Source organism: Paenibacillus sp. FSL H3-0321, from assembly GCF_038002865.1.
In the GTDB taxonomy this organism is placed as follows: domain Bacteria; phylum Bacillota; class Bacilli; order Paenibacillales; family Paenibacillaceae; genus Paenibacillus_AQ.
In genome coordinates this window covers 7,668,936-7,784,278 of record NZ_JBBODH010000001.1, presented here as the reverse complement: position 1 = coordinate 7,784,278, position 115,343 = coordinate 7,668,936, and the positions used below count along the sequence as shown (strand labels likewise).

120 protein-coding genes and 1 pseudogene (2 of these 121 cut by a window edge) are annotated in these 115,343 nt (G+C 48.1%); 23 read left to right on the top strand and 98 right to left on the bottom strand.

Annotated features, from left to right (window positions below; genetic code table 11):
• From MHI45_RS34545 to MHI45_RS34500, 10 genes are all read right to left on the bottom strand, one after another.
• Positions 1 to 313: the 5' portion of a DHA2 family efflux MFS transporter permease subunit gene (locus MHI45_RS34545; protein WP_038599661.1), read on the bottom strand. The gene continues 1,142 nt to the left of window position 1, outside the view; 313 of the gene's 1,455 nt are visible here — the first part of the coding sequence; it begins with the start codon at positions 311 to 313; its stop codon lies off the left edge, out of view.
• A 61-nt stretch (positions 314 to 374) separates the two neighbouring features.
• Entirely contained in the window at positions 375 to 944 is a 570-nt protein-coding gene (locus tag MHI45_RS34540) for a TetR/AcrR family transcriptional regulator (RefSeq protein WP_038591368.1), read from the bottom strand.
• 260 nt (positions 945 to 1,204) lie between these two features.
• A complete protein-coding gene (locus MHI45_RS34535; protein ID WP_076109276.1) occupies positions 1,205 to 1,552 on the bottom strand; it encodes a response regulator transcription factor in 348 nt (115 codons plus the stop codon).
• 40 nt (positions 1,553 to 1,592) lie between these two features.
• Positions 1,593 to 2,237 (bottom strand): uridine kinase family protein, encoded by a 645-nt coding sequence (locus MHI45_RS34530; RefSeq protein WP_076109401.1) that lies wholly within the window; start codon positions 2,235 to 2,237, stop codon positions 1,593 to 1,595.
• A gap of 324 nt (positions 2,238 to 2,561) precedes the next feature.
• Positions 2,562 to 3,017 (bottom strand): GNAT family N-acetyltransferase, encoded by a 456-nt coding sequence (locus MHI45_RS34525; protein WP_076109275.1) that lies wholly within the window; start codon positions 3,015 to 3,017, stop codon positions 2,562 to 2,564.
• A gap of 138 nt (positions 3,018 to 3,155) precedes the next feature.
• A complete protein-coding gene (locus MHI45_RS34520) occupies positions 3,156 to 3,980 on the bottom strand; it encodes a nucleotidyltransferase domain-containing protein (protein WP_076109274.1) in 825 nt (274 codons plus the stop codon).
• Between the two features lie 481 nt (positions 3,981 to 4,461).
• The gene (locus tag MHI45_RS34515; protein ID WP_076109273.1) at positions 4,462 to 4,734 is read right to left on the bottom strand and encodes a hypothetical protein; all 273 of its coding nucleotides are present in this window, start codon (positions 4,732 to 4,734) and stop codon (positions 4,462 to 4,464) included.
• A gap of 216 nt (positions 4,735 to 4,950) precedes the next feature.
• Positions 4,951 to 6,033, bottom strand: a complete 1,083-nt coding sequence (locus tag MHI45_RS34510; protein WP_256718029.1) for a hypothetical protein — start codon at positions 6,031 to 6,033, stop codon at positions 4,951 to 4,953.
• Between the two features lie 60 nt (positions 6,034 to 6,093).
• Positions 6,094 to 7,386 (bottom strand): HAMP domain-containing sensor histidine kinase, encoded by a 1,293-nt coding sequence (locus MHI45_RS34505; protein WP_341118730.1) that lies wholly within the window; start codon positions 7,384 to 7,386, stop codon positions 6,094 to 6,096.
• Positions 7,387 to 7,466: 80 nt separating this feature from the next.
• Entirely contained in the window at positions 7,467 to 8,126 is a 660-nt protein-coding gene (locus tag MHI45_RS34500; RefSeq protein ID WP_076109270.1) for a response regulator transcription factor, read from the bottom strand.
• Positions 8,127 to 8,630: 504 nt separating this feature from the next.
• Between MHI45_RS34500 and MHI45_RS34495 the strand changes: the two genes are divergently transcribed.
• Positions 8,631 to 9,071, top strand: coding sequence for a DUF4395 domain-containing protein (locus MHI45_RS34495; RefSeq protein WP_076109269.1), 441 nt, complete (start codon positions 8,631 to 8,633; stop codon positions 9,069 to 9,071).
• A 135-nt stretch (positions 9,072 to 9,206) separates the two neighbouring features.
• On the opposite strand, the gene MHI45_RS34490 is transcribed toward MHI45_RS34495, so the two are convergent.
• The 10 genes from MHI45_RS34490 to MHI45_RS34445 form a co-directional block, all read right to left on the bottom strand.
• Positions 9,207 to 9,743: a hypothetical protein gene (locus MHI45_RS34490; RefSeq protein WP_076109268.1), complete on the bottom strand. Its 537-nt coding sequence runs from the start codon at positions 9,741 to 9,743 to the stop codon at positions 9,207 to 9,209.
• Between the two features lie 71 nt (positions 9,744 to 9,814).
• The gene (locus MHI45_RS34485; RefSeq protein ID WP_076109267.1) at positions 9,815 to 10,327 is read right to left on the bottom strand and encodes a GNAT family N-acetyltransferase; all 513 of its coding nucleotides are present in this window, start codon (positions 10,325 to 10,327) and stop codon (positions 9,815 to 9,817) included.
• 93 nt (positions 10,328 to 10,420) lie between these two features.
• The gene (locus MHI45_RS34480) at positions 10,421 to 11,425 is read right to left on the bottom strand and encodes an ROK family protein (RefSeq protein ID WP_076109266.1); all 1,005 of its coding nucleotides are present in this window, start codon (positions 11,423 to 11,425) and stop codon (positions 10,421 to 10,423) included.
• A gap of 79 nt (positions 11,426 to 11,504) precedes the next feature.
• Complete coding sequence (pdxR, locus tag MHI45_RS34475; protein WP_076109265.1) at positions 11,505 to 13,034, bottom strand: MocR-like pyridoxine biosynthesis transcription factor PdxR; 1,530 nt, start codon at positions 13,032 to 13,034, stop codon at positions 11,505 to 11,507.
• Between the two features lie 28 nt (positions 13,035 to 13,062).
• Positions 13,063 to 13,377: an AzlD domain-containing protein gene (locus tag MHI45_RS34470; protein WP_076109264.1), complete on the bottom strand. Its 315-nt coding sequence runs from the start codon at positions 13,375 to 13,377 to the stop codon at positions 13,063 to 13,065.
• On the bottom strand, positions 13,374 to 14,117 hold the full coding sequence (locus tag MHI45_RS34465; RefSeq protein ID WP_076109263.1) for an AzlC family ABC transporter permease: 744 nt from the start codon (positions 14,115 to 14,117) through the stop codon (positions 13,374 to 13,376). The genes MHI45_RS34470 and MHI45_RS34465 overlap by 4 nt, the downstream gene beginning before the upstream one ends.
• 181 nt (positions 14,118 to 14,298) lie before the next feature.
• Complete coding sequence (locus MHI45_RS34460; RefSeq protein ID WP_179091683.1) at positions 14,299 to 15,042, bottom strand: ABC transporter permease; 744 nt, start codon at positions 15,040 to 15,042, stop codon at positions 14,299 to 14,301.
• 49 nt (positions 15,043 to 15,091) lie between these two features.
• Entirely contained in the window at positions 15,092 to 15,886 is a 795-nt protein-coding gene (locus MHI45_RS34455; RefSeq protein WP_076109400.1) for an ABC transporter permease, read from the bottom strand.
• Between the two features lie 70 nt (positions 15,887 to 15,956).
• The gene (locus MHI45_RS34450) at positions 15,957 to 17,021 is read right to left on the bottom strand and encodes an ABC transporter ATP-binding protein (protein WP_076109262.1); all 1,065 of its coding nucleotides are present in this window, start codon (positions 17,019 to 17,021) and stop codon (positions 15,957 to 15,959) included.
• A gap of 165 nt (positions 17,022 to 17,186) precedes the next feature.
• Positions 17,187 to 17,969 carry a GTP cyclohydrolase II gene (locus MHI45_RS34445; RefSeq protein ID WP_076109261.1) on the bottom strand — a complete coding sequence of 261 codons (783 nt, stop codon included), beginning with the start codon at positions 17,967 to 17,969 and terminating at the stop codon, positions 17,187 to 17,189.
• 166 nt (positions 17,970 to 18,135) lie between these two features.
• On the opposite strand from MHI45_RS34445, the gene MHI45_RS34440 reads away from it, so the two are divergent.
• Entirely contained in the window at positions 18,136 to 18,462 is a 327-nt protein-coding gene (locus MHI45_RS34440) for a winged helix-turn-helix transcriptional regulator (RefSeq protein ID WP_076109260.1), read from the top strand.
• A 95-nt stretch (positions 18,463 to 18,557) separates the two neighbouring features.
• Here MHI45_RS34440 and MHI45_RS34435 read toward each other — a convergent pair whose 3' ends face one another.
• From MHI45_RS34435 to MHI45_RS34420, 4 genes are read right to left on the bottom strand one after another with little or no spacing between them, the layout of a single operon-like run.
• The gene (locus MHI45_RS34435; RefSeq protein ID WP_076109259.1) at positions 18,558 to 19,445 is read right to left on the bottom strand and encodes an ABC transporter permease; all 888 of its coding nucleotides are present in this window, start codon (positions 19,443 to 19,445) and stop codon (positions 18,558 to 18,560) included.
• Positions 19,442 to 20,431, bottom strand: coding sequence for an ABC transporter ATP-binding protein (locus tag MHI45_RS34430; RefSeq protein ID WP_076109258.1), 990 nt, complete (start codon positions 20,429 to 20,431; stop codon positions 19,442 to 19,444). Before MHI45_RS34430 ends, MHI45_RS34435 begins: the two co-directional genes overlap by 4 nt.
• A complete protein-coding gene (locus tag MHI45_RS34425) occupies positions 20,428 to 21,549 on the bottom strand; it encodes a hypothetical protein (RefSeq protein WP_076109257.1) in 1,122 nt (373 codons plus the stop codon). Before MHI45_RS34425 ends, MHI45_RS34430 begins: the two co-directional genes overlap by 4 nt.
• A gap of 54 nt (positions 21,550 to 21,603) precedes the next feature.
• Positions 21,604 to 22,128: a sigma-70 family RNA polymerase sigma factor gene (locus MHI45_RS34420; protein ID WP_076109256.1), complete on the bottom strand. Its 525-nt coding sequence runs from the start codon at positions 22,126 to 22,128 to the stop codon at positions 21,604 to 21,606.
• Positions 22,129 to 22,550: 422 nt separating this feature from the next.
• Between MHI45_RS34420 and MHI45_RS34415 the strand changes: the two genes are divergently transcribed.
• Positions 22,551 to 22,763 (top strand): hypothetical protein, encoded by a 213-nt coding sequence (locus MHI45_RS34415; RefSeq protein ID WP_038591298.1) that lies wholly within the window; start codon positions 22,551 to 22,553, stop codon positions 22,761 to 22,763.
• 132 nt (positions 22,764 to 22,895) lie between these two features.
• Here the strand turns inward: MHI45_RS34415 and MHI45_RS34410 are convergent, their stop codons facing one another.
• The 6 genes from MHI45_RS34410 to MHI45_RS34385 all read right to left on the bottom strand — a co-directional run bounded on the left by MHI45_RS34410 (position 22,896) and on the right by MHI45_RS34385 (position 29,687).
• Complete coding sequence (locus tag MHI45_RS34410) at positions 22,896 to 23,210, bottom strand: hypothetical protein (RefSeq protein ID WP_076109255.1); 315 nt, start codon at positions 23,208 to 23,210, stop codon at positions 22,896 to 22,898.
• Between the two features lie 114 nt (positions 23,211 to 23,324).
• Positions 23,325 to 24,779 (bottom strand): N-acetylglucosamine-specific PTS transporter subunit IIBC, encoded by a 1,455-nt coding sequence (gene nagE, locus MHI45_RS34405; protein WP_076109254.1) that lies wholly within the window; start codon positions 24,777 to 24,779, stop codon positions 23,325 to 23,327.
• A gap of 43 nt (positions 24,780 to 24,822) precedes the next feature.
• The gene (locus MHI45_RS34400; protein ID WP_076109253.1) at positions 24,823 to 25,332 is read right to left on the bottom strand and encodes a PTS sugar transporter subunit IIA; all 510 of its coding nucleotides are present in this window, start codon (positions 25,330 to 25,332) and stop codon (positions 24,823 to 24,825) included.
• A gap of 22 nt (positions 25,333 to 25,354) precedes the next feature.
• The gene (locus MHI45_RS34395; protein ID WP_076109252.1) at positions 25,355 to 26,221 is read right to left on the bottom strand and encodes a PRD domain-containing protein; all 867 of its coding nucleotides are present in this window, start codon (positions 26,219 to 26,221) and stop codon (positions 25,355 to 25,357) included.
• A gap of 210 nt (positions 26,222 to 26,431) precedes the next feature.
• The gene (locus MHI45_RS34390) at positions 26,432 to 29,179 is read right to left on the bottom strand and encodes a CHASE3 domain-containing protein (protein WP_076109251.1); all 2,748 of its coding nucleotides are present in this window, start codon (positions 29,177 to 29,179) and stop codon (positions 26,432 to 26,434) included.
• A gap of 124 nt (positions 29,180 to 29,303) precedes the next feature.
• Positions 29,304 to 29,687 carry a DivIVA domain-containing protein gene (locus MHI45_RS34385; RefSeq protein WP_076109250.1) on the bottom strand — a complete coding sequence of 128 codons (384 nt, stop codon included), beginning with the start codon at positions 29,685 to 29,687 and terminating at the stop codon, positions 29,304 to 29,306.
• Positions 29,688 to 29,796: 109 nt separating this feature from the next.
• Between MHI45_RS34385 and MHI45_RS34380 the strand changes: the two genes are divergently transcribed.
• Positions 29,797 to 30,234 carry a conjugal transfer protein TraR gene (locus MHI45_RS34380; RefSeq protein WP_083675469.1) on the top strand — a complete coding sequence of 146 codons (438 nt, stop codon included), beginning with the start codon at positions 29,797 to 29,799 and terminating at the stop codon, positions 30,232 to 30,234.
• 2 nt (positions 30,235 to 30,236) lie between these two features.
• On the opposite strand, the gene MHI45_RS34375 is transcribed toward MHI45_RS34380, so the two are convergent.
• From MHI45_RS34375 to smc, 13 genes are all read right to left on the bottom strand, one after another.
• Positions 30,237 to 30,596 (bottom strand): helix-turn-helix transcriptional regulator, encoded by a 360-nt coding sequence (locus tag MHI45_RS34375; RefSeq protein ID WP_020432045.1) that lies wholly within the window; start codon positions 30,594 to 30,596, stop codon positions 30,237 to 30,239.
• 734 nt (positions 30,597 to 31,330) lie between these two features.
• Positions 31,331 to 31,906 carry a general stress protein gene (locus tag MHI45_RS34370; RefSeq protein WP_083675468.1) on the bottom strand — a complete coding sequence of 192 codons (576 nt, stop codon included), beginning with the start codon at positions 31,904 to 31,906 and terminating at the stop codon, positions 31,331 to 31,333.
• 175 nt (positions 31,907 to 32,081) lie between these two features.
• Positions 32,082 to 34,571: an ATP-dependent helicase HrpB gene (gene hrpB / locus MHI45_RS34365; protein WP_076109248.1), complete on the bottom strand. Its 2,490-nt coding sequence runs from the start codon at positions 34,569 to 34,571 to the stop codon at positions 32,082 to 32,084.
• Positions 34,572 to 34,760: 189 nt separating this feature from the next.
• The gene (locus tag MHI45_RS34360; protein ID WP_439823152.1) at positions 34,761 to 35,153 is read right to left on the bottom strand and encodes a DnaJ family domain-containing protein; all 393 of its coding nucleotides are present in this window, start codon (positions 35,151 to 35,153) and stop codon (positions 34,761 to 34,763) included.
• A 71-nt stretch (positions 35,154 to 35,224) separates the two neighbouring features.
• Positions 35,225 to 35,608: a GIY-YIG nuclease family protein gene (locus tag MHI45_RS34355; RefSeq protein ID WP_038591260.1), complete on the bottom strand. Its 384-nt coding sequence runs from the start codon at positions 35,606 to 35,608 to the stop codon at positions 35,225 to 35,227.
• A 49-nt stretch (positions 35,609 to 35,657) separates the two neighbouring features.
• Positions 35,658 to 36,482, bottom strand: coding sequence for a DUF2087 domain-containing protein (locus tag MHI45_RS34350; RefSeq protein ID WP_081965812.1), 825 nt, complete (start codon positions 36,480 to 36,482; stop codon positions 35,658 to 35,660).
• Positions 36,483 to 36,618: 136 nt separating this feature from the next.
• On the bottom strand, positions 36,619 to 36,963 hold the full coding sequence (locus MHI45_RS34345; RefSeq protein WP_076109246.1) for a DUF1801 domain-containing protein: 345 nt from the start codon (positions 36,961 to 36,963) through the stop codon (positions 36,619 to 36,621).
• A 290-nt stretch (positions 36,964 to 37,253) separates the two neighbouring features.
• Positions 37,254 to 38,063: an SDR family oxidoreductase gene (locus MHI45_RS34340; RefSeq protein ID WP_038591254.1), complete on the bottom strand. Its 810-nt coding sequence runs from the start codon at positions 38,061 to 38,063 to the stop codon at positions 37,254 to 37,256.
• Between the two features lie 207 nt (positions 38,064 to 38,270).
• Positions 38,271 to 39,137, bottom strand: a complete 867-nt coding sequence (locus MHI45_RS34335) for a transglutaminase family protein (RefSeq protein WP_038591251.1) — start codon at positions 39,135 to 39,137, stop codon at positions 38,271 to 38,273.
• Entirely contained in the window at positions 39,134 to 40,087 is a 954-nt protein-coding gene (locus tag MHI45_RS34330) for an alpha-E domain-containing protein (RefSeq protein ID WP_076109245.1), read from the bottom strand. Before MHI45_RS34330 ends, MHI45_RS34335 begins: the two co-directional genes overlap by 4 nt.
• A 67-nt stretch (positions 40,088 to 40,154) precedes the next feature.
• Positions 40,155 to 41,618: a circularly permuted type 2 ATP-grasp protein gene (locus MHI45_RS34325; RefSeq protein ID WP_076109244.1), complete on the bottom strand. Its 1,464-nt coding sequence runs from the start codon at positions 41,616 to 41,618 to the stop codon at positions 40,155 to 40,157.
• A 485-nt stretch (positions 41,619 to 42,103) separates the two neighbouring features.
• The gene (gene ftsY / locus MHI45_RS34320; RefSeq protein ID WP_076109243.1) at positions 42,104 to 43,102 is read right to left on the bottom strand and encodes a signal recognition particle-docking protein FtsY; all 999 of its coding nucleotides are present in this window, start codon (positions 43,100 to 43,102) and stop codon (positions 42,104 to 42,106) included.
• 67 nt (positions 43,103 to 43,169) lie between these two features.
• The gene (gene smc / locus MHI45_RS34315) at positions 43,170 to 46,739 is read right to left on the bottom strand and encodes a chromosome segregation protein SMC (RefSeq protein WP_076109242.1); all 3,570 of its coding nucleotides are present in this window, start codon (positions 46,737 to 46,739) and stop codon (positions 43,170 to 43,172) included.
• A gap of 269 nt (positions 46,740 to 47,008) precedes the next feature.
• Between smc and fdhD the strand changes: the two genes are divergently transcribed.
• The 3 genes from fdhD to hydG all read left to right on the top strand — a co-directional run bounded on the left by fdhD (position 47,009) and on the right by hydG (position 50,478).
• Positions 47,009 to 47,764, top strand: a complete 756-nt coding sequence (gene fdhD, locus MHI45_RS34310) for a formate dehydrogenase accessory sulfurtransferase FdhD (protein WP_144024241.1) — start codon at positions 47,009 to 47,011, stop codon at positions 47,762 to 47,764.
• A 121-nt stretch (positions 47,765 to 47,885) separates the two neighbouring features.
• Entirely contained in the window at positions 47,886 to 48,962 is a 1,077-nt protein-coding gene (gene hydE / locus MHI45_RS34305) for a [FeFe] hydrogenase H-cluster radical SAM maturase HydE (RefSeq protein ID WP_076109240.1), read from the top strand.
• A gap of 100 nt (positions 48,963 to 49,062) precedes the next feature.
• Positions 49,063 to 50,478: a [FeFe] hydrogenase H-cluster radical SAM maturase HydG gene (gene hydG, locus MHI45_RS34300; RefSeq protein WP_076109239.1), complete on the top strand. Its 1,416-nt coding sequence runs from the start codon at positions 49,063 to 49,065 to the stop codon at positions 50,476 to 50,478.
• 87 nt (positions 50,479 to 50,565) lie between these two features.
• On the opposite strand, the gene hydF is transcribed toward hydG, so the two are convergent.
• From hydF to MHI45_RS34210, 18 genes are all read right to left on the bottom strand, one after another.
• On the bottom strand, positions 50,566 to 51,834 hold the full coding sequence (gene hydF / locus MHI45_RS34295; protein WP_076109238.1) for a [FeFe] hydrogenase H-cluster maturation GTPase HydF: 1,269 nt from the start codon (positions 51,832 to 51,834) through the stop codon (positions 50,566 to 50,568).
• A 29-nt stretch (positions 51,835 to 51,863) separates the two neighbouring features.
• Positions 51,864 to 53,270 (bottom strand): aspartate ammonia-lyase, encoded by a 1,407-nt coding sequence (locus MHI45_RS34290; protein WP_076109399.1) that lies wholly within the window; start codon positions 53,268 to 53,270, stop codon positions 51,864 to 51,866.
• Between the two features lie 22 nt (positions 53,271 to 53,292).
• On the bottom strand, positions 53,293 to 54,333 hold the full coding sequence (moaA, locus tag MHI45_RS34285; protein WP_256718028.1) for a GTP 3',8-cyclase MoaA: 1,041 nt from the start codon (positions 54,331 to 54,333) through the stop codon (positions 53,293 to 53,295).
• A 27-nt stretch (positions 54,334 to 54,360) separates the two neighbouring features.
• Positions 54,361 to 54,945 carry a 4Fe-4S dicluster domain-containing protein gene (locus MHI45_RS34280; RefSeq protein ID WP_076109236.1) on the bottom strand — a complete coding sequence of 195 codons (585 nt, stop codon included), beginning with the start codon at positions 54,943 to 54,945 and terminating at the stop codon, positions 54,361 to 54,363.
• On the bottom strand, positions 54,942 to 56,339 hold the full coding sequence (locus tag MHI45_RS34275) for a [FeFe] hydrogenase, group A (protein ID WP_076109235.1): 1,398 nt from the start codon (positions 56,337 to 56,339) through the stop codon (positions 54,942 to 54,944). Before MHI45_RS34275 ends, MHI45_RS34280 begins: the two co-directional genes overlap by 4 nt.
• 32 nt (positions 56,340 to 56,371) lie before the next feature.
• Positions 56,372 to 56,962: a 4Fe-4S dicluster domain-containing protein gene (locus MHI45_RS34270; RefSeq protein ID WP_076109234.1), complete on the bottom strand. Its 591-nt coding sequence runs from the start codon at positions 56,960 to 56,962 to the stop codon at positions 56,372 to 56,374.
• Complete coding sequence (gene fdhF / locus MHI45_RS34265) at positions 56,959 to 59,103, bottom strand: formate dehydrogenase subunit alpha (RefSeq protein WP_076109233.1); 2,145 nt, start codon at positions 59,101 to 59,103, stop codon at positions 56,959 to 56,961. The genes MHI45_RS34270 and fdhF overlap by 4 nt, the downstream gene beginning before the upstream one ends.
• Before the next feature lie 133 nt (positions 59,104 to 59,236).
• Entirely contained in the window at positions 59,237 to 59,587 is a 351-nt protein-coding gene (locus tag MHI45_RS34260) for a Na-translocating system protein MpsC family protein (protein WP_076109232.1), read from the bottom strand.
• Between the two features lie 278 nt (positions 59,588 to 59,865).
• Entirely contained in the window at positions 59,866 to 60,570 is a 705-nt protein-coding gene (gene rnc / locus MHI45_RS34255; RefSeq protein WP_038591210.1) for a ribonuclease III, read from the bottom strand.
• Between the two features lie 12 nt (positions 60,571 to 60,582).
• Positions 60,583 to 61,821 carry a beta-ketoacyl-ACP synthase II gene (gene fabF / locus MHI45_RS34250; RefSeq protein WP_076109231.1) on the bottom strand — a complete coding sequence of 413 codons (1,239 nt, stop codon included), beginning with the start codon at positions 61,819 to 61,821 and terminating at the stop codon, positions 60,583 to 60,585.
• A 221-nt stretch (positions 61,822 to 62,042) separates the two neighbouring features.
• Entirely contained in the window at positions 62,043 to 62,276 is a 234-nt protein-coding gene (locus tag MHI45_RS34245; RefSeq protein WP_019911228.1) for an acyl carrier protein, read from the bottom strand.
• A 121-nt stretch (positions 62,277 to 62,397) separates the two neighbouring features.
• Entirely contained in the window at positions 62,398 to 63,147 is a 750-nt protein-coding gene (gene fabG, locus MHI45_RS34240) for a 3-oxoacyl-ACP reductase FabG (RefSeq protein ID WP_076109230.1), read from the bottom strand.
• Between the two features lie 33 nt (positions 63,148 to 63,180).
• Positions 63,181 to 64,113 carry an ACP S-malonyltransferase gene (gene fabD / locus MHI45_RS34235; protein ID WP_076109229.1) on the bottom strand — a complete coding sequence of 311 codons (933 nt, stop codon included), beginning with the start codon at positions 64,111 to 64,113 and terminating at the stop codon, positions 63,181 to 63,183.
• 97 nt (positions 64,114 to 64,210) lie between these two features.
• The gene (locus MHI45_RS34230; protein ID WP_144024237.1) at positions 64,211 to 65,200 is read right to left on the bottom strand and encodes a beta-ketoacyl-ACP synthase III; all 990 of its coding nucleotides are present in this window, start codon (positions 65,198 to 65,200) and stop codon (positions 64,211 to 64,213) included.
• Between the two features lie 8 nt (positions 65,201 to 65,208).
• A complete protein-coding gene (plsX, locus tag MHI45_RS34225) occupies positions 65,209 to 66,198 on the bottom strand; it encodes a phosphate acyltransferase PlsX (RefSeq protein WP_038591196.1) in 990 nt (329 codons plus the stop codon).
• Positions 66,182 to 66,778 (bottom strand): transcription factor FapR, encoded by a 597-nt coding sequence (fapR, locus tag MHI45_RS34220; RefSeq protein WP_076109228.1) that lies wholly within the window; start codon positions 66,776 to 66,778, stop codon positions 66,182 to 66,184. Before fapR ends, plsX begins: the two co-directional genes overlap by 17 nt.
• Positions 66,779 to 67,047: 269 nt before the next feature.
• Entirely contained in the window at positions 67,048 to 67,221 is a 174-nt protein-coding gene (gene rpmF / locus MHI45_RS34215; RefSeq protein WP_019911234.1) for a 50S ribosomal protein L32, read from the bottom strand.
• A gap of 62 nt (positions 67,222 to 67,283) precedes the next feature.
• Positions 67,284 to 67,793, bottom strand: coding sequence for a YceD family protein (locus MHI45_RS34210; protein WP_038591190.1), 510 nt, complete (start codon positions 67,791 to 67,793; stop codon positions 67,284 to 67,286).
• A 149-nt stretch (positions 67,794 to 67,942) separates the two neighbouring features.
• Here MHI45_RS34210 and MHI45_RS34205 point away from each other — a divergent pair, with 149 nt between their 5' ends.
• Positions 67,943 to 69,181: a nucleotidyltransferase gene (locus MHI45_RS34205; RefSeq protein ID WP_076109227.1), complete on the top strand. Its 1,239-nt coding sequence runs from the start codon at positions 67,943 to 67,945 to the stop codon at positions 69,179 to 69,181.
• Here the strand turns inward: MHI45_RS34205 and MHI45_RS34200 are convergent.
• Positions 69,171 to 70,208 (bottom strand): SepM family pheromone-processing serine protease, encoded by a 1,038-nt coding sequence (locus MHI45_RS34200; protein ID WP_076109226.1) that lies wholly within the window; start codon positions 70,206 to 70,208, stop codon positions 69,171 to 69,173. The two genes, MHI45_RS34205 and MHI45_RS34200, sit on opposite strands and share 11 nt — an antisense overlap.
• Positions 70,209 to 70,362: 154 nt before the next feature.
• On the opposite strand from MHI45_RS34200, the gene MHI45_RS34195 reads away from it, so the two are divergent.
• On the top strand, positions 70,363 to 71,592 hold the full coding sequence (locus tag MHI45_RS34195; RefSeq protein WP_076109225.1) for a nucleoside recognition domain-containing protein: 1,230 nt from the start codon (positions 70,363 to 70,365) through the stop codon (positions 71,590 to 71,592).
• Here the strand turns inward: MHI45_RS34195 and coaD are convergent.
• The 11 genes from coaD to MHI45_RS34140 form a co-directional block, all read right to left on the bottom strand.
• A complete protein-coding gene (gene coaD, locus MHI45_RS34190; protein WP_144024236.1) occupies positions 71,564 to 72,082 on the bottom strand; it encodes a pantetheine-phosphate adenylyltransferase in 519 nt (172 codons plus the stop codon). The genes MHI45_RS34195 and coaD overlap by 29 nt on opposite strands.
• The gene (gene rsmD / locus MHI45_RS34185) at positions 72,066 to 72,674 is read right to left on the bottom strand and encodes a 16S rRNA (guanine(966)-N(2))-methyltransferase RsmD (protein ID WP_038599635.1); all 609 of its coding nucleotides are present in this window, start codon (positions 72,672 to 72,674) and stop codon (positions 72,066 to 72,068) included. The genes coaD and rsmD overlap by 17 nt, the downstream gene beginning before the upstream one ends.
• Before the next feature lie 960 nt (positions 72,675 to 73,634).
• Complete coding sequence (locus MHI45_RS34180; RefSeq protein WP_076109224.1) at positions 73,635 to 73,868, bottom strand: hypothetical protein; 234 nt, start codon at positions 73,866 to 73,868, stop codon at positions 73,635 to 73,637.
• A 508-nt stretch (positions 73,869 to 74,376) separates the two neighbouring features.
• A complete protein-coding gene (gene cysK / locus MHI45_RS34175; protein ID WP_076109223.1) occupies positions 74,377 to 75,315 on the bottom strand; it encodes a cysteine synthase A in 939 nt (312 codons plus the stop codon).
• Positions 75,316 to 75,349: 34 nt separating this feature from the next.
• Positions 75,350 to 75,802: a GNAT family N-acetyltransferase gene (locus MHI45_RS34170; protein WP_076109222.1), complete on the bottom strand. Its 453-nt coding sequence runs from the start codon at positions 75,800 to 75,802 to the stop codon at positions 75,350 to 75,352.
• Positions 75,803 to 75,930: 128 nt separating this feature from the next.
• Positions 75,931 to 76,065, bottom strand: coding sequence for a YjcZ family sporulation protein (locus MHI45_RS34165; RefSeq protein ID WP_218642515.1), 135 nt, complete (start codon positions 76,063 to 76,065; stop codon positions 75,931 to 75,933).
• Between the two features lie 159 nt (positions 76,066 to 76,224).
• Entirely contained in the window at positions 76,225 to 76,647 is a 423-nt protein-coding gene (locus MHI45_RS34160) for a hypothetical protein (protein WP_038591168.1), read from the bottom strand.
• Positions 76,648 to 76,784: 137 nt separating this feature from the next.
• The gene (locus MHI45_RS34155; protein ID WP_038591166.1) at positions 76,785 to 77,063 is read right to left on the bottom strand and encodes a holin; all 279 of its coding nucleotides are present in this window, start codon (positions 77,061 to 77,063) and stop codon (positions 76,785 to 76,787) included.
• Between the two features lie 5 nt (positions 77,064 to 77,068).
• A complete protein-coding gene (locus MHI45_RS34150; protein WP_341118719.1) occupies positions 77,069 to 77,872 on the bottom strand; it encodes a glycoside hydrolase family 73 protein in 804 nt (267 codons plus the stop codon).
• Positions 77,873 to 78,393: 521 nt separating this feature from the next.
• Positions 78,394 to 80,025, bottom strand: coding sequence for a sensor domain-containing diguanylate cyclase (locus tag MHI45_RS34145; protein ID WP_340898625.1), 1,632 nt, complete (start codon positions 80,023 to 80,025; stop codon positions 78,394 to 78,396).
• A gap of 157 nt (positions 80,026 to 80,182) precedes the next feature.
• Entirely contained in the window at positions 80,183 to 80,788 is a 606-nt protein-coding gene (locus MHI45_RS34140; protein ID WP_218642514.1) for a pentapeptide repeat-containing protein, read from the bottom strand.
• A gap of 127 nt (positions 80,789 to 80,915) precedes the next feature.
• On the opposite strand from MHI45_RS34140, the gene MHI45_RS34135 reads away from it, so the two are divergent.
• Positions 80,916 to 81,290, top strand: coding sequence for a PilZ domain-containing protein (locus MHI45_RS34135; RefSeq protein ID WP_038591155.1), 375 nt, complete (start codon positions 80,916 to 80,918; stop codon positions 81,288 to 81,290).
• A 154-nt stretch (positions 81,291 to 81,444) separates the two neighbouring features.
• Here MHI45_RS34135 and MHI45_RS34130 read toward each other — a convergent pair whose 3' ends face one another.
• From MHI45_RS34130 to MHI45_RS34110, 5 genes are read right to left on the bottom strand one after another with little or no spacing between them, the layout of a single operon-like run.
• Complete coding sequence (locus MHI45_RS34130; protein ID WP_076109218.1) at positions 81,445 to 82,176, bottom strand: hypothetical protein; 732 nt, start codon at positions 82,174 to 82,176, stop codon at positions 81,445 to 81,447.
• A complete protein-coding gene (locus MHI45_RS34125; protein ID WP_076109217.1) occupies positions 82,170 to 82,871 on the bottom strand; it encodes an ABC transporter ATP-binding protein in 702 nt (233 codons plus the stop codon). Before MHI45_RS34125 ends, MHI45_RS34130 begins: the two co-directional genes overlap by 7 nt.
• A gap of 13 nt (positions 82,872 to 82,884) precedes the next feature.
• On the bottom strand, positions 82,885 to 83,259 hold the full coding sequence (locus MHI45_RS34120; RefSeq protein WP_038591147.1) for a GntR family transcriptional regulator: 375 nt from the start codon (positions 83,257 to 83,259) through the stop codon (positions 82,885 to 82,887).
• Complete coding sequence (locus MHI45_RS34115) at positions 83,259 to 84,005, bottom strand: ABC transporter permease (RefSeq protein ID WP_341118717.1); 747 nt, start codon at positions 84,003 to 84,005, stop codon at positions 83,259 to 83,261. The genes MHI45_RS34120 and MHI45_RS34115 overlap by 1 nt, the downstream gene beginning before the upstream one ends.
• Positions 83,998 to 84,969: an ABC transporter ATP-binding protein gene (locus MHI45_RS34110; protein WP_341118715.1), complete on the bottom strand. Its 972-nt coding sequence runs from the start codon at positions 84,967 to 84,969 to the stop codon at positions 83,998 to 84,000. The genes MHI45_RS34115 and MHI45_RS34110 overlap by 8 nt, the downstream gene beginning before the upstream one ends.
• Before the next feature lie 299 nt (positions 84,970 to 85,268).
• Here MHI45_RS34110 and MHI45_RS34105 point away from each other — a divergent pair, with 299 nt between their 5' ends.
• Complete coding sequence (locus MHI45_RS34105) at positions 85,269 to 85,640, top strand: hypothetical protein (RefSeq protein WP_076109215.1); 372 nt, start codon at positions 85,269 to 85,271, stop codon at positions 85,638 to 85,640.
• 76 nt (positions 85,641 to 85,716) lie between these two features.
• Here the strand turns inward: MHI45_RS34105 and MHI45_RS34100 are convergent, their stop codons facing one another.
• From MHI45_RS34100 to MHI45_RS34090, 3 genes are all read right to left on the bottom strand, one after another.
• Entirely contained in the window at positions 85,717 to 86,688 is a 972-nt protein-coding gene (locus MHI45_RS34100) for an alpha/beta fold hydrolase (protein WP_076109214.1), read from the bottom strand.
• A 68-nt stretch (positions 86,689 to 86,756) separates the two neighbouring features.
• Positions 86,757 to 87,317, bottom strand: coding sequence for an AAA family ATPase (locus MHI45_RS34095; protein ID WP_076109213.1), 561 nt, complete (start codon positions 87,315 to 87,317; stop codon positions 86,757 to 86,759).
• A 357-nt stretch (positions 87,318 to 87,674) separates the two neighbouring features.
• A complete protein-coding gene (locus MHI45_RS34090; RefSeq protein WP_256718025.1) occupies positions 87,675 to 88,634 on the bottom strand; it encodes a phosphotransferase in 960 nt (319 codons plus the stop codon).
• Positions 88,635 to 88,754: 120 nt separating this feature from the next.
• Between MHI45_RS34090 and MHI45_RS34085 the strand changes: the two genes are divergently transcribed.
• The 3 genes from MHI45_RS34085 (at position 88,755) to MHI45_RS34075 (ending at position 90,910) form a co-directional block, all read left to right on the top strand.
• On the top strand, positions 88,755 to 89,243 hold the full coding sequence (locus MHI45_RS34085) for an RNA polymerase sigma factor (protein ID WP_076109212.1): 489 nt from the start codon (positions 88,755 to 88,757) through the stop codon (positions 89,241 to 89,243).
• Positions 89,243 to 89,944 carry a zf-HC2 domain-containing protein gene (locus tag MHI45_RS34080; protein WP_076109211.1) on the top strand — a complete coding sequence of 234 codons (702 nt, stop codon included), beginning with the start codon at positions 89,243 to 89,245 and terminating at the stop codon, positions 89,942 to 89,944. The genes MHI45_RS34085 and MHI45_RS34080 overlap by 1 nt, the downstream gene beginning before the upstream one ends.
• Before the next feature lie 84 nt (positions 89,945 to 90,028).
• Positions 90,029 to 90,910, top strand: coding sequence for a sulfurtransferase (locus tag MHI45_RS34075; RefSeq protein ID WP_076109210.1), 882 nt, complete (start codon positions 90,029 to 90,031; stop codon positions 90,908 to 90,910).
• Positions 90,911 to 91,188: 278 nt separating this feature from the next.
• Here MHI45_RS34075 and MHI45_RS34070 read toward each other — a convergent pair whose 3' ends face one another.
• The gene (locus MHI45_RS34070) at positions 91,189 to 91,437 is read right to left on the bottom strand and encodes a hypothetical protein (RefSeq protein ID WP_076109209.1); all 249 of its coding nucleotides are present in this window, start codon (positions 91,435 to 91,437) and stop codon (positions 91,189 to 91,191) included.
• Between the two features lie 96 nt (positions 91,438 to 91,533).
• Between MHI45_RS34070 and MHI45_RS34065 the strand changes: the two are divergent.
• Both MHI45_RS34065 and MHI45_RS34060 read left to right on the top strand, forming a co-directional pair.
• A pseudogene (locus MHI45_RS34065) lies at positions 91,534 to 91,722 on the top strand (helix-turn-helix transcriptional regulator).
• Between the two features lie 115 nt (positions 91,723 to 91,837).
• A complete protein-coding gene (locus MHI45_RS34060) occupies positions 91,838 to 94,114 on the top strand; it encodes a preprotein translocase subunit SecA (RefSeq protein ID WP_076109208.1) in 2,277 nt (758 codons plus the stop codon).
• A gap of 58 nt (positions 94,115 to 94,172) precedes the next feature.
• Here MHI45_RS34060 and MHI45_RS34055 read toward each other — a convergent pair whose 3' ends face one another.
• The 4 genes from MHI45_RS34055 to MHI45_RS34040 form a co-directional block, all read right to left on the bottom strand.
• On the bottom strand, positions 94,173 to 94,466 hold the full coding sequence (locus tag MHI45_RS34055) for a DUF2625 family protein (protein WP_083675466.1): 294 nt from the start codon (positions 94,464 to 94,466) through the stop codon (positions 94,173 to 94,175).
• Between the two features lie 169 nt (positions 94,467 to 94,635).
• Positions 94,636 to 95,493: a copper amine oxidase N-terminal domain-containing protein gene (locus tag MHI45_RS34050; RefSeq protein WP_341118710.1), complete on the bottom strand. Its 858-nt coding sequence runs from the start codon at positions 95,491 to 95,493 to the stop codon at positions 94,636 to 94,638.
• A 158-nt stretch (positions 95,494 to 95,651) separates the two neighbouring features.
• The gene (locus MHI45_RS34045; protein WP_341118709.1) at positions 95,652 to 96,407 is read right to left on the bottom strand and encodes an N-acetylmuramoyl-L-alanine amidase; all 756 of its coding nucleotides are present in this window, start codon (positions 96,405 to 96,407) and stop codon (positions 95,652 to 95,654) included.
• A 275-nt stretch (positions 96,408 to 96,682) separates the two neighbouring features.
• Positions 96,683 to 98,653, bottom strand: coding sequence for an AraC family transcriptional regulator (locus tag MHI45_RS34040; RefSeq protein ID WP_341118707.1), 1,971 nt, complete (start codon positions 98,651 to 98,653; stop codon positions 96,683 to 96,685).
• 328 nt (positions 98,654 to 98,981) lie between these two features.
• Between MHI45_RS34040 and MHI45_RS34035 the strand changes: the two genes are divergently transcribed.
• Both MHI45_RS34035 and MHI45_RS34030 read left to right on the top strand, forming a co-directional pair.
• Entirely contained in the window at positions 98,982 to 100,064 is a 1,083-nt protein-coding gene (locus MHI45_RS34035; protein WP_341118706.1) for a YiiG family protein, read from the top strand.
• 234 nt (positions 100,065 to 100,298) lie between these two features.
• A complete protein-coding gene (locus tag MHI45_RS34030; protein WP_340898641.1) occupies positions 100,299 to 100,763 on the top strand; it encodes a hypothetical protein in 465 nt (154 codons plus the stop codon).
• Positions 100,764 to 101,099: 336 nt separating this feature from the next.
• Here MHI45_RS34030 and MHI45_RS34025 read toward each other — a convergent pair whose 3' ends face one another.
• Positions 101,100 to 101,459, bottom strand: coding sequence for a hypothetical protein (locus MHI45_RS34025; RefSeq protein WP_340898642.1), 360 nt, complete (start codon positions 101,457 to 101,459; stop codon positions 101,100 to 101,102).
• A gap of 255 nt (positions 101,460 to 101,714) precedes the next feature.
• On the opposite strand from MHI45_RS34025, the gene MHI45_RS34020 reads away from it, so the two are divergent.
• From MHI45_RS34020 to MHI45_RS34005, 4 genes are all read left to right on the top strand, one after another.
• Entirely contained in the window at positions 101,715 to 102,101 is a 387-nt protein-coding gene (locus tag MHI45_RS34020; RefSeq protein WP_340898643.1) for a GntR family transcriptional regulator, read from the top strand.
• Entirely contained in the window at positions 102,091 to 102,954 is an 864-nt protein-coding gene (locus MHI45_RS34015; RefSeq protein ID WP_076109203.1) for an ABC transporter ATP-binding protein, read from the top strand. The genes MHI45_RS34020 and MHI45_RS34015 overlap by 11 nt, the downstream gene beginning before the upstream one ends.
• Position 102,955: 1 nt before the next feature.
• Positions 102,956 to 103,597, top strand: a complete 642-nt coding sequence (locus MHI45_RS34010) for an ABC-2 transporter permease (protein ID WP_341118703.1) — start codon at positions 102,956 to 102,958, stop codon at positions 103,595 to 103,597.
• A 439-nt stretch (positions 103,598 to 104,036) separates the two neighbouring features.
• A complete protein-coding gene (locus MHI45_RS34005; protein WP_341159872.1) occupies positions 104,037 to 105,230 on the top strand; it encodes a transposase in 1,194 nt (397 codons plus the stop codon).
• 107 nt (positions 105,231 to 105,337) lie between these two features.
• On the opposite strand, the gene MHI45_RS34000 is transcribed toward MHI45_RS34005, so the two are convergent.
• The 7 genes from MHI45_RS34000 to MHI45_RS33970 form a co-directional block, all read right to left on the bottom strand.
• Entirely contained in the window at positions 105,338 to 105,775 is a 438-nt protein-coding gene (locus MHI45_RS34000; protein ID WP_341118701.1) for a hypothetical protein, read from the bottom strand.
• A 98-nt stretch (positions 105,776 to 105,873) separates the two neighbouring features.
• Complete coding sequence (locus MHI45_RS33995) at positions 105,874 to 106,455, bottom strand: hypothetical protein (protein ID WP_340898646.1); 582 nt, start codon at positions 106,453 to 106,455, stop codon at positions 105,874 to 105,876.
• 94 nt (positions 106,456 to 106,549) lie between these two features.
• Positions 106,550 to 107,131, bottom strand: coding sequence for a hypothetical protein (locus MHI45_RS33990; RefSeq protein WP_340898647.1), 582 nt, complete (start codon positions 107,129 to 107,131; stop codon positions 106,550 to 106,552).
• 87 nt (positions 107,132 to 107,218) lie between these two features.
• Positions 107,219 to 107,800 carry a hypothetical protein gene (locus MHI45_RS33985; RefSeq protein WP_076112771.1) on the bottom strand — a complete coding sequence of 194 codons (582 nt, stop codon included), beginning with the start codon at positions 107,798 to 107,800 and terminating at the stop codon, positions 107,219 to 107,221.
• Positions 107,801 to 107,893: 93 nt separating this feature from the next.
• Positions 107,894 to 108,529 carry a hypothetical protein gene (locus MHI45_RS33980; protein WP_076112770.1) on the bottom strand — a complete coding sequence of 212 codons (636 nt, stop codon included), beginning with the start codon at positions 108,527 to 108,529 and terminating at the stop codon, positions 107,894 to 107,896.
• Positions 108,522 to 109,892, bottom strand: a complete 1,371-nt coding sequence (locus MHI45_RS33975; protein WP_341118699.1) for a hypothetical protein — start codon at positions 109,890 to 109,892, stop codon at positions 108,522 to 108,524. The genes MHI45_RS33980 and MHI45_RS33975 overlap by 8 nt, the downstream gene beginning before the upstream one ends.
• A gap of 293 nt (positions 109,893 to 110,185) precedes the next feature.
• A complete protein-coding gene (locus MHI45_RS33970; RefSeq protein ID WP_341118697.1) occupies positions 110,186 to 110,704 on the bottom strand; it encodes a hypothetical protein in 519 nt (172 codons plus the stop codon).
• A gap of 96 nt (positions 110,705 to 110,800) precedes the next feature.
• Between MHI45_RS33970 and MHI45_RS33965 the strand changes: the two genes are divergently transcribed.
• Positions 110,801 to 111,268 carry a hypothetical protein gene (locus MHI45_RS33965; protein ID WP_340898650.1) on the top strand — a complete coding sequence of 156 codons (468 nt, stop codon included), beginning with the start codon at positions 110,801 to 110,803 and terminating at the stop codon, positions 111,266 to 111,268.
• Position 111,269: 1 nt separating this feature from the next.
• Here MHI45_RS33965 and MHI45_RS33960 read toward each other — a convergent pair whose 3' ends face one another.
• The 4 genes in view from MHI45_RS33960 to MHI45_RS33945 are tightly spaced (at most 52 nt apart) and all read right to left on the bottom strand, a layout consistent with a single transcriptional unit that may run on beyond the window.
• Positions 111,270 to 112,196, bottom strand: coding sequence for a hypothetical protein (locus tag MHI45_RS33960; RefSeq protein ID WP_341118695.1), 927 nt, complete (start codon positions 112,194 to 112,196; stop codon positions 111,270 to 111,272).
• Positions 112,197 to 112,248: 52 nt separating this feature from the next.
• Positions 112,249 to 113,511, bottom strand: a complete 1,263-nt coding sequence (locus MHI45_RS33955) for an AAA family ATPase (RefSeq protein ID WP_341118693.1) — start codon at positions 113,509 to 113,511, stop codon at positions 112,249 to 112,251.
• 24 nt (positions 113,512 to 113,535) lie between these two features.
• The gene (locus MHI45_RS33950; RefSeq protein ID WP_341159871.1) at positions 113,536 to 115,080 is read right to left on the bottom strand and encodes a hypothetical protein; all 1,545 of its coding nucleotides are present in this window, start codon (positions 115,078 to 115,080) and stop codon (positions 113,536 to 113,538) included.
• A 5-nt stretch (positions 115,081 to 115,085) separates the two neighbouring features.
• Positions 115,086 to 115,343, bottom strand: the 3' portion of a protein-coding gene (locus tag MHI45_RS33945; protein WP_341118690.1) for a tetratricopeptide repeat protein. Its footprint extends 972 nt past the window's final position; 258 of the gene's 1,230 nt are visible here — the last part of the coding sequence; the start codon falls outside the window, past its right edge; the stop codon is at positions 115,086 to 115,088.

Below are 115,343 nucleotides of genomic sequence, written 5' to 3'. Positions count from 1 at the left end.
CAAAACTTGGCGAAATGGCAGCCAGGAAGGTTCCCAGAATTGAGAAACTTACCGCAGCGATAAACAACTGTCTTGTTGTGAACCATTGCAGCAGCAGGCCTGAGATCGGAACGAGAATTCCGAGTGTCAGCAAGTAAGCTGTTGTCAGCCATTGGGCCGTTGTAGGTGTGATATTCAGAACCTGCATTAAATCCGTCAATGCCACGTTCAACGCAGTCTCACTGAACATGCCGATAAATCCGGCGAGCAATAAGGAGACGAGGATCGGAATTGTCTTGAACTTTCTTTCTGGGGTTTGCTTCTTTCCTTGCATCGTTGCTTCCACTCTTGTATCCTCCTGAAAATGTATAGTTTTCTCTCTATATTCTTTCTTGTCAATCCAGTATGGCAGGTATAGCTCTAGCAGCTGCAAGCAGCGGCTGTGTATTGCGGTACGTCAATGTCTGGAGCAGTGCCCCTTCAAACAAAGAGATTACAACGGAAGCCTTATCGGCTGCCATTTGTTGATCTGTGCCTTCAGCAAGCAGCTGTTGCATGACAACGTCCTGCCAGTCGTTGAATACGGCTTGGCATGCCGTCCGCAGCTCCTCGCTGACGCAGGAGGTTTCTACAGACAACCAGAAGCTGAATGGAACAACGCCTTTAAAGGTTGAGTTCTCAGCATCAGCAGCCATTCCCAGAATGAAATCCTGAATCGCGATTGCCGCACTTTTGCCATTTTCCACATAATGACGCAGCTGCTTAGCGACGATCTCACTGGTCCGGTTAATGCAGGTCAAGGCCAGCTCCTCTTTCCCACGGGGAAAATAATAATATAGCGATCCCTTCGGTGATTCACTGTCTTTGATGATCTGACTTAGCCCGGTAGCATGGTAACCTTGGGTAAAAAACAACCTTGAAGCGGTGTCCACAATCGCCTCCCGTGCATTGTGCTTGTTCGACAAGCGCTACACTTCCTTTTACTTTTATAACAATCGGTCTACATAATAAAACCACGGAAGAGGCCTAAATGTCAACGTGAAATTATTTTAAAATTAAACTTTACGGTGCCTATTGAAAATCACCGCTCTAACTAGATAAGGAACTGCAGATCAAATTGAAGAAGCTTGAAAATGAAAAAACTGACCAGGATAAAGCCACCTGGTCAGAATTTTTAACCTGTATTCAAAGCAGAGTCACTAATCCAGTTCCTGACACTACTCTCTCATGTTGATAAATATCTTTTTAATAACAAAACTGCTTTAGCCCGGTCATTGGTACCGATCTTGGAATAAATGTCACTTAAATAGTTCTTTACCGTTCCCTGAGTCAAAAATAATTTTTCGGCAATTTCCTTTGAGTTGTATCCTTCAATAAGCAGCCTTGCAAGGTCAAGTTCTTTTTGCGTTAGCTCAAGTTCCTTACCTGCTTTTTCAAACCCCCTGTTCTTATTGCGGATCGTGAGAGCAAGCTTTTTTGCCACTTTACCAGTAAGCAGCAAATTTCCGGAGAGCGCTTCATCGATGGATTGAACAAGCTTCTCTCCATGATGTTTTTTCAGAACTCGTAACACCTTATAATCTCAATTTCCGATTTGTCTTTATTTCACCATTTTAATTAAAACAGCTTTTTTCAAGAATATACTCTTCATTGGAGTTTTTTAAAACTATATCAAATTTTTGATGATACGGATGCATAAATAAATCATATTGAATTCTACGCTCTTCATGAGATTTTCTTAAATAATTAGTATCTGTTCCTCTTTCAGAAACATCACGTATACTCCTTCTCATCAACTCGGTTTCTCCATCCGTATATAAGTAAACTTTCAGGTCATACAAATTTGGGTCTGTAAAGGCAACACTCATGCCTTCCACAATATTTATTTTGTTTCGTGAAGATATTAACGTACTCTTTGTATAATTCGTGCCTATTGTATAAAAATCCAGACCATCTCTCATCATACGAATGTCTCTTTCTAAAGCGAATATATTATGAGCAGCAGGGTGACAAGCAGTCATTTTATCATGATGATGTTCATTGTTATATTCATAGTCGATAAAAGTGTATTTCCTAAGATGAGAGCTGATAATATAGGGGTCAGTATTAATATAATTCACATCATCATGTCCCAGAAGCTTTAAAAAATTATGGGCAAACGTTGTCTTTCCAGATGCACCATGACCCGAAATCCCAATAGTGACTCTTTTAACCTCACCGCTAATCAAATTGGCTATCTTATGTAATACCTTATCCATATTTGCCCCCATTTTATCTATTAATTGATGTTCATTAACTCTCCATAAACCATACATAATTAGGTAATTTGCACAAAAAAAGCGCAGAGTTTCTGGTTTCAACACTACGCTTTTATTGGTCATGCGGTCATCTTTTTTTCAACTTTTCGAGCTAGTATTAATGCACCTTGATCGATATATTTCATATAATAATGCGACAAAATAAATAAGGGCACCATGGAAACCATAAACGTAATTGCATAGGCAAGATTATAACTAAAACGATGAATCACCGTTATATGCCCTCATGTCTTTTTGAGTTATCGTTTCCCGATAGTTCAATGACTAATTACTTAGTAAAAGTTTCATACCATCATGACTAGCAACAAATCCAAGTCGTTCATAGAACCGATGGGCATCTTTACGTTTTTTGTCAGTTGTCAGTTGAATCATCCCGCAACCCATTGCTCTAGCCTCATTAATAGCATAACGAAATAAGGACTCTCCAACTCCTGTGCCACGATAATCACTGTCAATACGAACACCCTCAATTTGAGCACGTGTCGTTCCTAATCTTGCAATCCCAGGAATAATTGTAAGCTGAAGACAACCAATAACTTCGTTGTTATCCAAAGCAACGATTATGGAATTACCAATCTGCTGTTCAATCTTTGCAAAAGCATCAATGTATGCTTTTGGCAGTGGGTGTTCAAAACGCTCACGGGTAGCCCCCAATTCATCATCCGCTAATAAACGGACAATTGCAGGAAGATGGTTTACATTTGCAGTTTTGAATTCCATAATGACCTCCAATATCTCATTGTTTTGTTAAAATACTATATTACAATGGTATACCTTCTTCAACAAGACTGCCCTTTACTTCAGTAAGCTCCCCCAACGTTGCAGCTTCTTCGCTGTAGACACCCGTCAGATGAGCAACTATTCCGATAACCCCCCCTTAGTTGTTTCGAGAGCTCTGTCCAGATCATGTGATGCTTCTATAATGGCTGGCTCCAAATTACTCAGCCATTCGGAATACTCTAGACATGTTACCATGGATGGATCCTTCCTTAGCTTCTTGCATCGCTTCAAATTCTCTTTCCATCCGCCACTAAGATGTAAAAGCCCCCAATCTGCTGCTTGGCTTTTAGACAGGATGACACCTTCCTGCCACCAAGCTATAAATTTGGAAGCTAACAGGAGCCAGTCAACGGAATGTAGGCTATTTCCCTTGCCAAACATCCGCATGCTCTTGGCATATTCTTTAAAAAAGCTAATGAACTCTTCCCTCGAGTACGATGGCACATTGTCTAGATGGGACTTACCATACAACAAGATACTCTGCTCCTTGATCGTGTACAGGGTGAACAGGTCTAATTGATTTTCCGTCCAGACGGATTCACGCTTTGTTCCCCACCACAAGCCGCTGCCCTTCTCCCCACTTAGCATACTAATCGTAAGAAAGGCACCCTCAAGCATATCGGTGTAGAGGTTGGGGATCTGTCTATCGACAGATCTTCTAAGAAGGGATGATCTATAAATGGATCTTTGTTTGTTTAATAGTTCGATTTCATTTTGGCTAAGGTCCTCACCGATTACAACGAGAAAATCCAAATCTCCGTACCCCGGGGATAAATCATTGTGAGTGGCCGAACCGTAAAGGTAAATGCTTCGCAACTTTCTATTAAGAATGGCTCGAATATCATCGACAAATATGGACAAGGTTCGCTCAAGTGTTTCGTCTTCAAATGATTGGATCAACATTAAGATCGCTCCATTTTGAATTTCTATTTTTAGTTTTTGCCAATACTATAATACCACCATATTGGAACCCTATCTTCTGTTCAATAGTTAGCAAAGGCTGCCGTATGGATCCGCGGCAGCCTGTTCTTGGAATTATGATGGTATAATTTCTACGTTAGTTCAACGATCAAATCATCAATGAGCCGATCGGTTACGTCGCTGCTCGTAGTTCACTGAACTATCGTTCGCGGCTAACTCAACCAGTCATACCCATAGATACCTTTATTGTTACTTCAGCCATCTCTTTTAGTTTAACAGTAGCTAATCCTTTTATCTCAAAATTTGTAGCTATCCTTTCAAAGTAAGACCAATCGTTATTTTCTTTAATTAACTGTATTTCCTTTATCAATTCTAAAAACGTGTCAAAGCCCTCTATATCTATGTATAACCGTGCTAATTTTTCAAATCCAGCTTCATCTGGCGTTTGAACTATAATTTCTAGTTAGAATAAAAATAGTAAGTGTTTGTTTTCTTTCATCTTCTTTATAAATTTAACGATTCCTCGAATAATAAATATTGATAAAATGATAATAATGACTGGAGCAATTTCTAAAATAAAAACAGGAAATAATGCTGATAATGAAACAAAAATCTCGTAAATAAAAAAATAATCAACTATTCCAACAACTACAAAAGACATTACAATCAATTGAAATTTCTGATAATAATAACTAAGCCTATAATAGGCTCTTCTTAAGTAATCAAAAGCTTTCATACTTCACCTCAATGCAATTTATTTACACTATGCTACGATTAGGTTTAGAAATGGTTTCATGTTTTACTTTAGTTCAATCTATATAAAACTCTATTTTCTTCTGACACCCGGAACGAATAATGCCCTTCCGGCTTCCTGCAGGGAAACGAAAGGGCTGAAAAGTTTGTTTTCTCGTTATTTGAAACTTTGTACTCGTTTTTTTGAAACGGTTTCTGCTTAATTGGCCTTGTCGGCAGTGTCATAGATAAGGCAGCGCAGGGCCTGATTCGGATAGCGGAATTCCGCTGTATAGCTGCTTCCGTCTTCCAACAACAGTTTCACTGCCACCATCCCGCGTTTGTTGTTAACCTCGGTATCGGTCAGATAAGCTTTGACAATGGTTCTTGTTTCTCCCTGCTTGTCCTTAACGACCTGGGTAGCTTTGTGAATCCAGCTGGCATCCTTTTGAATGGCACTGGCGGCCGCTTTGTCGATGGGAGTTCTTTTCAGCGCCAAATTAATTGCTGTCGTATCTAGCACGACCCCGGTTTTCGCATCAATTATTACGTGATATTGCCAAAATTCCTTGCCTTGCCCCCGCAGGGTTTGCGACTTATAAGGAGACCAATGAACGCTCCAGGTTGGATGTTTGTCCAGTCTTAGTTCATCTAGAATAACTGTCGTTTGCAGCTTGGAAATATCGGCATCAAACAGCTTGCGCACACTTTCAGCCGCCAGCGCCTGCGCTTCAGCCTTGCTGAATTCCTGCGGCAGGGGGGGCGCAGTCACATTCCGTTTGGACAAGATGTAATTGAGCCGGTAGGACCAGTCAATCAGCTGCAGCAGCTCTTCATCGGTCAAACTCCGCTCCGGGTATGTGTACGTATTGGTCTCCAAATCCAGATACACTTCTGCTTGTCCCGGCTTTAACGGCAGCTGCTGTTTGGGGCGGAGCCCATCATACACATACTGGTCATCCAGAACCAGTCTGCGGTTCACTTCTGAATCGGTCATTTCCCGGCCTGAATTATGAGGATCGCCCGGCTTGTCTATGAAGTCATAGATCTGCTGGATTTGCGCCTCAGTCATCTGCTTAAGCAGGTCTTCTTTCACAGTGGACACCGGCGCCGGTGCCTCCACTTTCAGCACAGGGACGGTGCTTCCGGTTAAAGCCAGCTGGGCACTACCCTGAATTTCCGGGCTGTTCTTGGCGACGACTGCGGAGTTCACAAAGCTGGGGACGAGAGTCGCGCTGACAGTGAGCACAGCTCCTGAAAATAGGATAACAGCTAACGTAGCAGACAGTTTGTTCTTGCTCAATTGTATTACCTCCATTGGGATCAAAGATGTTGAATCTGTCTATACCTTAATCCCAAGATGTTATGGAGTAGGAGGACAGTTGTTATGGAGTTGTAAAAAGATGCGGATGCTTGTCCCTTCACCAAGAACAGATTGCAGCTCAACTCTGGCTTGATGCGCCTCGGCAATTTGCCGGCACAAGGAGAGACCGAGACCGGCATTGCCATAGGTCCGTGAACGTGCAGGGTCCGCCCGATAGAACGGCTCGAAGGCACGCTTGCTCTGTTCCGCCGTCATCCCGCTTCCGCTGTCACGCACTTCCAGCACAGCCTCCCCGTTCTGATTATAGGCTAGCAAGCGGATCTGGCAGCCTGGCTTTGAAGCATGAATGGCATTTTCGATTAAATTCACCAGAAAGGATGCCAGCAGATCGGCATCTCCCCACACGGTGGGGATGGAGCTGTCAATCTGCAACAGTATTCCGTTCTCAGTTAATTTTTGCTGTTCCGTCTGCACTACCGCCTCGAACAGTCCAGAAACATCCACCTCTGACTGCACCAGAGGCTGGTGCCGGAGGACGGACAAATCGAGCAGCTTAAAGGCAAGATTCTTCAGCCTGATCGTTTCACTCCAAATATAGCGGCCAGCCTTTATCTGTTCTTCCTGGCCAATGTTCGCCGAAGTGAGAAATTCAGCGAACCCTTGCATACTGGTCAGCGGTGTACGCAGTTCATGGGCAAGATTATCGACCATCCGCTGTTTATCCTCTGCCATGTCGGAGAGATCGGTCATCCGCTGCTCCACCACCGAAGCCATCCGGTTGAAATTGAGTGCCAGCTCTCCGAACTCGTCCTTACTGTGCAGCTCCACACGGTTCGAATAATTGCCCTCAGCGATTGTCTTGGTCGTCTCCGACAGCTGCTTGAGCGGCTTGGTCAGTTGGCGGATGAGGAGATAGAGCAGCAGCGCCAGCACCGGACCTACAATCCAGTTAATCATTACAAAGAAGCGGTTCAGCTCCTGCTGCTGGGCATACAGCCCGCTGATGTCGCGCTTATAGGCCAGCTCCATATGCTGGTAAGGAGCAGGAAGCGGCATGGATAACCGGATGGTATGTTCATCCTGCATACCGTCCTTTCCGCCCGTATTCGGGTAGATTAGCCGACCGTTCTCCCGCAGCTCCAAGCCAATTCCTTGTGTGCGGTAGTGTTCACCATATGACTCAGCCACACTGAGCAGCAAGACAGGGGTGAGGGTGATGCCCCGTGCCAGGATAGAATCAAGATTCTCGTATATATTATTGGCAATCAGCAGCTGCTCGCTGGCCGCCCGCTTGGTCTCGCTGTCCATGTTCAGCTGCCAGCTTTTTTTCATCACCATAATTACACTTACATCGAGGGCTGCAATGAAGAGCACGAGGACGGAGAGGAGAATCTTATGCCAGAACCGCATGGCTAGACCTGAACTTCCAGGCGGTAGCCCAGCTTGAATACGGTTTTGATTCGTTCTTCCCAGCCTAGTTTTTTGCGTAGCTGACGGATATGGACATCCACTGTGCGGGTGTCGCCGGCAAAATCATAGCCCCAGGCCAATTCAAGCAGCTTTTCCCTCGAGAGGGCTATATTCCGGTTGCGGATCAGCACTTCGAGCAGCTCAAATTCCCGGGTAGTCAAATCCACCGGCAACTGATCTACCCGGACCTGACGTTCCGGAAACCGGACCTCCACCTCATCGCAAATAAAAGCAGAGGCAGTTTGTTCGTTCCTGCGCAGCACGACATTGATACGGGCTAGCAGCTCAAGGATTTCAAAGGGTTTTATAATATAATCATCCGCACCTAACTCGAACCCTTTGATGCGGTCTGCCAATGCATTTTTGGCCGTAATCAGAATTACCGGAATCCGCAAGTGGGCAATCTGCTGCATCACTTCAAACCCGTCCATACCGGGAAGCATCACATCAAGCAGAATAAGATCCGTTCGCACTTGTTCTAGAATTCCAGAAACCTCTGAACCGGCATAAACTTTGGAATACGTGTGTCCGACCAGCTTAAGGTTCATGGTAATCAAATCGCTGATTGGCTGTTCATCTTCAACCACTAGTATATGGGCCATCCACTGAATATCCTCCTGATTCCTATAGTAGCGAAAATTTCTGTTCGTATAGACTTCATCCGCTAGCATCAGCTTACAAATTTAGCGCGTATTCTTTACAATCCGGACCGTCACGTACCGGTAAAGCCTCGGTCGTCCAGCACAACATAGATCATATTCAGCCCTTCTTTCTTGTGTTGTTAACTATTTACACTTTAACATACCAGATTTCAGAATTCTTCATGACTCTTTCGGTTTGGCGCTGTAAATCACTTTTTTAAGTCTCTTTTTTTTGGCAGAAGGAAACTGGCAGTCAAAAAATAGCTTAACTTTCAACGCAGAAGGAGTCAAAGAATAATTCATCTGAGTTGAACTGTTGAACCGACTGAGCCATGAGGACTATGGACATTCCCTACACGAACGTAAAGGATGGAAATTTTGAGATTATATAATTCTTTTCTGATTGCTAGTGGGAGAGGGATCCGCTATAATTTAATTAATTCCAATGCGAAAGGTGTGAATTAGATGGGCAAAGATATCAAAGCCAAAGGAATCCCCAGACCACTTGTCAAAACCAACCAGGCAGTTATCGTGATCTCCGTACTATTAACCTGGCTTACAGGACAACATTGGATACTTGCGATTCCCCTAGCCGCCGGCTTGTCCGGTTTACTGTTCGGATACAATCCGGTGATGAAGGTTGGGGTGATTTTTCTCAAAAAAGAACGCTCTGCTTATGTGCAAGAAGATTGGGAGCAGCAGCAATTCAACCAAAGCATAGCCGTCTTCTGTCTTGCCGCTGGTCTGATCAGCTTTCTGGCAGGCTGGAATATTGCCGCTTATATCTTCACCGCATTGGTAGCGGTCGCAGCAACTGTCGCTATTCTTGGATTCTGCATTGGCTGCTTTATCCATTACCAGTGGAGAATGTACAACTATAGACGCAAACAGGGAAGCACTCAGTAACGCTTACAGCGTGTAAGGACATCAGCCGCAGCGGACATTGTGACCGGCAACAACAAAACAAGCAGCAATGATGACCTGGGTCTTCACTGCTGCTTGAGACTGGCATTGAATGTGCTGGCCAACTCCTGCCACAGGTTATTTCCTCTCTCCGTCGCCCGCAACATCCCAGCGATGGCGGAATTTCTCCAGCCTCGGATGAACAGTAGATGGAGTTTCGCTCAGAATAAGCCGAAGCTTCACGATCCACTCCTCAAAGGAGGAATAAGAAGCAAACAAATTAGCCATCTCCGGTGTCAGGTACAGGAAATACGGCGAAGGATACACTTCGCTAATATGACGGAGCGCAGAATCAAGCGGCGTATATTTCTTCCGCTTTCCCTCCAGAGTTTCCACAGTGATAAATGAAAGTCCCTGTTCTCTTCTCCACTCATGCAAACGGTCTTCCCGCTTATAATACGACTGTACAGGCTCTTTTGTCATCCGCCTTACCGTTTCTTCATGCAACGGATACAGCACCAGCTTGGTGAATTTGCGTTCCGTAGCCGTCCGGGCTGCCTCAGCCAGCTCCTGATCACTTATATGCTCAAAGGAATCATAGAAAACTAGCGTTCCTTTGCGTTCGCTGGCCGGTGGTTCATAGCCATAGGGTACATGCTGGATCTCTCGTTTCATTTTCGCCCTCCTGCTTGATCTGTCCGCTCTATGTAGCATAGCATGCGCTATTTTGTCCGGAATTAAATGTTTTATGATTTAGTTTTGATTAAAAAGAGCGTCAGATCATCGTCCACACAAACTTGGCTTCCTGGTACTACGGGCATATCGTTATACATTATCCCTCTGCCATCGGGGACAAAGCCGCGCTTGATGTACATTCTTTGTGCAGTGCCATAGTCAGCATACAACCCGAAGCCTATACCTATCGTGTCCGACTGCATAAATGCCTCTTTTTCCAGCGCCTCAATAAGCAGACTTCCTATGCCCAGCTTGCGGAGCGGGGGGATAATGTCAAAGTTCTGGATTTCAGGGATTCCGTGCTCTTTAAAATATGGGTACTGCGGGTGAAGCACCACATGGCCCCAGCCTGCAAGCTTACTCTCAAGGGACACCAGGAGCGTCACTCTTTCTTTACTCCGGTTTTCTTCCCAGCAGCTTTTAATATACTCTAGTGGTTTACTGATATCGTGACCGGATAAACCTTCATAGATCCGCTCTATGTCTTCTTGGGTCATAGGACGGATCTGTACAGGTAAACTCATGGCATGTCTTCCTCCATTCAAGCAGAATGCTGCTTTTTTTCAGTGTTTGCTATTCACTCAGCACCTTAATTTCTATCGCCAAAAAAACAGGGGTCACCGGATTATATTGCTTTTCCCCTCATCTCCCAGCTTAACACAATCCTTCTTATACGCGTAGTATGCAGCCCCCAGCGTTCCGGCCCTGCTACCAAGCTGAGCCTGAACAATCCTGCATTTGCCACCCGCCAGTTTCAGTGCATGCGCATTTACCGTTTCCCGGACACTGCGCAGCAGCCTGTCCCCTGCCGCCGCCATTCCCCCGCCGATAATGACTACGTCCGGGTTCAGCAGATTAATGACATTGGCCAGTCCAAACCCAAGCAAAACCCCTGTCTCATGCATCACCTCGACAGCCAGCCTGTCCTCTAGATCATACGCCTCAGAGATCATCAAAGCGGTTATGGCATCATTATTACCGGTTGTCCAAGTCTGAATGATGCTGGTTCTGCCTTCACCCAGCTTTTCCTTAAAAGTGTTGACCATGCCTACAGCGGACACGTACCTCCCAAGACAGCCGGAGCTTCCGCAGCGGCAAGGGCGACCGTTCCTGTACATGTTCATATGCCCGATTTCCCCGGCACTGAAAGTAGTACCGTAAAGCACCCTGTCCTGAGTGATGATTCCTGAACCTAGTCCCGTTCCTAGCGTAAGCAGCACCTGATTTCTATACCCTCTGCCTGCGCCAAACTGCCACTCACCGTACATGTTGACTCGCACATCGTTATCGATAAATACAGGAAAGCTGTAGAACTTTTTCATTTCATTTACAATATGTATGTTTTCCCACTCCGGAAAATTGGGAGAGAAAATGGACAGTCCCTCTTCCGGATCAAGCAAACCGGGGATACCCAGTCCCATGCATTGGATCTGCTCCAAAGCAACTCCATGCTCCTCCATCAGCAGCTGAACCGCATTTCGGATTCGTTCGAGCACAAATGCCGGTCCTTTCGCGGCTTCAGTAGCCGTTGACAATTCCCCGATTGCTGTAAAACCGGTATCAAACAGCCCTGCTTTGATATTCGTTCCACCCAAATCTACCCCAAGGATATATGATTTCATCCAGTACCTCCTCATTTCCGCCAATTTCATTTTTATAGTGATGATCTTTCAACTTTTTCAAAACCCTATTAGTGCCATATTAATTCAAGCTCATTGTCTTCGCATCGGCTTCCGCCCTGCGGATCGCCTTCACCCCGCTCTTCAGCTGGCTTTCCGTAAGATTGGAGTAACCCAGCAGAAATACGGGCTTCTGCGGCTTGGAGCCCACGAAGTAAGAAGAGGCTGGATAGATACGAACGCCATACCGAAGCGCAGCTGCCGCTATATCATTTTCATTTGCGGGTGAATCCAGCTCAACCAGCACATGCAGGCCTGCCTCTTCACCAAACGTACGCACCCGCGGGCCAAACTCCTTCCGCAGACTGTGAAGCAGACAACTTCTGCGCCCGGCGTAGAGCTTATTCATTCGGGCAACATGACGGGCATATTGTCCAGACTTCAAAAACTCAGCCAGCGCTTCCTGATCCAGAGCAGGAGACATCCGGTCGGCAAGCCATTTGACCGCCAGAAATCCCGGGATCATGGATGGGGGCAGGATAATATAGCCTATGCGGAGCGCCGGAAACAGGATTTTGCTGAAGCTGCCGATGTAGGCCACCCTGCTGCTGGAATCCAGACCGGCAAGTGCAGACAGCTTCGGACCATCGTATCTATATTCACTGTCGTAATCATCTTCAATAATTAACGCATCATGCGCCTTTGCCCATTTCAGAAGCTGAATCCTGCGGCTTAATGACATCGTTGTCCCGAGCGGGAACTGATGGGATGGCGTGACATAAATCAGCTTCGGAATCTTGCCGTGCCCTGTTTCTGCCGCTTGAAGAACACATTTGTCGAAGTCTTCAACGGTTATGCCTTCCTCATCTACTGTTACCGGTATAATCTCAGCGCCGGAGAACCTGAATATTTCGCGTACCGTATGGTGGGTTGGATCTTCCATAATCACTCCGTCGCCTTTGCTCAAACATAACCTCGCCAAAATATCCAAGGCCTGCGTTGCCCCCGCTGTAATCACAATTTGCTCGGCAGTCACGGGAATGGAACGTGTTGAACGCAGCAGCCGGGCAATTTCCTGGCGCAAGGAATATGAGCCCTCCGCAGCTCCATATCCCAGTGTCTGCGGCGTGGCGCTGCGGCAGGCATTCATGAGCGCTTTCTGCCAGCTATCCATGGGAAAGGCATCCCAGGCAGGCACACCATGGCGGAAATCACAAAACACGGCACCAGGTCCGACATTATCCATGATAGCATCAGGTGTAAGCAAAGAGAGGGCCAGTTCATTCTTCAAGTGAAGTTGCCGGTCCTCCTGTGCAATCTTTTCCATGTCAGGGTCATCGCCTGATAGTCCGTGCTCTGACTGCAGACCCGTAACGAACGTTCCAGCACCTTTGCGCATTTCCAGATATCCTTCTGCTTGAAGCAGCTCATATGCCTGCAGAACCACGCTTCGCGAGAGGGATAACTGCTTGGCCAGCATTCTCGTTGGCGGCAACGGATCGCCTCCACTTAAAGCTCCAGAATGGATAGCTGTCCGAATCTGCTCATAGATCTGCCGATTTAAAGGCACTACCCTATCTCTGTCAAGCGTGATTAGCAGTTCATGATTCATCGGGCACCTCTCCACATTTCATCATATATCAGAAATTTAATGATATCACCTTTACTATAACTGCCGCTGTTACCGCACCCAGAACAACAAGCAGCAGCGGTATTTTACGGACTAAGACCAGTATAACAGCAGTAGCGCCGGAAGCGATACCGATCAGCGGAGCTTTGGGATCTACCTGAAAGATCCCCGGTACCGTTAAGGCACTCAGTACAGCCAGCGGCAAATGATCCAGCATCATCTTGATTTTACCGGTTTTCGGAAGGAAATCACGGGTAAGCAGCAGCGGCGCGAATCGCAGCAAAAAGGTGATCAGCGCCATGCCAACGATCACTGCAATGTTCATGCGGCCTCCTCCACAGCCCTATTAACCCGAACTGGAACGAGAAGGCCGGCAGTCATTCCTGCCAGCATGGCGGCAAGCACAGCGGAACTCCCGAGGTAAGGTTGCAGAACCCAGGAGAACAACGCCGAGCACAGGCAAATCACCAGATTGCGCCTGCTGCCCCGCAGCTGAGGAACAATTAATGCAATCAATAAAGCATATAGCGAGGTGTTCAGCGCGGGTAAAAAAGCGGCCGGAATATAGGCTGCAAGGGATATACCAGCAGCTGTGGACACAAGATTCGCAGTATAAGGAGGAATTTGCAGGCCAAGAAGATAATGCAGCGGCAACTCCGGTGATTGCCCGTCCGCTGCTTCCTGCCCTAAACTCTGCTTATGGCTTAGCATACTTACAGCATAGACCTCTTCTGTTAAACTGAAGCCGATCCACGCCTTCACCGCAGTACTGAGGTTTCGTCTGACCAACCCTGAAAAGGACAAACTGATCATCAGGTATCTTAAATTAATAACCAAGGTCAGCAGCAATATAAGAGGCGCCGCCGTCCCTGCCGCAAGCAGCTTGACGCCAGCAAATTGACTTGTGCCCGCATACATCAATGCTGACATCAGAAAAACCTCCAGACTTCCAAGTCCAAGTCCCTTGCCAACCAGCCCAAAAGTAAAACAGGCAGGAATAAAACCGGCGACAATCGGCAAAGAATCCAAACACCCTTTTTTAAACTCGGCTCCAAAGACCCCCATGTTCGATCACTCCCTTAGCACATTTAAACCACACAGCCAGCTTACCTGTTCGGTCTGTGCCGGGAAATAACCACTTTGCACTCTATCCACCATACCAATTCTACAGAGACAGAAAAAAGGCAGACAGGGTGTCTTTCTCCTGTCTGCCTTGCTGATACTATCTTATAGCTAAAAAGCTGCTTTAGGAGCCTGCTCCCTTATACCGTTTAACCCCGTAGTTCCAAGAAACAAGGCCAAGGCAAAGGAATACCGCACCGACTACAGGAGTCAGCAGCGCCATTCCCCGCATCTCATCCCGTTCCAGAAACAGCGCCGCCGGGTAAATACCGACGAAGGCAAACGGAATAACCCAGGTGAGCAGTACCTGAATAGCCCGGTTGTAGATCGTGACCGGATAACGGCCATAGCTCTGAATATTGTACATCAGCGGCAAAATGCCGGTCGGGGCATCGGAGTAGAATGACAATGAAGTCAGCGTGGTGTAAATCCCCGTATAGATGGCTACCGCACTGAGCGTAAGGAGGATCAGTGCCGGTATCGTCCACCACTCGAACGGCAGTCCGAGGTTAGCGCCGCTGATTGCCATAATAATCAATCCAATGATCGAACCAAACAGGGCTGGCGGGTCTACATTTTCCAGAAAGATCTGAAAAAGGTTATGCGCAGGCCGGGTCAGAATCCGGTCCATTTCGCCTTTGACAATATAGCGCTCACTGAAGCCCCACATGTTCACAAAGCAGCTGAAGACGCCGTACGGGACCATAAAGAAGCCGTATACGAACACCACTTCATTTTGATTCCAGCCGCCCAGGCTGTCGGTATGCATAAAGATCACAAGGATAAAAATAAAATTAGTCGCTTGAAACAGCAGATCCGAAATGACCTCCACCCAGAAATCGGCGCGGTAGGTCAGCCGGGTCTTCATATAATTTTTCAAATATTCGATTAACAATCCCAGATAATACAAACCTTCCTCACCCTCCCTGCACGAACAGCCGCTGACGCGCCGCGTGGTATAGCCAGACAATTGGAATCAGCAGCACCAGGAACCAGAACACCTGGACACCGAGCACATTCCATATGCCCACACCCTGTACCCGGCCCGTAAACACGGAGCCCGGAAGGTAGGTGATGGCTTGAAAGGGCAAAACCTTCAGCACACCGGACAGCCAGTCCGGGAACAAGCTGATCGGGATAATCAGGCCGGAGAACAGGTCTACAATGACCCGCTTCATGCGCATCATGCCTTCATTGTTCTCCACGAAGAAGGCGGACAGCCCTGTGATAACGTTAATCTGTGAACTGATCAGGAAGCTGAAGAAGAGCATGACCAGAAAGCCGGCCCAGGCCGAAGGCTCTGTCGGCAATTGCACCGGAAATAACAGAATGGCGATGACCATCCCCGGAATCATCAGCATCATGAAGCGGAATAACCCTTCGCCGAGTCCCTGCATCATTTTAACCAATACGTAGTTATAAGGACGAATGAACTGGATGGCGATGCTGCCGTCACGGATATCCGTGGAGATCTCCCGGTCCAGGTTGTTGAAATAAAAGGCGCGCGCCATCCACGAGACTGCCACATAGGTGGTCATCTGCGCTCCTGTAAACCCGCCAAGCGACTCCCCGTCCCCATAAATGGCCTTCCAGGTGAAATAGTTCACCCCGATATTAAGCGTATAGATTAGAATGCCTGAATAATAGTTCACACGGTAAGCGAGCATGGTCAGAAAGCGGATGCGGATAAAATCAAAATAAGCGCCCAGCAAAAGTCTGCGTCCATTTTCCGGCTGTCCTCCAGAGGAAGAGGAGCCACCCGCGGAGCTGGCAACAGCGGTGTTAAGCTTGTCCGACATGTATGACCTCTTTCTCTTCCTGCAAAGCCGCGATCATCTCTTCCGGTTTCTCCGCCGATCCGGACTGATAAATGCTGCGGACAATATCGTCCGTGTTGGTTTCGATAATCTTGATGTCTGTTATGTCCGCCTGGCCTACCACGCGTCCCAGCACATCCGATACATTCAGCTCCAGCGGAATCCAGACTTTGGCGGCGAGGTCGTTCTCAGCCGTCCAGGTCACCGGCATACCTTCCGTCCATTGCATAATCCGGTTGAGCTTCGTAGCTGTGCCGAATTGGAATACCACCTCACGCCCGGTTCCCCAGCGCTGTTTCAAGTCCTCCAGACCGCCGTCATAAATAATCCGGCCATCATCGAGCATAATGACCCGTGAACAGAGCGCTTCAATGTCCTGCAGATCATGAGTAGTCAGCAGAATGGTTGTTCCATGCTCCCGGTTCATATCCTTCAGAAACTCGCGGATCTCCGATTTCACGACAATGTCGAGACCAATGGTCGGTTCATCCAGGAACAGGATCGAGGGGTTATGGAGCAGTGCGGCCACAAGCTCGCAGCGCATCCGCTGGCCGAGACTAAGCTTGCGGACCGGCCGGTTCAGCAGATCCTGCAGCTCCAGTCGCTCCACTAGCTCATCGAGCCGCTTTTTGAAATCCTGTTCGGAGACCCGGTATACCTTGCGCAGCAGCTGAAAAGACTCGATCACGCCGATATCCCACCACAGCTGGCTGCGCTGCCCGAAGACTACCCCGATGTTCTGCACAAATTTCTCACGTTCGGCATACGGCACAAACCCTCCGACAGACAGGCTGCCAGCGGTCGGAACGAGGATGCCGGTGAGCATTTTAATCGTGGTCGATTTGCCTGCACCGTTTTCGCCGATATATCCGCAAATTTCACCTTGAGGAATCGTGAACGAAATGTCCTTCACTGCCGTAACTTCGGAATATTCCCTCTTAAACAAATCAGCGAAGGCCCCTTTGAGGCCCTCGCGGTTCTTTTGGACTTTAAACGTTTTGCGTAAGTCCTGCACTTGAATGGCGTTCATATCGTACCTCGCTAAGCTAAAGATTGGGTTCAGTACCCCATTATAATGCACGGATTACAAAAGCACTACCCGTTTATCGTAAAATAAACAGAAACGGTTATACCGTCCATTTACAAACGGCATCCGTTTCTGCGGGGAAATCAGGAATGTAGCTGGATGACAGCATTATTTGGCGACTCTGCCTTCAAAGAAATCGTTACTTTTCACGGCTTCCAAGTGCCCGGACCGGGTTACCTTCGTACGCAGGTACTTCTCATTGAATACGGAAACGTCGCCCCATAGCGGAATTCTTTTCACTGTGTTCATTCCGGCAGCCTTCAAGGCGTCCATCTTCTTAGGGTTGTTCGTAATCAGTGTCACCGGTTTGCTGCGCAGATGCTGCAGTACGCTGATGGCATCCTTATAGTCTCTGGAATCATCGGCAAAGCCAAGCTCCAGATTGGCTTCCACAGTATCATAACCTTCTTCCTGCAGAATATAAGCCATTGCCTTGCTGAACAGACCAATGCCTCGTCCTTCATGATTGGCCAGGTAGAACAACGCACCAGAGCCGTGCTGAGCAATCATTTTCATCGACTGGCGCAGCTGGAAGCCGCAATCACAGCGTTTGCTGCCGAAAATATCGCCGGTATGGCAGATGCTGTGCATCCGGATCAAAGCTTCGTCCGAGTCTTCGAAATCACCGTAAACGAGTACACTGGACTGCTGACTGTCAGCAAGATTCATGGAAGACAAACGGGAGATCAATAATTCAGTTGCTTCTATAGAATCCCCGCCCTGCAGTTCAACGTCATCCGATTTCAACCAGCTGTACCATTTAAAAGTGACTGTTTCTCCATCGAGATTCACCGGCAGCGTAATCGGTCCGACCAGTATATTAGTGGAATCATCCATCGTTATCCGTTTGATCTTATTCTGCAATATAGAAAGGATATCAGGTTTAATCATAAGTGCACCGTCCTAAAGTTTTAAATATTTTTAATTTTAACTTCAAGTAACTATTTGTAAGTTAGTTTATCATTGTAATATAACTTCGTCAAGTTATAATATATATTTAAATTATTATAATTACTTATTGTAAGTTTATGATATAATGAATGCAGAGGTGATCTTAATGAATGACTTCGAGATGTGTCCACGCTTTGAAAAAGCAGTAGATGTGCTTAGCAAACGTTGGGTTGCACTGATCGTATTTGTATTAATGAATGGCCCTCGCCGGTTTGGTGAAATCGAGAGCTGCTTGTCCAATCTCAGCGGAAAGGTTTTGTCTGACCGCTTGAAGGAAATGGAAAATGAGGGCATTATCACGCGTACAGTTTATCCTGAAATGCCTGTACGCATTGAATATTCGCTGACGGACAAAGGCACTGCCCTGGCTCCTATTCTTGGAGAAATCAGCAACTGGTCTACAGAGTGGATCAAGATCGGCGCAACCAAATGATATGGGGTCCGCAGCATCAATAGCGCCCTTTTTTGTTCCGGCAACCGGAATAAAAAGGGCGCTTATTGTTGTTCATATTTTCTGGAACTCCGTATCTATAAATCTTTCCGCTGAAACCGCAGCAAGCCGATTGTGAAAAGTGCAGCAGTATAAACCGCAGCGTAGACCACAAATGAATTCGAGGGAACTGAGTTCAAATTAAGAAGTGAAAATGCGCCGCCGCTGAACGAGACCATACCGCCTAGATCGTCCAGACTGAACAGCACAGCTGTCATTTTGCGCTGCAAACCATCAACCGGCATGAGCATTGACATGAAGCCTGTCATATTGTTTAGCATATGAAGTGCATTGCCTTCCAGGCTCAGCGCTGAGCTCACCTTATCAATCATACCTCCCAGCCAGCCCGCTCCGTAAAGCATCGTCATAAATACCCCGTTCCCGAGCGCCGAAAAAAATCCTGAGCCCAGCATCGACAATGTGATCAACAGCGGAACACTTGAAGCAAAAATCAGGAAAGCTTTAACCAAGGCTGCCATATCTCTAGGTATTGCGGCATGGGCATTTGTAATGAATAGAATAGCTGCGAAAAGTATCAGTGCGTAGAGTAACCCCAGCGTGACATAGCCAAGCCAACGGCCGAGATACCATTTCCAGCGTGGAATCGGTCTGGGCAGCATCGCCTGCATCACTCCCTGCTCCGCTTCCCCGGCAATGGCCGAGAAGGAGCTGAAGATCGCCAGAAAAGCGATGACAAACGATCCGAAGAAAAACCCTAACGTCAGTATAAATGCCCCATTCGTAAACCGTTCAATAAGAATACTGCCATTCATGATCCCGGACCCGCCGCCAAAACGTCGATCTCCGCCGATAGTGCCGGCCACAAACCAGAAAGCAAACAGGAAGATCACTGTCATCACCAGGGTCAGCATCATCACCCTTTTGCGGAGCATTTCTTTCCAGGTCATCCCGAGTATAATTCTCATTCCCGCTCCCCCCTGTGACTCAGTCCGGATACCGCATCCATAAACCATTCCTCCAGACGCTCTTTTTTACGCTTCACTTCATATAAAGTCAAACCCTGTTCTATAAAAACCGCATTCAGCCAGCCCACCTGCTCTTCACTTTCCAGCTCTGCTTCCATCCATACAATTCCGCTGTCAGGATCCGTTCCCTGCAAGGAGTCCCGTTCGTGCTTATCTTCACCCGAAGAGATGGTGATTGACAGTCCGGTAAAATCATTCAGCCAGGACAGCAAAAAAGGCGAAAAGCCGCCCACTTTAAAATGCCAGCTCGTTCGCTTATTTAATATTTCTGATACTGTGCCGTGCCGCAGGATAAGACCGTTATTCAGCAGTGCCATCCGGTCGCACAGCACCTCAACATCCTCAAGCAGATGAGAGTTGAGAAAAATAGTGATCCCGCGCTCCTTCAAGCGCTCCAGAATACCTCTGACTTCCATGCGTCCAATCGGGTCGAGCGCAGATGACGGTTCATCCAGGAAAACGATCTCCGGCTCGTTCACCAGCGCGCAAGCCAGTCCCAGCCGCTGCTGCATTCCCTTGGAGTAATGCTTGACCCTGTCCCGTCCGCGTTGTCCAATACCCACCTCATTAAGCAGCTGAGGAATTCTTTGATCCGCCACGGTTTTATCGATCCGGCATAATCTGGCATGCAGCCGCACAACCTCTTCCCCGGTTAACCATTCCTGATAGCGGTACAACTCCGGCAGATAACCGATTTTCATCTTGGCTTCCAACGTACCAATTTTATGTCCTAACAATGAGGCGCTTCCGCCTGTTGGATGGATAAGTCCTACCAGCATCTTCACAAAGGTGCTTTTCCCGGCACCGTTGGGGCCGAGGAAGCCAAAGGCTTCCCCTTTCCCCACAGTAATCGTTACATCCCGGCAACCGCGCCCGTTGCTGTATTCTTTGGTCAACGAGTTGGCTTCTATTGCGGGAATGCTCATGATGTGATCAGCTCCTGCAGTTTCGTCATAAACTTATCTTTGTCCGCATATACTTCTCCTCCGGAGAAATCGAACAACTGGCCGTTCTTCACCCAAGTCGCACTATATTGCGTTCCTCTGCCATGTTCGTTTTTATTAAAAATAACCGGTGTCCCGTCAATTGTGATTTCTTCTGAGAACTGCCCCTTAATCAGCGGCAACGGAATGTCGCCGGATAGAATCCGGCTTTGCTGCAAACTGGATTTCAGATGATCCGGGAGAAGCGGAAAGTCAAGGACAGCCTTAACGGCTTCTTCTACGTCTATAGACGGATCTACCGTCACTATTGGCGTATTCATCTGAGTAAAGCTCGCCCAATGCTCATTGTCCGTGGATAAGTCGTAGCGGACGATCTCAGGAATAGCCAGAGTTATCGGCTTGCCATCTATAGATTCCGGTAGCAATTGATCTGATCCCAGGCGCAGCAACGCTTCGTTAACTGCGTCGACGTTCAGCGTAAGGGTCATCTCCTGGGAGGGACTAATCCAAGCAGACTTGACTTGGTCAAAGCCTTCCCCGCTGACTGCGCTGTACCCCAGCGTTTTCTGCAAATCATTTATAGGCACCGCTCCATCGATGGTTCCGGACGAACTCGAAACCGCTCCGAATTTACTGACAGCTTCGCCGACAGTTCCCCCCTCGGTAATCTGATTGAAGATATTCCGCAGATCGCTTTCATTCACAACTGTTGGTTCCTGCATCCGGAATTGGTTCAAGATTGCTGCCATAGCCGTGCTCCCTACCGGAGTGGCGAGAATAGCAGCGAAGATAGCTACACTGGCTGCTGTTGCCGCCCACTTCCGCCGGCGGTTCATCTGAGGCCGCCGAGTCCGACTTCCCGTTTTCTTGCCTTCCGTGGTAGAATCAGCCTGCCCTGTTATCTGCGTCATTGCAGTCCTACCGCCGGCTGTACCAGCTGTAGAAGCAGCATCTATTAAGGGATCATTGTTTGTCGTTGATTGCTGGCCCCAAGCTGCCCATACCGGATTTACCGGTTCCTGCGCAATGCTGTCTTGCAGCCTGGCCCAAGCTTCATCCATATTCAGCTGATCTGATTCATGTTTTATAGGATTGGTCATTGATCGTTCCTCCTAAGTAATATATAGAAGCAAAATTTCCAAACGCCACTGTCCTCACGGTCTAGTCGTCTGCGGGAGCGTCTCTACCGCATGCTGCCTTAGCTTCGTTGTGGCCCTGCTTAGCAGTGTCCCGACAACCGGCGGCTTTACACCGAGCTCTCCGGCGATCTCTGCGTAGCTGTAACCCGAATACCTCAGCAACAGCGCCTGTCTGTCTCTGTCCGGCAGGCTGTCCAGCCAGATCCTGACATCCTCCTGGTCCAGCTTGGCGAGCACCACCTCTTCACCTGTAGGCGGAGAGGCCCCAATATCGAAGAGGAGCTCCTGCTTATTTTGCAGCCGCCGTTCTCTGGCTACTTTATTCAAATAATCATATCCGACCCGGGTAAGCACTCTATGCAGCCAGGCACCGAGCGCTCCGGGGTCATCCGGCGGATTGCGGTAAAGTCTTAAAAATACATCCTGGGCTAAATCGTCCGCCGCCGTCTCATCCCGTACCAAAGCAGCAAGTTTGCGCCGTACCACAGGATAGTGTTCATAAAATAAAGCTTTGAATATATCAGATTCCGGAATATCCATTGTTTAAATCCTCCTTATCAGCTGCAGCTATAAGTAAGACGAAGCCTGGAGCTTTTTTGTATCAGAGAACGTCAAAAACATCTTACCACAACAAGTGGAAACGGCTTTGTCGTCCTTTTTAAGGACGGTACCGTTTCAGCGAGAAATAGAAGGATAATTTATAGCGTGAAGCATATAAAATCTTATATTTACAAAAAAAGCAGCCCCTTTTTATGAAAAAAGGAACTGCCGGTATCTTCTAATAACCGTGCACAGTGATGTTTAGTAATCTTATAATTACAATCTGCAAGGTCTGAATATACATAATAGTGACAAATAATAAAATATTTCCAGGCTTAAATATTTAAAAAGTGTTGATTAGACTAGCAAAATATAGTAATTTGAGAAGGTAAACTACTATAAATTGAGAGGTGGCGTTAACAATGGAAAAGATGTGTATGGAAATGATGATGAATATGTGCATGGAAGACATGATGGCCAAGATGAACAGTATGAAGATGTGCATGGAGAAGATGACTGAAATGAACATGATGGACATGGATATGGACATGATGATGAAGAAAATGCAAGACTGCGATGAAATGATGACCATGTGTATGACGATGATGCGTGAAGGAATGCAAATGTCGAAATAATTCATCTTTCAGATTGTTAATGTGAATCCGCAAAATTCACCTTAACGTAAACTTCGCAAGTCTTGGCAGAGCAGACTAACTGCATGCCATTTTTTTATTTTGTATTATCAACTAAGGGTATCAATTCATCTATTATCTGATCTTGATATATCTCTCCTGAATTTGCTTAGCCACTGTAATCCGCTCCATCTTCAGCTCCCAAATCTTCTCTTTCCACCGGTAACTGTCCTCAGCATCCTCATGTTCTCTCAACTTGTTGAACAATTCCAGCAGCATCAGGTTTATATGATCAAACCGGTTCCAGAGTTCCCGGACATTCTCCACTCTTTCCCGCTCTTCGGAAGATTCCTTGAAGTTCTTTAAATTCTCAATGATGTCAGCCTGCCACTGTCCATCGTTAATTGCTTTGGCGTAGTTTAAAAGATCCAGATAATCATCGACTGACATGTGTACCGACTCCTTAATTCCGTTATACCAAGTATTATACTCGGTATTGTATATATTGCAAGAGGTCAATCATAAAAAAATGCGGACATCAGAGATGCCCGCACATGATATTTATTACATAAGCTTCTTTATATCATCCTTAATCTGTTCCGATTTTGGACCAAATACGATTTGCACCGCACCATGACCAAGTCTCATAACCCCGGAAGCGCCCAGTTGTTTAAGCGCAGCATCTTTTACCGCCTTATCGTCGTTTACGATCAACCGCAGCCGTGTAATGCAGGCATCAATATTCCGGATGTTGGACGGTCCGCCGATGTTTTCCAGAATTTTTGCGGCTTGGGAAGAAACACCTGCCGAAGCCCCGCCGATGGACTTTTCTTCGATTTCATCCTCGGTCTCATCTTCCCGCCCAGGCGTCTTCAGCTTAAATTTCACTATAATGAAGCGGAAGAGCACATAATAGAGGACGAAGAACGCAAGTCCTATCGGGATAAGCATCCATGCATTAGTAGTAAGCTTCAGGTACAGCAAGGAATCAATCAAACCTGCGGAGAATCCAAAGCCCATCTTAACATCAAGGACGTACATCAGGGCCAATGATAACCCTGTCAAAATGGCATGCACCAGATATAAGAGCGGAGCAACGAACATAAAGGAAAACTCAAGCGGTTCAGTAATACCTGTTAAAAAGGAAGCAATCGCTGAACCAATAAAGATAGAGGCAACCAGTTTGCGTTTCTCCGGTTTTGCAGTATGGATAAAAGCAAAGGCTGCGCCAGGCAGAGCGAACATCATAATCGGGAAGAACCCGGTCATGAACATCCCTGCGGTTTTGTCTCCGGCGAAGAAACGTGTCAAGTCCCCGTGTACCAGTTCACCGGCTGCATTGGTAAAGTCACCAATTTGAAACCAAGCTATGGTGTTGAGTACGTGATGTAATCCGATAGGGATCAGCAAGCGGTTGGCTGTACCGAAGATAAATGCGCCCACCGCGCCGAGACCCACAACCCAATTCCCGAAATCACTGATTACATCCTGTATAGGGCTCCAGATCATACCTACGAATATGGCAAGCACCATCATGGAACCGGCAGTCACGATCGGAACAAAACGTTTGCCTGCGAAGAATCCCAGCCAATCCGGCATCTTGATATTGTGGTATTTTTTATAGAGGAAGGCCGCCCATGCACCGGCGAAGATACCCCCGAGTACCCCCATATTCAGAACAACGTCGTCATTGATAAATGAGAACTGCAAGGGTACGATAGCCAGAACTTTGGTGAGTACCAGGTATGAAATCAACGCAGACAATGCCGCTACAGCATCTCCGGCGAATCCTATGGCCACACCGATAGCAAATATTAAAGCGAGATTGCCGAATATGGCGCCCGCGCCAGCATTCAGGAATGGAGCAACATACTGATTCAGGAATCCGCCTACATTAGCCCCCAGATGCCAATCTTTTTCGTAATTAATCAAAGCTAATCCTTGCAGAATCCCTGCTGCCGGCAATGTCGCGACCGGAAGCATCAGAGACTTACCTAACTTTTGTAAAAAAGCCAACATAATATCATCCCCTTGGTTTCATGATTGGTTCTGCTCAAGTATGCTAGTGCTTTGAAGTCACCCGTAGAACGATATTCGTACCCGCTGTGACTGCACCATAGAGACTCTCTACTTCCGGTAAATGTTCCTCCATACTCGTTACGATTACCGGCGAGATTGTTGCAAGTCCTGCCGCCTGTATAGCCTCAAGATCAAACTCAATCAAGGTCTGCCCTGCCTTTACGCTGTCTCCGGTAGCAACATGGCTGACAAATCCGTTGCCTTTCAGGCTGACCGTGTCGATTCCGATATGTAGCAGCAGCTGTAATCCGGACGGATGCTCAAGAATCAATGCGTGATTGGATTTCACGATATGGGCAATCTTGCCGTCAAACGGAGCCTTAAGCCTCCCCTCAGCAGGTTCAATTGCAATTCCGCTGCCCATGTGTCCGCCGGCAAAGGTATCATCAGGTACCTGGTTCAAAGGAACCGCTTGCCCGCTGATAGGAGCTGTAATTTCTATGATCTGTTCAGTATGCTGCTCTTCTTTTTTGGATTTCCATTTGGAAAACATCCGCGCCACTCCTCGCAAGCTGCTATTTGTTCTTCTCTAAAGTTTGGAATAGCCGGTGCAAGTGCATCGCCAGGAAACATAATTCTTCATCAGGAACTTCCACTTCCAGTGAACTTTGCATTACCTTCCCGAGTTTCTGCGCCAGCTTATATTCCGCTTTATACTCCTTCTTAATGTGCTTCACGAAGGGATTATCTATTAAGGATCCCTGCAGTATCCGTTCCAGCGAAAAACGCAGATGAATCATCAACCGGACATGGTTCATACTGCCATGCTCAAAGGTAATCTTCCGCTCTTCCCGGATCATCTCAATCAATTCATTCACGATATTGGAGGCTTTCACCAGCTGTCCAACCGGAACATTGCTCACAGCGGAGTATACATGATAGGTGAGGAATCCTACTTCGTCCTCAGGAATCTGTATTTTAAACTCTTCACTGATTTTTTCTGCCGCTTTGAAAGCGATCTCAAATTCCTTCGGGAACGTCATTTTGGTTTCCTGTAAAAAAGGATTAATTATATCCATCCCGCCCCTCAGACGGTAGATGGTAAACTGGATATGACTCGGGAGCGCCAAATAAATCTTGTCGTTTAACTTGCCGGGAAACTGACAGGTGATATCTCCGATAATCTCATCGGTGATTTTCATTATTTTAGGATCAATGTCCTCCAGCAGTATTTGATACTGGCTCCATTCTTCCCGGTCTTCCAGGCGAAACAACTTTTCGATCCGGTGATCGTTGCTTTCAATCACACCGGCATCTTTCACCGCAAAGCCGATGCCTTTGCCAATAATGACATATTCCTTGCCGTTCTTTTCTCCCTGGACCATTACAACGTTATTCCCAATTACACGCTGAACTTGAAATTGTTCGATTTCCCGTGACAAGTTCTCCCCTCCTTCCCCTAATCTTCAGGCTACAGGCAACAAAAAAAGCCAAGAACCGTCTCAAATGAATGAAGACAATCCTTGGCTCATGCCCTTTACGGTAACACGCCAACTACATATAAATGATCATTTATGAGCCTATCATAAATCATAGTTCATATCGCCGTCAATGGTAATTTTCAAAAGTCAAGCAAACTCATAAGCCTAAGCTTATTCAACCGTAATCCATCGGCACATTCGGGTAATCACGTCTTTCATAACTACAGGTTTGCTTATGAAATCAGTTGCGCCCGCCGCCAGGCATTTCTCACGGTCCTCTTTCATGGTTTTGGCTGAAATCGCGATAATCGGCAGATCCGGAAGCAGGAGTTCTTCACGGATGATTGACAGAGTATCATAACCATCCAGATTCGGCATCATAATATCTAGCAGCACGATATCCACATTTGCCTGTTCCCTGACAATCTGTAGACACTCAAAACCTGACTGTGCCGTCAGGATATTCATCTGATAAGGCTCCAGCCCTTGCTTAAGGGCATAAATATTACGAAGATCATCATCAACAATCAGCACAGTCCTGCCTTGAAGCATCTCATATTGTTTCTCAAACAAACTTGTGTCCACAGTTATAGTGGCCTTCTCAGGCTTTTGAGTGACTTCCCGCTCCCGTGCCGCCGCAACGGATGACCAGGAACCCGGTGGCTGAAGTCCATCCTCCATGTCAGCTTCAAGACAACGGCAAGGAAGAAATAGTGTAAAGGTGCTGCCTTGGCCCAGCTCGCTTTGCAGTGAAATATACCCGCCCAGTAATCTGGCCAGCTGCAGGGAGATTGACAGACCCAATCCGGTTCCCCCAAATTTGCGTACAGTTGAACCGTCTGCCTGCATGAAAGCTTCAAAAATCAGCTCACGATGCTCTTCCGAAATCCCGATTCCCGTATCCTTGACGGAGAAAGCCAAAACTGGCTCAGTTGGGTTATACTGCGGGTCAGAATAAGCTTCGATCCGGGTAATGTCAACTTGCACGGAACCTTCCTCCGTAAACTTAAAGGCATTGGACAGCAGATTGCGCAGAATTTGATGCAGCCGCATTTCGTCGGTATAAAATAGATCCGGTACCTCTGCACCGATGTTCACAGAAAACTCCAATTTCTGTTGTTCGGCGGTTTTTCCAAAATAACCCCTAAGCAATGTAGGCAGCTCCGTAAGATTGACCGCATCCATTTCCACCATCATTTTGCCGGCTTCCACCTTGGACAGATCGAGAATATCGTTGATCATGACCAGCAAATCAGTGCCGGAATTGTGAATGACCGAAGCATAGCCTTGTTCTTCCTCGTTTAAGTTGTTATTGCGGTTCTCGGCCAGCAGTTGGGATAGAATAAGCATACTGTTCAGCGGAGTACGCAGCTCATGCGACATATTCGCCAGAAATTCCGATTTATAGCGGGAGCTTAACTCAAGCTGTTCATTATATCGTTCGAGTTCTACTGCGGCATTCTCTGCAACGGCCTTCTGATTCTCCAGTTCCCGGTTCACCGTGAGCAATTCATTCGTGTGATTTTGCAATTCTTCGGTCTGCACCTGCAATTCCTCAGATTGCACCTGCAGTTCTTCCGATTGAACTTGCAGCTCTTCATTCATGACCTGAGACTCATGATACAGTTTCTGGATTTCCATACGGGTCATCACTGAATTCACGGAAACCGCCATCATGTCCAGAAGCTTAGACAAAAGCTCATGGTGATACGATGCCCATTGAGTCAAAGAAGCTACTTCCAATACAGCCACTGTTTTATTCTCAAATATAATCGGTGCAATGACTGCGAAGCGGGGAGCCGTTCTGCCCAGTGCAGAATTAATGCTTATATAATTCTCCGGCAAATCTTCAACTATAATTATACGTTTATCTACTGCACATTGTCCCACAAGACCCTCACCGGGTAAGATCGAGTCTTCTGCAAACGGAAATTCTTTTTTCTCAGCACCGGCATAGGAATACATACATTTATAGCGTTCCTTATGATTCATAACATAAATGGCACCGTATTGCATCTCAAGGGTTGTTGCCAGTTTATTCATAAAAGTCCTGCATAACAAATAAATATCTGTGGCTTCCTGCAGAATTACGGACATGGCAGTCTGCTGCTCACTGCTCCACTGTTCCAGCTGCACAGTATCCAGCAGACTATTGGTAGCTTCACCAAGATCATAGATTTCATCCATGGTCTTTACCTTTATCCGCTCAGACATATTGCCGCCTCCAGCGATCCCATTAATTGCCAGAATGACATGCTGCAGCGGATTTACAATACTTGCAGAGATTAAATACGTAATCAAGACCGCGAGCAGCACAACCAGTGTCCATAGAATATACATGGTTATCAGAAGTCTGCTATTGCTTTCCTTCAAATTCGAAATCCGTTCATTGGTTAGATTCCGCTCGTTATCCCGAAAATAGTCGGACTGCGAGCGGATCGAGTCAATAACCGATTTGCCGGTATCATTGCGGAAAAACTCAGCTATGGCTTCATCCTCACCATTCCGCTTTAGATCAACGACTTGCTGTCCTGCCAGATCAATCCATAATTGAATGTTCTCTTTAATAATGCCCAAATTCCGCATCTGGTCCGGATTGTCAGCAATCAGACCCTTTAGCTTTGCGAGATTAATCTGCCAATCTCTAAGGCCATTATTAAATGGATCCAGGTAGGAATTGTCACCGGTAAGCGCATATCCTCTTTGTCCGGTCTCCATATCCAAGACATTTTTTTCAATTTGATATGTAAGCTCGTGCACTTCTATATCATGATCACTCAGGAAAACTGTTTCCTTCTCAAGATCGGTAATTCTACTGGATACGATCAGCAGAAAAAGGCCTAACATTAATAAAATCAAGACATAGCCTACCGCAATTTTGCCACGGATCTTTAAGCTCCAAGCTTGCTTCTTGGGCAAAGGTTTCAACCTCCATCTTGCATCCCGATATATACTCCCATTTTATTGTAAGTATTGGTAATGTAGTGAACAAGTCGCTCGATTGCAAAATGTAAGAATATATTTCATATTCATCCTTTTATTGTCACAAGTAGCTTTCACTTTGTGGCAGTCTATCTTTTAATTGACGGATATTGTTTTCAAGTTTGATAATAACATCCTCCAACTCTCTCGGATCAATTCCTCTAACGATCGGAGGCGCGACTGGAATCGCCTTGGTCTCAGCTTTCATTTCGCGCAGTTCAATCTGCTGTTCCTGCCACTTATCCATCAAATCGGCAATCGTCGCATAAAATCGTTCGTAATCCTTGATTACGCTGTCCAGAAAAGTGTCTACTTCCTCCGCGTCATAACCACGAAGCTTCATACCAAATTCCTTCTCATGAATCGTCAGTGCATCAAGTGTAATACCGAGCTGGCTGAACAGCTTTCTTTGCTTGTCCAATCGGCGTTTCATATGTTCATCCATTTAAGTGACCTCCAAGTTATCTGTGTTCTCCGGCAGTAACCATTATAACAGGCTGAGTGCAACCTGAAAATATCACTAAAGTTGCAGTTCTGTCGGTGATTCGCTCAAAATCTCAACCGGTGAACTCTCCTCCGTCGACAACCATCCGGCTGACACAGGCACAGAGACCTTCGAAAGAAGCAGAGATTTGGCTATTAACAAAGCTCTTACAGAAGAATTAGAAGAGATAGAAGCAGCGCTGCAGCGAATGAAGGATGGAACCTACGGTGTCTGCATCGCCAGCAAACAAAACATCCCTTATGAACGTTTAGAGGCCATTCCTTACACAGCCTATGCCGTAGAATACTCTCCCGGCAGAGAGCTCTCAAGCGACCGTCCTGTAGAAGAACAGGTAATGACACCTCCTCCTGCCGGGGCAGGCGAGGGACGGCAGGAGCATAGCGGAAGATTTGATGATGCCGGGGCCTGGGATTCCGTTGAGGACTACGGCAGTGCCAGCTCTCCGGTCACACCTCCCGGGCAGGATGTAGAAAAAGAGGACTCCTGACTTTAGAAATTATCTGCTACCGCCTTGTTTAATATACCGAGGCAGCGGTCAAGGTCTGTCTTCACCTGCTTTTTATAGAGCCTGGCTTTTTCCTCCCCATCGGCCGTGAAATGATATAAGACAATTTCCTGAAAATCGACCTTAGGATCATTTCCCTTCAACTGCTTAGTGCGGTAAAGTATTCCTTGCTGCACCAGTTCATGGAGCGCACGGTAGATTTCACTTTGGGGAGGAGAATAGCCATGAGCTTTGAAATCTCTCCGCAAATCCTCCAGCATTTGATAACCGTATCCCTTGTGCTGTTCTACCATCGTAATCAGATATACTTTAATAAAAGCCCGCTGGGCAATCATAAATGCCATCGGCAACCCCTCCTTGTAGTGGAATGACTTTACCTGCATTTTTTCTAACCTCTTCAGTAAACTCTATTGAATACTCTATTGCATAACTCTAGTAAAACACTATTTACCAATTTTCACAACCTGAAGCTCCCGCTTGCTTAGGGGCCACTTTTTCCTTGTTTGCATGATATAAGTGAAGATAATATGGTGGTCATTCTCGCTGAATTTTGGCTGAGTGATTTTTATGGTTTTTCTATTGTGAATTTTTCATATGTTGAAATTAGGGTTATAGTGGTTGTTATGATGGATGGTACGCTGTAGCTTTGTTCAAAAAACCTTCGATGACGAAAAGGTGAAGAAAGCTTGGTAATAGAGTTGCGACAAGTTTGAACAGATTGGGAAGTTGGTGGACTAGATAGAACTATATTGTTGTGTAACTTCTGGATTCCGCCATTTAGCCGTGTGCGGCAAATTCTGATGCGTTTATGCCTCTCATTCCATCCAGATGACTGTCCGGGCCGATTTCTAATGTGCTTCTGTGCAGCATACTGACACAGTTTCTGCCACTTTTATGCGATCAGAAGTAGCCGCGCCTGTACCTCATCAAATTTTCGAGTGATCCACAATTTTCACAATGCATAATCTTCTATACAATAAAAAAACTGTTCTTCCGGCTTGTTAGCGGAAGAACAGTTTTTGTTAGTTCAAATATGGGGTCAAGGAGACTGATAAAGCCCCTTGCAATCAAACTATTTTTACAATCTGTTGCGGTTATAAGTATCGGTTGTATCCCTGTTGATCAAGGTGCCATCCACTGTAGTATCGCTGTAGAGGTTATTGTAACGACTGGAATTCAGTGATTGGCTGCCGCTGAACACATCGTGGATATCCCGGCCCCTGCCGTTGTCATCTACGAGAACAAGGATTTTGCCGCTGTCGACATATCCCTCATATTCCTTGGCTTCATCCTCAGGGATACCAAGACCAATCAATCCGCCTACCAGTCCACCGGCACCTGCACCGATAGCTGCTCCAGTGAGTGTTGCCACAATAGGTCCGGCCGCCAGAATGGGACCGATCCCCGGAATGGCCAATGCCCCGATTCCTGCGAGCAACCCGGTAATTCCGCCTACCACACCACCTGTAGCCGCACCTGTCGCTACCCCTTCGGGAGCCATCGTACCTGTATCGTCAGAAATGCTTTTTAATTCATCGCGGTCTCTTGTGATTACTGAGATTTCGTCATTGCTGACTCCTCGACTTTGAAGCCCTTCAATTGCTCTGGTCGCTTCTTGTTCCGTATCGAAAACTCCTACAATTTTGTTAGTCACTTGAAGCCCTCCTTCGTAATTGTGGTTCGCTACATTATTACCCTTTAGCGGCTGAACCAAACAGTTTACAGGAACAAGACTTCACAATCCCCTGAAAATTCATAGTTTTGTTATTCTGCGTACGATCGTCGTCCCTGTTTAACAAGATGTATCCGTACGGGACGATTCATCGTCCCTATTTAACCGGGCGGGTCCGGTTTGTAGGCGCCGCCTGCAGCGGATCATCCGGCCAATAATGTTTGGGATATCTGCCTTTGAGATCCTTCTTAACTTCGAAATAGGTACTGCGCCAAAAGCTCGCCAGATCGGAGGTGACCTGCATCGGCCGTCTCGCCGGTGACAGCAGATGCAGCAGTACAGGAACTTGCCCCATGCCGATTCTCGGTGTATCTACCTGCCCGAACATCTCCTGGAGTCTTACTGCCAGCACAGGCGCACCCGGATTGCTGTAATCCAGCGGTATCCGAGATCCGCTGGGCACCGCGATATGTGTCGGAGCTTCCTTGTCCAGCTTCTGTCGGCTGTTCCAGTCCAGCATTCCTTCAAACGCCCGGCTTAAGGGAAGACGCTGAAGATCACGCAGGTTGCGCATGCCCTGGATGAAGGGCCTCAGCCATTCATCCAGCGAGCCAAGCAATGCTTCATCCGCCACATCAGGCCAATCCGTCCGCAGTCCATGCATGAATGCCATCCGCTGCCGTAACTGCACTGTTCCTTTATCCCAAGGTAATAGCTCCAGACCTTCTGCGGATATCACCCCCAGCAGGACATCCTCCGTCTCTTCTGCCGTAGGCCGCTCATGCGAGGTTTCTTTCAATACCAGAGCTCCGAGCAGCGTGCGCCGGCGTGCCTTGACGCTTCCGCTCTCTTTGTCCCAGTAGACCTCCCGTTCCTCTGTAAAACTGCCCGCATGATGACGGAGCAGTTCTTCTTCAGGCAGATCTGCGGCCAGCATGATCCGCCCCTGCCCGGCGCGGTCGTCCACGCCGGCGGCAACAATATAGGGCGAACGCGACAGCGGCTGCCCTTCCCGCATCGCCGCCCCCCGGCCGCCGGCCAGCAGAAACGCGCCATCACCGCGTTTCTGCCCGACCCGGTCGGGATAGGCGAACGACAGCAGCAGCCCTGTGCCGCTGCTGTCTCGGGGCACTTCCGGCGCGGCCTGCAGCTGCGCCAGGAGATTCCGGCTCTCGCGCTGCACCGCGCGCAAGATCGCCGGGTCTGCTCCGCCCGTCTCGGCGGAGCGCTCGAACCTCAACAGCGCCTCCACGCGCAGCGTGAGGTCGCTGTCCGCAGCGGCGGGACCCTTGAAGAGGTCCCGCTCCTGCAGCAGTGCCGCCAACCGGCAGGCGAGCGGCGCGGCGCCAAGCTCTGCCGCGCGCAGCAGCATATGCGCGGCACGCGGGTGCGCGCCAAGCGCGGCCATGCTGCGGCCGTGCGGCGTGATGGCGCCGCCGGCATCCAGCGCGCCGAGCTGGCGCAGCAGCGCAGCGCCCTGCGCGTAAGGCGCGGCGGGCGGCGCATCCAGCCAGGGCAGCGCGGCAGGATCGCGCACGCCCCATAGCGCCAGCTCCAGCGCGAGCTGCGCCAGGTCGGTTTCCATGATCTCCGGCACGTTGTCGTCCGGAAGACGTTGATGCTCCTCGCTGCTCCACAGCCGGTAGCAGACTCCAGGCGCTGTCCGCCCGGCACGGCCACGGCGTTGGTCAGCGGATGCCTTCGATACCGGCACTGTTGTCAGCCGCGGCATGCCGGTGCGCGGAGAGAATACCTGCGTACGGCGCTGCCCGGTGTCAATCACCGTGCGCACCCCTTCGATGGTCAAGCTTGTTTCGGCGATGGAAGTTGCCAATACGACCTTGCGCTCACCCGGCACGGCTGGAGCCACCGCCGCATCCTGCATGGCCTGCGGGAGCTGGCCATAAAGCGGCCGCAGCACCGTCCCTTGGGGAAGCGCCCCGCTCTGCAGCTCACGTTCGGTACGGCGGATCTCCCGTTCGCCGGGCAGGAACACCAGTACATCACCGGGCTGCTCATCCAGAGCCCGGCGGACTGCAATGGCCGCTGCTTGCTCCAGTTGCGCTGTGCCTGATCCCGGAACATAAATCGTCTCCACCGGATAGGTGCGGCCGGGACAATCCACTACCGGCGCTCCGCCAAGCAGCGCCGACACCCGTTCTCCATCCAGTGTAGCTGACATTATGAGAATACGCAGATCTTCACGCAGCACAGACTGCGCCTCCAGCGTCAGTGCCAGCCCGAGATCAGCATGAAGACTGCGCTCATGAAATTCATCAAAAATTATAAGTCCAACATCGCCAAGTGAAGGATCGCTTTGCAGCATTCTCGTCAGCACACCTTCGGTCACAACAACAATCCGTGTGTTTTTGCCAACCTTGCTGTCCATACGCATCCGGTAGCCTACCGTCTGTCCCACACTCTCTCCAAGGCAGGCCGCCATATAAACAGCCGCTGAACGGGCTGCAAGCCTTCTGGGCTCCAGCATTAGAATACTCTTGCCAGACATCCAAGGCTCGTCCAAAAAAGCCGGAGGGGTTCCGGTCGTCTTCCCCGCACCGGGTTCGGCAATAAGTACAGCTGCTTTATTCTTATTCAGTATCAATTTCAGGTCAGGGAGCACCTGCATAATAGGAAGCTGTTTCATCTTTTCTCTCCATAATCTGTGATTAACATAGTATAATTGGCAGCGCGTATTGCATCTATCCTGCCTAATCATCATGGGCGAAACGATCCTAAATTTCAAGATGCTTCATAAAGTTGCATTCGAACACTCACAGCCGGATACACATATACCGAAAGACAAAAAAAGCCTGCCGCCCCTCCGGGCGCAGACTTATTCTTCTTCACTCAGCAGCTTCTGACGAATTTTATCGCCGTACTCCAGGATGGAACTGCTGCTCTCCAGCCCACGCTGCCTCAGCAGTTCCTGCAGCCGAAGTCTCTTCATGGAGAGCTTGTTCTCCAGCGTTTTCTGCTCAGCAGAACCAGTATCCCCGCTGTTGCGGCATGCTGCCAGCAGTTCCTCAAGGGTTACACATTCCTTACGCAGTGTGATCTCTTCCGGCAGCAGCCCGGCATTTTTCATAATCTTGAATGACATCCGCAGTTCCTCAGGAACCCCCGACAAGTCCTCCAGCTCCAGCGGCTTTCCAGACCCGGGAAGATCCTTGAATTCCCCGCTCCGCATCGCTTCCTGAATCCGCTGCTCCGCCAGCCATGACAGCATACCCATATCGTACCGCTCCTTGTGTTCAGAACCCGTTTTGCTTCTTATTTTAACACAGCCGCTATGTCATTTCATTTCTGCTTGGGTTTATGATAACCGCGGTCTCCGTAGGGAGACAGCTGGTCCATCCATTTGCTCTCCAGCTCCGGAAGCTGCTTTCTGTATTTGGCCAGCTCGGACACGGATGCCACAAAATCCTCCTCCGGTTTAATTTGTTCCAGAATCTCAAAACGGAAGGCCTCTTCCCCGTACTCTACCCAGTCGGCCATCAGCGATTTATTGTCATGGCTATTAATATCGAGCATAAATTTATGCTTGTTCCATACACCTTCCAGGTTAAGGCTGCTGCCTACAAAAGACTTATCGTTCTTCGTATTCACAATCCGGTATACACCCATCGGCCGATGAGAGTGGGCATAATCATAGGCCAGTTCTTTGCGTCTTGCTTTTTCCATTATTCCTGATCTCTCCTTCAATAATAAGCTCTGTCCCGGGGCACAGGCTCTATAATTTAACCCAGTAGCTGCTGCCATCATCCTCGCGGTCCAGCAGGCCATAATCAATTAGATAGCGCCGCAGTGTGACATGATCAGGGAAGGCTTCACCCAGAATGGCGTTAACCTCTTTCTCACTGTATTTGCGGCCGGCGGCAAACCTCTTAATCAGCTGGCGAAGAATGGCGGCTTTCCGCTTCTGCTTCTTGGGAAATTCGGATAACGGGCCATCCAGTCCCTCCTTAAAATAAGTCCCAAGGATCTCGGCATTCTCCTCTTCCGTAATCGCAAAACGTTCATCGATCATGGAAGCGGAGCGCGGGATACTTACAAATGGTGAAGAAACACCCGGTTTCTCCTCAGCCAGCTCCATGACGGCAAGAAACAATTTGGCTTGCTTGACCTTCTCACGCAGTGTGAACCGGTGATTCCGCACCGTGGAAGTACTGCCGATTCCTAGCTCCTTGGCAACCTCCCCGTCACTGAGGCTCTGATGAAATGCAAGCAGCAACCCTTTCTGCAGATCCGTCAGCCCTATAAGTTTCTTATCCATTCCGAGCAGCCAATTAAACATGGTGCCATGAACATTGGCCACATGAAGCGCAGCATATTTCTCTGCCTCATAGTAATGGTTGTCATTCTTATAGATAATACCCTTCTCATATTCTTCACCGCATACCAGACAGGTATAGATTCCTGAACGGTCCCGCGTCTCAAAAATATAACCTTGCTTTAACTCCTCAATCGAGGCATTCCAGAATTTTTCCGAAATACTGACTGAACCCTTTCCTTCCGGCAACTCAATCACCCAATCCGCTTTATTTAATATAGACATATTATCATTTTGTTTGTTATTTTACAACTATCTAATTAGATTGTTTAGTTTTTGTTCTTGTGAAAAAATAAAAAACACCACCTTTCGGCAGTGTTTCATTCCTTTTATTGTTCAGCATCCGATTCTATGAACTACCCTAGAGTGTAGCCGATGCTTGTTTCAGCAATGCACCCAGCAGCTCATAATCAACCGGTTTGCCTTCAAGCAGCTTGGCTGTTCTTCTTTCCGGTTTTCCGGCTTCGAACAATCCGTCAGGAGCTTCCAATTCTGCTGCATTGAAGATGGAAAAGGTCACCCAACCCTTAGCGGTGGTAATAACCGCAGCATATTTGCCGTTTTTAAGAAAATGCGGTTTGCCGTATTGAATACGCTCCTGTACCTCCGGAATGGAATCATGAACCAACTGGCGGAGTTGATTACACAGCTCATTTTGCCATGGCTGTTGGACAGTGTTAATGAAATCTGTCACCTCTTGATTCATAGGATCACCTTTTTCTGTGATAGATTATTTAATGCTTAACCTACTGCTCTCTTTTAGTGAAACCGCATATTTAGGGAAAAGCGCCCGCACCACAGGGTAGAGCCATTGTATAGCATAATAATACTTATGAGTCCGGGTCAGCCCAGGCCCTTTAGCTGAAATGTTACCATAACCTGTATGTTTACAACAAGAAAAACACAGCAAACAGCCTCAACCCTGATCATTGATCTGATCACCGGCTAAGGCTGTTTGCTGGGAAGCAGATGATGTATCACCCGCTGCGTTATGGGTTAGGACAACAGGGATTCTGCACCGTCGATCACAATCTGCGCACCCGTTATATGAATGGATTCATCCGAGGCTAGGAAAGCAACCAGATCCGCTACATTTTCCGGCTTGCCCGGTCCATCCGCGAGTGGCTGTGCCCCTTCCGGAAATTCAATCGGAATCACGATAGCTTCCATATCCTCATTAAATTCCGTGCTCTCATCAATATTGGTGGAAATCGCACCCGGACAGATTACATTGACCCGGATTTTGAACTTGGCCAACTCCAGTGCCGCCATCTTGGCAAAGGCTACCTGACCGGCTTTAGTTGTGCTGTATGGGGACCAGCCGAAGCTGGCGAATCTGCTGTTGCCGTTAATCGAGCTGGTGATAATGATGCTGCCTTTCCCTTTATCCTTCAGATGGGGAATGCTGTACTTCAGCGTCAGGAAGGTTCCGGTCAGATTGACCGATATAGTACGTTCCCAATCACTAAGGCTGAGTTCCTCAATCGGACCCACAGCTCCGTTGATTCCAGCATTGGCGAACACAACATCAAGACCTCCGAAATGCTCAACGGTCCTGCGCACTGCTTCTTTCATCCGTTCCTCATCCGAGGTGTCTACGTCAATGGCCAGTGCACAATCCTTACGGAGCTTGTTCAGCTTCTGCTCCAGGATCGAAGTACGCTCATTCACCAGATCAAACAAGGCTACATTTGCACCTTCGCGCGCCATTTGAATCGCCGTCGCTCTGCCGATTCCCGAGCCCGCACCTGTGATTATGGCTGTTTTTCCAAGAAAACGCTGCTTTTTAGCTATATTTGGGCTCATATGTACACTCTCCTTCCGATTCGTCCATCCAAGTGGCTCTGTTTCAAGATTACCCAAATCGGCCTTGATTATAATCAGGTTATGCAAAATTTGTGCAAACCAAGCAGCAAGTTGCACTAAAGATGCACAAAACAAGAGGATGTGACCCGGTTATCTCATTTAGATACAAAACTAAGCCCCACAATGTGGGGCCTGGATTCTGTACATTTAGTTTCCCAGCTGACGGACATCCACCTTCACGGTGAGCGTACCCGATACTCCGCGGTAGACACCTTTGACCGGTACAATATCCTTGTAATCCCGGCCATGCCCAAGTTTGATGTAACGCCAGCTTACTTCCACGTTATTGGTGGGATCAAAACCAAGCCAGCCCGTGCCGGGAATATGCGTCTCCACCCAGGCATGCGAAGCCTGCTCGAAATTGGCATTAGCTCCCTGCAAATCACCGACAAAATGATACCCGCTAACATATCTGGAAGGCAGACCGACACTGCGGCAGACCGCAATCATCAAGTGTGCGTAGTCCTGGCAGACGCCGCGCTTCAGCTTTAATGCTTTTTTCACAGTCGTGTTCACACTGGTAGCCTCGGGATCATACGTAAATTGCTCGTAGATGGTCGATGACAGCTTTTTGGTCCACTCGTACATATCATCGGCTTCGTCAAAGGGATGCTGTGAAGCAAATTCAACCAGCTCAGGAGTCACTTCCGTATAACGCGTCGGCAAGATGAACTCAACATACCGGTTCTGGAATTTCTCATCATTGAGCAGTCTCACCTGCTCTTCCAGCGGAAGATGCGGCAGATCGTTACCCTGTGCTTTATCTAAAGTCACTACGGTCGCCTTGGTATGGATGACCATCTCCGTATGCGGCTTATTCACGGAATAAGCATGAACCCGGTTGCCGAAGAAATCCTCGTAAGTCAGCAAATTGGCTGGGGGAAACACCTCAACCTCATGATGGTAGCAGGACTGGCGGTAATTCGTGCGCGGCGTCAGCCGGATTTCATTGACACTGTCCGTAACCGGCTCGGGATAGCTGTAGGTGGTCGTATGATGGATCTGAATTTTCATACCCGCACTCCTTCGCGGCGAAAAAAGGCGCCTTCCATCGTTTTGCCCAGTCTCTGGCATGATAACATCAGCGAATGCAGCACATCCTCGACGAGATCGCCGGACATTTCTTCTTTCTCCATATAATCCAGCTCTGCTTTGATCTTTCCGGCCTGGCGAATGACCTTCTCATGCCCAGAGCCCTTCTCAGAAGTATCCAGCTCGAGCTTGGCTAAATGCTCCTCCAATTTATGAAATGAAAAGCGGATCGAACGCGGAAAAGAGGCATTCACAATGAGGAACTCCAGAATACTCTCCGGCGACATGGCATCTGCATAATACCTTCGGAAGGATTGATATCCGCTCACGGATTTCAGCACCGCCTGAAGCTGGGTATAAATCGCGTTGATATCCTTAGACTTGCACTGTACAGTGACCGCCTGCAGAATCCGTGTCGTGTTCTCTGCCCGTTCCAGAAAGCGGCCGCTCTCAATAAAATGCCATTCATTTCCCCTCAGCATGACAGACTGCTCTGCCCCGAGGAACATCGCCGCCCGTTCTTTAACCTGCTGATAGAAATGATGCGGCCCCCGCATAATATCCGCTACCGACTGCTCTGCGAGCCACAGATTAAAACCGTTGGCAATATCCCACAGCTCACTTGGCAAATGCTGACGCAGAGTGCGCAGATTATTGCGCGCTTGATGAACACAGGAGAATAACGAATTGGAATTGCCCAGATCCAGCGTAATGAAGGACAATACATCCTGTTCCGAAAAGCTGTCAAATTGCCGCAGGTATTCATTTCTGACCCCGAGCGCATCAATCAGCCTCGACCATTTATGTCCTTCCTCCTGGAAGTCCTCTTCCTGTTGAATATGATAATGCACATCGATAAGCCGCGCATGATTCTCTGCCCGTTCAATATACCGGCCGATCCAAAACAAAGCCTCCGCATTACGATTCAGCATCCTCGCCACTCCCTCATCTAACATAGTGATTCGGCATTTTATGATCCAGAAGCAATATGCATTTCCCTCAGGCCATTACCCAGGTATCCTTGACCCCGCCGCCTTGTGAAGAATTCACGACCAGCGACCCTTCCTTCATGGCAACCCGGGTTAACCCTCCGGGAATCACATGCGGCTTGCGGTCCGCACCCATGAGCACGAATGCACGGAGATCAATATGACGCGGAGCCATTGTCCCTCCTGACAATACCGGCGCTCTCGACAGCGACATAATCGGCTGGGCGATGTAACGGGCAGGGTCAGCGAGGATCTTGAGCCGGAAATCAACCAGTTCCTCCTTGCTAGCTTCACTTCCAATCAGCATGCCATAGCCGCCGGAGAGTGAGGTCTCTTTCACGACCATCTCCGCAAGATTATCGAGCACATACTGGCGTTCCTGCGGACGTGATAACAGGTAGGTGGGGACATTGCCCAGAATTGGCTCTTCATTGAGGTAATACCGGATCATATCTGGAACATAGACATACATGGCTTTGTCATCGGCTACTCCGGTTCCCGGTGCATTGGCAATGGCAATGTTGCCTGCCCTGTAAGCATTCATCAGTCCGGCGACACCAAGCAGGGAGCTGGGCTGGAACGCCAGCGGATCGATATAGTCATCATCCAAACGGCGGTATAACACATCTACACGGCGCAGCCCATTCATTTCTTTCAGATAAATTTTGTGGTCCTGGGCCACCAGATCACGGCCTTCTACAAGATGAATGCCCATCTGTTGTGCCAGGAAAGCATGTTCATAATAAGCGGAGTTATATTCTCCCGGGGTCAAAAGCGCAATAACCGGATCTTTGGTCCTCGACGGAGATAAACTCCGCAGTACAGACAGAAAACGGTTTAAGCTGTGATCCACATCCCGGATGGAGCTGGCAAAAGACAATTCGGGGAAAAGCTGATTCATGAGTGATCTGCCTTTAAACAGGTAGGAAAAGCCGGAAGGAGTACGCAGGTTGTCTTCGAGCACATAATACTCTCCGTCATGATGTCGGATCAGGTCAATGCCGGAGGTAGTGACATAAGCACCGCCGGGGACTCGCAGTCCCGCCATCTCCGGCCGGAAATAACAGTTGGAGATAATCATGCGGCGCGGGACAATCCCGTCTTTTACAATGTATTGCTCGTGGTAAATATCATGGATGAACAGGTTCAAAGCCGTGATCCGCTGGACAATGCCAGCCTCAAGCCTCTCCCATTCCCCCTTGGGGATAATCCGCGGAACCATATCGAAAGGAATCGTTCGTTCCATCGCATGATCCTGTGCCGGGTTGTACAGCGTAAAGGTTATACCTTCTTCCATCATCCGGCGCTGCAGCAGCTTCTGCTTACCTTGCAGCTCTTCAGGGCTCATCCCGGAAAACATGCGGTTCACATGTCTGTAATGAGGACGGATGCTCCGTTCATCGGCATACATTTCATCATAGAAATGCTGCAGCGGATACGGAGACAGACCGGGCAAAGGATCAAGTTTGGACATGAGCCCGACTCCTTTCGGATCAATATAATGTGTGAAGTTTGTTGACAAACAGGCTTGCATTTCAAAAATTAAGTATGAAAATATTAAATACTACTTTCATAATACGTAAATAATATTGTTCATGTCAATATATATAACAACAAAATGGAGTTTATACTCCATACATAATCAGTGGAATCGCTTCCTTTCTCATGAGTTTAGTTTTTCGGGAGCACAAATGTGATTTATACATTGAATTGTATGCAGGTGAGTTGACAAGCAGTACTATTATGAATTTTTCATATAATGTTTTTTTAATATAAACATCCAAATGTAAAAGCACCCGTTCCTTCTATTTAAAGATGGACAGCTTTTTCACAAAAAAACCTGTTGGCAGTTGTTTTTTCACGCAATCGGTCATGACAAAAGCCCTGCAGAACGTGAACCGTTCTGCAGGGCTTTTATGGTAATCACAGTTCATCCTCGTTTGAAGCGCCTGCGGCGAGTTACTCCTGCGGCTCCTTCTGTTCTTCATCAGAGATCATCCCGGCGAACAGCGCATGGACGAACTGTCCGGAATCAAATGGCTGCAAATCCTCCATTTTCTCACCCAGTCCAACCAGCTTCACCGGCAGATTCATTTCCTGGCGGATCGCCACAACAATTCCGCCTTTGGCGGTCCCGTCCAGCTTGGTCAGCACCAGGCCGGTAACGCCACTTTTTTCACCAAAAAGCTTCGCCTGCGTCAAGGCATTCTGGCCGGTAGTCGCATCCAGCACCATCAGCACCTCATGCGGAGCGCTGGGAATTTCACGCTGAATGACCCGGAAGATTTTGTTCAGCTCTTCCATCAGGTTGCTCTTGTTCTGCAGTCTTCCCGCCGTGTCGCATATCAGCACATCCACATTCCGCTGCTTGGCTGCCTGCACCGCATCGAACATCACTGCAGCCGGGTCAGAGCCCGCCTGCTGCTTAATGACGTCAACACCGGCCCGTTGGCCCCAGACCTCAAGCTGCTCAATCGCTCCAGCCCGGAAGGTATCGCCTGCGGCGAGAAGAACCTTTTTACCCTCCTGTTTGTAGCGGTGTGCCAGCTTGCCGATTGTTGTTGTCTTGCCGACACCGTTTACGCCGACGAACAGAATAACGGTGATTCCGTCCGGATTCTCTTTCAGACTGTTGTCGTCATCACCGCGCAGCAGCTCCATCAGTTTGCGGGAGAGAATCGGCTGCAGCTCCGAGGCATCCTCAATCCGTTTCTGCTTCACTTCAGCCCGAAGCTCTTCAACAAGTGACATTACCGTATTTACCCCAACATCGGCACCGATCAGAATCTCTTCCAGTTCCTCATAAAACTCTTCATCTATTTTTTTACGGCGGATGATGAGGTCGGATACCTTCTCAACGAAACCCTTGCGGGTCTTCTCCAGACCGTCGCGGAACTGTTTGGTAACCGTTTCGGTTTTACCGGAAATACTTTCTTTCAGTTTCTTAAAAAAACTCATACTCTTCCTCCTCTTATCGTTAAGACACCAGATTCCCCGGTTCATTTCCGAAATACAATGCTTTCATTTAGGCAATCTCCGCTTCCTCATCCTCCAGCTTTACCGAGACAAGCTTCGATACGCCGCCTTCTTCCATCGTTACACCATACAGCACATCCGCTTCCTCCATGGTTCCTTTGCGGTGGGTAACCACGATAAACTGTGTCTGCTCCGAGAACTCGCGCAGATACTGGGCAAAGCGGACTACGTTCGCTTCATCCAGTGCCGCTTCCACCTCATCCAGCACACAGAAAGGCACCGGTTTGACCTGCAGGATGGCGAACAGCAGTGCCATAGCGGTCAATGCGCGTTCACCGCCTGACAACAACTGCAGATTCTGCAGTTTCTTGCCGGGAGGCTGGGCGACAATATCTATGCCTGTGTCGAGCATATGCTCGGGATCAAGCAGCATGAGGTCCGCCCGTCCGCCGCCGAACAGCTTTGAGAAAACCGTGCCGAATTCACGGCGGATGGCATCGAAGGTCTGCTTGAAGCGTTTGGACATCTCTTCTTCCATCTCATGAATGACAAGGTAAAGCGTTGTCTTGGCCTCCACCAGATCATCCTTCTGGCCGCTGAGGAAAGTATAACGTTCATGCACCCGCTGATACTCCTCGATGGCCCCCAGGTTCACTTCGCCAAGCGCAGATATACTGCGCTTCAGACGCTGCACCTCCAGCTGTGCGGCCGGCACATCCTCGGGAACCGGATAACGCTGCTTCGCCAGTTCATAACTCAGCTCGTAATCATCGCTCAGTTTACGGAGAATGTTGTCAAGCTCAACATCAAGCCGTCCTACAGCTACCTCTGTGGAACGCAGCTTGTCCTCCACGGCCTTTAAAGCCTGCCGCTGGTCTTTGGTTTCACCTTCGGCGAGCTCCAGCTTGCGGGTTAACGCCGCCCGTTCAGCACGCGCTAAATCAAGCGTACCCGCCGTCTCTTCTTTCTTCAGGCGGTAGTTGTTCAGATCTTCCTTCTGTTTGACCGCTTCGCGTGAATTCTCTTCGAGATCCTTCTCGATGGTCATAAGCAGACTGCGGCTCTGGCGCAGCTCTTTATCCTGCGATCCGGCGTCTTGCCTCATGCGTCTTAGCTGTTCCTCCAGTGAGAAAATCTCCTGGTCCAGCTTACCCTCACTTACCTTCATGCCGGTCAGCTTACCCTGCAGCTCTTCCTTTGCCGTTTCACTCGCCTTACGCTCCGATTCGGCATTGCGGATGGCCTCATGGGAATCCTTCTCTTCTTTCTCCAGCCTTGCAAGCTCGGCAACCGCCTGATTGCGGCTCTCGTCCAGACTGCGGACTTCACTCTCAAAGCCGCTGCGTTCGGCACCCGCACCATCCACCTGCTCCTGAACATGGCGCAGTTCCTGTTCCAGCTGCTTCAAATCACCGGAGACCCGTTGCTCCTCCAGACGTTTCTCGTCACCGTCATGGCGCAGCTGCTCCAGCTTCTTCGCAGCGTTCTCCTGCTCCTCCCGAAGTTTGGCAATGCCTTGCTTCAGCTTGGCAATCTGGCGTTCGCTTTCTTCAATTTCACCGAACAGCTGGTCGAGCTGGCGTTTACGGCTCAGCAGGCTGTTATTCTTCTTATGCTGACTGCCCCCGGTCATCGAACCGCCGGCATTGACAACATCGCCTTCCAGCGTAACTACACGGTAGCGGTATTGGCATTTGGCGGCGATCCGGTTAGCCTGTTCCAGACTTTCTGCAATAACGACATTTCCGAGCAAGCTGCCGACAATGCTTGCATATTTGTCCTCATAACCGACCAGATCACTGCCGATGCCGACAAATCCTTCCGCACCTTCCACCATACTGCGGTCGCTGCCGGTAATCTGCCGGGGCCGGATGACATCCAGCGGCAGAAATGTAGCCCGTCCCAGCTGGCGCTGCTTCAGGAAGGTAATCGCTTGACGGGAGACGGCTTCATTATCCATAACCACATGCTGAAGCGATGCGCCTAACGCTGTTTCCACAGCCAGCTCCAGCCGTTCCGGCACGGAGATCAGCTCCGCTACTGCACCGTGCACACCGCTTAGCTGGCCTTTGCGCGCTCCCTTAAGGACCTCTTTGACTCCAAGCATAAATCCGTCAAAATCATCCTGCATTTCCTTCATCGTCTCATGCCGGGAAACCTGGGCTTCGCGCTTCTGTTCCCATTTACGGAGTCCGCTCTGCGTTTCCTCCAGCAGCTTCTGGCGTTTGCTGGTCTGCTCGCTCTCCGTGATGTAGGCGCCGCGCAGCGTTCCAATCTCTTTGCCGAGTGTAGCAATGGTATCCTTCAGACCCTTCTGCGAAGCAGACAGCTCCGCGAGCCGCGCGACCCATTTGCCGCTTTCCTCAACGCTGCGGCTCATCCGCCGCTCCAAGGCTTCCTTCTGCTGATCCGCGTATCGAATTTCGTTACGGGCCTGGGCCATCAGGTTCATCAGCTCAAGCAAGGCGCTTTTCAGCTTCTCTTCCTTGCTTTGGCTAATCCCGCCAGCCACTCCTTCCAGCCGGACTTCCTCATCTGCCAGTTGAGCGCGCAGCTCCTCCAGAGCCTGTCTTGACTGCTGCAGCTTATGCTCCAGCTCTGCCAGCTCGCGTTGTCTACCCTCTGAGCGCTCTCCTACCGAGCCCAGTGTAAGCATCAATTGCTCGCGGTTGTTCTCCAGGTTGCGCTTGCGCTCCTTCAGCACTTCGCCGTAACCTTCACTTTTCTCATTCGCTTCACTGTAACGAAGCAGCTGTTCCTGCAGCTGTTCTACCTGTGCCTCCAGCGCTCGAAGCTCAGAGCGCCCGCTCTCCAGCTTGGCGTCATGAGCCGAAACGACAGTGGACAGCTCAAGCTGTTCGACCTGCAGCGTTTCAAGCCGGGCATTACCTTCCTTCCAGGCGGTATGAATGCCTTCTATCTGGTGCACGTACACGGAGATTTCCAGCTGTTTCAGCTGCTCGCGCAGCTCCTTATAGCGGATGGCCTTCTCCGATTGATCCTTGAGCGGGCCTACCTGATCCTCCAGCTCGCTGATCAAATCATGAATCCGGAGCAGATTCTGCTCGGTTTCGTCCAGCTTGCGGCCCGCATCTTTTTTGCGTGATTTATACTTAACAATACCTGAGGCCTCTTCAAAAATACCGCGGCGATCCTCGGAACGCGTACTCAGAATTTCTTCAATCCGGCCTTGTCCGATAATCGAATAAGCCTCGCGTCCGATGCCGGTATCCATAAACAGCTCTGTGATATCCTTCAGCCTGCAGGCCTGCTTATTGATTAAATATTCACTTTCACCGCTGCGGTGCACACGGCGTGTTACTGTAACTTCGCTGAAATCGAGCGGCAGGACGTGATCCTCATTATCCAGCGTGAGCGACACCTCACCGTAATTCACGGCTTTGCGTGCGTCACTTCCGGCAAAGATAATATCCTCCATCTTGCCGCCGCGCAGCGATTTGGCGCTCTGTTCACCGAGCACCCAGCGGATGCCGTCGGAAATATTGCTTTTGCCGCTGCCGTTCGGGCCAACGACGGCCGTTATGCCGCGTACAAATTCCATTTCCGTTTTGTCGGCAAATGATTTAAAGCCCGCTAATTCAATCCGTTTCAAAAACATAACTCGCCTATCACCTCTGACCCATTATACCATAGCGTTCAACTCCTAAAATAGCTCTGATTCATGAAGAACGCAAAGGCTGTATGTGAGATATTAAATTGACACTTTTTAGGAAAAGTGATGTAGTAAGGGTGTGTTTTTAGATGGTATTATTTATCATTTAAGGAAATGTTGAGATATTCAATTTCTAACGAAAAAGGGTGATTGCATTGGAACTCGGATCCGAGCGGCATGGGGAAATTATACGTTACCGCAGTGGCCATATCACGATGGAGGAAGATCTTATCGTTACGGAGCATCCGGTCACAATCAAAATAAACGGTGATGAATTCGTCACTTTGGTATGCACGCCTGAATATATCGAGGACATGGTTATCGGTTATTTGGCATCCGAAGGAATCATTAGAGGGTTCCAGGATATCAAGGCGATTTGGAGTCAGGAAGAAGAAGGTTTCGTCCACGTAACTATAGACCATTTAAGCCCATTACACCGTCAGCTGTTCGCCAAGCGATATGTAACTTCCTGCTGCGGGTCTAGCCGGCATGGCTTCGTCTACATTAATGATGCCAGAACGGCCAAAATTGCGGACGGAGTACATGTGTCACTTTCTTTCGACGATTGTTTCCGCTTAATGGAGGAAGTGCAAACCGGATCAGAGCTGTTCCACCGCACCGGTGGCGTCCATTCTGCTGCAATTTGCGATGCCGGCGGGGTGCTGCTGGCCCGCAGCGACATTGGGCGTCATAATGCACTGGACAAAATTTACGGCTACTGCCTGAAGCAACATTTGAAACTCAATGACAAAATTGTTGTTTTCAGCGGACGGATCTCTTCTGAAATCTTATTGAAAGTAGCCAAAATAGGCTGTGAAATGATTTTGTCCAAATCTGCCCCCACCGGACTAGCACTTGAGCTGGCGGAACAGTTGGGAATCACCACCGTTGGTTTCATTCGTCAGAATTCATGTAATGTGTATACCCGTCCGGATCGTATCTCCGGTTGTCCCGCTTTCCCCCCTCCTTGAACCTCAAAATTCAAGCACAAAACTCACTGTTCTCTATTTTTACTTTTGTTACAATTTTTTCTAGAGCTTCGCAATTGTTATTTTTTGGTTATATGATTAATCCCCTCCAGGATAGGGAGTGATGTCAACGGAACAATTGCTGGATCGATTATATGAAGAAGAATCACTGGAAGCTCAAGAGATCATTACCGTACTGAGGAACCCGGACCAAAATCTAAAAAAGCGGCTTCATCACCTGGCCCATCTGAAAAGAATGGAACGTTATGGCGACCGTGTATTTTTGCGTGGGCTGATCGAATTCTCCAATATTTGCAAACAGAATTGCCTGTATTGCGGCATACGTTCCGGCAATAAGACGGTCAGCCGCTATCGGCTCCAACCTGAAGAAATCTTGGAATGCTGCCGGGAAGGGTATGAGCTGGGCTATCGTACCTTTGTTCTGCAGAGCGGAGAAGACGACTGGTATACCACTGAGAAGCTGGCTGAGCTCATTATGCGCATCAAAACACTCTATCCGGATACCGCGGTAACACTGTCGATTGGTGAACGGGATGATGAGACTTACGCTACACTGCTCGCGGCCGGAGCTGACCGTTACTTGCTGCGCCATGAGACGGCCTCCCGTAAGCTGTACCAAGCCCTGCACCCGACCATGACCTTTGACAGCCGCCGGAATCGGTTGGAGGCTCTCAAGTCCCTCGGCTATCAGGTGGGTGCAGGCTTTATGGTTGGTTTACCAGGCCAAACGCCCGGGGATTTGGCTGAAGACCTGCTGTATCTTAAGGCGCTTGAACCGGATATGATCGGCATTGGCCCTTTTTTGCCGCATCAGGCCACACCCTTAAAGGACGAGCCAGCCGGAACAGTAATAGATACACTGGATATGATTGCTCTTGCCCGGCTCTTCGTGCCGAATGCCCTAATCCCTGCTACAACAGCCATGGGAACCGCTCACCCGAACGGGCGGGAGCTGGCGTTGCAAGCAGGCGCTAATGTGGTCATGCCTAATCTCTCTCCTTTGACTGTACGAGCCCAATATACGCTCTACAACAACAAAATCTGTCTGGGTGATGAATCCGCCCAATGCAGATTCTGCCTGGAACAGCGGATTGAAGCTGCCGGATTCCATGTGGATATGGGCCGGGGAGATAGTCTGAATCATCTATCCCGTTCTTCTGCACAGCATGTTCCATTGTAAGGAAGCCACCGAATCAGCCTGTTGTCATCTCGCAATCGAGTTGGAAGAGTCCAAGTCTGCTTGTCAATCTAATAATGAACCCAGAAAGAAGTGGATATTCGTGAGCCGAGTAAATGAAAGTCGTCCGGCGGATTTCATTCAGGACGAAGAGATCAAAGAAGCGCTGCGATTTGGAGAAAATGCCGGATCGGATCGGGCCAAGGTGTCCGCAATTCTCGAGAAAGCCAGACAATGTAAAGGACTGACCTCACAAGAAGCAGCTGTCCTCTTAAATGTGGAAGATCAGGAAACACTGAATGAGATTTATCAGGTATCCAGAGATATCAAGGAACGGATCTACGGCAACCGGATTGTATTGTTCGCACCGCTCTATGTCAGCAACTACTGTGTCAATAATTGCGTGTACTGCGGTTACAAACATTCCAATTCTGAATTCACACGCAGCCGCTTAACCTCAGATGAAATTGCCCAGGAAGTTAACGTTCTGCAGTCTCTGGGACACAAACGGCTTGTGCTGGAAGCTGGTGAGGATCCCCGCAATTGTTCCATCGATTATATTCTCGACTGCATAAAGACCATTTACGATACGAAGCTGGACAATGGCAGTATCCGCCGGATCAATGTCAATATCGCTGCAACCACATTCGATGACTACATCAAGCTGGCTGAGGCGGGAATTGGAACTTATATTTTATTTCAGGAGACTTATCATAGACCTAGTTACAAGCAATACCATCCGCAAGGACCCAAAAGTGATTATGATTGGCATACGACCGCCATGGACAGGGCCATGAAAGCCGGAATCGAGGATGTTGGTATTGGTGTTCTGTATGGGCTCTATGATTATAAATATGAAACGATAGCCATGTTAAAACATGCCGAGCATCTGGAACAGGCCTATGGCTGCGGACCGCATACGATTTCCGTCCCCCGCCTGCGCGAAGCGGAGAATGTGAACCTGGACAGTTACCCTTACTTGGTCAGCGATCCGGATTTCGCCAAAATCGTCGCCGTTCTGCGAATAGCCGTTCCCTATACAGGAATGATACTCTCTACACGCGAAGACGCTGAATTTCGTGATCAGATAATCAAACTGGGCATTTCCCAGATCAGCGCAGGCTCCGCCACAGGTGTTGGCGCATACAGTGTGAACAAAGATAAAGATGACAAACCGCAATTCATGGTAGGCGATCACCGCTCCCCTATGGAAATCATCAAAAATCTCTGCCAGGACGGCTATGTGCCGAGTTACTGCACCGCCTGTTACCGGGAAGGCCGCACGGGAGACCGTTTCATGCAGCTGGCCAAATCCGGCCAAATCCATAATGTCTGTCAGCCGAACTCCCTGATGACGTTTCAGGAATACCTGCTGGATTACGCCGATGAGGAGATGCGGGCCATTGGAGAGCAGACGATTCATGACAATCTGGAGCGCATTCCCAAGGAATCGGTCAAAAAAGCGACCCTAAAGCAACTTCAGCGTATCCATAACGGCGAACGAGATCTACGGTTTTAGGCCGCACCCAATGTACGCTGTCACAAAAAGGGATGTTCCAGCAGCCATTCAGATGGCTTTTGGAACACCCCCGCTTTAATATACGCATTAATGGTTATATGCCCCCTCCTCCCAGGCCAGCATTGCAGACGGAAACATTTCGATGGCTCTTGGGAACACCCCCTGCACGTAGGCAATAAATACACCATAATTCACAATTGGAACACCCGCATGTTCCGCCTCTTCAAGCCTCCCCAGCATCGCCCTGCGGTTCAACATACACGCTCCGCAGTGAATGATCAGTGAATAACCGCCGAGTCCTGCAGGGAAATCGCTGCCTGCGGCATGTTCAATTTGAAGCTGCCTGCCTGTCAGTTCCCGCAGCCAGCGGGGAATCTTCACGGAAGCAATATCATCGGATTGCCGGTGATGCGTGCAGGCTTCCGCAATGAGCACCCGGTCTCCGTCCTGCAAACGACCAATAGCGCGAACCCCGCGCACAAGCTGAGGAAGATCCCCCTTGTACCTGGCAAACAATATGGAAAAGGACGTGAGCGGGATATCCTTTGGGGTATCTGCCTGAACCTTAAGAAATGCCTGTGAATCCGTGATGACCACATTTGGCTTGCGCCCCAGCGTCTTGAGCGTGTGTCCAAGCTCCTGTTCCTTGGTGACAACAGCAACTGCATCACATTCCATGATGTCACGAATGGTCTGCTGCTGGGGCAGAATCAGTCTTCCTTTGGGTGCTGCCTTATCGATCGGCACTACCAGAACAGCCAAGTCTCCGGGATTCAACAGGTCTCCCACTAGCCGGAACCGGTCTTCGTCCCTCGGCAGCTCCCGGACGATTGCAGCTTTTAGATCCGTGATCCCAGTATTCCTGAGAGCACTGAATAGCATTGGCTTCAAATGAAGCTGGTCTTCTACCTTTGCCTTTGCCGCCACTACAGTGTGTTCCTCACCGTTACCATGTTCTTCGAGCAAGTCTACTTTGTTCAATAGTAGAATGACCGGAATCTTCTTGAAAGACAGGTTCTGTAAAAGATTGTGCTCAAATTCGCTTACTCCTTGGACAGCGTCTATCACCAGCAACGCCAGATCGGTTTTGCTCAGAACCTGATTTGTTTTGCGAATCCGCTGTTCGCCCAAACTTCCGCTATCATCCAATCCGGCGGTATCAATGAGCACTACCGGTCCCACCGGCAGCAGCTCCATCGGTTGATAAACCGGATCTGTCGTTGTCCCGCTTACCGGAGAAACAATGGACGTCTCCTGACCGCCTAAAGCGTTAATCACACTGGATTTCCCGGCATTACGCCGGCCAAAGACTGCAATGTGCATTCGTTCTCCACGCGGGGTATCATTTAAGCTCATAACATGCGCTCCTTCTTATCCTAGAACCTTTATAAATCTCTTAATCTTCCAGGGATGCCTGGTTTGGTAACCTCCAGCGGGTGCAGAATGGCATCGATCTGCTTTTTCGTCATCAGTCCTTGTTCCAGCAAAATCTCTTTTAACGGCCGGCCCGAGGCCGCCGCAGACGTAGCCAGTTCAGCTGCGGCGTCATAACCCAGATACATCACTGCTGCGGCAGCCATGACGCCGGAGCGTTCCAAATGCTCGAGACAATGCGCAGTATCGACTTTCAACCCACGCACGCATCGCTCATGAAAGAGCCGTACAGCCTGGGTAAGAATTTCAAGAGATTCAAGCAGAGATTCTGCGATTAAAGGGGCAAAGGCATTCAGCTCCAGCTGTCCGCTGGCCGCCGCCAAAGTGACTGCTGTATCATTGGAGATCACTTTCATAGCGACTGACCCGGCCATCTCTGCGATGACCGGGTTCATTTTACCGGGCAGGATCGAAGAACCTACCTGCATAGGCGGCAGGATGTATTCTGCAATTCCGCCGGAGGGCCCGGCATTAAGCAGCCGGAAATCGCCGGATATCTTCAGCAAGTTCACCGCAGCGGCTTTGAGCAAACCTGAAACCTCCACAAACACATCCATATTCTGTGTGCCATCCATCGGAAAATCGCTGCGGCACAGCCCCATTCCGGTTAGTTCCCGCAGCTCTTCTGCAATGGCATAAATATAAGCAAGGGGGGCATTCATTCCTGTGCCCACTGCCGTTCCTCCAAGGTTAATCTCCCGCAGCCGTTCCTCCGCCTTGTACAGCCGCCACCGGTCCCGTGCAACCGCCTTGGCATAAGCACCAAAGCTTTGTCCAGCCATAATAGGCAGTGCGTCCATGAGTTGCGTCCGTCCTAACCTTAACACATCGGCGTATTCCCGCTCCTTCTCCTGCAGGGCCTCCTGAAGAGAGGCGAACTCTTCACTAAGTGAGCGAAGCAGCGGAATCATCGCAATTCGCATGGCAGTGGGATACACGTCATTGGTAGATTGATAGAGATTCACATGATCTATCGGATGGATCAGCCGGTAATCCCCTTTATGCCCACCAAGTTTTTCGATGGCCAGATTGGCTATCACCTCGTTAACGTTCATGTTCGTACTCGTTCCCGCTCCGCCCTGATACGCATCCACAATAAAGTGTTTATCCATCTGGCCTTGCAGAATTTCATCGCAAGCGGATAGAATACCCGCAGCCACCTGTTCGGAAATATCCCCTTGCCTGCCATTTACTTTGGCTGCCGCTTTCTTCACCATTACTATGGCCCGCGTGATCCGCGGATTCACCGGACGGCCGCTGACCGCAAAATTATCCCGCGCCCTTACCGCGTGAATTCCATAATAAGCCCCACTGGGAACCGCTTCACTCCCTAAAGCATCCGATTCCACCCGAAACATTGGATCGTCGTTCAATTGTTTTTCACCCCCCAATTTGCGACATCAGGCGCATTGTGGCCTTCAGGGATGGCTTGATGCCCGGTTGGTCCATCATTATATGCTGGCCAGGTTTGGCCTCCAAGGCGCGCAGGAATAATTGCTTCAGCAGCTCTGATTGTCCGATGTAAGGCCGGATATACAGCTCTTCGTTCCAGAAGAGGCACGGCTTAACGTGACCATTTGCTGTAATACGCAGCCGGTTACACGAATTACAAAAATGCTGGCTGACCGGATGAATCAAGCCAAATTGCCCTGCCGCACCTTGGATGCGAAAATAACGGGCCGGGCCGGAATCTGCTGCTTTTTCAGCCGGCTCATCAGTTGTCCTGCCCGGGTCCGGACCTGCTTCAAGACTAAAACCAGCCTTAGCACACCGCTCCAGTATTCTATCCAAAGGCATATATCCCGCCTCCCATCCGTTGATATCATGACCCATGGGCATATATTCAATAAAGCGGACGTGCAGCGGATATTTCTGAGTCAGCTGCAGAAAGGATTCAATTTCATCATCGTTTACACCTTTCATCAAGACCATATTCAGCTTCAGTACCTCGAAGCCAGCCTTAAAACCAGCTGCTAAAGCATGCAACACCTTGCTGACATCACCGCCCCCAGTGATTCTGGAATAGCGTTCTGGAATTAGAGAATCCAGGCTGACGTTGAGATCGGTAAGCCCGGCATCACGCAGCTTCTGCACTTTGGGGGCGAGCAGCAGTCCATTCGTGGTCAGACCGACACGTTCGATCCCGGAGATGGCCCTTAACCTGGCCACCAGTTCTTCCAGGTTCGGACGCATCAACGGTTCTCCTCCGGTAAGACGCACCTTGGTTACCCCCATCTCAGCGAGTACCCTTACCATCCGTTCAATTTCGTCAAAGGTAAGCGGGTTACCCTCCACAGCCTTTTCTACTCTGCCCGGATTGCAATACTGACAGCCCAAGTTGCAGCGCTCAGTAACGGAGATACGCACATAATTATGTAAACGACCAAAGTGATCAACCAAGATATCGGACAAACGCTCCACCTTGCTTTCTGCGTTATAGTGACTGAATTAGAGGCGCGAAAAACCGCCGAACTGCTGTAATGACTGCGCACTGGCCAGTCTTTTCCGGGAAATAGAATCCTCAATCTGGCTTGGAACGATGAATTGGAGTGCATTTGTGGGGCATACCCGCACACATTCCGGGCCCTTGCCGCTGTCTTCACACAAATCACATTTGTTCGCCACAATTCTCTCCTTGCGGCTCCATGAACCCGATGTATTGGAACGAAGCCCGGATTGAAGTTGCTTTTGACCACTCTTATGTGCCGTAACCATTGTAATCGCCCCATAAGGGCATACCAGCATACAGGTTTTGCAACCAATGCAGCTATCCTGATTGATGAATATGCTGTTGTTTTTGCTCGTAATGGAGCCATTCGGGCACACATTGGCACAAGGAGCATCCTCACAATGTCTGCACTGCACCGGTGCGGTAACTTCATCGGTCTCGACGACAGTCAACCGTGGATTGAAGTCAGCCCCGCTCTCTTCCTGAAGGAACATATTATTCCCGGCATGTGCAACTACGCAGGCCACTTCACAAGTATGGCAACCTATACATTTATCGGGATCGGCAATGACAAACCGGTTCATGACATCTCCTCCTTAAGACTTCTGTCAACAAATTTGGTATGCAGCAAATGATGTGAAGTATGGCCTAACGGTTCCCCTAAGAAGTCCTTATATAATTTGATAATATCTGGATTCTCATGGGATTTGCGGACCTTCTGATGAGAGTCGTGGCGGTAGACGGCGCTCTTTCTGGCCTGATAAGCAATTTTCCGCTGCGTTTCCAACAGCAGCTTAGGCTGTCCCCCGCCGCTGACACAGCCTTCGGGACAAGCCATCACTTCAATGAAATGATACGGGCAGGTGCCCTCTGCAACTTTTGCCAGAACAGCATCCACATATTTCAGTCCAGCAACAACTGCCACTTTGAGCTCCAAATCGCCAATCTGAACTTCTGCGGTCCGGATGCCTTCCTCTCCCCTGACAAAATCCAATTGCAGATTGGGAATCTGCTCATGGGTGATCAGTTCATACCCCGTTCGTATCGCAGCTTCCATCACACCGCCTGTGACGCCGAAGATCGAGCCTGCTCCAGAGTATTTGCCCAGCGGTGAATCAAACGGCTCGTCGGGAAGATGAATGAAATCGATGCCTTGATCCTTGATTAAGCACGCCAGTTCCCTTGTAGTAATGACGAGATCCACTTCACGGCACCCATCCACACTCATTTCTTCTCTGCTGCATTCAAATTTTTTACAGGTACAGGGCATAACCGCGACGCTGAAAATATCCGAAGGTGCAATTCCATCCAGCTCCGCTCCGTAGGTCTTGAACAAGGCTCCACCCATTTGCATCGGGGACTTGCAGCTGGACAAATGCTCCAGCAGCTCCGGTGCTGCCGTCTCCGCATGCTTCACCCAGGCCGGGCAGCAGGAGGTGAACATTGGCAGCCGCTCTCCAGACATCACTCTGCCAATCAGCTCTGAGCCCTCTTCCATAATCGTCACGTCCGCAGCAAAATTCGTATCATAAATCCGGTCAAACTTCAGCCGTCTCAGCGCTGCCGCCATTTTCCCCGGGGTTAAAGTGCCAAAGGGCAGCCCAAACTCCTCCGCCAGAGATACCCGGATCGCAGGAGCGCACTGCACCACCTTGAACCGTCTCGGATCAGCCAGAACAGCTTTAACCTTCTGGATATCCCCTGACGAATAAGCAGCGAACAAAGGCTCACGCACGTTGGGAAGCTGCCCTCTTTCCTGTAACTTTACCGCTCGTAAGGCTGTCGTCGACTCGTTGTCTGCAGCATAAGCGGTACAGATCTGCACACACTGTCCACAAACGACGCAGAGATGAGCATCAATAGTCTGCGGGTAGCCCGGTTCGCCGATAATGGCGTCCACAGGACATACAGCCGCGCAACGTCTGCAGCCGGTACATAATTGTTCGTCAATATGAATGATTGGATCCTTATACGACATAGTACAACCTTCTTTTCTGAATTGAAGTGGTATTACAGTCGCATGGCCGCTGCTGTGCGCGACCTGGATACACTGGTATCCGGATGAACCAGTGACAGTGCCTCTACCGGACAGACCTCTACACAAGCCGGAACGTTTCCCATAGCTCCGTCCTTATGGTCCCTGGTCCGGCATAAATCACATTTATAGGCGATCACTTTGGCCTTACGTTCCATCGTACTGTCCTGCCGCTCCTTCAGTTGGATCTGCGGGACTACCTTGCCGTTGCTGTATGCTTTATACAAACTGATGGCACCAAACGGACAAGCCATCGCACATCCTTTGCAGCCTATGCAGCTCTCTTCATGAATAACTATCGTCCCCTCCTCCTGCCGGATCGCCTGAACCGGACAGGCTTCCGCACAGGGCGCATTCTCACACTGGCGGCATTGAACCGGCAGTGTGAAGCTCTCTGTTCGAATGACATGCAGGCGGGGAATAACCGGTACCGTTACTGTACCCACAGCCGCCCCAACCCCATTGTGATCGTTATGAACTGCGAAACATGCCAGTTCACACGCCTTGCAGCCAATACATTTGCCCGCTTCGGCAATGACAAACGGATTCGGCTGTAAATTATTCATACCGGTCTCGCCTCCACATGCATCTGCGCTCTGAGCGCCTCATATTCCTGCTGAACCTGTTGTTCCGCGCGTAGTTGATCTGCAATTTTCTCGATGCGGACCGCACAATACTTGTATTCCGGGGTTTTGGAGACCGGGTCCAGATAGTCACCCGTCAGTTCATTGCAGGCTCCAATCCAGAAATGGTAAGTCATATAGGTGGCCCCGGTTTTGACACGGTTGCTGATCTGTGCCCGGGCTAACACTCTGCCTCGGCGGGATACAACATGTACAAGCTGGCCGTCTTCAATCCCTAAGCTTGATCCGTCCGCCGGGCTCATCTGGATGAAACCAGGCTCATCCGACAGTTGACTGAGGGCACGGCAGTTGCCGGTCATCGTCCGAACCGAATAATGCCCTACCTCACGCACTGTGGACAAGGACAACGGATATTCCTGATCCGGCTGCTCCAGCGGAGCCCTCCATTCACAGGCAAATAGCTGTCCTTTGCCGCTGGAAGTGGTAAACCGGTTCCCTTCATATAAATACGGTGTGCCCGGATGATCTTCAGACGGGCATGGCCACTGAACACTGCCCTGTTCTTCCATCTTCCGATAACTGGCTCCGGCAAACGACGGGGAGAGCCCCCTCATTTCATCCCATATTTCTTCCGTGTTCCGGTAGGACATCGGGTAACCCATCGCCGTGGCAAGCTCGCTGATAATTTGCCAATCGGGCTTTACTTCACCCGGAGGCTCGATGGCCTTTCTGATCCGTTGGAATCCTCGGTCGGCTGAGGAGTAGACCCCGTCATGCTCACCCCAGGAGGTGGCCGGCAAAATTACATCCGCATGCAGGGCCGTCTTGTTCATGAAGATGTCCTGGACAATTACAAATTCTAATTTATCCAGCGTCTCCCTCACTTCTGAAGCATTCGGATCGCTCTGAACCGGATCTTCGCCAAAAATATAATAGGCCTTCACCTTGTCTTCCTTTAGAACGAGATGAGGAATTTCGGTAATCCGATACCCGATTTTGCGAGGCAAAGCCACTCCCCAGGCCTTTTCGAATTTTTTACGGATCTTGTCATCCGTAACAGACTGGTATCCCGGATAGACATTCGGCAATGCCCCCATATCGCAGGAACCCTGTACATTATTTTGGCCGCGGACCGGACCAATCCCGACGCCAGGTCTGCCAAAGTTGCCGGTAAGAAGCGCCAGTGAAGCCAGACCCTTTACAACGTCCACGGCTTGGGCAAATTGACATACCCCCATACCGTACAGGATCATCGCCTTGTTCGCACTCGCATATTGCCGCATTACTTTGCGGATCTCAGCCGCTTGCACACCTGTAATGCTCTCCGCATATTCAGGTGTATATTTCTGTACACTGGCTTTATATTCCGCAAAACCTTCCACATATTTCTCAACATACTGCTTGTCGTATAACTCCTCAGCAATTAACACATGACCAAAGGCATTGACAAGCGCCATGTTCGTGCCGCCCTTAAGGGGCAGCCATGTATCTGCAATGCGGGCCGACTCCGTCTTGCGGGGATCGGTTACGATGATCGTTGCGCCCTTCTGCTTTGCACTAACAATTCTTCTTGCCACAATGGGATGGGTAACCGCTGCATTGTATCCAAAAATAAACAACAGATCCGTGTCCTCAATTTCAGGAATTGAGTTAGACATTGCGCCATCCCCTAGCGAATAGGTAAGCCCAGCTACGGACGGCCCGTGACATACCCTAGCGCAATGGTCAACATTATTGGTTCCGATAACAGCGCGCATAAATTTTTGCATGACATAATTGGCTTCATTTCCCGGGCCACGGGCTGAACCGGTTCCCATGATTGCATCCGGTCCATACTTTTCCTTGATTGCTGTTAGTTTCTCGGCTGTATACTGAATGGCTTCTTCCCAGGGTACCTCTGCCAGTGTCCCTGCCTTACGAATCATCGGCTTGCGGATACGGGCGGTAAGAATCTGCGGATCATTCAGAAAATCCCATCCATAATGACCCTTCAGGCACAGGTTCCCTTCGTTTGTTCTTCCATACGCTGGTTCAGCGCCTACGATTTTCCCCTCCTCAACAAGTAAATTCATCTGACAACCACTTCCGCAATACGGACATACAGTCAGCACTTTATTCTCCATAGTTCCTCACCTCTGTTTGTGATTTTTTGCACAATTATAGCAACAAAAAAATAAGCCAATACAAGGTATAATCAGAAATACACAATGTACTGGCTTATTAAAAAGCTAAGGCGCAAAAGTCCATTCTCTCTAATCAAACCGATTTATTCAATTGAATAATAATTGCCTTATCCCCTGGATTCGGGTCTTCAATCTTCCATGTATATGTAAAGGGGCTGCCAAGCGTTTCTGCGATCTCTGCCATAAACTCTCTCTCCAAATAAGGCTTCAGCACTTTCCAGTATTCTGTAACTAAATGTACCGCACCTTCTTTGAGCAAAATTTCAGATAAACTGGAGAGAATTCCACGGATCTCTATAATGATTAAGGACTCATACTCCATCCTAACCTTTACATTCTCCGGACCCTTGCCGCGATAATGCTTCACAATCTTGACTGCAAGTCTTCGCATCTTCTCCTGGCATTCAAATACAGTCTCAGACATCACTACATCCCAGCCTTAACATCCCTATTATGGTAATTTATTTAATTAATTACATGTTAAACCTACCCAATAAAGATTGTCAAACCACAAAAAAGGGCAAATCCCTTCATTTCAACGTGAATTCATCCACTTCTTACACGATATCCATAAATTTCTAAAAAGCTTGTTCAATCTAACTACATTTAAAAAAGAGCAGCAAAGGTCTAAATTCCGCTTTTCCTGCCGGATTCAGACCTTTACCGCTCTTTGCTAACTACCATATCTAAGTTCCACATCACTCAGGCGCCGTCTTCCTTCAGACGCAAAAGCGCTGCAGCCGCAGCCTGTTGTTCCGCTTCCTTCTTGGAACGGCCGCTGCCCTTGCCAAGAGACTGGCTGGACATATACACTTCAGAGACGAATTCGCGCTCATGCGCCGGTCCCCGTTCTTCAATAATCCGATATTCCAGCGTACCCAATCCGTGATGCTGTATCAGCTCCTGAAGCTCCGTCTTGAAATCGCTCATCTGCATTTGCAGCTTGCCGTCCGTCTCCACCAGCGGAAATACATGATGATCAAGAAACCGCCGTGCCGTTTCCAGCCCTTGGTCGAGATAAAGCGCTCCCACGAAGGATTCGAACACATCGGCCAGCAAGGCCGGGCGAGTACGTCCGCCCGTAAGTTCTTCCCCTTTGCCCAGCAATACATATTTGCCGAAACCCAAGCTCTCAGCGAACTTGACCAGTGAAGGCTCGCATACAATAGCGGCCCGCAGCTTGGTCAATTCACCCTCCGGTCTGTCCGGCAGCAACTTGTACAAATATTCAGAAACCGTAAGCTCCAGAACCGCGTCTCCGAGAAACTCCAGACGCTCATTGTCCTGATGCTGATTGAAACGGTGTTCATTCACATAAGAGGCATGGGTAAAGGCCTGCTTCAGAAGTACAGCATCGTGAAATTGGATTTGAAGTTGACTTTGTAACTGCTTCAGGTCTCCTTTCACTGCACTGTCCCCTTACTGATTATATTTTTTGAGAATTACGGTTGCGTTATGTCCTCCGAATCCGAACGAATTCGACATTACAATATTCAGATCAGCTTTGCGCGGTTCATTCGGAACATAGTCCAGATCACATTCCGGATCAGGATTGTCCAAATTAATGGTTGGTGCAATGATGTTATTTTGCAGGGAAAGACCACAAATGATCGCTTCCACACCGCCGGCAGCACCAAGCAAATGGCCTGTCATTGATTTCGTGGAGCTGATTGCAACCTTGTAAGCATGATCTCCAAGCGCCTTCTTCACGGCAGCCGTTTCCGATCTGTCGCCTACTGGCGTGGAAGTGCCATGCGCATTGATGTAATCAATCTCTTCCGGTGCGATACCGGCATCACGGATCGCCATCTTCATACAGCGTGCTGCACCGTCAGGATCCGGTTCCGTCATATGATGGGCATCCGCACTCAGACCGTAGCCGATCACTTCGGCATAGATCTTCGCCCCGCGTTTCTCGGCATGCTCCAGCGATTCCAGAATCAGAATTCCGGCACCCTCACCCATTACAAAACCGTCACGGCCGCTGTCAAATGGACGGCTGGCCTTCTCCGGCTCGTCGTTGCGGGTGGACATCGCCCGCATGGCACAGAACCCAGCCATCCCTGTCGGGCGGATGGTAGCTTCGGAACCGCCGCAGATCATCGCATCCGCGTCACCGCGCTGGATCAGGCGGAAGGATTCCCCTATGGAGTGGCTTCCTGTTGCACAGGCTGTCACAGTTGTTGTATTAGGACCTTTTGCACCAAGATTGATCGACAGCTGGCCGGAGCCCATATTGGCAATCATCATGGGAATAAAGAACGGGCTGACCCGTTTCGGCCCCTTTTCCAGCAGGAGATTATGATTGTCTTCCCAGGTACCCAGACCTCCGATACCTGATCCGACGGACACACCAATTCTCTCCGCATCAATATCTTCACCAATCTTAAGTCCGCTGTCCTTCAGCGCATCTTCTCCGGCTGCTACTGCGAACTGAACGAAACGGTCCATCTTGCGGGCTTCCTTGCGGCCAAAACGCTCTTCCGCATCAAAGTCTTTAACCGAAGCTGCTATTTGCGTAGTGTATTCACTGACATCAAAGGCTTCAACCTTGGAAACACCGGATTTCCCGCTCATGAGGCTATCCCAGAACGTATCCAAATCTTTACCCAGTGACGTCATCACGCCCATACCGGTAATTACCACTCTATGACTCAAACGCAATCACCCCATCTGTAGGCTGTATACTTCAACATAATTGAACATACATGCTCTCTGAATAGTCTATATAAACTGCAGTCGCCGCAAAAATTAACCCCTCTGCGGTTCTGTTATTTTCCCCGTAAAGGTGCAAATATGCATCCTTTTGTATTTCATTTGTGCTGTAAAATGAGGAGAAGTCCCGCCCTGGCAGGAACGGGACCCTCAATCATATGACTCTAGGTATGAGATTGTATGTACTTCACAACTTCACCCACGGTCGTAATCTTCTCTGCATCTTCATCAGAGATTTCCATATCGAATTCATCTTCCAATTCCATAACCAATTCTACTACATCAAGAGAATCAGCACCTAAATCATCTTTGAAAGACGCTTCTAATGTTACCTCAGCTTCATCGGCACCTAAGCGGTCGATGACAATGCGTTTTACACGCTCCAATACATCGGACATCCGGTTCACCTCCTCTTTTGGTATTATACGAGATATGAAGTCAAAATACCATAGAGCGTAAAAAACGCTTTCCGGGCGCTTCTTCCCGCTTCTCCCTTAATCCCTATACGCTGGTTTGATCTTACATGTACATACCGCCGTCCACATGAAGTGTCTGACCGGTCATGTAAGCTGCCCCTTCCGAGGCCAAAAATACCGCCGCCATAGCAATGTCCTCCGGCCGCCCAAGCTGAGCAAGGGGAATTCCCTTAATCAGCTCACTGCGGACTTCATCGGACAACTCACGGGTCATATCGGTGTCTATAAAACCGGGAGCGATGCAGTTCACGGTAATTCCCCGTGAAGACAGCTCGCGGGCCGCAGCCTTCGTCATGCCGATTACCCCTGCCTTTGCAGCAGTATAGTTAATCTGCCCAGGATTCCCCGTCACACCCACTACCGAAGAAATATTGATGATCCGCCCGTAACGCTGCTTCATCATCGGACGTGTGACTGCTTTTAGACAGTTGAACACGCCTTTGAGATTCGTTTCGATGACCTGATCAAATTCCTCTTCCTTCATGCGCATAATCAGGTTGTCCCTGGTGATGCCGGCATTATTAACGAGGATGTCAATCTTGCCCCAAGTGTTCAAGACCTCTTTAACGAGATTCTCCGCCTCATCGCTTTTGCCTACATTCGCCTTCAGGGCAATCCCCTCGGAGCCTAGCTCTGCTATCCGGGCTACTGTTTCCTGCGCTGCAGCTTCACTTCCGGAATAGTTCACGGCCACTTTCACGCCATGCTCTGCGAGTAGAAGCGCTATGCTGCGGCCGATGCCGCGGGAACCGCCGGTTACAAGGGCCGTCTGGCCTCTTAATGCTGAGAACATTCTGTATTCCCCTCCCTTTATCCTGCGCTGTGGTTAAGCCAAGCCATTGACTGTCTGGATGCTTTCCAGACTGTTGATATTGATCACCTTGACATTCTTGTCAATTTTGCGGATCAGTCCTGCCAGCACACTGCCGGAGCCAATCTCAACAAAGGTGTCCACACCAGCCGCAATCAGCCACTCCACACTGTCCTGCCAGAGTACTGGCGAGAACACCTGGCGTACCAGCAGCCCGCGGATTTCCTCGGGATCGGTAACCGGCGAGGCAGTAACATTAGCAATGACAGGAACTGAAGGCGCATTAAAGGTTACACCTTTCAGTTCAGCTGCCAGACGCTCGGCAGCTTCCTTCATCAAAGAGGAGTGGAACGGTCCGCTGACTTCGAGCGGAATCGCCCGCTTGCCTCCGGCTTCTTTTACACGCTCAACGGCAGCATTCACACCTTCGAGCGATCCGGACACTACAATCTGACCCGGACAGTTGACGTTTGCCAATTCAACCGGGTTACCCTCTGCGGAAATATTGTTGCACAGTTCAGCCAAAGCTTCGCGTTCTGCACCCAATACAGCCGCCATAGCGCCCTGTCCGCCAGGAACCGCTTCTTCCATGAAACGTCCGCGGAGACGTACGAGGCGGACTGCATCCTCATAAGACAGTACGCCGGAAGCCACAAGAGCGCTGTATTCACCCAGACTGTGACCCGCAACGTAGTCTGGCTTCAGTCCATGCTTATTCAGCGCTTCCAGATAAGCTACACTGGTTGTTACAAGCGCAGGCTGTGTGTTTACCGTCTGCTTGAGTTCGCTGTCGGGACCTTCAAATACAAGTTTACTCAGCGGAAACCCAAGCACTTCATCGCCCTTCTCGAACACCGCACGGCTATCCGGCAGAGCGTCATATACATCCTTACCCATCCCAACTGCCTGTGCACCCTGGCCGGGAAAGACAAATGCGATTTTACCCATAAGTTCGAACTCCTTCCCGTAAACGGTGCAGCTGCCGGGCTTGCAAATCAAGCGGCAGGCACACCGAGTTCTTTGAATTCATTGCTCGTTTATATGTTTACCATTTCAGTACCGAGGCACCCCAAGTAAGGCCGCCGCCGAAGCCAACCATCAGCACGGTGTCGCCTTCCTTCATCCGGCCCTCTTCCGCTGCTTCAACCAGCGCGAGCGGAATCGAAGCTGCAGACGTGTTGGCGTATCTGTCGACGTTGATTACGCATTTCTCTTCCGGCAGATCCAAACGCTGCATAGCCGATTGAATGATGCGGATATTCGCCTGGTGCGGCACGAACAGATCAATATCTTCTTTAGTCAGACCTGCTTTGGTAAGCACACGCTCGGTAGCAGTACCCATCACCCGAACGGCGAACTTGAACACCTCACGGCCGTTCATGTAGATGAAATGCTTCTTGTCGTCTATCGTCTGCTGGGAAGCCGGCATACGCGAGCCGCCCGCTTCCATCTTCAGCAGGCTGCCTCCGGAGCCTTCAGCACCGAGATCAAAGGATTGGAAACCTCTGCCTTCCGGAACTTCGCCGAGAATAACCGCTCCCGCGCCGTCTCCGAACAACACGCAAGTGTTGCGGTCCGTGTAATCCGTAATCCGCGACAAGGTATCCGCTCCAATGATCAATGCATTGTTATACATCCCGTTCTGGATAAATCCGGTTGCTGTTGCCAGACTGTAGACGAAGCCGGAGCAGGCTGCGGACAAGTCAAAAGCCGCGGCTCCTTTGGCCCCCAGTTTGTCCTGCAGAATGCAGGCTGTGGACGGAAAAGAACTGTCAGGTGTAACTGTTGCTATAATAATGAGATCCAGATCCTCCGCCTTCATACCTGCTGATTCCAGCGCCTTCAGCGCAGCTTCATAAGCAAGATCCGAAGTCGCCTCATGAGGAGCGGCAATATGCCGTTCACGGATCCCTGTCCGGCTGACAATCCATTCATCATTCGTTTCGACTATCTTTTCCAAATCGCTGTTGGTTAATATTTTTTCGGGCACATATTTTCCTGTACCAATTATTCCTACCGGACGCAACTGTTTCATATCGTCACTCACTTCCCGCTAATTTCCTTGGATATGCTGGACACGAGACCCGCCTGCAGCGCAATCCGCGCTTGTCTGACTGCATTCTTAACCGCGTTACCGTCAGATGAGCCGTGCCCCTTCACTACCAGACCGCTAAGACCGAGCAGCGGCGCTCCGCCGTGCTCCTTGTAATCCATCTTCCCCTTGAGGCTTCTGAGCTCCGGCATCAGTATAGCCGCACCCAGCTTGGTTTTGAGCGAACGGCTGAACTGTTCCTTCAGTAGAGAGAACATAGCGCCCGCCGTACCTTCAAGTGTCTTCAGAAGAATGTTGCCCGCAAACCCGTCACAAACAAGCACATCACAATTACCCGTCAGCACATCACGTGCTTCAACATTACCAACAAAGTGAATTCCAGGCAATGCGGCTAGCAGAGGATACGCTTCTTTGGTCAATTCATTCCCTTTGCCCGGCTCAGTGCCCACATTCAGGAGCCCTACACGCGGCTTGGCAATTCCGTGCACTTTGCTGCGGTAGATGCTGCCCATCAGCGCGTATTGTGCGAGGTGCTGTGGCTTGGCATCCATGTTGGCCCCCAGATCAAGGGCGAGTACGCCGACATCATCGAGCGTCGGAATCATCGGAGCAAGTGCCGGGCGCTCTATCCCATCCATTCTCCCCACCACAAGCAGCCCCGTGGTCATCAGCGCGCCTGTGTTCCCGGAAGAGATCATAGCATCGGCTTCCCCTTCACGCACCATACGTCCAGCCACAACCATGGATGAATCCTTCTTGCGGCGGACTGCTTTGACCGGCTCTTCATCGGAGCCAATCACTTCCCCCGCATGACGCACCGTCACATTGGACGGCTTATTCTTCAGCAGCGGCTCAAGTCTGGCTTCGTCGCCGACGAGCACAATCTGCGTATCGCTCCATTCCGCGGCCGCGGACAATGCCCCTTCCACATTGCATTCAGGAGCATTATCGCCTCCCATGGCATCAATGGCGATCAGCACTGCGGTTTCCCCCTTCGCTGTATTCTTCAATTGCGGATCGGTACACTACAAAATGGCCCTGAAACACGAGTTCTTCTCCGACATACGTAAATACGTCCACCTCAGCTTTGCCGTTCCGGCCAGCGAGCGAACGCACCTGCGCTTTGGCAATACATTTCTCACCTAACCGGACCATGCGCACAAACCGGATGTCGGCTGAAGCGGTCAGGGCAATTTCGTCATTGATCACGGCAACCGCCAGCGAATTGGCCTGTCCGAACACGTAGTGGCCACGAGCGATCCCGTTTCTGGAGAAGACATGCTCCTCACGAATTTCAAATATGGAAATGCCGCTCTTGTCCAGCTGCAGATCGACAATATCGCCGACCACTTCATCGGCAGGCAAGGAGCGCACCTGATCATAAGAATGTTCAGCCATTTGCTTCATCCGTTCACGCAGCTCCGGAATCCCCAGCTCCAGCCGGTCCAGACGGATGGTCTGAATGCTCACCTTGAGCTGCCGGGTTAACTCCCTGTCGGTCACAAATGGATTGCCATCAATAATACCCAGCAGCTGCTGCTGGCGCTCTTTCTTGGACATCCGCTCTATGGCGGCTCACCTCCTGGCACATGCTGAACTTAGCATCCGGCCGCGAGAAGGCCGCTAGCGTCATCAATATAAAGGTCATAAACTTCATTTAGAACCTGGTACTAATATGTAGTATAAAGCATGCTGCGGCAAAAATAAAGCTTTGCCTGAAAAGCGGCATAACCACACGGCTTCAGCCACACAATAACAGAGGGAAATCTTTACCCATCCCCAAAAAAATAGCACCCCACCATTAGATGAAGTGCTACTCTTATTAGAAACTATTGTTTGATGATCTCTCTTGCTTTGTAAGTTCCGCAAACTTTGCATACGTGGTGAGCCAGTTTCAGCTCTCCGCATTGTTCGCATTTCACCATGCCCGGCACAACCAGTTTGAAGTGGGTGCGGCGTTTGTCACGGCGTGTTTTGGACGTTCTCCGTTGAGGTACTGCCATTGTGTTACACCTCCTAATTCGGTTTTAACCCGCCTATCGCGGGATTTGTTCTTAGTCATACTTCATTTGAAAAAGTCTTTCAACCCAGCGAGTCGAGGATCGATCACTGTGTTGTCGCAACTGCAGGTGCCTTCGTTCAAGTTTTGTCCGCATTTCTGACAAAGACCAAGACAGTCTGCCTTGCACAATACCGAATCCGGCAAGTGCAGTACGAAGTTTTCTTCCACGAACGGGACAAGCTCCACAGTCTCATCTTTGATGTAAATGAGTTCATCATCTTCATCTTCGGGAAGAATTGGCTCCTTAAGCCACTTGAAAGTCTCCGCAAAAGGAATGTTCAGTTTACTGTTGACCTCGGTGAGACAACGTGAACATAACATGTCCACCTCTCCACTCAGTCTTCCCACCACGTTCACACAATCGGTATCCGCGGGCAGCGCTTTAAGGTCCACCAAGAGCGGTGCAACAGCAAGTATATCCTTTCGCCCTTTGACAAGCTCGCTGACATCCATAGTTTCATGAATATTCAGAGGCTCATCGACATTTGCCATTTTGCGAAAGTGAATCTTCATAATCATCACTCCAAACAAACAAAATTTATTATACCTATTATTACCGAACTTTGTCAACCATTTTCCCTTTATATTGTTTCAGTAAGAGGGACAATTTATGATATAACTATTAAATCACCATATTTCTCAGAATACGGAGTGAAGCAGCTGTGACAACCGTCGGCATAATAGCAGAATACAACCCTTTACATAACGGGCATGTCCACCATTTCAATGAAGCCAAAAAAATCTCCGGCGCGGACAGTGTGATCGTCATCATGAGCGGCCCGTTCACCCAGCGCGGCGAGCCGGCTGCGGTCAGTAAACGGGCCCGCACGGAGATGGCGCTGCATATGGGCGCCGATCTCGTGATTGAACTGCCGGTCGCTTATGCCCTTCAACCGGCAGAGTGGTTCGCCTTCGGAGCTGTATCCCTGCTGGAAGCGACCGGGGTCGTGGACAGCCTGTGCTTCGGCTCCGAAGCCGGCACTTTGGGTGAGCTGCTGCCGCTGGCCGGATTCCTGGCCGAAGAAAGCAGCGAGCTTCAGAGCGAGATCCGCCGCCGCATGGCGCTAGGCACGAGCTTCCCCGCCGCATACAGCGCCGCGGCAGCGTCCGTCTGGGAAGGGTCTCTCCCGTTAGAGGAAAAACCCTTCGATGCCGAAGAACTGCTGCGGCAGCCGAACAACAGTCTCGGCCTGCATTACCTGATCGCCCTGCGGCGGCTCGGCAGTGTCATCAGACCTCTTACCGTGCCGCGCACTGGCGCAGGCTTCCATGACCCGCTGCAGGCGGGGTCTTCGATTGCCAGCGCAACAGCAATCCGCCGGCTTCTTAATGAAGGCGGCTCGCCTGCAGAATTCATGCCAGAATATAGCGTGTCCATCCTGGAAAGAGAGCATGCAGCCGGCAGAGGCCCTTTGAGCCTGGAGGACTTCCGCACCCAGCTCCGTCATGTGCTGACTACGCATACTGCCGCGGAGCTGAGGTCCCTGCAGGATATGAATGAAGGGCTTGAGAACCGGCTGCTGAGAGTCATGCCGCAGCTTGAACAATTCTCGGTCAGCGAATTGCTGCAAGTATTAAAGAGCAGACGCTACACGCACACACGGCTGCAGAGATTGCTGCTGCATGCCCTGCTGAACCACAGCAAGGAGGAAATGACACCTTCCCGGCTGGCTCAAGGCCCCGGTTACATTCGGGTTCTAGGGTTCAGTGAAAGCGGCAGAAAGCTGCTCAAGAACATGAAGGGAAGTGCCTCACTTCCCGTTGTCCTGAGTCCTGCCCATTTCTCACATCCCATGCTTGAACGCGATCTCCAAGCCTCCGCCGCGTATGCCGGAGCTTTCGCCTATCCTCTGCGGACTGATCTGTACAGCGATTTCTTGCAGCCGCCGGTTAGGGTTTGACCGGCAGCTCTTCCATATATTTCAGCGCCTCATCCAGAGTGGATACAGGCACCAGCTTCATTGAGGTGCCTATTTTATCCGCTCTGGCTTTGGCTTCATCATAATTCTTAACCGGCACGAAAAAAATCTCCGCATCCTCCCGGTCTGCAGCAACAATCTTATGCTTCACTCCGCCAATGGCCCCTACCTTGCCTTCAGCGTCAATAGTTCCAGTTCCCGCTACCCGGTGACCTTTGGTTAAATCGCCTTTAGTAAGCTGGTTATAAATTTCCATCGTAAACATTAGGCCTGCCGAGGGTCCTCCGACACTGGTATCCACAAACCTGACCGCTTTTCCTGCTTCCTTCGGCTGTACCTTCTGCACCGCGCCAATCACAACCCCAAATCCTGGGCGGCCCGCCGCAGTCTCCTTGTCTTTAACCTCCACCAGTGTTACCTGTTCCTTGACTTCCTTACCGCTCCGCTGCAGTACGACTTCTACCTGATCGCCAACCTTGCTTGAGGAAAGCAGTTTGGAGAGCGCAGTGGGGTCAGGCACAGTTTGCCCTTGAACACGGATGATTTTGTCGCCTATTTGAAATTGGTCCTGGCTGCTTTCCTCCGGAACTGAGAAGACATACAGATAGTCTACAACATCCTCATAAGGAACGCCCGCAGCATGATAGGCTGCCTGAACGGAAGAAGACTGGGAGCTGCTCATATAATACACCTGCTCAGCCGCATATTCCTGCTCACTCTTATCCCCTAGCCTGGTCTCTTTCAATACGACTTCCGCATTGGAATTAAACGCAGAAGCCACTAATAGGGCAACATTGGCGTAGCTCGCGGATACGGTCGTCATCATGAATGTGCCCTGCTCCTGCGGATCGGCATTCTCCACCTTGATCATCGGTGCCACCTCTGAGGCACTGCCCGGCTGATACACGAGATATGGAGTATTCATAAATACTGCAACATAGAGTATAACCACAAAAGTAAACAAGTAGGCTATGGCGCGAACGCCTACCCGGCGTTTCAGTTGCCTCAATGCAATTCCCTTCTTTCCCCGCGGCTCTATGCTTATGTCTCCAAATAAACTTCGGAGCTGTATCCTCTCCGCTGTGGCATGATGGTTGTCTGCCCTGCATAAATTGATAACAGTCTCAGCCCATGTCCTAAGTTATGAAGAGGTGATGCTCATAATGAATAACTTTAAAATACGCCGGTTCACTTCTGCCTCGGTTCCCTTTCTGTCCGGGGCCGTTGCCATTGTGCTCGCCATTGCGATTATCTTATCGCCGGAGTCCTCCTTCCAGGCTTCCCTTCAGGGTCTGAAGCTCTGGTGGACGCTTGTCTTCCCGGCGCTTCTGCCCTTTCTGATGTTATCAGAAATGCTCACAGCCACGGGATTCGTGCATGGACTCGGAGTACTGCTGGAGCCGGTAATGACCAGGATTTTCCGCCTTCCGGGAGCCGGAGGCTGGACACTCGCCCTCGGAATGACCGCCGGTTTCCCGGCTGGTGCAGGCGGAGTGCAATTACTGCATAAGCAGGGCAGCATTACGGACAAGGAGGCTGGACGTTTGGCTTCCATCGCCCACTTCGCCAGTCCGGTTACGCTGCTCATTGTAGTCGGCGTTGCTTTTCTGCACAGTCCTGCCGCCGGATATACCCTGCTGGCCATCCACTGGATTTCGGGACTTGCCGCAGGCGTAACCGCGACCTTGCTCACAGGTCGGCCAAAAACCGAAGCTCCGGTGGTAGTTCCATCACAGCGCAAAACGGCTTCATTGCCCAGACGGATGCATCAGGCTGTAACAGAAGCCCGGGCAAGAGATGGCCGCGGATTCGGCAAGCTGCTCGGCGAATCCGTCTCTACTGCCGTTCAGAGCCTGATGGTCATCGGCGGCTACATGATTATGTTCGCTGTTGTCATAAATATTGCTACTTCTCTAGTTCCGCAGCTGCCTCCGGCTTTGGCGGCAAGTTTTCTGGAGATTCATCTCGGAGCAAATGCACTGACCTCAGAACTGACAGCGCCTCACGACTTTAGTTCCATGGGGATCACAGGCCTGGCCCTGCTATCAGCTGCTCTCGGCTGGAGCGGAATTTGCGGCCAGCTCCAAGCACTTACCTTGCTTAAAAGGGCGAAAATCTCTTTCCTGCCTTATGCCGCCGTCCGCTTGCTGCATGGAGTATTTGCCTTTGCTTTTACCCTATTATTATGGACCCCGCTGATGAATCTCCGTGAAACCGTACTGCCGGCGGTGGCGGGTCCCGAGGTTGCCGAATCGACCGCAACACTGGGAGCATTGAACGTATGGAACGTAGTCCCCCAGTTGCTTGGCCTGCAATCACTGCTGCTGCTGGTGATCATCGCTCTGTCTGCCGCTGTATCTGCTGTTACTTGGCTCCGCCGTCTAAACGGCTGAATTTAAGCTTCATTGCCTGTTCTACCTCAGGGGTCACAAAATCCGACACATTCCCGCCAAAGTGGGCGATTTCCTTGACCACACTTGAGCTAAGGTAGGAATATTTCGGATTGGTCATCATAAAGATCGTTTCCGCTTCAGGGTCCAAATTATGATTAATGGATGCATTCTGCAATTCGTATTCGAAGTCGGTGACCGTGCGGATCCCGCGGACAATGACTTGAGCATCCTTTTGGCGAAGATAATTAACCAGCAGATCGCGGAAACTGTCAACCTCCACATTCGGAATATCCGCAGTAGCCTGCCGCAGCAGCTCTGTACGCTCTTCTACCGAAAACATCGGATTCTTGCTTAGGTTGTTAAGCACGGTAACAATCAGTCTGTCGAATTGTTTGGCTGCACGCCGGATAATATCCATATGTCCCATCGTTACCGGATCAAAGCTCCCGGGATAAATGGCAACACGTTCTTTTCTAATTTGCAGACTCATCATTACCCTCCTTACCACTCACAGCCTCTTCACGGAGAGCGGATTCATACTGATAAATTGAAATTGTCGTCTCGCCGTATACGGCCTGTCTGGTTCTATAGAACCCCGGAATATCCTCCGGATAGGCATAGCCTGATTCATGCTCCAGCACGATGACCGCGTCTGATCTAAGCAGACCTTTTTGCGCCATTGCCATCATCAGCTCATCCCCATGCTTTAGCCTGTACGGCGGGTCCAGGAACACAAGATCAAACGAACGTCCCCGCTTCTCCAGCGCGCTAAGGGCTCTGCCGGCATCATTGCGGTAAACCTCAGCTTGCGCTTCCAGCTTAGCTGCCTTCAGATTCGCACGCACCGTGTCGATGCTTTTCTGCTCCATATCCACAAATACCGCACTGTCCATCCCTCTGCTCAAGGCTTCAATGCCAAGACCGCCAGTACCTGCGAACAAATCAAGCGCTGCCCCGCCCTCGAAATAAGGACCGATCATACTGAACACCGCTTCTTTTACCTTGTCGGTTGTAGGCCGCGTTCCGCTGCCCGGAACACTCTTCAGGGGCCTCCCCTTTGCACTTCCCGATACAACTCTCAACGATTATTCACCTGCTCTATGTCTCTGTTTATTATGCCGCTTAAGGCACAAGTCCAAGCCTATAGTACCACAATTGTCTATTGAAATAAAAAGATTGTCTACCGTTGTCACATTGAGGCCGGCAGATTTTTTTTAACGTCCACAGGTATAAGACTGGAGCAACCGGGACATCATGTAACTATCGACATCACAAAATGTCGTAGACAACCGCGGAGCAGGCTTACGTTTCCCCATAAGCTCTTCGTCCGGTTTCTCCTCTCCCATGAAAGAGGCCCTAGAAATAGGGCCTCGATTTTTGTTCTATGAACCCTTATAAATCAATGGTTTGTTAGTTATTATTAAAATGGTTCTATCGATCTTCTCGTCATTTGGGCACCAATTGGGCACCGTTACCCTAAACTTTTTCAGTTTAATAAACAAATTTCTGATCATCATTTTGAGCTAGATTACATAATTTCCGTGACCTCCCCTTGTTTCTGGGCATGAAAAAAGTCACCCGGCTTATGGATGGATTTATGTACCGCTTATGAGATTGTGATATAGAAAAGATTAGCTACGGTCGTTTAATGATACTCAAACGAATTGGAAAACTGCCATCTTTAAATATCATTTTCGCCTCTTGCTATCCCACCGATTCATTGTCTCTTCAATAAGCACTCCAAAACCTTCGATCGTTTGAATCATTTGTTCAATTCGGCGCCGATCCTGTTCGTCTTGTACTACACAACTCCTGATACCAACCCTGCCCCAAAAGCAGATCCAGGCAGAGAAATTCAACCGTCTATTCCTTACCACGACCTTCCTTGGCACCTTTCATCCCGACGCCAATAAGGACGACACGATCTTCAATCACCAGCAGAGGCGCAGACCGTCCAACGACCTGAAGCAGCCCAGAGAATCGCGGCAGATCGTCCTAAGAGCAAACAAAATCCGATGCCTGGGAGCACCGGATCAAGGTGACTATTTAATTCGCTTTAACTGAGCTTCCTGGTCTATGGACCGAACCGATAGCAATTCAATAATTTTATGTTGCAACTCTTGAACCTCTTCAATTCTCTTCACACGATCATTTGTGTCCAAGACAGCTTGTTTTATAAGAGTCTGTTCTGTCTCTATCCGATCCAACCGTTCATTCACAGGTACTAACTCTTCCCGAATAACGGACCTCAATAACTGCACCAAATCATTATCCATGCGCTCCGCTCCCTCAAACTTAATATTTAGATTGTACCAGAATCAAAATTTTTATTCTACTTGGGGAATTTGGGTGGTCACATTATTGACTTGATGCAAATTAAACTTTTATCAACCGATAAGTACTGTTCTAGGTTTGACCTCTTCTATTCCAATTATTGAACCACTGTTGCTTAATGCCTCACTTAATTGTTTGTACAGCCATAATATTCTAATAGCTTCCCATTAAGTAAACGAAAATCAGATGGTATAGTTGATGATGTTTTATCTTTAATCGATAGAGAGTCAGCAATTTTATTTGCTTGAGCAGGTGCATTATTCTTGAACCCAATACCATCTCTGCTTTGTGTAAATAAAATAAAACCCTACCAGCGGCAGGGTATATACACTTAAATCTCGCTCCAACTTACAGTAGGTTCAACAACACCATCCCGGGAAGTTGAGACCCACCAATATTAGACCAATTCTGCTTTCTTGTTATCGTCGGAGTTACGTCCTGCAGAAGAATTTATTCCTCGTCATCAAAAAGTGGTGTAGACAAGTAGCGCTCTCCTGTATCCGGCAGGATAATAACGATGTTCTTCCCTTGATTCCCGGGGCGTTTGGCTATTTGCGATGCGGCATAAACAGCAGCTCCGGAGGAAATCCCTACAAGAAGGCCTTCTGTTCTGGCCAGACTGCGCGCCGTTTCGTATGCTTCTTCGTTCTTAACCTGAAAAATTTCGTCCACCACGTCTTGGTCAAAATTATCGGGCACAAAATTGGCTCCAATGCCCTGAATCTGATGCCCTTTTGGCTTGCCACCGGAAAGGACCGGCGAATCTGCCGGCTCGACAGCAATTACTTGCACGCCCGGTTTTCTCGCTTTCAATACTGCTCCGACACCGGAAATGGTTCCCCCAGTACCTACCCCAGCCACAAAAATGTCCACTTCCCCGCCGGTATCCTTCCAAATTTCTTCTGCAGTTGTGTCGCGGTGAATTTGTGGATTGGCCGGATTGCTGAACTGCTGCGGAATGAAAGAATTCGGGATTGCTGCAGCCAGCTCTTCCGCCTTGGTAACCGCGCCTAACATCCCTTCAGCCGCCGGGGTCAAAATAAGCTCAGCTCCAAGCGCCTTCAGCAGTTTGCGGCGTTCCACGCTGAACGATTCAGGCAGCACGATCATCAGCCTGTAACCAAGTGCAGCAGCCGCAAAAGCCAGTCCAATCCCGGTGTTTCCGCTGGTAGGTTCAATCAAAACTGAATCTTTTTGGATCAGCCCTCTGGTTTCAGCATCTTTGATCATCGCAAAGCCGATACGGTCCTTTACACTACCAGCAGGGTTAAAGTACTCCAGTTTCCCGATAAGCTTAGCTTCAACCTGATGAGAATTGCTGTAATTTGCCAGCTCCAGCAGCGGTGTATTGCCAATCAGATCGGTTAGATTCTTATAAATAGTTGTCACAACAATTCCTCCAATAAATTAATAATACAGCTAGTCATATATCTAGGGATAACCGTAGCATATCTCTGCATTGTATGCCATTCTCATAGATCTCTTCAGGATAATGTTTTGTAAAAAAATCTATATCCACGGCCACTATTCTGAAGCCGCATTTCTGGTACAGCGCAAGCTGCCCTACACTTGAATTACCGGTGCCCACTTCCATCACGCTGTACCCTTCTTGTCTGGCGATCTGTATGGCGTGCATCACCATTTGTTTACCTATTCCTCTGCCCTGCTGCTCTTCAGCAACCGCAATATTTACCAGTTCAACCGTAACAGGTCTTGTCGGCAGCAGCACATATACTCCCACAACATCCTCTTTGTCAACTGCGAGATAACAATCACCTCTTTTTGCATAATCCTCCACTTTCGGCAGAGAAGGATCAGCTGACAACAGCAGCTCCAGCGGCAGACTTTCACCATTTTTTATTTTCCTGAAATCCATAACGATCTCCTTGTTTAGGCATTATCCTCAAATATAAATGTTTTGGTGCATTATGTAAATCGGACTAGACACAGAAAAAAGCGCGTCCCCGGCAAAAAGCCCGGGAACACGCCGATGTGCTATTCAGCTTAGATGAAACAGGCACTCAAAATAATGACCAACAGGATATAAAGAACCAGAATTGCACCTGTTGATGTAAAAGGACTTACCGGACAATTATGAACGCCACCAACATTACCGCCGTATCCGCAATCTGCACCCATGAGATTACCTCCTTCATAATGATTACTACAAGGTAGAATATGTATTGGCTGGCTTAACAGATTGGGCGAAACGGTCAAAATTTAGGCCACGGCAAATGTATATGTAGAGGTCTTGTCATGCCCAACATTTCAGGCATGACAAGACACAGTAACCTTAAATTAATCGGAGACCAGAATGCCGTCAAAACTCTCCGGACCGACACGAACCGTGCCGAGCAGGTTGGAACTAACGAAAGCAGTGTACGTTAATTGAGGAGTTATCGGCGGGTTAAAGTCTGCAGCTGAAAACGTGATGACTTGTGGCGCCAAGACGCTAAGGCTAAACGTAGAGGTAGCAGAATATACAACCGGATCGGTACTAAGCGTCCCTCTCACTATTGTAATTGTAATACCAGCCAGCGCTAGCGGAAGCGTCAGAGAGATTGTTCCTTTTAACAATACTCGCGGATTCGTCGTAGCACCTGCGGTGACCAAGCCGATTTGTCCGAACAGCTGCGGAGCATTCAGCAGCAGAATCGGAATGGCAATAGAGTTCGCTATGCTCGCGTTCTGCGAGGTTCGAGCATCAAGATAAGTTCCCATGATGAGCACCCCCTTTCCTTTCTTGCATTTTTTATTGTATTAAGAGAGATTACTTATTGCTTGTACATAACACCATTAGGTTCAATGATTTATAGTAAATCTTTAATAGATTCGGAAGAATCGGCAATCACAGGATATTAATCTTTAGTCGTTCCATCTCTTTTGTTAAAAGCCAGTTCAAACAGACCCGTGGCGGACAATCCTGCCAGTCCGCCTGCCCACAGACGCAGCACCAGATTCATATCTGTAAAAGGATAGGCAACGGCCCCGACTAATAATCCTATGGCCAGACCAACCGCCGGAACAAGGTTGCGCGGAAGCTTCACGCTATTCTTCACAAGCTGCACTAGAGCCATTACAAACACGGCTAACACCGATGCGAAAGCAAGCACATTGTTAAGCGCATCGTTATACATGACGTTCACCCCTCCTTCCGGGATGACAGCAATCCCGCCCGATGCAATACTGTCAGAACCCGGTAGAAATCCAAGCTGCCGCCGATGGGCGTATCCAGCAGTCCCGCCGTCACTGCAGCACTGACAGCCGACTCCGCCCATGCCGGGACATTCATCACCATCCGGCCTTCGATTAGGGAAAGGCGCTCAGTCGCACTAGTGATCGCCCGCCCCTGCTCCTGTACACCTGTCTTCAGCGTATCCCTGCTGACTGCAAGATCGGACAACAACATCCGCAGCTCTTTCAGCTCTTTTTCCAGACTTGCAAGCTTTTGCTTATCTTCCGCTGACATCTCGTCCTCCTCCTTAATTTCATCATATGCGTACAAGTTATAGGTATTCATTATCTTAATCAGCTTTGCCGCATACTTGGGATCAGTTGCATATCCCGCTGCCGCAATTTCCCGTGCGGCCGTTTTTCCATCCGCACCAATCACCTTGCTGTATAGGCTGTGATTCCATGAGACCCCGCCGATGAGCAACGCAGAATGGTCGGCCACCGATTCACCCCAGTTATTGTAAGCACGGAAGGCCGCAGTCACCTGCACCGCTTTGCCGTCTCTGTACTCTGTTGTCCGTACCGCCACACTTCCGGCAGATCCGCTGCCTTTAATCCCAAAAAGGTTATTGGCTTTAACCGTTAGACTGCTGTTCCCCCAACTGGATTCCAGCGCTGCCTGCGCAATGGTCAGCGAGGCCGCAATATGACTGCGCTCCATATCTTCGATTGCGTAGGGTGTAATTCTGGAAATAAATTCGGTCTCCGTCATCTCATCACATCCTCTCCCTATATTAAATGCGCATTCTGCCAAATAGCTTGTGCTTATCCCTATGAATTCAGGATAGCTGTTTAGCTAAATGAATAAAGGGGTAATGAATTATCAATTGTTCATCCAACACCGTACATAGAGCAACCAGCTTAAAGATAAACGGCCCTGATTTTACCAAAACTTTACCTGAATTTGATAGAAAAGCTATTGTTAGTTGCTAAATTTTGGGGTAGTATATAGTGAAAATTAACTATTTAGGAGGGTCTATTGGACTATGCCATCATATTATTTTAAAGAGTTGTGGACACCCCTTAGATGGTTTGGCATTAAATTATTTCATGATGACGAAGGGAGCCTCTGGATCAAATGGTGGGCTTCCCCCCGAAAAAAATTGCGCTAAGGGTTTCACTTACAACTAAGAATCTCATTAGAATAGCAACACAAAAAAACCTTTCTTAGGATACAGCGGCAGGTTAACCGCTATATCTACACAGAAAGGTTTTTTGGCTGCACAGTACCTATTAGCAAGCGGCTTCAAATGTAATCCGATTTTTGCCGCTGCGTTTAGAAATATATAATGCCTCGTCCGCCAGCCGCAGAGTTTCGGCCGTATCCAAGCAGTCTGGAGTCCATACGGCTGCTCCGACACTGCATCCGACCTGTATGGTATCGCCTCCAATGACGACCGGCAGATTAACTTTGCTGATGATGCGCGCTGCAACAACCTCCGACTCCTGCATGGGTTTGCTTGCAGAAGTATTCAGAATGATCACAAATTCATCTCCGCCCAGACGGGCAACGATTTCATTGTCACGGGTGCACTCCCGCAGCCGCACAGCCACCTGCTGGAGCAAAACATCTCCGGTTGCGTGGCCGAAAGTATCATTCACTTTTTTAAATCCATCCAGATCCATGTACAGAAAACTGAGGGTTGTCCGGTTCAATTTGGCCTTGTTCACCGCGTGAACCAAAAATTCGTTCAATCCGGCCCGGTTCGGCAGCCCTGTTAGCACATCGTGCAGAGCCATATCTGACATATAGCTCAGCTTATTCTCTGTTTTGGTCAGATTGCTGACCAGATTCCGCAGTGAAGTTGACAAGATGGCCACATCCTTAAAGCGGGACAAGGCGGGGATTTCCACATTGGCACCGGAACTGAGCAAATCTGCCGTTTTGGCGATTTGATTCAGCGGGCGGGCAATCCATCCGGCAAGCAGCCAGCCCAGAATTCCGAAAATTACGGCAGCTGCCAATCCACTTAATATGATAAATCTTTCGAGCTGATGAACAGTTGCGAAAGCAACATCTGTGGGCTGACGAACTAGAACTGACCAGCCCAAACCCGGATAATTCAAATAACCGTCCCCGTAAGCGTATCCGGTCAGATAAGCATCTTTTCCGCTGCCGCTGTCCACGATCCATGAATTTCCGCCCTCCCGGGCTTTCTGCAGCGTTTCATTCGCCATTTTCTTCCCTACCAGCCCAGAGGGTCCAAGCAGTATAGTATCATCCTTCTGGCTGACTACGAAGATTTCCACATCTTTCATCCGTTCTTTGAGCGGGTCCAGAATAGATTTCTCTACCTCACGCGACCACTCCCAGCTCAAATGCGCTGCCAGTACACCATTAAGCATTCCCACCTTGTCGTAGACCGGGACACTCACGTCCACGAATTGCAAGGCTTCTCCGGATGGATTAGGCAAGAGCTTTGCCAATAACACGGCATCATGCACATCACCCGTGAACAAACCCTTCCGGCCTTCCTGAAATACGGGTCTTTGGCTGATATCCTTTCCAAGGAGAATGTTGTCCGTTGCGGAAAGCACAGTTCCCTTCGGGTCAAGATAACCGACCCAGGTGAACACCGGCAGGCTGCTCTTCAATTGATTCAGCAATCCGCTGATTTCTTGAGTGTCCAGCGGCTTCTGGAAAGCGTTAAGCTTGCTCAGCACTTCCACTTCACCGGAACGCGACCACATGAAATGATCCAGTTTCTCCGACATTTGATATGCCTCTGCAGCAAGCGAGCCCCCGATACTTACCTCCACAGATTTCGTGGCTTGATTCCCGATTACATAAATAAGCAGTGCAGTCAGCAAGATAATAATTACCGCAAAGGCACTGGCAAAAAAAGTCCGCAGGTTAAACGTCATGCACATTCTCCCCATATCTTTCGCAGAATAGTGTCGATAATTTTTTTATCGGATAAAGCCGCAGGAATTATAAATCTGCAATCTTAAAGTCAGCCTTGTAGACAGAAAAACAGCTCCGCCCTTATCTTACAGAGCGGAGCTGTTCGCGTATCCAATATCAGCCGACTTTAGCCCCCAGCGAACGTGCCAGCAGCACCGCCTGTTCCACATCGAGCCTAACTCCCTTTAAGTCCAGACTTTTCAGGTCAATCCCTTCTAGCTTAGCATCTCTTAGATCCGCTCCCGCAAGCTTGCACTGGGCGAGCTGTACCCGGCTTAAATCCGCACCGCGCAGATCGCATTTTTGCAAATTGCAGCCTAGCATGTCTGCCTCAGCGAACTTGATACCCCGCAGGTCCTGCCTGCTGAGGTTAATATGCCGCAAATTGGTGTAAGACCAATCCCCGCTGATCAGCGTAATACCGTCCATATATGCATTGGAGAAATCGGAGCCGACCATTTTGCAATCCTCGAATTTAGACACAAACAGATTTGCCCCGGAGAACTTGCAATTGGTAAACGCCGCTCCTTTATGTAGCGAGGCATTCAGCAATGCTCCGGTAAAATCACAATCCACAAAACGGCAGCCGCTGGAAGTCATTTCTTCCATAGAAGCTCCCTTAAAAGAACACCTATCAAACGTACAGCTGTTCAGTTCTCCATCACGCAATTCGGCGTAATCAAAATTATGCCCGGTAAAATTTTCATTGTCATATTGATACACGGGGTATCTGCTCCTCTCTCGTTTCAACAAATAAGTAAAACTTTTCTTTTTAAAAAATAGCACTTTAGGAGATTGTTCAAATGAAACCATTTCGTTATAATAGCAAATAAACTAGCGGAGGTGAACAATGGACGACTCCAGCAGAAAAGAACCGTTCCGATATGTAATGAACCAGCCCATCGAATGCTGGCTTGAACTTCCTGCTGGTAACAACGGTCCCGGGGCAGGCAAGCTTACGGAAGGCGTACTGCTTGACCTTAGCCGTTCAGGGTGCAAAATCCGAACTTCGCTGAATCTCCGCTTCACTGCAGGCGATACGAAGATAATTATCCACTTTCAGCTGGCAGAAGACAAACTTCAGTTTGTGGGAAGTGTACGCTGGGGCTGGATGTTCGGACTTGGCCAATATCAATATGGGGTAAGACTGGATTTGCAGGAGGATGAAGAAGAGCAACTCCTGCGGGAGCTGGAAAGCTGGACTAACACGCGCAGCGCCCAGTAAGTTGGTTAATAGGGCACAGCCAGGAGTCCTCCTCAGAGGACTTCTTTTGCTGTGCAAACACGAAAAGCAGGGCAATTAGCCCTGCTTTTGTTCAGCAGCAAACGCCGCATGAGTAGTGAGTATCCCCAACCCCCCTCCCAAATGGAGCGGCGGTTTAAGCCTCTACCCTTCTCTTCAGCAGCACGTTCATCACATAGATTAGAATAACTGCAACTGCCGCTTCAAATAACATAGGCCAGTAATTAAGATCTGGATAGGAGAATGTAATCCCGCTGCGAACCGAGTCCACATCAAGAACATCAAACTCGAACATGCTCTCCACACCCGCGAGAGAACTTTTAAACATCAGCTGTTCAAGATAAGACAGCCCGTTCTGGAATACCACCAATACAGCGATGATGATCCATATCTTTCCTCTGACCCGCAGACTATTAGCCACCGTGATGGCAAACATAATGGAGATCAGCGTTAAACCGGAGAACCAGATAAGCTGCAGCATGCAGTTTAGGGCAACCGGCCAGAAGTTTCCCGGGAGGAAATCCGCCGAATATACGAGAATATAGATCCCAAGATGCAGGGTTGCGATGATAACAACGGAAAATAGCAGCGCCCAGCAGAGCAGCAGCGGTGACAAGATGGTATACAGAGAACTCAATGGCAGAAGCCGGCGGTGATAGGATTTCAAATTGCGGCCATAGGTAATCGCGCTAGTCAGCAGGAGACTGATCCCCACTACGACATACGTGGTCAGATTGATTGCGACCAATTGAACCCCCATGTTTCTGTTCCAATACCATGTGGCGGCATGCACCAGAATTGCGATTACAAAGTACGCAAGAATCCGGTCACGGCTCCGTCTAAAATCGTATTTTATCAGCTTCAGCATTCTGCATACACCTCTCTGAACAGCTCGTCAATGCTTTTTCCCCGTTGCAGCCTTAACTCCTCCACATCACTTTGCAGGACGATTTCTCCTTCTTTTATAAAAATAACTTCGTCAAAGATCCGTTCGATGTCTGTTACCAGATGCGTCGAGAGCAAAATGCTGCTGTCTTCCTCGTAAAATTCCATCAGCGCATTGAGGATTTTGGTCCGTGCCACAGGGTCCACTCCGCCAATAGGTTCATCCAGCATGTATAAACTCGCCCGCCGCGAGAGGACCATGGTCAGCTGCAGCCGTTCGTTCATCCCTTTGGAGAGCGTCTGCACCCTATCCCGTTCACTAAGCTTCATAAACTCCAGCATACGTTTGGCTTTGACCGGGTCAAAATCCGGATAGAAGTCACGCTGAAATTTCATCGCATCTCCCACACTCATCCAAGGGTCTGTCAGGGGCCGGTCCGGCATAAACGAAACCAATGCTTTGCTTTGTTTCCCTACCGGAACACCGAGCACAGACACACTGCCTGACGTTGGCTGTGCCAGCCCGGCAATCAGCTTCATGAGTGTACTTTTCCCGCTGCCGTTGCTGCCGAGCAGTCCGGTGATTCTGCCTGCACCGAGTTCAAAAGAAACCCCGCGCAGCGCCTGTTTTGAGCCGTATTTTTTAGTAACCTGTTGTACTTGAAGTATACTGTCCACCCTGGCAATCCCCCTATTTACTATTCCTTTGTGCAATATTCTCCGCCACGACCGTCAAGATCTCTTCTCCCTGGAAACCCAGCTCCTCCATGCCGCGGATAAACCGGTCCAAGACATCCTGGGCCATCTCTTTTTTAATGGTCATAATGGTCTCTTCCCTCCCCGTAACATATCTGCCCATACCCCGCCGTGTTTCCACAATCTCTTCACGCTCCAATTCTTGAAAGGTTCTTTGCACCGTGTTTGGATTTATCTGCAATTCTGCGGCCAGTTCCCGCACCGAGAGGATTTTATCGCCGGGTTTCAGCTTGCCTGTGATAATCTCGCCTTTGATATAATTCATGATCTGAATATATATGGGCTGGTTGTTGTCAAATTCAATGGTCATCAAGCAACGTCCCTTCGTCTGAACACCACAAACCCCGCCAGCAGAAACGCAATCAGATAGACCGCCAGCATAACAATGGAAAAGCCAAGAGTCATTCCCGGCAACGGCGCTGCGTTGTTGTGGTAGACACTAAGATTTATATTCGGAAACAGAAAGTATTTGTAAAAATCACGGTAAATAACTACTTTATCCAAGGTCAGCGCAAACATCGTAATCCCGATAGTCACTCCTGTGGAGGTCGTCAGCACCCCGATCATAAACGCCAGCGTTACATATACGACCGTGTACACGCAGCCGTACAGCAGCGAAAGTAGTATATCTCTTATTCCCGCTTCTCCCCCGCCAACGTCAAACCAAATGGCACCCGAGAGATAGACAGCCACGGCGGCAACTGCGGTCAGACTCAGCGCGAACAGCAGTACCGTTACATACTTGGAGGCTAGAATAGCCATACGGCTGCGTGCGCGGATAAGCAGAAACTTGATCGTTCCTTGACTATACTCCTTGGATACGATCCCCGCTGTTCCAATGATGGCGAGTATAGCGATGACCTGGCCTATTCCGGTTGGCTGCAGCATCACCGCCGTAAACTCGGAAGCAGAGGCGAATGACTCTTCGGAAAAAGCTTTGATCATATAGCCTAACAGAAGCGGCAGCAGAATCAGCAGTACATGCGGCACGAAAAAAGAACGTTTCTTCGACAGCTTCAGCCATTCATTCAGCACCAGATAATTAAATTTACGCAATGCGGTTGCCCCCCGTCCATTTCAAGAAATCTTCCTCAAGGCTTTGTTTGTTCTCCGTAATCCGGTATACGCCGACATTGGCTCTTCCCAATGCCTCAACGAGTTCAGGCACTCTAATGTCATGCAGCCGTATGTTTAGTTCAGAACGGGCCTCATCCACGCTGCCCAGCCCCACTCCCTGCATCTCTTGTATAACTCGTTGTGCGGCTTCCATCCCGCCTACCCGGACAGTGAGTGACACTTCTCCTTCCGTCTCTTCCCCGGCACCCAGCTTGGTTACCGTCACCAGCTTTCCGTTCTGAATGACAACGGCCCGATGGCAAATTTGTTCAATCTCCGCCAGCATGTGGCTGGAAATGAGAATGGATATCCCTTCAACTTCAGCGATTGTCCGCATATAATCACGCATTTCGCGTATTCCCGCAGGATCCAGACCATTCGTCGGCTCATCCAGAATCAGCAGCTTCGGTGAATGGAGCAGCGCCTGGGCGATACCGAGCCGCTGCCGCATCCCAAGTGAATAAGCCTTTACCTTCTTGCTCATCGCTTCCTGCAGCCCAACCAATTGCACAACCTCTTCAATCCGCGATTCCGGAACATCATCACTCATCCGTACATATTGCTTCAGATTATCCAGCCCGGTCATATGCGGATAAAACTCAGGGTTCTCAATAATCGCTCCGATATGGGCTATTGCCCTATTAAAATCATTGCGGATGCTATGTCCTTGAACCAGCACATCCCCTTCGCTCATCTTGATCAAGCCGGTCATCATGCGGATCGTTGTTGTCTTTCCGGCACCGTTCGGTCCGAGCAGCCCGACAATTTCTCCTTTGCGGATGTCAAAAGACAACTGATCTACTATCGCCTTTCCTTTGATAACCTTACTGACCTGATTCATCTGCAGCACAATGGTATCTTTCCCTTGTGTTGCAAGCCTCTGTGTACTCATTGACTGTTTCATAGCAACCTCCCTGAAAAAGTGAAAATATTGGAGAAACAAATACTGTATCGGTGTGTTAGTTACATAGTACACTAGTATCAATGTGATGTAAAGCCATTTTTTAGGAATTGGGTACCATTAAAAGGCGGTCCCATAGTTCCTCGTCCAAGACTTCCTCTTAAGCAAACATAGAATAGTAGTGGAATAAGCTTCACGCATGCTGGCTGATTTCACAAAACTTAAGCCAAAGCTTCCGAAGTCAGTTTTGTACGCTGAAGATTATGGAAGCGATGCTCACAAAACTTTTAGGAGGAATAAAAATGAAACGAGAAGTTCATATTTCCCAAACTTACCCGCGGCTCACCGTATACTCAGAAGAGAACTACAGGGGACGGAGCAGAATTTATACCGGCAATCTCGGGATCCGTAATACAGACAACATTCTCGACGGGATCGAAAGTCTGCGCTTCTTCTCCACCAGCAGCAATGCTACGCTTGTATTGTTCAGCAGAACCCGCTTCAGAGGCATTTTCCGTGTACTGCGTGGAAATCACAGCATCCGTGATCTGGATGATTACATCAACGGCAATGACGTGGAATCAATCATCTCCACCAATCAAAGGCTGACGTTAGCGCAAATCCGCAATATCCGCGATAGCGGAGAGCTGCCTGCCGGATATCGTCTGATCTAGAGTTTATGGGCAGCCGCTATAAAAGAGGGAACACCCCGCCTCCCGGCAAGGTGTTCCCTCTTTTACTCGAATCTGCTTATTCCCCTTCAATTAACTGCAGCAGCTCTTCAACAACCCGCTCAGGCTGGTAGCTGTGAATGTAATGGGAGCTGTCAGGCACGATGATTTGTTTGCCTTTGACGGACCATGCAGGAAGAACTGCTTGGCTGTCCATCCATGAGGCATCGTCGTCAAGCTTGCCGAAATAGTCTGCAGTCAAGACAGTGACAGGAATCGGAAGCGGTTTGCTGCCAGCCAGCACAACGCGGGCATTCTCTTGACTCTGGCGAATTTCATCGGTCATATTCCGGTTGCCCGCCAGCAGCAGTACCGCTTTGCGGTTTATTTCCTTCAGCTTCTCAGGCAGCAGCTTATCCCCATTGCTGTCACTCGCTACCCATTCTGCGAATCCGTTCACATGATATAATGCACGCAATATACCGGTCGCCCGAAGCCCCTTGTAAATTCCGGACACTAGTTTAAGCTCCGGACTGGACTCATAGTATTCAGGACTTCCACCGTCAATCAGCAGAATCCCTTTCACCTCTTCAGGGTACCGCTGGGCATAACGGATGGTTTCCAGTGCGCCTAGCGAATGGCCGACAAATAGATAAGGCGGCTGCTGGCCGGAAACTTGCAGCAGCTCGTGAACTTCGCCGGTGATGGAGTCAATATCCCGCTTTCTGCCGGTTAAGTCACTATATCCGTAACCAAAGCGGTCATAGACCGCAATTTTCGCATGCTGCCTCAGCCCCTCGTACAATGGAGAAAAATCGGCGTAAGGATTTGCCGTTCCCCACCCGGCTGCAAACACCACAGTCGTTGATCCCGCACCCTCAGTATATAGGTGCATTTTACCTCCTTTTACCTGGTATAGACTTCCGGCGGGTGAATAATTCTTCCTGTCCTGTGTAGAACCATACCATTGGTATGCGGCTCCCAACCCAGCCAATACAATCAGTGCAGCCAGCAGGCAGAGTGTAATTTTCACACCTCTTCTTTTTAACATACACTCCTCCAATTCCTTGTTTGAAGCTGCTCTTCACCTCGACAACGTTATATTCAGACGATTCTCACTCATAAGCCTTGAGCGATATTCGTAATTTTATGAATGACGGACTGAACTTCATCGCTATCCTTAATTACAAATAGATGATCTGCTTCGCCTGCTGCTGGTGCCGCCACATCGCTATGATGAGACTCTGCTTGCTGCCGGCTAAGCACTTCTTCAAAATTAGACGCGCTTCTGAAAATAGTTGTACTACGCTGACTATTGCTAATACGTGAATGAAGAATATCATCGGGGATTTCAAAATGAACAAGTATGCTGACAAAACCTTTGTGATGAAAACGTTCGAGCATCTCCAAACGGCCTTTGCGACCACGATTGGCGTTACATAAAATAAGATGCGAATTTGATTCATTAACAGCATAATCTACAATTGTTCGAGAGATAGCGTTTTTGAAAGAGTTGGCTCCTTGTTTAGGCAGCAAGCTTTTGTAATGGGTGTTGATAAATTCAGCATGGTCATCCCGGTCAATCACAACTGAGTTGTGTAAGTGCTGTTCTAATTTTTTCGCAAATGTAGTTTTCCCGCTATGTGTTTTACCGACGGTAATGATCACTAACCTTTTCATCCATGCAACTCCAATTCTCCAAAATATTCAATAAGCTTCAATAAGCAAATACAGCGAACCCATTCATAGATTTAACTATGCTTACGAACAAAAAGAGTGACTGGTTACATCCTTGGTAAAAAAGGGTACACATACTAGAAACCAACTGCCGAAGGAGAAAAGCATGGCATCCCACAAGTCAAAAGTCCAACTACATACAGGAGATGATTACCGCAATATTCCACACTATAAATTTTGGCTGTCCGTTTATTACGGAGTTCGATACTTCCAGTTGAAGCTGGACGATTAAGATAATGCGCTTAACCGGGGGGCTGGCTGTGGAGCTCAGACCCATGATCATACCGGGAGACAGCTGCATCAAGCTCCGCCTTGCTCTTCCAGCAGAATCCCTTGAATTTGTGCAGCTCCAACTGACAACTGGGTTACCTCTGCGGATAACTGATTCACTTGTTCATGAAGCACATGTGCTTCATCGGTGCCCTCCAGATAGCGGGTGGAAAAGTGTAGGAACACATCAACTTTTCTAAGTAACATCAGCACAGGAAGGGCCTTGATTTCGGCTTCGGTAAGACGGACCCTGGTGCTGAAACCCCGGCAAAAATCCCGGACCGCCGCTCTTTCCTCGGCATGACCCAATAGCCCCGACAGAATTACCGCAGGCTCCATCGCCCTCACATCAAAGGTGCAAAATTCAAAATCAAGCAGTGCGGTCACTTGCCGGTGATCGCTTGTCTCCACCAGCAGATTGGAAGCATTCAAATCTCCATGCACCAGCTGATGCGGCAACCCCTTAAGTTCAGCCAGCGAATCCGCGATATTTTCATAAGCGTAGTAAAGGATCTCCAATCCCTTAGCAAGTTTAGTAAAGGGTACTGGCGGTTGCAGACACAGCTCCCGGATTACTTCTCCGGTACATAGCGGATAAGCCTGCCGCAGCTCATAATATGGCCGGTAGACCGGAGCAAGTCCGGGACTTATCTCTGCCAAGACTACGGACAACGTACCTACCGCTACTCCGAAGGATTCGAAATAGCCAGACTCCTGCTCAGTGGGCGAATCTCCGTCTATGTATTCGAACAAGCAGCTAAATTTACCATTTCTGTCCTCCAGCTGAACCAAAGTTTCTCCGGCCGGTGTCGCGATGGGAACAGGCACTTTGAAGGGTAAAGACAAGATCCCCAGCTTTTGCAGCACAGCATGCTCGAATTCGATTTTCTCTCTATCTTTATGTGTATCATAGATTCGCAGCACGGCGCGGCGAGTGCTATTTTCTACAAAATAGGTTGTATTATTCCAGCCCCCGCTCCGCTTCCTCAACGTTCCACTCCACTCCGGCCAAACTTGGCTTACAATAGTATCCGTAGGCTTATGCCCCTTTCTTAATTGTTTTGTAACGAATCTCCAGTGAGCGGGTCTTATATGTAAGGTGGTGAACATGTGACCGATGTAGAACAAATCTACGAGCAATATTTTCAGGACGTGTACTTGTTTGCGCTGTCCTTAAGCAGGAGTAAGCAGATTGCTGAGGAGATTACGCAAGAAACGTTTGTAAAAGCAGTGAAAAACATTAACCAGTTCAAGGGCAATTGTAAAATTAGTGTCTGGCTATGTCAAATCGCCAAAAACACCTATTTCACTTATATGGACAAACAAAAGCGTTACGAACCGGGCGATCCGCAGGAAAAAATACACAAGAACAGTTTCACGATTGAACAAAAGCTGATCGACAAGACTGAAGCCCTGCGAATCCATAAGCTACTGCACAGTCTGAAAGAACCTTATAAGGAAGTCTTTACACTGAGGGTGTTTGGAGAGTTATCCTTTGACCATATCAGTGAGGTTTTTGGCAGAACGGAAAGCTGGGCCAGGGTTACATTTCACCGCGCAAGAAACATCATACAAGACTTATTAATGGAGGAAAATTGATGAACAAACTATCCTGCGAAGTCGTCGGGGATTTGTTGCCGCTCTACTATGATGAGGTGTGCAGCGCTGATACCAGGGAATCCATCGAGGCCCACTTAGCTACCTGCGAGCAATGTACCACCGCGTTGCACAAGCTGCAACAGAGTAGCAATCTGCCTTTTGAGGTCATAGTGAAGAACAAACAGGAAAGCACTGGTCTGGTCAGCTTCAAAGGCTACTGGCACCGCTCCAAAGCTGCGGCATTTCTCAAAGGTCTGCTCCTGGCCACAGCCGTGTGCGGCGTTATCATTCTAGGGTATGTTGGCTTATTCCGCTGGAATATTGCAGAGGTCCCCTCCAATGTCATCGAGATCACTGATGTAAGCCGGCTCAAAGACGGAAAAATCGCTTATCATGTGAGAATGACCGATGGCTACCTGGTAAATCAGGTTATGGGCTTTTCGGAGGGGGATGGGATCTATTATATAACTCCAATGCGGCCTGTCATCAAAACCAAAAAGTCTGCTGCGATTGGTCTTGGCAACGGGTACGAGTTTGTAAATTTCGAACAATTAAACGCTAACCGTACAGACCCTTCCACTCAGTTTAAAGCCATCTATTATGGCCCCAAGGATGACAATCCCATTCTGATCTGGAAGCAAGGAATACAGCTACCGCCAGCAACGGATACCGTTGAAGCGCAGTTTATGGACCGGGATTAGGATATTTCGAGCATATCTTGAGGGGACTCCGATTTTTCCGCTATAATAAATTTCATATTGATATACGCAAAGGATGGGATACTTATGGACGCAACTGTTTCCAAACGATGGCTGCTGGCAAGGCTCTATGAGCCGGAGCAGACCATAGTAGACTGCCGGTTTACGCTCGGTAAACCTCAGGCTGGCCGGGAAAGCTATGAGCAAGAGCATATTCCGGGTGCGGTCTATCTCGATTTGGAGTTGGATCTGTCAGGCCCTGTGGGAGAACATGGCGGACGCCACCCCCTCCCCGACCCGCAGGTACTTGCTGCACGCCTCTCGAAGCTGGGAATCGGAAATGATTCACGCATTGTCGCCTATGATGACGAAAGTGGCATGAATGCTGCGCGCCTCTGGTGGCTGCTGCGTTACCTGGGGCATGAACAGGTATTCATTCTGGAAGGCGGCTTCAGCGCATGGAAGGCAGAGAAATTCCCTGTAACGGATCATCAGCCGGTGCGGGTGCCAAGCTCGTTTGTACCGCAGTTGCAGTCGCAAATGGTTGCGGGGGTTGATAAGGTTCGTCAGGTGTCAGAACAGACAGTTGATGCTGAGGCTGGGAAGGGCGAGACTGCTTCACACCCTGCCCTTCCTCTTCTGATCGATTCCCGCGCGAATGACCGCTATCGTGGCCAGAATGAAACTCTGGACAAGAAGGCCGGACATATCCCTGGCGCACTGAATTACTTCTGGAAAGACACGCAGAACGCGGATGGCAGCTTCAAGAGTGCGGAGCAGCTTGCGGAGCATTTCGCCGGGCTGGACAAGGACCGGGAGATCATCGTCTACTGCGGCTCTGGCGTAACCGCCTGCCCGAACGTACTCGCCTTGGAGAAGGCCGGATTTAAGAAGGTGCGGCTGTACGCGGGAAGCTGGAGTGACTGGATTTCGTATAGCGAGAATCCGGTGGCGACGGGGGAAGAATAAGAACCGAAAGGCCGCGTTGAACGTGGGCTTGGGGCTGTGACAGGTTGCCGGGAGGCAGGCTGTTTCAGCCCTCTTTGGGCTTTTCTGTCAACAACCTGCAAACTAGAACAAAGCGAAAGCAGTTGCAAGCGGCCCGTAACCAGCCATGGCTGGGCTGTCAGGTCAAGTTGATTGAACGCTTGGGGGCTTTGTTTGGCCATCCACAAGCTGGCTAATCGGGAGCTTGACCGCCTTTGGGAACACTTCCTTCGTTTTCCTCGGCGTTGGTTTAAAGAAGCTTACGCAGTCTTACGTTCCGAAGCTTTCAAGCGTAAGGCTAAGCGAGCCCGCAGGGCAGTCAGCATGTGTCCGACAGACTGCCGAACGTGGTCGGCGGTCTGTTGCTCCAGCTGAAGTGTCGGGTACTGTTCGGCCAGCCAGCGTTGCAGATAGCGGTAGTGGCTTTTGTAGTCGTTCAGCGTTGCAAAAAGCTGCCCGATCATTATAACGTCGGCTTCAACGTGTTGCCGTCTTCTTTTTGCTTTCAATGACTAAGATGGCTTCCAAAATGCAATATAGTGTTTACATTTTACAATACATAAGTTACAATCACTCCCAACCAATAACTGGAAAGGAACTCTCGTGTGCTGGTTAACAACGTTCGCGAACTGAGGGCGCGCTTCAGATGGTCGCAGCAAGACCTAGCGGATGCCAATTGAGCCACTCGCCAGACAGTAGGGTTAATCGAGAAAGAAGATTACTCCCCTTCGATTACGCTCGCGCTTAAAATTGCCGCAGCTTTCAAGTTACCCGTCGAGGAAGTTTTTATATAAACATGTTAAAACGGATTATGCGTTCGCCATTACTTTCAACCTCATTGTTTCCCGGCAGCATCGCAAATATTGTTCAAAACTAAGTGTATTTCTACCGAGGGGAGATCAAATTAATATGAATATAGCCGTCAAGTTGATGCAAAAATTCAAAGACCTCGATAACCAGAACAAGCTGAAAGTTTATCAGGGGAAAGCGGAGCTCATCAGGAAACGGAATTTGGAAGCATGGGACGATGGGCAGTTTCAAGCGGAATCCCTCCGGCTGCAAGAAGAAGCAAAATCGGGTACGCCTTTGGACGAGCTGCTTGTCGATGCCTATGCGCTAGTCTGCGAGGCAGCGAAGAGAACGCTCGGGTTACAGCCTTACGATGTCCAGATCATGGCTGCCATAGCTCTACATGAGAGATTTCTGATCGAGCAGCATACCGGTGAAGGAAAAACACTCTCTGCTGTTATGCCTGCATATCTAAATGCACTGACTGGCGAAGGCGTTCATGTGCTGACTTTTAACGATTATTTGGCCAAGCGGGATGCGGAGTGGATGGGCCCGATCTATCGTTTCCTCGGGTTAACGGTAAACTCGGTTCAAGCCGGCATGAGCCTGTCCGAGAAACGGGAAGCATACGCCAAAGATATAACCTATGTTACGGCCAAAGAAGCGGGATTCGATTACTTGCGCGACACAATCGCACTAAGCGAAGCCGATACCGTGCATCGTCCATTCCACTACGTCATCGTCGACGAAGCGGATTCGCTGCTTCTCGACGAAGCGCGGGTGCCGCTAGTCATCAGCGGCAATTCGGCCTCTTCCAGGAGCGACGGCTTTCGTTTCGCAGAAGTGGCTCGGCAGCTCAAGCAAGCAGAGCATTACGACTTCGACGAGTTCCAGCGGAACGTTTACTTAAATGAAGCAGGCGCTGCAAAAGCGGAATCGCTGCTGGGATGCGGCAATTTGTACGATAGCCATAACAGTCACTTGCTGACGTCATTAAATTGCGCGCTGCATGTGGAATCGTTATTAAAGAAAGACGTCGATTACATTGTCAGGGACAGCAAAATCGAGCTGATCGAAGAATATACCGGCCGCGTGGCGGAGAACCGGTATTTGCCGGACGGGCTGCAAGCCGCGCTTACGGCCAAAGAAGGGCTGTACTCCATAGCCGGCGGGAAAATTCTCGGGACGATCACCATTCAACACTTCATCAGCCTGTATCCGCAGATTTGCGGAATGACGGCTACCGCGCATGCTTCCGCAATGGACTTCGAAGATATTTATTCGCTGCAGGTCGTGCAAATCCCGCCGAACCAGCCAAACATCCGAATCGACCATCGGCACCGGATTTATACCCATAAAGAAGCCAAGCTTAAGGCACTCGTACAAGAAATCTCATCCGTCCATAGGACGGGACGTCCAATTCTCATTGGTACGTCAAGCGTCGAAGAGTCTGCCATGCTGGCAGAGGCGCTAGCGGCTGCCGATGTACCATGTCATGTTCTGAATGCGAAAAACGACGCGGAAGAAGCCGACATCATCGCCAAAGCGGGAGAACCCGGCGCAGTGACGGTGTCTACAAATATGGCGGGACGCGGCGTCGACATCCGTCTCGGCGGTGGCAGCCCCACACAAGCAGAGGTAGTCGCCAAGCTTGGCGGGTTGTACGTGATTGGCACCCATGTGAACGAAAGCGTGCGGATCGACGACCAGTTACGCGGGCGTTCCGGCCGCCAAGGTGACCCGGGAGCTTCCGTTTTTTATGTAAGCTTGGAGGACGAGTTGCTGCTTCGCTTCGGCATCCATAAAACGGTTCGCGCTCCCAGGCAGGATGAGGCTCTTGAAGCGCCGGTGCTCAGCAGCAAGATCACAAGTATTCAGCGTATTGTTATGGGTCAAAACTTCGATATCCACAAGGAACTGAACTGTTATTCGGATATGGTGGAGGATCAGAGGCGAATTCTATATGCGGAGCGGCTCCGAATTTTGAAAGGTGAGCAGCTGTTGAGCCCAGCCGAGCAGAGGGTACGGCTTTTTTATATCGACGAGTTCTGGGCTGACCATCTTGCATACGTTTCTTACCTTCGCGAAGGCATTCACTTGGAGAGCCTTGCCAGCCGCAATCCGATCGACGAATTTCATGCGCAAATCACCGAAGCCTACGAGCAAATTCCTTCTAAAATAAATAACGCGTCGGAGAATATGCTTGAAAGGCTCGGAGGTTCGAATGACCCGGCAGAGTGGGAAAAGTTCGGTCTGAAGAGCCCTGCCTCCACCCGGACTTATATTATCAACGATCAATACAGCCAGAATAAGCGCAACTCATGGACCGGAACGACCGTATTTGCTTATTGGCTTCGCACGATTGCGAGGCCGATATTCAAGCTGTCAAAATATTGATGCAGCATAACTTTCAAGGATAATCGCAGCAACCAGCATTGTCTCAGCAGTTATCCATTCATTGCAGACTCGCAGCGGTGAACAGCAGCACCCTTCCGTCCGTGTTTAGAATCTGGGTGCCATTATCAAGCTCCGCCAGGGGCTGGTCCCAATGGACATGCCCGCTCTGCCCGAACCGTCCCACATCAAGTCCAAAAAAGCCGCCTGCAGCATCATAAGCCACAATCAGCAGGCCGGGCAATGCAGGAATATCTTGTGAGGCTGCTGCAAGACCGTTCCAGGAAGCAAGACTCCCATAGATGTCTTCGCCACCAGCGCCAAGAAGTGTAATCCAGCCATGCTCAAATTGGATATCCCATAGTTATGACTCCCTTATCAGTTAGTGTACGATTGTGCCCTTTCCGTTGATCTCGTAGTAAAACATGTAGTGTTCTCATTTAATCTATAGCCCCATTTTCACATAAAATGTTCATTTGTCAGATCGAAAAAGCCGGCCCCTTTACGGGAGCCAGCCCTTATTTTTACTCAGGGTATCTTGTGATAATATAATCGCCTACAGCTTTTATATGTTCCAAAGTAAACATACGTCCCCAGTGAATAGATGAATTATAGTTCCCTTCCGCAAGGGTAATATTTGTGTCATCTATGCTGAGAATAATCACTGAATGGGTATCATTATTTATCCTTACAATATCTCCAACTTGAATATTGTTAAAATCCGTATGCTTGCGAGCGGGTAAGTTACCAAATGCCGCATCACTTAATATAAAAGCAAACCCCACACAGCCATAACCTCTACTATAAATGCCACCATTCCACGCGTAAACATTACCGTTTGTCCATGCCATTCCCTCAGGATATTGTTCCTTTAGGGCAATCATTTTTTCATAAGCAGCCTCTTCTGTAGGTACAGGTGTTGTTGTGTTAATTGAAGTATCTATTGATGTGTCTATTGATGTATCTATTGATGTGTCTTCTATTAGGTTGTCTGCTTTTGATGTGTCAACAGGTTCAATAATAACCGTCCGCGAATCTGATCTATAACTTACGGCTCTGCCTAATGACTCTGCGATAACACGAACGGGCACTAATGTACGCCCATTTATCGATACTGGCGGGGAATCGATAGTCACTTTTCTATCATTTTTATAAATATATTCATTTCCTATTGAGAGCTTAACCACATCACCGTTTTTAGATAAAGCTGTAATCGATAGTGTAGCATCATCCCATTTAACAGTAGCATTCAATGCTTCAAAAATAACTCGCATCGGTATCATAACACGATTATTTATTACTTGGGGCGGAACATCAAATTGCAAATTCGTACCATCGAGCCTCACAGTAACTTCGTTACTTGCAGCATTTACACTTGTCACACTTACAAAACACATGAATATCATTAAAAGAATTGATAATTTAATTGTAATTGTCTTAAATATGTTGGTATTCCCCTTTATATATATTCTATGTAAACCGCAAAAGACAGAAAGAAATCCGTTCATCAAATATGGACGGGGGGATTCATATATAGAGTTTAATTCTTCGCCGCAACTTTATAATACGAATCCAGACCTTTTTTAATTCCTTGAACAATCTTGTCCTGATATTCATCCTCACTTAACTTCATGTCTTCTTTACGATTCGTCATGAATCCCATTTCGATAAGCACAACCGGTACGGTTGACCAGTTGAACCCGGTAAGATCACTCCTAGGAATTAATCCGCGCGATGCCGCCTGCGTTTCTTTCAGCACCGCTTTAGACAGAACCTTGGTGATCTCCAAACTTTGCGATGCAATCTTCTTCGTCGATGGGATGTCAGTAGAAGGATAGAGAAAGGACATGCCTTGAATCTCGCGATTAACGCTCCCATCTGCGTGTAGTCTAAGGGTCATATCGGCACCTGCCTGATTACATCTAATGGCACGCTCGCTGTTTGATATATCCACATTATTAGTGCGGCGAATCATTACCACCTTGTAATCCTTCTGAAGGGCTTGCTCCAATTTCAACGCCACTTCCAGTGTAAGTTTGTATTCGGTTTTACCAGTAGCTATGCCCTGCGTACCGCTTGACACCTTTGGCTTAACCGTTTTGCTTCCTGGCGCTACGGGCTCTTTAGAGTTATTACCTTTACTCTGGTGTCCCGCATCTATGCAGATAACCGTCTTTCCCATTGTACTGGCTAATGATGTTACATCTGCTGTTTTCGCCTCTACTCTATTTGGAAGGCTGCCTGACGTTAATAAAATCATAATAGCTAAAAGGATTGCATTCAATTTCGCGCGCATGTTTAACTCCTATCAGTTAGGCCAAGGATCGCCACTAAATAATTTGTTGACTCCGTAATGGAACATCTGCAACAGGCGGGACTTAGTACCTCCTTTCCTTATTCTCCCATTCTAATCTAAACTTAGTGGTATTATTATTTAATAGTTATACCGTAATACATAATTCGACATCATACAAAATATCCCTTCATATTCTGCACAAAGGAAAATCTGTTTAAAAACATCAGTCTTTTTCCAGACACTGGCGAACAATCAAATCATGTGCTATTGAATATTTAATGAGCCATCATTTGGGGGAGCTCGTCCAGCAGCTTGCTGCTGGTCAACATATCGTCATAATTCCATTTAGACTCTACAAAAGTAACTTTCCCGCTCTTAACTGCCGGAAGCGTGCTCCACAGCGCAGTTTTCAGCAACTCATTAAAGGATTTTTCTGCATCGGCATCGGCCGGATACATGACGAATAAGTGGTCACCAATAAGCATCTCATGCATCAGCTCTGGTGAGACCTCAATATAGGGTGCGCCTTCTGCCGGCTCGATTGCCTGCACTGCTTCGGACATCTTGTAGCCTAGCGGATGATACAGCAGATTAGGAATTCCACCATCTTTCATCAAATACATCGTCTTGTCCCAATAATAAATCAGCACTACCGCCGTTTCTCCCTTGGCAATCCTGCCTTCCTGACGTAATCCATTCCACATGGCCTCAGCCTTGCTGTTATAGTCGGCCAGCAGTAGCTCTGCTTCTGCCTTTTTACCCACGATCTCACCTATTAGCGGCAAACGCTCGGACAATGGTGCATTCTGATCAAAAACAACAGTGGGTGATATCTTCGATATTTCTTCATACTGCTTGTCCATCGCATAACCGAGCATGGTCAAATCCGGTTCCAGTGACACGACCGTTTCCAGATTGGTAGGAAATCCGATATCCTGCGCCGGGGTTTTTTCCTGGTCCAGATAGACTGATTCTTCAATGAAGCGGCGGTCGATACCGACCGGCTCAATACCAAGTGCGAGCAAATCTCCAATCGAATTACCCTGCAGCACAATCCGCTGAGGACTCTCCGGAATCTCAACCTCATGGCCTTGACTGTCTTTATATACCCTTGTTGATATTGAGTTGGGGTCTGCATCTGGTGTCTGTGCCTGCATAGTAGCCGCCGGGCTTGTGCTTGCACTGGCTGAATTAACAGAGTTGTTCCCTGAGGAGCAGGCACTAAGCATTAAAACCAGACACAGCAGCATCGCTGCGCCCATTGACATTCTAGTATTTCTGTACATTGGTGAATCTCCTTCTCTGTTGTATTGATAATGATTATCATGTTCATTAACAATATAACTTCGCTCAGTCCATCCTGCATTAGACAATCTTAGTCTTATTTTAGGACGATCTGATTCTTTCGCGAGTTCCTGGGCCAATGCCTTAAAATTGCCCGGTGTTACACCCGTTGTTTTTTTGAAAATACGGATGAAATAGGACAGGTCCGCGTAGCCCACACCAGCGGCAATCTCCTGCAGTGAGGCTTCGGTATACAGCAGCAGCTCTTGAGCCTTATCGATTCGCGTCCGAATTAGAAAATCAATCAGACTGTTACCCGTCTTGTTTTTGAACTGCTTCGCCACATAGGCCACGCTATAATTAAACTGCTCTGCAATAGATGACAAGGTAATGGGCTGACTGTAGCTTTCTTGTATGTAACGAACCACTTGCTCCACCAGGTCCGGCTTGACGTAATCTTTGTCATTCGCCTGCCTCTGCCGCTCAACCTCATATACAAACTGATACAGCATTGCTTTGACCTGAATCCGTTCGAGTAAACTTGACTCCAGCCACTTCCGGTGCATCTTTTTTACTTGAAACAACAAATCCAGCGGAGCATTCGGGGCAAATTCATACTGTCGTTGAAAAGGGCTGTTTTTTTCAAATAGTCTGCGTACTCCCAATCCGGACGTTAAGGTAAGCGAGGCCTTGTAGAAAATAAAGTAAAACTCCAATTCCTCCCTGACCCAATCAATATCCAGTTGCCCGCCTTTTCCGCTATGCAGAATATGAAAGCGTTCTGCCGTATGTTTATTTCCATTAAGCCGAAAAACCGCGCTGCCGCGCACCAGGTATAAAAAACCTGCGGCCGGGAACCTATAAGAGTTCGGCTTGTCGCCAGCCTTAAACAGCACATGGCGAATATCGATCAGCCGGATATGTGCATAATCCCACAGCATTAGATTATCATCAGCATTCAAAATCTTTACTCGCCTCCTTCCTGTCGGTAATATTATAGATAATCCGTGCGTTTCATCTTGCTTGAAAATCAATTCCTTCTTGGTAAATCTTTGATCATGCGTAAGTGAGAATTATTCTCACCCTGAATCTCATTATATCAAACGGCAAGAATCATACAATACGACCCATCAGATTACAAACCGCGAGCTTGGCCGTCTTTGACTCTATCACCGGGAACACTAAAGCAGATTTCTTTCAAATATTCACTTTCAGGGATTAGCAGCCGAAGAATATATTATGTTTAATACATAATATTAACTGTTTTGAGAGATTTGGAGGATAATAATCGTGAAGTCCCATGTTACACTGATTGCATCTTTAGTACTTATCAGCACCCTAATGACTTCCTGTTCAATGAGCAAGTCCGAACATGAAACAGGTGCGAATGGCAACAACTCCAAGGCAGCCGTGGAAACCGCGCAAGCTTCAAGCTCAACGCCTGCGCCCACCGAGGCCATCGACGAGGAAGCCGCCAAGTTAGAACTCGAAGCCCTGGAATTGGCTAAATTCAATGCCTATGTAGACCTGAACAACGCTATGACAGGACGGCTCCAGGATGTGCTGAATGATTATTTTGAAGAGTTCGGTTATGAGGCTAAGCCGGTGATTGACAAGTATTTCAGCGCCACAATGCTCTCTCTAAGCGAATCCGGTGAGAAGACCATGCAGACCGCGTTCGCCGCCGCTGCCGACAAGCCAAGCTTCGGGAAACTGGATGCCCAGGTCAGCCTGCTGGAGCCACTTCTGACAGAACTGCTTGCCGCACTGGCTGAAGCGCATGAGTATTACGAGATCAAAGGCTATGTCGATGACCAGTTTGCCGGAAGCAAGACGATGCATACCCGAATTGTCAAGGCCGCTGCTGCCTATGAAGAAGCTTCTGGCGAATTCTTCTCGCTGCTCGGCGAGATGGAGGATGAGCGCACAAGAAACAGTCTTAAGGAATACAAGGAGAAAGGTCAGGATCTGAATTACACCGTGATGCTCTTTTTACTGGATGCGGAAGGCCTGGCAACAGAGATGGATGACCAGGGAATTCTGGCGGACAACATTCTGGAGCTGGATATGACGAAATTCAAAGCGAAATACGCTGTTCTGACAGAAGATCTCAAGCTGCTGATGGAATATGCGGCAGATGAGACAAGAGTCGTATCGGAAGGATTCTCCAGCCACTCGCTCGAAAGATATGTTGATGCAGCCAAGAAAGTCAAAGTTTCAGGTGCTGAAATTATCGAACGTGTCAACAAGAAGCAGCGTGTAGAAGATTTTTATTTGAAAAGCTCCTTCTTCCGCGAAAATCAGTCAGGCACACCCGAGAATTTCAGCAAGTCTTTAAGTGAATTAATCGCAGAATACAACCAATTGCAGTAAGCTGCTCTATGCAGGGGCTGGCCCAAATGCCATGAAATGGCTACTTGGATCAGCCCTTCTGTTAGTAGGGTCAACGTTAAACCTTGGTGAAGACACTCCGTGAACGGACAGTTGTTCCATTTGCTGTGCTTTCGCTCTCTCTATTTCATTCACCCTTTAATTCCCCTGTCTGTTTGGTGTTATAATGATCTCCAAGTAATTTATCCCTTGAGTTCGAGAACGGAGGTATACAGAATGAATATTGAATTTTGGATTACAGCTTCGATCAGCGATTTGGTGTTTTATCCCGATGAGTGGGATGATAAATATGTGACACACCCGAATTTCCAGGCGGTCTTGAATGAACTTGGCATAGCCGTGCCTGTGGAGGAGATTCATGAACACTACTTCAGCAATCCTGTACATACTGGCGATATGCTGGTATTCCGCAATCAGGAACAACCCTCGGAATGCATTGTCCTGAATACCTATCGAGACCCGTTGGACCAACTTGATATGATACAGTTTGGCTGGAGCACCGTGAACAGAGGGGAGACTATACGGCAGTTGTCCAGGCACTTCTACGATGAATGTGAATATGCCGTTCGCTACGAGGAAGGTCAGAGTGTACTCTACCATATACTAAGAAAAGGTCCATATTCGCGAATTTTCCACTATAATACCGTCTTTGAACAGCAACTCAAGTCCTACGACCTGTGACACTGGCTACCGGTGTTCTTTAGCCATATTCAGCCAGAAGACACTCCACGCCGCACCCTGATATTGCGCACGGCAGAGCCGTTCAGGCTCTGCGTCACAGCGCAGCTTACACGAGTTGATTGAGACTGATCGGATTCACTCGCCACCAAAACCCACAAGGCCCCCTCCCTGCCTTAGCTTCGTTATCCTGCAAGCATCAACCCGGTATAGCCAAACAGGTCGGCCATAAATCAGTAAATTTGGCCAGCAGCCGTCCTCATATTGTTTTTTTAATTTCACTTTTACATAAAAAGAGAAGGCCCGAAGACCTTCTCTAAAAACAATCAATTATTTACCTTAGTTCGACAGGCTTTGCAGATAAGCATCCGCTTCTTCAAAGGTTGGATAATGTACGGCAAATTGCCCGAACAGTCTCTTCATCTGCATTTTCCAAACCGGAGAATTGGCCACATACACCCATCCGCCTACTCCATTTGCAACAGCGATATCGCCTGTGGGGGCAAGCTTAGCGGCAACCTCAGGAGAAAGAACAGAAGCTGAGCCTGATACATCAGTCACTCCAGTGAAACCTGGTTTTAGTTGCTTCATTGCTTTTTCAAAATCGGAAATGTAGGACGGAACATCCTCTTCTGTAAGACCAAATGCTTTTACTACCACTTGATTTTTTTGCACATTTACTTCCATCGTGTAAGGCATGCTGATTCCTCCAAGTATGTATAGGTTGATTCATCAGAATCTAAAACCTTTTATCGGTTAATCCCCTTAATTAATTGAGATTTTCAAGGAAAATAGTTTAATTATTTAATCAGCTACAGCTTCTGGAAGCAAGGGGACTTACTTCGGGGCCACTAAAACTACACCTTCCTACACAGGAATTATTTACAAAAGCAAGCAGATCAGTTATATTGTACTGGTACATTAAGTACACTGTTCGCGGAAAGGAGGACTTTTTTGGAAATTATTATTAGCAGTAATAGGAATAAGCCCATTTATGAACAGATAACCTCGCAAATAAAAACAATGATTATGAGTGGAGAACTGCAAGCGGGAGACCCTATTCCCTCCATGCGGTCATTAGCAAAATCTATTCAAGTCAGTGTCATTACTGTCCAAAAGGCGTATGAAGATTTGCAGCGGGATGGATTCATTGAAACAACTGTTGGACGTGGAAGTTTCGTATCTGCCCCCAATAAAGATGTCTTTCAAGAAGAGCAACAGAAGAAAATTGAAGAGCACTTAACTATTGCAGCTGAAATTGCCCGAACGAGCGGAATTAAATTGGAAAAGATGGTAGAAATGCTGACTGTCTTTTATGCGGAGGATAAAAATGAATCATAGTCTAGAAATAGCAGGACTAACTAAAAACTATTCTAATTCTGATTTTCATTTAGATAATGTTTCGTTCTCGATTCCTTGTGGAACAATTATGGGGTTTGTTGGTGAAAATGGAGCTGGAAAAACAACGACCATTAAATCCATATTGAACACAGTTAAAAAAGATAGTGGAACGATTAAAATTTTGGGTCAGGTTATGACAGACAAAGACATAGGAATTCGTGAAGACATAGGAGTTGTCTTTGATGCTGCGAGTTTTTCAGGTGTTGTGACACCCAATAAACTTGCAAAGGTTATGGGCGGAATTTACAAACAATGGAATCAGGGTTTCTTTTTAAATATCACGAGTAAGTTTGACCTTCCTATGGATAGAAAGATCAAGGAATTTTCACGAGGAATGACAATGAAGCTTGCTATTGCAGTCGCATTATCACATCATCCCAAGTTACTTATTTTAGATGAGGCAACTTCCGGTTTAGACCCCATTACCAGAGAAGAAATTTTGGAGGTTTTTCTGGAGTTCGTGGAGGATGAAAGCCATTCAATCCTTATGTCTTCCCATATCACAAGTGACTTGGAAAAAATCGCTGATTTTATAACCTTTATTCATCAAGGAAAAATTATCCTTACTGCGAAGAAAGATGATTTGATTTATGGATACGGAGTGGCACGCTGCAAAATAGATCAGTTCAATCGTATTGATAAAGCCGATAGACTTGCGTACAGAGTAAAGAATTTTCAAACAGACGTTCTTGTAAAAGATAAAAAAGAGTTTGAGCGAAAATATGATGGTATTATTGTTGACAATGTATCTATTGATGAAATTATGCTGCTCCTGGTAAAGGGGGAGGAATAACGTGCAAGGGTTACTGTTGAACAATTTTTATTCCATGCAGAACAACATAAAGACATCCTTTGGAATAGCTTTATGTTTGTTGTTTGTTTCTTTTGTGGCAGGCGATACGTCTGTACTTAATGCAGTCATTGCTGCACAGATTATGGTTTTCCCTGTGAATGTAGGTGCTTCTCTGCAGATCGATGAAGCATCTAAATGGAGTAGGATAGAAATTACGTTGCCAATAAAAAGGAAAACTATTATCGATGCCAAATACATTTCATTTATCATGTTGATATTAATGGGTACTGCAATCAGCTTATTTACTCCGGTTCTTTTCTATTTAAGAGATTTAGATACTACCAGTTATTTGAATTTGTCATCTGGGTATACTATGGGCCTGTCACTCTCTATTTCAACAATTTCCATTTTATATCCGGTTATTTTAAGATTCGGAGTTGAGAAAAGTGAGATGATGATTTTTGTGTCGTCAGGCTTATCAGTAGTTATCCGAATTCTGGTGTGGGTTCTTCTAAGATTGATATGGGATAATGTTAATTTTAATGGCAGTGAAGTAGGATTTGCCTCTTTAATTGTTGCGGTTGTAATGTTTGTGGCATCTTACCTCCTATCGGTACAGATACATAGGAATAAGGAATTTTAATTCTTTGGATAAGCTTGTTTGCAGGAATTTTTATAAGTTTTTTAACCATTATATTTATCGGCATAACGAGCTCGCGTAGGACGCGGGCCGTTGTGCTGGAAATAAAACCGCACTTCAACAAAAATCACGGAAATACGGTCTTATACTGCTTTAGTATCGATAATACTCCGGCAGCAAATCCCTGCCTTCTTTCACACTTCTATTCACTATATCGATTAACTCTTCCATCGTTCCGTAGATCACCTCGGTAGGAATGGCATCACCAAAATGTTCATTGTATAGGGTGTTTAAATACCGAAACTCTTTTGTATCTGAGCATTTTGCATTAATCTAAGCCCTTGGTACACAAAGAGATTTTGAGCATAAAAAAGGACTTCACCCCAACTTGGAGAAGTTTTTTGGTAACGACACCAAAACACTCAAGAGGAGGAAGTCCCCTTTGTATATTCTCCAAGAAAGTCTATTTTCCTTTGAGGAGCTTCAAAAAATCGAATCAAAAGAGCGATTGCCCATCTTTTTCAGCGCACTGGACCTGCGACCTTACGCGAGACAATTGAGAAATCCTTCACCCCGAGGAGCGGACGGGCACTGCCGTCAAGGCATTCTTCGCGCATTACTCGTGGCTCCCTTAGAGAACATCGATACGTTCACCGGCCTAGCGCGCAGACTGGAGTTTGACCTTCGTTTCCGTTACCAATGTGGACTTCGGCTGGACATCCCCGCCCCTTCAATTTCCACGTTAAGCCGGGTTTTTGCCGAGTTGACTCGCAAAAGCCTTGCCAAGCAGTTGTTTGAGGATCTTGTGGCTCAGTGCCAAGAAGCTGGAATCATCGACGGCACTCATGTCGCCATCGACAGCGCAGCCATTCACGCCTACGAGAAAAAAGAACCCAAGCGAAAAAGCGAGCTCACTGGCCATGCCAACTGGGGTGCAAAGTTCGACACCTTCGGCAACAAAGTCAAGTGGTTTGGCTATAAGCTGCATTTGGCCGTCGATGCCAAGAGTGAACTTCCTATGGTGCTCCAGGTGACTCCTGCCCATGTGAACGACGGAGACGAAGGGCCTGCACTCATGACGATTGTCGCTGCAAAATCCAAAGTGAAATTCTTCATGCTGGATGCGGGCTACGACCAAATGAAAAACTACGAGGCGGCCCGGAACGTCAAGGCGCAAGCCATTATTCCGCTGAATCCACGAAATGAAAAGGAACCGCCAGCGGGGATCACCCGCAAAGGCACGCCTTGTTGTTCGATGGGATTTCCTATGACGTATTGGGGACAGGAAAAGGTACATTTGAAATTTCGTTGTCCACATGCGACAGGTCAAGTGGATTGTCCTTTGGGTATGGTCACTTGTTCGTCGTCCAATTATGGAATGGTGGTTAAAATCAACAGTCAAACGGATCTCCGGCGTTACGCGTTGCCGCATCGGGAAAGCCGAGGCTGGAAGGAACTTTACAATAAACGAACCAGTGTAGAACGCTGCAACTCTCGAATGAAGACCTATTTAACTGCAGACCAGCTTCACGTCTGGGGGATTCAAAAAGTGACAACACACCAATATTTGAATGCGATTGTGTTACTTGCCTCTGCACTTGCCATCGTCAAGCAACGAGTCCAAAACGCCGCTTGAAATTTCAAATTCATTGAAATTCTGCCCGTCTGTCCATTTATCGCTCCGCTCTCACAACACTGAGATTTCGCTGTGGCCTAACCATGGACTCTCAATCGAAATATGAATTATGCAAAATGCTCATCTATATTATTCAAAGCTTCGGTCCAGCCATAATATTTGGGTAACAAATTATAGCCATAATTACTACTTTCCTTAACCTTATAACGCAGACCTTCTATTGTCTCTGTCTTAGGGATTTTATATTCACTTAAGACACCATAATGCTCACTATACTCTTTCAAAATATTCTTGTATTCCTCTGATTCCAATATATCCCATACCAATTGATCTTCCGATGTCTGTATCAATTCATTCACTTTATGAAAATAAAAATCTATCTGTTTTTCCTTCGCTCTTAGCGATTCCTCCAATTTCTTACGTTCAGCCGCTTCTCCAGGTAAACGAACTTCCTGCCTGGAGTGGCTATACCATAACCAACCGCTGGTTGTTATTAAGACGATGAACACAATTACTCCACAATACTTCCATTTTCTCTTAGTCATGAACGCCCTCCAGTAACTATTCGAATCTCTAATAGAAGAATAAAAATAAAACCACACTTCCAGAAAAATCCACGAAAATATGGTCTTACGCTGTTTTTTTAGTACCGATAATACTCTGGCAGCAGATTTCGGTCTTCTTTCACACTTTTGTTCACTATATCGATTAACTCTTCTGTCGTTCCGTAGATTTCCTCTGTAGGGATAGCATCATTAAAATTTTCTCTAAAGAGAGCATCCGTTTCCTCAAAATCTTTTGTTTGCAAACTCATTAAAACATTGGTCCATCCATAGTACTCGGGTAACAAATCATAATCCTCAGTTATACTCTCATCGACCTTGTACCTAAATCCACCCAACGTCTCAGTCTTGGGAATATCATATTCATCAATGATTCCATAATGCTTTATGTACTTCGCAAGAACAGCTTTGTATTCTTCCGATTCTAATACATCCCACACCAATTGATCTTCCGATGTCTGTATCAATTTATTCACTTTACGAAAATAAAAATCTATCTGTTTATCCTTCGCTCTTAATGATTCCTCCAGTTCCTTACGTTCAGCCGCTTCCCCAGATAAACGAACCTCCTGCCTGGAGTGGCTATACCATAACCAACCGCTAATTGTTATTAAGACGATGAACACAATTATTCCACAATACTTCCATTTCCTCTTACTCATGCACGCCTCCAGTAACTCTTCGGATCTCTAATAGAAGAATAAAAATAAAACCACACTTCCAGAAAAAACCACGGAAATATGGTCTTACGCTGCTTTAATATCGATAATACTCTGGCAGCAAATCCCTGCCTTCTTTTACACTTCTATTCACTATATCGATTAACTCTTCCATCGTTCCGTAGATCACCTCGGTAGGAATATCCTCACCAAAATGTTCATCATATAAAGTGTTCAGATCTCGAAACTCTTTCGTAGCCATATTCATCAAAGCTTCGGTCCAGCCATAATACTTGGGCAACAAATCATACCCCTCAGCTATACTCTCCTCGACTTTGTACCTGAACCCGCCCAAAGTCTCAGTCTTGGGAATAATATACTCATCAATGATACCGTATTGCTTTATGTACTTTTCAAGAACAGCTTTGTATTCTTCCGATTCTAATACATCCCACACCAATTGATCTTCCGATGTCTGTATCAATTCATTCACTTTACGAAAATAAAAATCTATCTGTTTGTCCTTCGCTCTTAGCGATTGCTCCAGTTCCTTACGTTCAGCCGCTTCCCCAGATAAACGAACTTCCTGCCTGGAGTGGCTATACCATAACCAACCGCTGGTTGTTATTAAGACGATGAACACAATTACTCCACAATACTTCCATTTCCTCTTGGTCATGCACGCCCTCCAGTAACTCTTTCAATCTCTTATAGAATAAAACCGTATTTCCAGCTAAAGTTACGGAAATACGGTCTTACCTGCTTTTTAGAGTCCATAATACTCCGGCAGTAAATTCCGGCCTTCTTTTACACTTTTATTCACTATATCGATTAACTCTTCCATAGTTCCGTATATCTGCTCGGTAGGTATACCCTCACCAAAATGTTCATTGTATAGGGTGGTCAGATCTCGAAACTCTTTCGTATCCAAACTCATCAAGACGTTGGTCCATCCATAATATTTAGGTAACAGATTATAACCCTCAGCAATGCTTTCTCGTACCTTGTATCGGTATCCTCCAAGAGTTTCAGTTTTGGGTATGCCGTCCTCGTCCATGTAGCCGTACTGTTTATTATATTCTTCTAGAATCTCCTTGTATTCTTCCGTATCCAGCATATCCCACACCAATTGATCTTTCGACGTATGTATCAATTCATTCACTTTACGAAAATAAAAATCGATCTGTTTATCCTTCGCTCTTAATGATTCCTCCAGTTCCTTACGTTCAGCCACTTCCCCAGATAAACGAACTTCCGGCCTGGAGTGGCTATACCATAACCAACCGCTGGTTGTTATTAAGACGATGAACACAATTACTCCACAACACTTCCATTTCCTCTTAGTCATGTACGCCCTCCAGCAACTCTTTCAATCTCTAATAGAATAAAATAAAACCGTATTTCCAGCTAAAGTTACGGAAATACGGACTTATGCTACCGTTTAGTATCGATAATACTCTGGCAGCAGATCCCTGCCTTCTTTCACACTTCTATTCACTATATCGATTAACTCTTCCATCGTTCCGGAGATCACCGCTGTAGGAATAACATCACCAAAATGTTCATTGTATAGGGTGTTCAAATCTCGAAACTCTTTCGTATCTATATTCATCAACGCTTTGGTCCAGCCATAATACTTGGGTAACAAATCATAACCCTCAGTGATACTCTCCTTGACCTTGTACCTGAATCCTCCTAACGTCTCAGTCTTAGGAATAAAGTATTCACTAATGACACCATAATGCTTATTGTACTCCTCAAGAACAGCTTTGTATTCTTCCGATTCCAATACATCCCATACCAATTGATCTTCCATATGTAGATCCTTCTCTCCTTTTATTGGATTATCATTTAATTCACTTTGATTCAATTCGTGTATCAATTCATTCACTTCATGAAAATAAAAATCCACCTGCTTCTCTTTCGCTCTTAGCGATTCCGCTAGTTTCTTACGTTCAGCCGCTTCCCCAGATAAACGAACTTCCGGCCTGGAGTGGCTATACCATAACCAACCGCTGCTTGTAATTAAGACGATGAACACAATTATTCCACAATATATCCATTTCCTCTTAGACATGAACTCCCTCCAGTAACTCTTCAAATCTCTTATAGGCAGTTGGGAAATACTTTCTAAAATTAGCACGCCTATTTGGGTCAAATTGAGCTTCATAACAATGAGCGAAAGCTTCTATGTATATTTTGTCAGGATTCTCTGTCCAATATTTCTCAGGATGTTGCCAATTACCTATAATTCGCTCCGTGCTTTTATTTACTTTTACTATGCTTAATCCACTATATAGATCAGATACCGCAGAAAGATTATTTGACATTAATTCCTTACTTATTATCTTGTATAATTCCTTGTAATCAATCAATGGTTTTTCCTTCCCATTCCAATAATTTGGATTCATAATATCTTCCAGCCTTATTTTGATGTTACCTAGCATCGGTATAAGTTTAGGATCTAGCTCACTTAAGTACATAGCATTTGCACGGGATTCCATTATATTCTTAAAATCAGCTCTTAGATTTTCCCGGAAGGTCTTATCATCAGATAAATCGCCTGCAGCATGATCAATGTAATGTCCATACTCATGAAAGAAAATTACACCTATACCTTGTTTAGAGAAGTCATCATCAATATTCAGAAAAACGGTCTTTTTAGAATCACGATAATAGGAACCATCATCATCCCCAGTGAGTTCTTTCAATGAGTCATCTTCCACATATTTCAATAACAATTCCTGTGCAATAGGTGTGCCCTTCATATATCGTTTAATCACTTCTTTAAGATATTCCTCATGATCTGCCATCCCGGAAAAGGTCCCCATCTTCTTAATGAACAGGGCTTCAATAAGCTCTTTTCTCGTAGGTGCGGCTCCCGAGGTTGCATCCACAGGTTCGGGTATCCTTATCTTCAGGAGATCATAATAAGCCGGGGGCTTCGGAGGAAATGCGTTAGGTAATAGAGGAGTAAACACTTTTGCAGCGTCTGCCTGTTCTTGCTCGCCAAAATTGATCTTGCCCTGTTCACCCCGTTTTTGCCCTAAGGTTAAGTGAAAGCTGCCTGTACCGCTGTAGTTGTCATAATTCTCTTCATAATTAAGTACATAGGCTTTGGTAAAGTTCAATTCACGTACAATCTGTTCTCCTTTCTCATAGACAATAGACACCTTCCGGTAAAAATCCGCTTCGGGAGCATAGGGTAAATACGCCCACTTGGTGAGTTCCAAAATACTTTTTTGAGTAGTCCGCTGTGCACTCCTAAGGGAAGGTTCTATTCTTCCGACTATTCTCAGGACATACCCCGTATCCCCGGTCCTTGCCATCGCATTCCCAATAGTATTGTGTAAATATTCTGTAGATACTAACGATTCTTCATACAATTCAATGATGCTGTCATCTGTATCCAGCCCTTCAATTCTCATGGAAAGTCCCATCCATCCACCTCTATTCGCCAGTTTTCCAATTATATCCTCAAGACAAAAGAACCATTTTTTCCTTTATTATGTATATCGGTTATAAAATATTTTTTCATTATATTCCATATAAACAATAAAATTCTTCCACAGCAATGGGAGAGCCCCCCGTTTGTGAGACTGGGATCAAAACGCCTAACAAGTCAAAGAAGCCAGTCGCCGGAATTGGCGACTGGCTATTTAGTTTCGCTTGAATCCGATTGAGTTATTAGGGCGGGGACATTAACAGCGAGCAGCTTGATAAATTCTACCTCTCACTCGAAAAACCCCAAAAACTCTTCAATCGAATCCGCTAGAACACCGTTTGGATTTTCGTCATAAGTGTCAAAATAACCGTAACCGCAATCAATCCACTCAACCTTGCCTGTGTCATTATTAAGGAGGATACAAATATCGCCGATGTTGACAAACAAGGAACCGATCATCATCCGTTTGCCAAAATCATTGCCGCCGGTCCATTCATGAAACCCGTATGCAATAAAATCCGCAAGCTCTTTTTCCGAGCCGGGCATACTCAACATGACCTCGCAGTTTCCTTCACAATTGTTGAACGAAAACCAAGTATCCCAGCGAGTTCCATGCGGTTTGATATGGACTTTCTCTCTGAGATTCAAAACACCGCTGGCCCCCTTCCCAAATGAACGTGTATACAAGCTTTTTATGCCCTCGCATAGTGGAAATCCAACCTTCTGCTCGGCCTCCGTAAAATCAATCGCCAGGCTCCCGCGTTCTTTTTTTGACAAATTAGTTAGTTTCATCATATTTCCTCCCATGAGTAATTAATGCCTCTGCAGTATGGACCCTCCCTTTACAAGCAAACCTTGTTCTCTTACACTTGAAGGTACTGTGAAATAAAAGGAGGAAGCAGATTGGAGCAACAATTTTTAATAATGGCACCTTTATCTGAACTGGCTTATTGGCCGGATGAAAATGCGGAAGAATATTTGGTACATCCTAACTTTCAGAACATCATGGACGCTCTGGACATTACAATCCCTTTCCATGACATTTATGAATATGCTCTGGAACAGCCTGTCCATACTGGTCATGTGCTTAAATATGTCCATAAGGATCAACCTGGAACTTACATTATCCTGGACACCTATCAAGATCCGATTGACCAGTTGGGCATGGTACAGTTCGGATGGCGCACTACCAGTAATCACAAGCTGATTCAGCAGTTGTCCCGAAAACTTTATGATGAGTGCGAACACAAAGTCTTTTACCATGAAGGCCAATCTGTACTCTATAAGCTGACAAGACCTGAGCAATATCCCCTTACCCTCCGTTATGGAGACAGAATATTTCAACAGGAGCTTAAAATCTACCAGGTATAGACTACAGCCTCACAATCCGCCGGTAATGCAGCTGATCGAGCCAATCCAACCATTCCTGTTCGTCTTCATGATGGTCATGGTAATATACAGCCGTTGTCAAATAACTGAAAAACTCGCCCGGACCGCCGCTCTGGATAACCATACCGTTGCCTCCTTTGCCAATCGACCCGCCGTCTCCAGTCCTGGTCAGCTCCTTCTGATATGGATCTCCCAGAAAGTAAAGCCCGAAAGCGTTCGGCGGCTCAAGATGCATGGAATCGTTCATTCCGTTCCCCCATGGGAACAAGGTCCGGCAGCCAGCGCCATACAAATACTCCCACTCGTCTTCAGTCGGAATATCGAAGCCCCGCTTCAATGTGTAATCGGCCCAATCCTCGAAATCCTCACTTTCATTGAACAGGTAGATGCGGATCTGTTCTCCATCACGATCCAGACGATAGGAAGGATAGTATTCACGGTTTCCGTTAGAGTTGTTCTTGAACGTATCCAACCGCTCGAACAGCTCGGCGTGTCTCTCTGCATCCAGTTCCCGGGCAGCCACTTCAGTCCAGCCAACAGACTGGGTATTACGTTCTACCAACATCGGCTGGATGACAGCGTTTCTGACTGGAGTCATTATTCCACGCAGCCTCTCCTCCACCTTCTTGGACGCCACCCCGATTAGCGAAAAACTTTCTTCCATTATCCTGGAGGCTGTACTGTCCGGCTCCCCGGACCATCCGTCCCAGCCCAAGGTTACCTCGTTGCCGGGAACAAATACAAATTCGACCCCTTCATAGGCGCACACTCCCGTTTCCAAACTCTGCCCATAACGTTCAAAGCGCTCCAGCCGACAGAACGAAAAGCCTTTCGGCAGCCGTTCCTGCAGCATTTGTTGTTTTTCAGGCCCGGATAACCGGCTCCACGCCATATGATTCAATGTAACCATCTGATTGTCCCCTCTCATAATAAATGCCAATCTGCTCTCAGGAAAACCCAGTTTATATACGTCGTCCAAATTTTTTCAAATATTCCTCCACGTCATTATAAATGCCGGATTGGTTGGAGTATTTCACATAATTCTTAGCTGTCCGCAGCCATTCCATAGTTGAAGGCCGGACTTCTTGCAGAACAGCCTCGACATCCGACATCCTGATAGGCCGTTCGACTCCTGTCTCCAGGATCTCTTCCAGCACCTGTTCGGCAGCTCTTTCGCACAGATTCTCAATATCGGCACCGGAGAAAAATTCAGTTTTTGCTGCCAAAAAAGGGATGTCTATTCCCTCCATATAGCGATCAGCAAGTTTAAGCCTGAATATTTGCTCACGGGCTTCCTCATCCGGCGGGGCAACAAACACCAAGCGATCGAACCGTCCGGGCCGTTTCAGTGCGCTGTCCACATCCCATGGCATATTAGTTGCACCAATCACCAGAATCTGATCTGTATTGGTATCGATTCCTTCCATTTCGGTCAGAAAAGTATCAATTACTCCCCGCATACTGGAGGAAGATTTGGACCGGTTATATCCCAGCGTATCAATCTCATCGAAAAACATAATGCTTGGCTTCCGGGAACGTGCTTTGTCAAAGAGATCCTTCAGGTTCTGCTCACTGACTCCAATATAGGGGTCGAGAATATCCGTAATGCTGACCGGAATAAAATTGGCCTGACACTCACCGGCTGTAGCTCTTGTAATAAAGGTTTTTCCACAGCCAGGGGGGCCGTACAACAAAACACCTCCACCTGCTTTTTTACGGAACTTGGAGAACAGACTTTGATTTTGAAAGGGACTGATAATCCGAAGCTGAATGGTTTTCTTAAGCTTGTGAAGTCCGGCAACATCATTAAATTTAATCGGGGCAGGCCCTCTCTGCGCTGATACTGCGTTGTCCTTGCCGCCTGAGAAGACGGTCAGCCCGGCGCGCCCGGTATGTACCTGCTGCTCCTTATTCTCAAGGGTAAGATCTTCATGCTCGAACGTTTCAATTTCCGGTTCGGCAACAAACCCAGACGCTGCGGAAATATTATTCTCTAAACTTGCGACGGGAGAGCCTGCCTGAAGACTTGAGGTGATTGAAGATATCGCTTGAATCAATGCAAGCCGCTGAGTTTCCTGCTGACTAACTGCCAGTGCAGCACTATAAATTTGCAGCGCCTCCAGGGCTTGTCCACGCTGTTCCAATTCCTGGCCCAACCAATAATGGGCTTCTGCATCTTCAGGATGGAGAAGTAATATAGTTTGCAGCCATTTTAATTTATCCATATTCGTCCTCTTCTTTTATGTAATTTATAATAACGCTTCTTCAACCGTTTGCCATGAAGGAACGCCGTAGCTCCATAATCTGATTAAGTCTGGATCAAGCTGTCTGCTGTCTCTCGCCCATTGAAGCTCTTCAGTAGTGTGCAAGCCCTTCAGCATACCGTCCTCCACAACAATCCAACGCTTGGAATCCGCATGCGCACATCTAACCGGCAAACTCCATGGCTCCGTATAGGTTGGATCATAGGGATACTCTATACCTTCTGGAACTGTACAAAGACAACTGATATAAAAGCGGATATCCTCAAGCAGACTGGCAAATTTCCGCGGATGGACGAAAGAATATTTATATTCGCCGATAAGCAGAAAACGTGATTTGGAATTGTCTATCGGAGCCAGTGCTAAATTGTCGTAACTGATAAAGGCATCCGGAAAGGGATGGTCAAAAGGCTCGCGAATATAGATGCCAATGTCCGTGATAACCACGCCATATTCTTCTTTTTTACCTAATACGGTTCTAAAATGCGCGATTACTCTTTCGTTCTTACTAAGGCGGAAGGCCGCACGATTCAAAAACTTCTCATCCAGAGGATGTTTCGGATAAAACTCGGAAATGAAGAACTTATGCTTTTTACAGATATATTCTAGGAAAAGAGCATCTGCTATGAGTCCGTCATTCTCAGGTAGTTCAGCCCGCCCGATTAGATCAATAACCCATTTCTTAGGAGCGCTTGATGATCCCTGTTCTTCTGCTTTTTGGGCAGCTATACGGGACAAGCTTTGCAGTATCATTATGAGTTCCTCTACAGAAAGCTCACAATCGGATAAATCATAAGATCTCGTACCGATGTTCAGCGCAATTTTGTCATTTACTCTAGAGAGGTGGCTTCCCGCCACTAACTCCCATGGAATACATTCGAATGCACTCCAGAGTGCTTTCCAGTATAGGCAAGACTCAGTAATCAGAATTCCGTCTTTCACTTTACCGGGCTTGGAGAAGCTTAGAAAAATTACGGTTGAATGTTGTTGATAACCCGGGAATCTGTCCAGAAGATCATTTTCACTGACGCAATTGTAATCAAACGGGGCGAGATAGCTCCTATTCCCAACATATTCTGAGCAGACGGCTCTCATCTGGTCCACAATGGGCTGAGCTGAAAGCTCCCCCTGCGCCTCTGTATTAATAACCATTGAACGGATGGATTCCAATAATTGTACTATCTGGTCGTTGGATACATCAGAGTGCGAGAAATAAAGAATTAAGCTTCCCAAGGTGATGCTATGTTTGTTACGCCGCTTAATAGGCCCTATATCAGCCATCCTTCTCCAGGAAATACGCTTTTCACTTCGACCACTCTTATAATACATAGCCACCGGTGTCAGCAAAATTCCGTTCTTATTCGAGAATAATCCGCTATCCATATAGATTAGCAATCGCTCGTTATCTTGGATATTGAACACATCTATCAGCTGCCTTGATCGTTCCTGAAGCAGGTTGCCTTTGTATATTTTGGGCCCGGAGAACGGATCAAGCAATTCTATTAATTTCTCTTCTATATTATGTATTTGCATAGATTTCACACCAGCCTATTGAGTTGAGCATCTTGCTGCCGTCTTGCTTTAGGGATCGTGTAGAAGCTTAACGTGAACATTAGTGTTTTTAACAGCGTAATAATGACAAGCTTCACAGGGAGTATGATACATCGCTTAAGAAATGGAACCAAATTCCGTTCTGCCACGCTCATCTGCGAGAGTTCTTTCAGCCAGCCTTCGATGTAAGGATTTCCAGGCCATTTACGGTTCAGACGCTTGAAGTAATAGTACGCAGTAGGATA

Coding starts and splice junctions, on each gene's coding strand:
- fabD (WP_076109229.1), bottom strand. CDS start 64,113: ATGGGTAAAATCGCATTTGTCTTTCCCGGCCAGGGTGCACAGGCAGTT.
- fabG (WP_076109230.1), bottom strand. CDS start 63,147: ATGTTCTCAGCATTAAGAGGCCAGACGGCCCTTGTAACCGGCGGTTCC.
- hydE (WP_076109240.1), top strand. CDS start 47,886: ATGTCAACGGAACAATTGCTGGATCGATTATATGAAGAAGAATCACTG.
- MHI45_RS33975 (WP_341118699.1), bottom strand. CDS start 109,892: ATGGGACTTTCCATGAGAATTGAAGGGCTGGATACAGATGACAGCATC.
- MHI45_RS34145 (WP_340898625.1), bottom strand. CDS start 80,025: ATGACGTTTAACCTGCGGACTTTTTTTGCCAGTGCCTTTGCGGTAATT.
- MHI45_RS34330 (WP_076109245.1), bottom strand. CDS start 40,087: ATGCTGAATCGTAATGCGGAGGCTTTGTTTTGGATCGGCCGGTATATT.
- MHI45_RS34430 (WP_076109258.1), bottom strand. CDS start 20,431: ATGAGCATTCCCGCAATAGAAGCCAACTCGTTGACCAAAGAATACAGC.
- MHI45_RS34525 (WP_076109275.1), bottom strand. CDS start 3,017: ATGGAATTCAAAACTGCAAATGTAAACCATCTTCCTGCAATTGTCCGT.
- MHI45_RS33970 (WP_341118697.1), bottom strand. CDS start 110,704: ATGGGAGGAAATATGATGAAACTAACTAATTTGTCAAAAAAAGAACGC.
- coaD (WP_144024236.1), bottom strand. CDS start 72,082: ATGAGTCTGCAAATTAGAAAAGAACGTGTTGCCATTTATCCCGGGAGC.
- MHI45_RS34210 (WP_038591190.1), bottom strand. CDS start 67,793: ATGAAGATTCACTTTCGCAAAATGGCAAATGTCGATGAGCCTCTGAAT.
- MHI45_RS34135 (WP_038591155.1), top strand. CDS start 80,916: ATGGACGACTCCAGCAGAAAAGAACCGTTCCGATATGTAATGAACCAG.
- MHI45_RS34470 (WP_076109264.1), bottom strand. CDS start 13,377: ATGAACATTGCAGTGATCGTTGGCATGGCGCTGATCACCTTTTTGCTG.
- MHI45_RS34410 (WP_076109255.1), bottom strand. CDS start 23,210: ATGTCAGTCGATGATTATCTGGATCTTTTAAACTACGCCAAAGCAATT.
- MHI45_RS34495 (WP_076109269.1), top strand. CDS start 8,631: ATGGGCAAAGATATCAAAGCCAAAGGAATCCCCAGACCACTTGTCAAA.
- fdhD (WP_144024241.1), top strand. CDS start 47,009: ATGGAGGAAGATCTTATCGTTACGGAGCATCCGGTCACAATCAAAATA.
- MHI45_RS34445 (WP_076109261.1), bottom strand. CDS start 17,969: ATGATTAAACCTGATATCCTTTCTATATTGCAGAATAAGATCAAACGG.
- MHI45_RS33990 (WP_340898647.1), bottom strand. CDS start 107,131: ATGACCAAGAGGAAATGGAAGTATTGTGGAGTAATTGTGTTCATCGTC.
- MHI45_RS34375 (WP_020432045.1), bottom strand. CDS start 30,596: ATGGCATTTATGATTGCCCAGCGGGCTTTTATTAAAGTATATCTGATT.
- MHI45_RS34290 (WP_076109399.1), bottom strand. CDS start 53,270: ATGTTTCGGGTGGAATCGGATGCTTTAGGGAGTGAAGCGGTTCCCAGT.
- MHI45_RS34100 (WP_076109214.1), bottom strand. CDS start 86,688: ATGTTAAAAAGAAGAGGTGTGAAAATTACACTCTGCCTGCTGGCTGCA.
- MHI45_RS34425 (WP_076109257.1), bottom strand. CDS start 21,549: ATGACCAATCCTATAAAACATGAATCAGATCAGCTGAATATGGATGAA.
- MHI45_RS34490 (WP_076109268.1), bottom strand. CDS start 9,743: ATGAAACGAGAGATCCAGCATGTACCCTATGGCTATGAACCACCGGCC.
- MHI45_RS34110 (WP_341118715.1), bottom strand. CDS start 84,969: ATGAAACAGTCAATGAGTACACAGAGGCTTGCAACACAAGGGAAAGAT.
- MHI45_RS34530 (WP_076109401.1), bottom strand. CDS start 2,237: ATGGATAAGGTATTACATAAGATAGCCAATTTGATTAGCGGTGAGGTT.
- MHI45_RS34030 (WP_340898641.1), top strand. CDS start 100,299: ATGAATATTGAATTTTGGATTACAGCTTCGATCAGCGATTTGGTGTTT.
- MHI45_RS34160 (WP_038591168.1), bottom strand. CDS start 76,647: ATGGGAACTTATCTTGATGCTCGAACCTCGCAGAACGCGAGCATAGCG.
- smc (WP_076109242.1), bottom strand. CDS start 46,739: ATGTTTTTGAAACGGATTGAATTAGCGGGCTTTAAATCATTTGCCGAC.
- rpmF (WP_019911234.1), bottom strand. CDS start 67,221: ATGGCAGTACCTCAACGGAGAACGTCCAAAACACGCCGTGACAAACGC.
- MHI45_RS34520 (WP_076109274.1), bottom strand. CDS start 3,980: ATGTTGATCCAATCATTTGAAGACGAAACACTTGAGCGAACCTTGTCC.
- MHI45_RS34195 (WP_076109225.1), top strand. CDS start 70,363: ATGAATAACTTTAAAATACGCCGGTTCACTTCTGCCTCGGTTCCCTTT.
- MHI45_RS34345 (WP_076109246.1), bottom strand. CDS start 36,963: ATGAATCAAGAGGTGACAGATTTCATTAACACTGTCCAACAGCCATGG.
- MHI45_RS34120 (WP_038591147.1), bottom strand. CDS start 83,259: ATGACCATTGAATTTGACAACAACCAGCCCATATATATTCAGATCATG.
- MHI45_RS34280 (WP_076109236.1), bottom strand. CDS start 54,945: ATGAACCGGTTTGTCATTGCCGATCCCGATAAATGTATAGGTTGCCAT.
- MHI45_RS34270 (WP_076109234.1), bottom strand. CDS start 56,962: ATGAATAATTTACAGCCGAATCCGTTTGTCATTGCCGAAGCGGGCAAA.
- hydF (WP_076109238.1), bottom strand. CDS start 51,834: ATGAGCTTAAATGATACCCCGCGTGGAGAACGAATGCACATTGCAGTC.
- fdhF (WP_076109233.1), bottom strand. CDS start 59,103: ATGGAGAATAAAGTGCTGACTGTATGTCCGTATTGCGGAAGTGGTTGT.
- MHI45_RS33995 (WP_340898646.1), bottom strand. CDS start 106,455: ATGAGTAAGAGGAAATGGAAGTATTGTGGAATAATTGTGTTCATCGTC.
- nagE (WP_076109254.1), bottom strand. CDS start 24,779: ATGTTGGCTTTTTTACAAAAGTTAGGTAAGTCTCTGATGCTTCCGGTC.
- MHI45_RS34230 (WP_144024237.1), bottom strand. CDS start 65,200: ATGAAACAGTTGCGTCCGGTAGGAATAATTGGTACAGGAAAATATGTG.
- MHI45_RS34130 (WP_076109218.1), bottom strand. CDS start 82,176: ATGCTGAAGCTGATAAAATACGATTTTAGACGGAGCCGTGACCGGATT.
- MHI45_RS34400 (WP_076109253.1), bottom strand. CDS start 25,332: ATGTTTTCCAAATGGAAATCCAAAAAAGAAGAGCAGCATACTGAACAG.
- MHI45_RS34355 (WP_038591260.1), bottom strand. CDS start 35,608: ATGGAAAAAGCAAGACGCAAAGAACTGGCCTATGATTATGCCCACTCT.
- MHI45_RS34340 (WP_038591254.1), bottom strand. CDS start 38,063: ATGAGCCCAAATATAGCTAAAAAGCAGCGTTTTCTTGGAAAAACAGCC.
- MHI45_RS34450 (WP_076109262.1), bottom strand. CDS start 17,021: ATGAACGCCATTCAAGTGCAGGACTTACGCAAAACGTTTAAAGTCCAA.
- MHI45_RS34415 (WP_038591298.1), top strand. CDS start 22,551: ATGGAAAAGATGTGTATGGAAATGATGATGAATATGTGCATGGAAGAC.
- MHI45_RS34075 (WP_076109210.1), top strand. CDS start 90,029: ATGGACGCAACTGTTTCCAAACGATGGCTGCTGGCAAGGCTCTATGAG.
- MHI45_RS34155 (WP_038591166.1), bottom strand. CDS start 77,063: ATGTATAACGATGCGCTTAACAATGTGCTTGCTTTCGCATCGGTGTTA.
- MHI45_RS34435 (WP_076109259.1), bottom strand. CDS start 19,445: ATGAGAATTATACTCGGGATGACCTGGAAAGAAATGCTCCGCAAAAGG.
- MHI45_RS34015 (WP_076109203.1), top strand. CDS start 102,091: ATGAATCATAGTCTAGAAATAGCAGGACTAACTAAAAACTATTCTAAT.
- MHI45_RS34260 (WP_076109232.1), bottom strand. CDS start 59,587: ATGTCTGAGACTGTATTTGAATGCCAGGAGAAGATGCGAAGACTTGCA.
- MHI45_RS34360 (WP_439823152.1), bottom strand. CDS start 35,153: ATGCTGTCATGGCTGGCGGAGCAGCGGATTCAGGAAGCGATGCGGAGC.
- MHI45_RS34350 (WP_081965812.1), bottom strand. CDS start 36,482: ATGTCTATATTAAATAAAGCGGATTGGGTGATTGAGTTGCCGGAAGGA.
- MHI45_RS34045 (WP_341118709.1), bottom strand. CDS start 96,407: ATGCGCGCGAAATTGAATGCAATCCTTTTAGCTATTATGATTTTATTA.
- MHI45_RS34025 (WP_340898642.1), bottom strand. CDS start 101,459: ATGCCTTACACGATGGAAGTAAATGTGCAAAAAAATCAAGTGGTAGTA.
- fapR (WP_076109228.1), bottom strand. CDS start 66,778: ATGTCCAAGAAAGAGCGCCAGCAGCAGCTGCTGGGTATTATTGATGGC.
- MHI45_RS34485 (WP_076109267.1), bottom strand. CDS start 10,327: ATGAGTTTACCTGTACAGATCCGTCCTATGACCCAAGAAGACATAGAG.
- MHI45_RS34170 (WP_076109222.1), bottom strand. CDS start 75,802: ATGGATTTCAGGAAAATAAAAAATGGTGAAAGTCTGCCGCTGGAGCTG.
- MHI45_RS34465 (WP_076109263.1), bottom strand. CDS start 14,117: ATGGGGGTCTTTGGAGCCGAGTTTAAAAAAGGGTGTTTGGATTCTTTG.
- MHI45_RS34060 (WP_076109208.1), top strand. CDS start 91,838: ATGAATATAGCCGTCAAGTTGATGCAAAAATTCAAAGACCTCGATAAC.
- MHI45_RS34095 (WP_076109213.1), bottom strand. CDS start 87,317: ATGAAAAGGTTAGTGATCATTACCGTCGGTAAAACACATAGCGGGAAA.
- MHI45_RS34245 (WP_019911228.1), bottom strand. CDS start 62,276: ATGTCCGATGTATTGGAGCGTGTAAAACGCATTGTCATCGACCGCTTA.
- MHI45_RS33960 (WP_341118695.1), bottom strand. CDS start 112,196: ATGGTTACATTGAATCATATGGCGTGGAGCCGGTTATCCGGGCCTGAA.
- MHI45_RS34000 (WP_341118701.1), bottom strand. CDS start 105,775: ATGACTAAGAGAAAATGGAAGTATTGTGGAGTAATTGTGTTCATCGTC.
- MHI45_RS34420 (WP_076109256.1), bottom strand. CDS start 22,128: ATGGATATTCCGGAATCTGATATATTCAAAGCTTTATTTTATGAACAC.
- MHI45_RS34385 (WP_076109250.1), bottom strand. CDS start 29,687: ATGGATGAACATATGAAACGCCGATTGGACAAGCAAAGAAAGCTGTTC.
- MHI45_RS34275 (WP_076109235.1), bottom strand. CDS start 56,339: ATGTCGTATAAGGATCCAATCATTCATATTGACGAACAATTATGTACC.
- MHI45_RS34515 (WP_076109273.1), bottom strand. CDS start 4,734: ATGAAAGCTTTTGATTACTTAAGAAGAGCCTATTATAGGCTTAGTTAT.
- MHI45_RS33985 (WP_076112771.1), bottom strand. CDS start 107,800: ATGACTAAGAGGAAATGGAAGTGTTGTGGAGTAATTGTGTTCATCGTC.
- pdxR (WP_076109265.1), bottom strand. CDS start 13,034: ATGAATCATGAACTGCTAATCACGCTTGACAGAGATAGGGTAGTGCCT.
- MHI45_RS34505 (WP_341118730.1), bottom strand. CDS start 7,386: ATGAAAAAAAGCTGGCAGCTGAACATGGACAGCGAGACCAAGCGGGCG.
- MHI45_RS34440 (WP_076109260.1), top strand. CDS start 18,136: ATGAATGACTTCGAGATGTGTCCACGCTTTGAAAAAGCAGTAGATGTG.
- MHI45_RS34335 (WP_038591251.1), bottom strand. CDS start 39,137: ATGAAAATTCAGATCCATCATACGACCACCTACAGCTATCCCGAGCCG.
- MHI45_RS33955 (WP_341118693.1), bottom strand. CDS start 113,511: ATGGATAAATTAAAATGGCTGCAAACTATATTACTTCTCCATCCTGAA.
- ftsY (WP_076109243.1), bottom strand. CDS start 43,102: ATGAGTTTTTTTAAGAAACTGAAAGAAAGTATTTCCGGTAAAACCGAA.
- MHI45_RS34500 (WP_076109270.1), bottom strand. CDS start 8,126: ATGGCCCATATACTAGTGGTTGAAGATGAACAGCCAATCAGCGATTTG.
- MHI45_RS34105 (WP_076109215.1), top strand. CDS start 85,269: ATGAAACGAGAAGTTCATATTTCCCAAACTTACCCGCGGCTCACCGTA.
- MHI45_RS34180 (WP_076109224.1), bottom strand. CDS start 73,868: ATGGATAATGATTTGGTGCAGTTATTGAGGTCCGTTATTCGGGAAGAG.
- hrpB (WP_076109248.1), bottom strand. CDS start 34,571: ATGAAACAGCTTCCTATTATGCAGGTGCTCCCTGACCTGAAATTGATA.
- MHI45_RS34150 (WP_341118719.1), bottom strand. CDS start 77,872: ATGACGGAGACCGAATTTATTTCCAGAATTACACCCTACGCAATCGAA.
- MHI45_RS34325 (WP_076109244.1), bottom strand. CDS start 41,618: ATGTCCAAACTTGATCCTTTGCCCGGTCTGTCTCCGTATCCGCTGCAG.
- MHI45_RS34480 (WP_076109266.1), bottom strand. CDS start 11,425: ATGAAATCATATATCCTTGGGGTAGATTTGGGTGGAACGAATATCAAA.
- MHI45_RS34165 (WP_218642515.1), bottom strand. CDS start 76,065: ATGGGTGCAGATTGCGGATACGGCGGTAATGTTGGTGGCGTTCATAAT.
- MHI45_RS33950 (WP_341159871.1), bottom strand. CDS start 115,080: ATGCAAATACATAATATAGAAGAGAAATTAATAGAATTGCTTGATCCG.
- MHI45_RS34460 (WP_179091683.1), bottom strand. CDS start 15,042: ATGAAGACCCGGCTGACCTACCGCGCCGATTTCTGGGTGGAGGTCATT.
- MHI45_RS33980 (WP_076112770.1), bottom strand. CDS start 108,529: ATGTCTAAGAGGAAATGGATATATTGTGGAATAATTGTGTTCATCGTC.
- MHI45_RS34080 (WP_076109211.1), top strand. CDS start 89,243: ATGAACAAACTATCCTGCGAAGTCGTCGGGGATTTGTTGCCGCTCTAC.